This is a genomic window from Stenotrophomonas sp. 05L413, from assembly GCF_056397945.1.
Genome location: NZ_JBFTOL010000005.1, coordinates 228,916 through 340,630, shown reverse-complemented (window position 1 = coordinate 340,630; position 111,715 = coordinate 228,916). Strand labels below are relative to the sequence as shown.

The 111,715-nt window shown below is 67.5% G+C and carries 104 protein-coding genes, 1 tRNA gene and 1 riboswitch (2 of these 106 running past the window's edge); of the genes, 33 read left to right on the top strand and 72 right to left on the bottom strand.

From position 1 onward, the window contains the following. From AC1DIQ_RS13490 to AC1DIQ_RS13480, 3 genes are all read right to left on the bottom strand, one after another. Positions 1-931, bottom strand: partial view of an MBL fold metallo-hydrolase gene (locus tag AC1DIQ_RS13490; RefSeq protein WP_121044214.1) — the 5' portion only. Its footprint begins 2 nt before the window's first position; only the first 931 of its 933 coding nucleotides appear in the window; the start codon lies at positions 929-931; its stop codon straddles the left edge of the window (only 1 of its three bases is visible, at position 1). 40 nt (positions 932-971) lie between these two features. Further along, on the bottom strand, positions 972-1,301 hold the full coding sequence (locus AC1DIQ_RS13485; RefSeq protein WP_121044217.1) for a hypothetical protein: 330 nt from the start codon (positions 1,299-1,301) through the stop codon (positions 972-974). 81 nt (positions 1,302-1,382) lie between these two features. Next, positions 1,383-2,672 (bottom strand): tryptophan--tRNA ligase, encoded by a 1,290-nt coding sequence (locus tag AC1DIQ_RS13480; protein WP_282263020.1) that lies wholly within the window; start codon positions 2,670-2,672, stop codon positions 1,383-1,385. 108 nt (positions 2,673-2,780) lie between these two features. On the opposite strand from AC1DIQ_RS13480, the gene AC1DIQ_RS13475 reads away from it, so the two are divergent. Next, the gene (locus tag AC1DIQ_RS13475) at positions 2,781-3,584 is read left to right on the top strand and encodes a hypothetical protein (protein WP_478050221.1); all 804 of its coding nucleotides are present in this window, start codon (positions 2,781-2,783) and stop codon (positions 3,582-3,584) included. An 88-nt stretch (positions 3,585-3,672) separates the two neighbouring features. Here AC1DIQ_RS13475 and AC1DIQ_RS13470 read toward each other — a convergent pair whose 3' ends face one another. The 7 genes from AC1DIQ_RS13470 to birA all read right to left on the bottom strand — a co-directional run bounded on the left by AC1DIQ_RS13470 (position 3,673) and on the right by birA (position 8,103). Then, positions 3,673-3,894, bottom strand: coding sequence for a CsbD family protein (locus AC1DIQ_RS13470; RefSeq protein ID WP_019185523.1), 222 nt, complete (start codon positions 3,892-3,894; stop codon positions 3,673-3,675). A 200-nt stretch (positions 3,895-4,094) separates the two neighbouring features. Continuing rightward, entirely contained in the window at positions 4,095-4,232 is a 138-nt protein-coding gene (locus AC1DIQ_RS13465; protein WP_019185522.1) for an entericidin A/B family lipoprotein, read from the bottom strand. A gap of 191 nt (positions 4,233-4,423) precedes the next feature. Further along, the gene (rocF, locus tag AC1DIQ_RS13460; protein ID WP_478050220.1) at positions 4,424-5,344 is read right to left on the bottom strand and encodes an arginase; all 921 of its coding nucleotides are present in this window, start codon (positions 5,342-5,344) and stop codon (positions 4,424-4,426) included. A 93-nt stretch (positions 5,345-5,437) separates the two neighbouring features. Beyond that, a tRNA-Thr gene (locus AC1DIQ_RS13455) sits at positions 5,438-5,513 on the bottom strand. 41 nt (positions 5,514-5,554) lie between these two features. Next, complete coding sequence (locus tag AC1DIQ_RS13450) at positions 5,555-6,394, bottom strand: SPOR domain-containing protein (RefSeq protein WP_478050219.1); 840 nt, start codon at positions 6,392-6,394, stop codon at positions 5,555-5,557. A 9-nt stretch (positions 6,395-6,403) separates the two neighbouring features. Further along, positions 6,404-7,141 carry a type III pantothenate kinase gene (locus AC1DIQ_RS13445; protein ID WP_121044231.1) on the bottom strand — a complete coding sequence of 246 codons (738 nt, stop codon included), beginning with the start codon at positions 7,139-7,141 and terminating at the stop codon, positions 6,404-6,406. Continuing rightward, a complete protein-coding gene (birA, locus tag AC1DIQ_RS13440) occupies positions 7,138-8,103 on the bottom strand; it encodes a bifunctional biotin--[acetyl-CoA-carboxylase] ligase/biotin operon repressor BirA (RefSeq protein WP_282263008.1) in 966 nt (321 codons plus the stop codon). Before birA ends, AC1DIQ_RS13445 begins: the two co-directional genes overlap by 4 nt. A gap of 129 nt (positions 8,104-8,232) precedes the next feature. On the opposite strand from birA, the gene AC1DIQ_RS13435 reads away from it, so the two are divergent. Beyond that, positions 8,233-8,508, top strand: a complete 276-nt coding sequence (locus tag AC1DIQ_RS13435; RefSeq protein WP_121044234.1) for a hypothetical protein — start codon at positions 8,233-8,235, stop codon at positions 8,506-8,508. Continuing rightward, positions 8,475-9,260 (top strand): M90 family metallopeptidase, encoded by a 786-nt coding sequence (locus tag AC1DIQ_RS13430; protein ID WP_478050218.1) that lies wholly within the window; start codon positions 8,475-8,477, stop codon positions 9,258-9,260. The genes AC1DIQ_RS13435 and AC1DIQ_RS13430 overlap by 34 nt, the downstream gene beginning before the upstream one ends. Positions 9,261-9,264: 4 nt before the next feature. Here AC1DIQ_RS13430 and AC1DIQ_RS13425 read toward each other — a convergent pair whose 3' ends face one another. From AC1DIQ_RS13425 to dusA, 4 genes are all read right to left on the bottom strand, one after another. Further along, entirely contained in the window at positions 9,265-10,689 is a 1,425-nt protein-coding gene (locus AC1DIQ_RS13425) for an ATP-binding protein (RefSeq protein ID WP_121044240.1), read from the bottom strand. Between the two features lie 20 nt (positions 10,690-10,709). Then, positions 10,710-11,393 (bottom strand): response regulator transcription factor, encoded by a 684-nt coding sequence (locus AC1DIQ_RS13420; RefSeq protein ID WP_019185514.1) that lies wholly within the window; start codon positions 11,391-11,393, stop codon positions 10,710-10,712. 77 nt (positions 11,394-11,470) lie between these two features. Next, entirely contained in the window at positions 11,471-11,842 is a 372-nt protein-coding gene (locus tag AC1DIQ_RS13415; protein WP_121044243.1) for a hypothetical protein, read from the bottom strand. 212 nt (positions 11,843-12,054) lie between these two features. Continuing rightward, the gene (dusA, locus tag AC1DIQ_RS13410) at positions 12,055-13,089 is read right to left on the bottom strand and encodes a tRNA dihydrouridine(20/20a) synthase DusA (RefSeq protein ID WP_478050217.1); all 1,035 of its coding nucleotides are present in this window, start codon (positions 13,087-13,089) and stop codon (positions 12,055-12,057) included. Between the two features lie 154 nt (positions 13,090-13,243). Between dusA and AC1DIQ_RS13405 the strand changes: the two genes are divergently transcribed. Continuing rightward, positions 13,244-14,200 (top strand): cation diffusion facilitator family transporter, encoded by a 957-nt coding sequence (locus AC1DIQ_RS13405; protein WP_102788854.1) that lies wholly within the window; start codon positions 13,244-13,246, stop codon positions 14,198-14,200. A gap of 21 nt (positions 14,201-14,221) precedes the next feature. Here the strand turns inward: AC1DIQ_RS13405 and AC1DIQ_RS13400 are convergent, their stop codons facing one another. Next, positions 14,222-15,058: an AraC family transcriptional regulator gene (locus AC1DIQ_RS13400; RefSeq protein WP_478050216.1), complete on the bottom strand. Its 837-nt coding sequence runs from the start codon at positions 15,056-15,058 to the stop codon at positions 14,222-14,224. A 111-nt stretch (positions 15,059-15,169) separates the two neighbouring features. Between AC1DIQ_RS13400 and AC1DIQ_RS13395 the strand changes: the two genes are divergently transcribed. Further along, positions 15,170-15,595 (top strand): organic hydroperoxide resistance protein, encoded by a 426-nt coding sequence (locus tag AC1DIQ_RS13395; protein WP_019185509.1) that lies wholly within the window; start codon positions 15,170-15,172, stop codon positions 15,593-15,595. Between the two features lie 885 nt (positions 15,596-16,480). On the opposite strand, the gene mmsB is transcribed toward AC1DIQ_RS13395, so the two are convergent. From mmsB to AC1DIQ_RS13370, 5 genes are read right to left on the bottom strand one after another with little or no spacing between them, the layout of a single operon-like run. Continuing rightward, entirely contained in the window at positions 16,481-17,371 is an 891-nt protein-coding gene (gene mmsB / locus AC1DIQ_RS13390) for a 3-hydroxyisobutyrate dehydrogenase (RefSeq protein WP_070474377.1), read from the bottom strand. Then, positions 17,368-18,543 carry an enoyl-CoA hydratase/isomerase family protein gene (locus AC1DIQ_RS13385; RefSeq protein ID WP_478050215.1) on the bottom strand — a complete coding sequence of 392 codons (1,176 nt, stop codon included), beginning with the start codon at positions 18,541-18,543 and terminating at the stop codon, positions 17,368-17,370. Before AC1DIQ_RS13385 ends, mmsB begins: the two co-directional genes overlap by 4 nt. Then, entirely contained in the window at positions 18,540-19,337 is a 798-nt protein-coding gene (locus tag AC1DIQ_RS13380; RefSeq protein ID WP_121044258.1) for an enoyl-CoA hydratase, read from the bottom strand. The genes AC1DIQ_RS13385 and AC1DIQ_RS13380 overlap by 4 nt, the downstream gene beginning before the upstream one ends. Continuing rightward, positions 19,334-20,500 (bottom strand): acyl-CoA dehydrogenase family protein, encoded by a 1,167-nt coding sequence (locus tag AC1DIQ_RS13375; protein WP_478050214.1) that lies wholly within the window; start codon positions 20,498-20,500, stop codon positions 19,334-19,336. The genes AC1DIQ_RS13380 and AC1DIQ_RS13375 overlap by 4 nt, the downstream gene beginning before the upstream one ends. A 19-nt stretch (positions 20,501-20,519) precedes the next feature. Next, complete coding sequence (locus AC1DIQ_RS13370; protein ID WP_121044264.1) at positions 20,520-22,025, bottom strand: CoA-acylating methylmalonate-semialdehyde dehydrogenase; 1,506 nt, start codon at positions 22,023-22,025, stop codon at positions 20,520-20,522. Positions 22,026-22,136: 111 nt separating this feature from the next. Between AC1DIQ_RS13370 and AC1DIQ_RS13365 the strand changes: the two genes are divergently transcribed. Further along, positions 22,137-23,507, top strand: coding sequence for a helix-turn-helix domain-containing protein (locus AC1DIQ_RS13365; protein WP_478050213.1), 1,371 nt, complete (start codon positions 22,137-22,139; stop codon positions 23,505-23,507). 22 nt (positions 23,508-23,529) lie between these two features. Here the strand turns inward: AC1DIQ_RS13365 and AC1DIQ_RS13360 are convergent, their stop codons facing one another. The 12 genes from AC1DIQ_RS13360 to AC1DIQ_RS13305 form a co-directional block, all read right to left on the bottom strand. Beyond that, a complete protein-coding gene (locus tag AC1DIQ_RS13360) occupies positions 23,530-25,419 on the bottom strand; it encodes an RpoH suppressor (RefSeq protein WP_478050212.1) in 1,890 nt (629 codons plus the stop codon). A 144-nt stretch (positions 25,420-25,563) separates the two neighbouring features. Continuing rightward, entirely contained in the window at positions 25,564-26,100 is a 537-nt protein-coding gene (locus AC1DIQ_RS13355; protein WP_478050211.1) for a lipocalin family protein, read from the bottom strand. Between the two features lie 28 nt (positions 26,101-26,128). Further along, complete coding sequence (locus AC1DIQ_RS13350) at positions 26,129-27,202, bottom strand: cyclopropane-fatty-acyl-phospholipid synthase family protein (RefSeq protein ID WP_121044276.1); 1,074 nt, start codon at positions 27,200-27,202, stop codon at positions 26,129-26,131. Next, entirely contained in the window at positions 27,199-27,996 is a 798-nt protein-coding gene (locus tag AC1DIQ_RS13345) for a DUF1295 domain-containing protein (protein ID WP_478050210.1), read from the bottom strand. The genes AC1DIQ_RS13350 and AC1DIQ_RS13345 overlap by 4 nt, the downstream gene beginning before the upstream one ends. Continuing rightward, positions 27,993-28,550 carry a DUF2878 domain-containing protein gene (locus AC1DIQ_RS13340; RefSeq protein ID WP_152152935.1) on the bottom strand — a complete coding sequence of 186 codons (558 nt, stop codon included), beginning with the start codon at positions 28,548-28,550 and terminating at the stop codon, positions 27,993-27,995. Before AC1DIQ_RS13340 ends, AC1DIQ_RS13345 begins: the two co-directional genes overlap by 4 nt. A gap of 1 nt (position 28,551) precedes the next feature. Beyond that, positions 28,552-29,808 carry a class I SAM-dependent methyltransferase gene (locus tag AC1DIQ_RS13335; RefSeq protein WP_478050209.1) on the bottom strand — a complete coding sequence of 419 codons (1,257 nt, stop codon included), beginning with the start codon at positions 29,806-29,808 and terminating at the stop codon, positions 28,552-28,554. Next, a complete protein-coding gene (locus AC1DIQ_RS13330; protein ID WP_123731109.1) occupies positions 29,805-30,572 on the bottom strand; it encodes a DUF1365 domain-containing protein in 768 nt (255 codons plus the stop codon). Before AC1DIQ_RS13330 ends, AC1DIQ_RS13335 begins: the two co-directional genes overlap by 4 nt. Then, positions 30,569-31,849, bottom strand: a complete 1,281-nt coding sequence (locus tag AC1DIQ_RS13325; RefSeq protein ID WP_478050208.1) for an NAD(P)/FAD-dependent oxidoreductase — start codon at positions 31,847-31,849, stop codon at positions 30,569-30,571. Before AC1DIQ_RS13325 ends, AC1DIQ_RS13330 begins: the two co-directional genes overlap by 4 nt. Position 31,850: 1 nt before the next feature. Beyond that, on the bottom strand, positions 31,851-32,810 hold the full coding sequence (locus AC1DIQ_RS13320) for an acyl-CoA desaturase (protein ID WP_478050207.1): 960 nt from the start codon (positions 32,808-32,810) through the stop codon (positions 31,851-31,853). A 90-nt stretch (positions 32,811-32,900) separates the two neighbouring features. Next, positions 32,901-33,686 (bottom strand): anti-sigma factor, encoded by a 786-nt coding sequence (locus AC1DIQ_RS13315; RefSeq protein ID WP_478050206.1) that lies wholly within the window; start codon positions 33,684-33,686, stop codon positions 32,901-32,903. Continuing rightward, positions 33,683-34,252, bottom strand: a complete 570-nt coding sequence (locus AC1DIQ_RS13310; protein WP_478050205.1) for a sigma-70 family RNA polymerase sigma factor — start codon at positions 34,250-34,252, stop codon at positions 33,683-33,685. Before AC1DIQ_RS13310 ends, AC1DIQ_RS13315 begins: the two co-directional genes overlap by 4 nt. Before the next feature lie 70 nt (positions 34,253-34,322). Next, positions 34,323-35,105 (bottom strand): hypothetical protein, encoded by a 783-nt coding sequence (locus tag AC1DIQ_RS13305; RefSeq protein ID WP_478050204.1) that lies wholly within the window; start codon positions 35,103-35,105, stop codon positions 34,323-34,325. Positions 35,106-35,208: 103 nt separating this feature from the next. Next, positions 35,209-35,442: riboswitch (cobalamin riboswitch) on the top strand. Positions 35,443-35,656: 214 nt separating this feature from the next. Here AC1DIQ_RS13305 and metE point away from each other — a divergent pair. From metE to AC1DIQ_RS13290, 3 genes are all read left to right on the top strand, one after another. Next, entirely contained in the window at positions 35,657-37,954 is a 2,298-nt protein-coding gene (gene metE / locus AC1DIQ_RS13300) for a 5-methyltetrahydropteroyltriglutamate--homocysteine S-methyltransferase (protein ID WP_478050203.1), read from the top strand. 70 nt (positions 37,955-38,024) lie between these two features. Beyond that, on the top strand, positions 38,025-38,714 hold the full coding sequence (locus AC1DIQ_RS13295; RefSeq protein ID WP_184997340.1) for an epoxyqueuosine reductase QueH: 690 nt from the start codon (positions 38,025-38,027) through the stop codon (positions 38,712-38,714). A gap of 52 nt (positions 38,715-38,766) precedes the next feature. Beyond that, the gene (locus AC1DIQ_RS13290) at positions 38,767-39,393 is read left to right on the top strand and encodes a nicotinamidase (RefSeq protein WP_478050202.1); all 627 of its coding nucleotides are present in this window, start codon (positions 38,767-38,769) and stop codon (positions 39,391-39,393) included. 131 nt (positions 39,394-39,524) lie between these two features. Here the strand turns inward: AC1DIQ_RS13290 and purU are convergent, their stop codons facing one another. Together purU and aceE are read right to left on the bottom strand one after the other, a co-directional pair. Then, the gene (gene purU / locus AC1DIQ_RS13285; RefSeq protein ID WP_121044317.1) at positions 39,525-40,376 is read right to left on the bottom strand and encodes a formyltetrahydrofolate deformylase; all 852 of its coding nucleotides are present in this window, start codon (positions 40,374-40,376) and stop codon (positions 39,525-39,527) included. 75 nt (positions 40,377-40,451) lie between these two features. Then, positions 40,452-43,124: a pyruvate dehydrogenase (acetyl-transferring), homodimeric type gene (gene aceE / locus AC1DIQ_RS13280; RefSeq protein WP_478050201.1), complete on the bottom strand. Its 2,673-nt coding sequence runs from the start codon at positions 43,122-43,124 to the stop codon at positions 40,452-40,454. Between the two features lie 223 nt (positions 43,125-43,347). Between aceE and AC1DIQ_RS13275 the strand changes: the two genes are divergently transcribed. Then, a complete protein-coding gene (locus AC1DIQ_RS13275; RefSeq protein ID WP_183073836.1) occupies positions 43,348-44,280 on the top strand; it encodes a LysR substrate-binding domain-containing protein in 933 nt (310 codons plus the stop codon). A 48-nt stretch (positions 44,281-44,328) separates the two neighbouring features. Here AC1DIQ_RS13275 and AC1DIQ_RS13270 read toward each other — a convergent pair whose 3' ends face one another. The 5 genes from AC1DIQ_RS13270 to AC1DIQ_RS13250 form a co-directional block, all read right to left on the bottom strand. Then, the gene (locus tag AC1DIQ_RS13270) at positions 44,329-45,477 is read right to left on the bottom strand and encodes an NADH:flavin oxidoreductase/NADH oxidase (protein ID WP_478050200.1); all 1,149 of its coding nucleotides are present in this window, start codon (positions 45,475-45,477) and stop codon (positions 44,329-44,331) included. A 58-nt stretch (positions 45,478-45,535) separates the two neighbouring features. Beyond that, a complete protein-coding gene (locus AC1DIQ_RS13265; protein ID WP_121044329.1) occupies positions 45,536-46,354 on the bottom strand; it encodes an NAD-dependent protein deacetylase in 819 nt (272 codons plus the stop codon). A 46-nt stretch (positions 46,355-46,400) separates the two neighbouring features. After that, the gene (locus AC1DIQ_RS13260; RefSeq protein ID WP_019184839.1) at positions 46,401-46,814 is read right to left on the bottom strand and encodes an acyl-CoA thioesterase; all 414 of its coding nucleotides are present in this window, start codon (positions 46,812-46,814) and stop codon (positions 46,401-46,403) included. Between the two features lie 430 nt (positions 46,815-47,244). Beyond that, a complete protein-coding gene (locus AC1DIQ_RS13255; RefSeq protein ID WP_121044332.1) occupies positions 47,245-48,264 on the bottom strand; it encodes a ribonucleotide-diphosphate reductase subunit beta in 1,020 nt (339 codons plus the stop codon). 110 nt (positions 48,265-48,374) lie between these two features. Continuing rightward, positions 48,375-50,759, bottom strand: a complete 2,385-nt coding sequence (locus tag AC1DIQ_RS13250) for a ribonucleoside-diphosphate reductase subunit alpha (protein WP_121044335.1) — start codon at positions 50,757-50,759, stop codon at positions 48,375-48,377. A gap of 579 nt (positions 50,760-51,338) precedes the next feature. On the opposite strand from AC1DIQ_RS13250, the gene AC1DIQ_RS13245 reads away from it, so the two are divergent. After that, entirely contained in the window at positions 51,339-52,160 is an 822-nt protein-coding gene (locus AC1DIQ_RS13245) for a DUF2884 family protein (RefSeq protein ID WP_478050199.1), read from the top strand. Between the two features lie 24 nt (positions 52,161-52,184). Here the strand turns inward: AC1DIQ_RS13245 and zapE are convergent, their stop codons facing one another. Next, positions 52,185-53,285, bottom strand: coding sequence for a cell division protein ZapE (gene zapE, locus AC1DIQ_RS13240; RefSeq protein ID WP_121044337.1), 1,101 nt, complete (start codon positions 53,283-53,285; stop codon positions 52,185-52,187). Further along, a complete protein-coding gene (locus AC1DIQ_RS13235) occupies positions 53,282-53,968 on the bottom strand; it encodes an alpha/beta hydrolase (protein WP_121044340.1) in 687 nt (228 codons plus the stop codon). The genes zapE and AC1DIQ_RS13235 overlap by 4 nt, the downstream gene beginning before the upstream one ends. A 56-nt stretch (positions 53,969-54,024) precedes the next feature. Here AC1DIQ_RS13235 and AC1DIQ_RS13230 point away from each other — a divergent pair, with 56 nt between their 5' ends. Continuing rightward, positions 54,025-54,891 carry an EamA family transporter gene (locus AC1DIQ_RS13230; RefSeq protein ID WP_478050198.1) on the top strand — a complete coding sequence of 289 codons (867 nt, stop codon included), beginning with the start codon at positions 54,025-54,027 and terminating at the stop codon, positions 54,889-54,891. Between the two features lie 61 nt (positions 54,892-54,952). On the opposite strand, the gene AC1DIQ_RS13225 is transcribed toward AC1DIQ_RS13230, so the two are convergent. From AC1DIQ_RS13225 to AC1DIQ_RS13215, 3 genes are all read right to left on the bottom strand, one after another. Next, the gene (locus AC1DIQ_RS13225; protein ID WP_282262803.1) at positions 54,953-56,398 is read right to left on the bottom strand and encodes an ExeM/NucH family extracellular endonuclease; all 1,446 of its coding nucleotides are present in this window, start codon (positions 56,396-56,398) and stop codon (positions 54,953-54,955) included. A gap of 94 nt (positions 56,399-56,492) precedes the next feature. Next, entirely contained in the window at positions 56,493-57,011 is a 519-nt protein-coding gene (locus tag AC1DIQ_RS13220; protein ID WP_070474313.1) for a c-type cytochrome, read from the bottom strand. Positions 57,012-57,125: 114 nt separating this feature from the next. Continuing rightward, positions 57,126-57,731, bottom strand: a complete 606-nt coding sequence (locus AC1DIQ_RS13215; protein WP_121044348.1) for a TetR/AcrR family transcriptional regulator — start codon at positions 57,729-57,731, stop codon at positions 57,126-57,128. 146 nt (positions 57,732-57,877) lie between these two features. Between AC1DIQ_RS13215 and AC1DIQ_RS13210 the strand changes: the two genes are divergently transcribed. The 3 genes from AC1DIQ_RS13210 to AC1DIQ_RS13200 are packed head-to-tail and all read left to right on the top strand — an operon-like array spanning position 57,878 to position 62,700. Further along, positions 57,878-59,041, top strand: coding sequence for an isovaleryl-CoA dehydrogenase (locus AC1DIQ_RS13210; protein WP_102788830.1), 1,164 nt, complete (start codon positions 57,878-57,880; stop codon positions 59,039-59,041). Between the two features lie 10 nt (positions 59,042-59,051). Next, positions 59,052-60,662 (top strand): carboxyl transferase domain-containing protein, encoded by a 1,611-nt coding sequence (locus tag AC1DIQ_RS13205; protein WP_478050197.1) that lies wholly within the window; start codon positions 59,052-59,054, stop codon positions 60,660-60,662. Positions 60,663-60,717: 55 nt separating this feature from the next. Then, positions 60,718-62,700 carry an acetyl/propionyl/methylcrotonyl-CoA carboxylase subunit alpha gene (locus AC1DIQ_RS13200; protein ID WP_478050196.1) on the top strand — a complete coding sequence of 661 codons (1,983 nt, stop codon included), beginning with the start codon at positions 60,718-60,720 and terminating at the stop codon, positions 62,698-62,700. A gap of 1 nt (position 62,701) precedes the next feature. Here AC1DIQ_RS13200 and AC1DIQ_RS13195 read toward each other — a convergent pair whose 3' ends face one another. After that, positions 62,702-63,970 carry a putative peptide maturation dehydrogenase gene (locus tag AC1DIQ_RS13195; RefSeq protein WP_478050195.1) on the bottom strand — a complete coding sequence of 423 codons (1,269 nt, stop codon included), beginning with the start codon at positions 63,968-63,970 and terminating at the stop codon, positions 62,702-62,704. 112 nt (positions 63,971-64,082) lie between these two features. On the opposite strand from AC1DIQ_RS13195, the gene AC1DIQ_RS13190 reads away from it, so the two are divergent. Further along, the gene (locus AC1DIQ_RS13190) at positions 64,083-64,391 is read left to right on the top strand and encodes an NHLP-related RiPP peptide (protein ID WP_070474300.1); all 309 of its coding nucleotides are present in this window, start codon (positions 64,083-64,085) and stop codon (positions 64,389-64,391) included. A gap of 10 nt (positions 64,392-64,401) precedes the next feature. On the opposite strand, the gene AC1DIQ_RS13185 is transcribed toward AC1DIQ_RS13190, so the two are convergent. The 4 genes from AC1DIQ_RS13185 to aceB form a co-directional block, all read right to left on the bottom strand. Beyond that, a complete protein-coding gene (locus tag AC1DIQ_RS13185; RefSeq protein ID WP_121044361.1) occupies positions 64,402-66,891 on the bottom strand; it encodes a putative peptide modification system cyclase in 2,490 nt (829 codons plus the stop codon). A 13-nt stretch (positions 66,892-66,904) separates the two neighbouring features. Then, entirely contained in the window at positions 66,905-67,951 is a 1,047-nt protein-coding gene (locus AC1DIQ_RS13180) for a GGDEF domain-containing protein (protein WP_121044364.1), read from the bottom strand. Positions 67,952-68,174: 223 nt separating this feature from the next. Further along, positions 68,175-69,467, bottom strand: a complete 1,293-nt coding sequence (gene aceA, locus AC1DIQ_RS13175; protein ID WP_121044367.1) for an isocitrate lyase — start codon at positions 69,465-69,467, stop codon at positions 68,175-68,177. A 48-nt stretch (positions 69,468-69,515) separates the two neighbouring features. Next, positions 69,516-71,162 carry a malate synthase A gene (gene aceB / locus AC1DIQ_RS13170; RefSeq protein WP_282262788.1) on the bottom strand — a complete coding sequence of 549 codons (1,647 nt, stop codon included), beginning with the start codon at positions 71,160-71,162 and terminating at the stop codon, positions 69,516-69,518. Positions 71,163-71,270: 108 nt separating this feature from the next. Here aceB and AC1DIQ_RS13165 point away from each other — a divergent pair, with 108 nt between their 5' ends. After that, entirely contained in the window at positions 71,271-72,236 is a 966-nt protein-coding gene (locus tag AC1DIQ_RS13165; protein WP_121044373.1) for a LysR family transcriptional regulator, read from the top strand. Between the two features lie 9 nt (positions 72,237-72,245). After that, positions 72,246-73,148 carry a LysR substrate-binding domain-containing protein gene (locus tag AC1DIQ_RS13160; protein WP_282262783.1) on the top strand — a complete coding sequence of 301 codons (903 nt, stop codon included), beginning with the start codon at positions 72,246-72,248 and terminating at the stop codon, positions 73,146-73,148. Here the strand turns inward: AC1DIQ_RS13160 and AC1DIQ_RS13155 are convergent. Further along, positions 73,138-74,412 (bottom strand): MFS transporter, encoded by a 1,275-nt coding sequence (locus tag AC1DIQ_RS13155; protein WP_478050194.1) that lies wholly within the window; start codon positions 74,410-74,412, stop codon positions 73,138-73,140. The genes AC1DIQ_RS13160 and AC1DIQ_RS13155 overlap by 11 nt on opposite strands. Positions 74,413-74,544: 132 nt before the next feature. After that, positions 74,545-75,177 carry a signal peptidase I gene (gene lepB / locus AC1DIQ_RS13150; protein ID WP_478050193.1) on the bottom strand — a complete coding sequence of 211 codons (633 nt, stop codon included), beginning with the start codon at positions 75,175-75,177 and terminating at the stop codon, positions 74,545-74,547. A gap of 178 nt (positions 75,178-75,355) precedes the next feature. On the opposite strand from lepB, the gene AC1DIQ_RS13145 reads away from it, so the two are divergent. Continuing rightward, on the top strand, positions 75,356-75,772 hold the full coding sequence (locus AC1DIQ_RS13145; protein ID WP_478050192.1) for a hypothetical protein: 417 nt from the start codon (positions 75,356-75,358) through the stop codon (positions 75,770-75,772). 3 nt (positions 75,773-75,775) lie between these two features. Beyond that, complete coding sequence (locus tag AC1DIQ_RS13140) at positions 75,776-76,225, top strand: 3-dehydroquinate dehydratase (RefSeq protein WP_121044388.1); 450 nt, start codon at positions 75,776-75,778, stop codon at positions 76,223-76,225. 414 nt (positions 76,226-76,639) lie between these two features. On the opposite strand, the gene dcp is transcribed toward AC1DIQ_RS13140, so the two are convergent. From dcp to arfB, 3 genes are all read right to left on the bottom strand, one after another. Then, positions 76,640-78,796: a peptidyl-dipeptidase Dcp gene (gene dcp, locus AC1DIQ_RS13135; RefSeq protein ID WP_046272277.1), complete on the bottom strand. Its 2,157-nt coding sequence runs from the start codon at positions 78,794-78,796 to the stop codon at positions 76,640-76,642. Positions 78,797-78,942: 146 nt separating this feature from the next. After that, complete coding sequence (locus tag AC1DIQ_RS13130; protein ID WP_226956705.1) at positions 78,943-79,503, bottom strand: lysophospholipid acyltransferase family protein; 561 nt, start codon at positions 79,501-79,503, stop codon at positions 78,943-78,945. A gap of 46 nt (positions 79,504-79,549) precedes the next feature. Further along, positions 79,550-79,981, bottom strand: coding sequence for an alternative ribosome rescue aminoacyl-tRNA hydrolase ArfB (arfB, locus tag AC1DIQ_RS13125; RefSeq protein WP_121044396.1), 432 nt, complete (start codon positions 79,979-79,981; stop codon positions 79,550-79,552). 178 nt (positions 79,982-80,159) lie between these two features. On the opposite strand from arfB, the gene AC1DIQ_RS13120 reads away from it, so the two are divergent. Further along, a complete protein-coding gene (locus AC1DIQ_RS13120; RefSeq protein WP_226956706.1) occupies positions 80,160-80,666 on the top strand; it encodes a DUF2059 domain-containing protein in 507 nt (168 codons plus the stop codon). A gap of 87 nt (positions 80,667-80,753) precedes the next feature. Here AC1DIQ_RS13120 and AC1DIQ_RS13115 read toward each other — a convergent pair whose 3' ends face one another. Genes AC1DIQ_RS13115 through AC1DIQ_RS13105 form a run of 3 tightly spaced genes read right to left on the bottom strand, consistent with a single transcriptional unit; the run spans position 80,754 to position 83,793 of the window. Then, on the bottom strand, positions 80,754-81,500 hold the full coding sequence (locus tag AC1DIQ_RS13115; RefSeq protein ID WP_121044535.1) for a pseudouridine synthase: 747 nt from the start codon (positions 81,498-81,500) through the stop codon (positions 80,754-80,756). Beyond that, entirely contained in the window at positions 81,497-83,155 is a 1,659-nt protein-coding gene (gene ubiB / locus AC1DIQ_RS13110; RefSeq protein WP_259260576.1) for a ubiquinone biosynthesis regulatory protein kinase UbiB, read from the bottom strand. Before ubiB ends, AC1DIQ_RS13115 begins: the two co-directional genes overlap by 4 nt. Continuing rightward, the gene (locus tag AC1DIQ_RS13105) at positions 83,152-83,793 is read right to left on the bottom strand and encodes a ubiquinone biosynthesis accessory factor UbiJ (protein WP_478050191.1); all 642 of its coding nucleotides are present in this window, start codon (positions 83,791-83,793) and stop codon (positions 83,152-83,154) included. The genes ubiB and AC1DIQ_RS13105 overlap by 4 nt, the downstream gene beginning before the upstream one ends. A gap of 102 nt (positions 83,794-83,895) precedes the next feature. Between AC1DIQ_RS13105 and ddlA the strand changes: the two genes are divergently transcribed. Then, positions 83,896-85,002 (top strand): D-alanine--D-alanine ligase, encoded by a 1,107-nt coding sequence (gene ddlA, locus AC1DIQ_RS13100; RefSeq protein WP_478050190.1) that lies wholly within the window; start codon positions 83,896-83,898, stop codon positions 85,000-85,002. An 81-nt stretch (positions 85,003-85,083) separates the two neighbouring features. Here ddlA and AC1DIQ_RS13095 read toward each other — a convergent pair whose 3' ends face one another. From AC1DIQ_RS13095 to oleC, 3 genes are all read right to left on the bottom strand, one after another. Further along, the gene (locus AC1DIQ_RS13095; protein WP_019184873.1) at positions 85,084-85,239 is read right to left on the bottom strand and encodes a DUF1328 domain-containing protein; all 156 of its coding nucleotides are present in this window, start codon (positions 85,237-85,239) and stop codon (positions 85,084-85,086) included. Positions 85,240-85,302: 63 nt separating this feature from the next. Beyond that, positions 85,303-86,313 carry a 2-alkyl-3-oxoalkanoate reductase gene (gene oleD, locus AC1DIQ_RS13090; RefSeq protein WP_478050189.1) on the bottom strand — a complete coding sequence of 337 codons (1,011 nt, stop codon included), beginning with the start codon at positions 86,311-86,313 and terminating at the stop codon, positions 85,303-85,305. Further along, the gene (gene oleC / locus AC1DIQ_RS13085) at positions 86,310-87,965 is read right to left on the bottom strand and encodes an olefin beta-lactone synthetase (protein ID WP_478050188.1); all 1,656 of its coding nucleotides are present in this window, start codon (positions 87,963-87,965) and stop codon (positions 86,310-86,312) included. Before oleC ends, oleD begins: the two co-directional genes overlap by 4 nt. Positions 87,966-88,068: 103 nt before the next feature. On the opposite strand from oleC, the gene AC1DIQ_RS13080 reads away from it, so the two are divergent. Beyond that, positions 88,069-88,497, top strand: a complete 429-nt coding sequence (locus AC1DIQ_RS13080; protein ID WP_478050187.1) for a YkgJ family cysteine cluster protein — start codon at positions 88,069-88,071, stop codon at positions 88,495-88,497. A gap of 105 nt (positions 88,498-88,602) precedes the next feature. Here the strand turns inward: AC1DIQ_RS13080 and AC1DIQ_RS13075 are convergent, their stop codons facing one another. The 4 genes from AC1DIQ_RS13075 to AC1DIQ_RS13060 all read right to left on the bottom strand — a co-directional run bounded on the left by AC1DIQ_RS13075 (position 88,603) and on the right by AC1DIQ_RS13060 (position 94,028). Then, entirely contained in the window at positions 88,603-89,493 is an 891-nt protein-coding gene (locus tag AC1DIQ_RS13075) for an alpha/beta fold hydrolase (RefSeq protein ID WP_478050186.1), read from the bottom strand. Positions 89,494-89,574: 81 nt separating this feature from the next. Next, positions 89,575-90,591, bottom strand: coding sequence for a 3-oxoacyl-ACP synthase III (locus tag AC1DIQ_RS13070; protein WP_019184878.1), 1,017 nt, complete (start codon positions 90,589-90,591; stop codon positions 89,575-89,577). A 112-nt stretch (positions 90,592-90,703) separates the two neighbouring features. Further along, positions 90,704-91,021, bottom strand: coding sequence for a DUF4156 domain-containing protein (locus AC1DIQ_RS13065; protein WP_478050185.1), 318 nt, complete (start codon positions 91,019-91,021; stop codon positions 90,704-90,706). A 127-nt stretch (positions 91,022-91,148) separates the two neighbouring features. Continuing rightward, positions 91,149-94,028 (bottom strand): M16 family metallopeptidase, encoded by a 2,880-nt coding sequence (locus AC1DIQ_RS13060; protein WP_478050184.1) that lies wholly within the window; start codon positions 94,026-94,028, stop codon positions 91,149-91,151. A 342-nt stretch (positions 94,029-94,370) separates the two neighbouring features. Here AC1DIQ_RS13060 and AC1DIQ_RS13055 point away from each other — a divergent pair, with 342 nt between their 5' ends. Continuing rightward, a complete protein-coding gene (locus AC1DIQ_RS13055; RefSeq protein WP_121044425.1) occupies positions 94,371-94,850 on the top strand; it encodes an XAC0231 family protein in 480 nt (159 codons plus the stop codon). Positions 94,851-94,893: 43 nt separating this feature from the next. Next, positions 94,894-95,373, top strand: coding sequence for a tRNA (uridine(34)/cytosine(34)/5-carboxymethylaminomethyluridine(34)-2'-O)-methyltransferase TrmL (trmL, locus tag AC1DIQ_RS13050; RefSeq protein WP_152154138.1), 480 nt, complete (start codon positions 94,894-94,896; stop codon positions 95,371-95,373). Position 95,374: 1 nt separating this feature from the next. Here trmL and AC1DIQ_RS13045 read toward each other — a convergent pair whose 3' ends face one another. Further along, positions 95,375-96,538: an acyl-CoA dehydrogenase family protein gene (locus AC1DIQ_RS13045; protein WP_121044431.1), complete on the bottom strand. Its 1,164-nt coding sequence runs from the start codon at positions 96,536-96,538 to the stop codon at positions 95,375-95,377. Positions 96,539-96,754: 216 nt separating this feature from the next. Next, positions 96,755-97,018: a hypothetical protein gene (locus AC1DIQ_RS13040; RefSeq protein ID WP_478050183.1), complete on the bottom strand. Its 264-nt coding sequence runs from the start codon at positions 97,016-97,018 to the stop codon at positions 96,755-96,757. Positions 97,019-97,233: 215 nt separating this feature from the next. Here AC1DIQ_RS13040 and AC1DIQ_RS13035 point away from each other — a divergent pair, with 215 nt between their 5' ends. The 3 genes from AC1DIQ_RS13035 (at position 97,234) to AC1DIQ_RS13025 (ending at position 99,984) form a co-directional block, all read left to right on the top strand. Next, complete coding sequence (locus AC1DIQ_RS13035; RefSeq protein ID WP_478050182.1) at positions 97,234-97,587, top strand: hypothetical protein; 354 nt, start codon at positions 97,234-97,236, stop codon at positions 97,585-97,587. A gap of 232 nt (positions 97,588-97,819) precedes the next feature. Further along, complete coding sequence (locus AC1DIQ_RS13030; RefSeq protein WP_478050181.1) at positions 97,820-99,496, top strand: electron transfer flavoprotein-ubiquinone oxidoreductase; 1,677 nt, start codon at positions 97,820-97,822, stop codon at positions 99,494-99,496. 98 nt (positions 99,497-99,594) lie between these two features. Further along, a complete protein-coding gene (locus AC1DIQ_RS13025) occupies positions 99,595-99,984 on the top strand; it encodes a c-type cytochrome (RefSeq protein WP_478050180.1) in 390 nt (129 codons plus the stop codon). 15 nt (positions 99,985-99,999) lie between these two features. Here AC1DIQ_RS13025 and AC1DIQ_RS13020 read toward each other — a convergent pair whose 3' ends face one another. Then, positions 100,000-103,560, bottom strand: coding sequence for an ATP-binding protein (locus AC1DIQ_RS13020; protein ID WP_478050179.1), 3,561 nt, complete (start codon positions 103,558-103,560; stop codon positions 100,000-100,002). A 74-nt stretch (positions 103,561-103,634) separates the two neighbouring features. Between AC1DIQ_RS13020 and AC1DIQ_RS13015 the strand changes: the two genes are divergently transcribed. Then, positions 103,635-104,273, top strand: a complete 639-nt coding sequence (locus AC1DIQ_RS13015; protein WP_121044447.1) for a response regulator — start codon at positions 103,635-103,637, stop codon at positions 104,271-104,273. A gap of 278 nt (positions 104,274-104,551) precedes the next feature. Continuing rightward, positions 104,552-105,124, top strand: a complete 573-nt coding sequence (locus AC1DIQ_RS13010) for an OmpO family porin (RefSeq protein ID WP_183073837.1) — start codon at positions 104,552-104,554, stop codon at positions 105,122-105,124. Between the two features lie 615 nt (positions 105,125-105,739). Here AC1DIQ_RS13010 and AC1DIQ_RS13005 read toward each other — a convergent pair. The 5 genes from AC1DIQ_RS13005 to AC1DIQ_RS12985 form a co-directional block, all read right to left on the bottom strand. Then, complete coding sequence (locus AC1DIQ_RS13005; RefSeq protein WP_121044455.1) at positions 105,740-106,765, bottom strand: NAD(P)H-dependent glycerol-3-phosphate dehydrogenase; 1,026 nt, start codon at positions 106,763-106,765, stop codon at positions 105,740-105,742. 17 nt (positions 106,766-106,782) lie between these two features. Beyond that, on the bottom strand, positions 106,783-107,298 hold the full coding sequence (gene secB, locus AC1DIQ_RS13000) for a protein-export chaperone SecB (protein WP_019184891.1): 516 nt from the start codon (positions 107,296-107,298) through the stop codon (positions 106,783-106,785). A 105-nt stretch (positions 107,299-107,403) separates the two neighbouring features. Next, a complete protein-coding gene (locus AC1DIQ_RS12995; protein WP_121044459.1) occupies positions 107,404-107,841 on the bottom strand; it encodes a rhodanese-like domain-containing protein in 438 nt (145 codons plus the stop codon). A gap of 79 nt (positions 107,842-107,920) precedes the next feature. Beyond that, a complete protein-coding gene (locus AC1DIQ_RS12990) occupies positions 107,921-108,355 on the bottom strand; it encodes a hypothetical protein (protein ID WP_121044462.1) in 435 nt (144 codons plus the stop codon). A 30-nt stretch (positions 108,356-108,385) separates the two neighbouring features. Then, on the bottom strand, positions 108,386-108,856 hold the full coding sequence (locus tag AC1DIQ_RS12985; RefSeq protein ID WP_026070058.1) for a YiiD C-terminal domain-containing protein: 471 nt from the start codon (positions 108,854-108,856) through the stop codon (positions 108,386-108,388). Positions 108,857-108,899: 43 nt separating this feature from the next. Between AC1DIQ_RS12985 and AC1DIQ_RS12980 the strand changes: the two genes are divergently transcribed. The 3 genes from AC1DIQ_RS12980 to AC1DIQ_RS12970 all read left to right on the top strand — a co-directional run. Then, the gene (locus AC1DIQ_RS12980) at positions 108,900-109,676 is read left to right on the top strand and encodes a uroporphyrinogen-III synthase (RefSeq protein ID WP_461770846.1); all 777 of its coding nucleotides are present in this window, start codon (positions 108,900-108,902) and stop codon (positions 109,674-109,676) included. A 108-nt stretch (positions 109,677-109,784) separates the two neighbouring features. Next, entirely contained in the window at positions 109,785-110,762 is a 978-nt protein-coding gene (locus AC1DIQ_RS12975) for a uroporphyrinogen-III C-methyltransferase (protein ID WP_461770847.1), read from the top strand. A gap of 3 nt (positions 110,763-110,765) precedes the next feature. Beyond that, positions 110,766-111,715 carry the 5' portion of a heme biosynthesis protein HemY gene (locus tag AC1DIQ_RS12970; RefSeq protein ID WP_461770848.1) on the top strand. The gene runs 373 nt beyond the window's last position, so the window shows 950 of its 1,323 coding nt (coding positions 1-950); the start codon lies at positions 110,766-110,768; its stop codon lies beyond the right edge, outside the window.

The window sequence follows — 111,715 nt, the reverse complement described above, 5'->3', positions numbered from 1 at the left end:
AGCGCCGATCGCGATCCAGCCAGCAGGCCAGGCCCTGCGCGTTGAGTTCGATGTCCATCGCCAGCACCCGGGTCACCGCCTCATCATCGAGCGGGCAGCCATGCGCCTGCGCGCGTTCCAGGTACAGCGCGGTCAGCGCCGCGACCAGGCAGCGATGCCGATCCGGCCGACCATCGCATTGGCGACCGATCTCGACCATCGCATCGATCTGCTCGACAAGATCCGCCGCCAGTTTCCGGGGCGGCGCCACGCGCCCGTAGTGGGTCAGGTACATGGCCTGTGGGTCGTAGGCCAGCATCTTCGCGATCGACTGCTTCAGCGGCTCGGGATCGAACTGCACCGGCGATGATGTCGGCACGATGAAGGCTCCCTGCACGCTGTCCAGCTCGCGGTAGGACAGCCCGAAGGTATCGCCGGTGAACCAGCTGCGGCTGCGCACATCCCACACGCACAGGTGATGACGCGCGTGCCCGGGCGTATCCACGCACAGCAGCGGGCGGCCGGCCAGATCCACGGTGTGGCCATCCTCGGCAATCACCACCCGGTCGGCAGCCACCGCCAGGATCGGCCCATAGCTGCGCGCGATCTCCGCTTCGCCATAGACCTCGGTGGCACCGGCGATCAGGCGGGCCGGGTCGATCATGTGCGGCGCACCGCGCGGATGCACCACCAGTGTGGCGTTGGGCAGCTGCTGCATCAGCAGGCCTGCGCCGCCGGCATGATCCAGGTGCACGTGGGTGAGGATCAGCCACTCGACCTGCTCGGGCGTGCAGCCGGCGCGCGCCAACGCGGCGAGCATCGCCGGCACGGCCAGGCCGGTACCGCAATCGATGAAGGCCGCCCGGCCATTCTCGACGATCAGGTAGGCGGCGTCGAAATCATCGCGCTGGAACGCGGTGTCGATCGTATGAATGCTGGGCTCGGAGTGCATCAACACATCCCTGGCACGAAACGCCTCCATCTTACGTCCATCAGTGCAGCGGCTTCGATGCGGCTTTGGTCGCAGTCGCGCTCAGCAGTGGCCCACGCAGCAGCACCGCGGCCACCATCACCGCCAGGAACGCACCGTAGGCATAGAGCACCGCCAGCACCTGTCGCCAGATCGGTCCGGCATCGTTCTGGACCACGCCGATGTGATGGCCCCACAGCATCGCCAGGATGCTCAGCACGAAGGCCAGCACCAGCGCGGCACCATCGAACAGGCGGCGCGCGGTGCCACGCGGCTGGCGCGGAAACAGCCAGTACAGCGTGCCCAACAACACGAACCAGGGCAGGAACAACAACAACGACAACCAGGCCATCGCAGTCTCCCGTGCAGGAACACGCCCCTGCGGCGTGCAGGGGCATCATGCCATAGCCCGGTTGCCGGCCCGCCGCTGGCGTTACTCGCGCAGCGCCTGCAAGGCGGCCAGCACCACGTCCACTTCGGCCTCGAGCTTGAACAGCTCACTCTGCAGGCCGTCGCCATGTTCGGTCTGCTTGAGCACGCCGATCAGCTGGCCGGCGTCACGCGGCGAATCGAAGCCCTCGCTCTGGATCAGCAGCGTGCCATCACTGGCCTGCAGCTTGAAGTAAAAACGGCCATCCTGTTCGCGGTACTGCTTGAACAGCGGCGGTGCAGCGCGTGCGGCTCCGCTTTCTTCACTGGGCACGTCACCGGCGGTGGAGAGATCGCGCAGGCCGACCGCATGACGCAGCTCCTTGAGCAACGGCACGGCGAACTGCTCGCGCAGCTGCTGGCCACGACGACGCAGCAGCGCCTCGATTTTTTCCGGCTCGGCCATCAGCGCGTCATAGCGCTCGCGCAGCGGGGCGATCTCGCTGTCGATGCGCTCGAACAGCTGCTGTTTGGCATCGCCCCAGCTGATGCCCTCGGCGAAGGCCTGCGCGAACGCCGCGGTCTGCTCCGGGGTGGCGAACGCCTGGTACATCTGGAACAGCGCCGAGCCTTCGGTGCTCTTGGGCTCGCCGGGTGCGCGCGAATCGGTGAGGATCGAGGACACCAGCTTCTTCAGCTCCGCGCGCGGGGCGAACAGCGGAATGGTGTTGTGGTAGCTCTTGCTCATCTTGCGGCCGTCCAGGCCCGCCAGCGTGGCGACCTGCTCATCGATCACCACCTCCGGCAGCGGGAAGAACGCCTGGCCGTAGACATGGTTGAAGCGCTGCGCGAAATCGCGCGCCATCTCGATGTGCTGGATCTGGTCGCGGCCGACCGGCACCCGGTTGGCCTTGAAGATCAGGATGTCGGCGGCCATCAGCACCGGGTACATGAACAACCCCGCGCTGACCCCGGCGTCGTCATCCAGCTGCTCCTCGCGGTTCTTGTCCACGGCGGCCTTGTAGGCGTGCGCGCGGTTGAGGATGCCCTTGCTGGCGATGACGGTCAGGAACCACATCAGCTCGGTGGTTTCCGGGATGTCGCTCTGCCGGTAGAACCACACCTTGTCCGGATCCAGCCCGCACGCCAGCCAGCTTGCCGCGATCTCCAGCGTGGAGCGCTGGGTGCGCTCGGGCTCCTGCGCCTTGATCAGGCTGTGCAGGTCGGCCAGGAAGAAGAAGCTCTCGATATCCGAGGCCTGGCTGGCGGTGATCGCCGGGCGGATGGCGCCGACATAGTTGCCCAGGTGGGGCGTGCCGGAGGGGGTGATGCCGGTAAGAACGCGGGTCGTCATGGGGGAATCAGTGCTGACAAGTGAACCGCCCCAGTTTACCTGCCTGCGCTCGACCCCGTTGGCCGACGCCGTCCGTTTGATCCTGCACCTGCCCTGCGGAGCCTTCCCATGAAAGACCTGATCCTGCCCATGCTTGCCGTGTTGGCCCTGTGCGGCTTCAAACCGGCCGTCCCGCTGCGTCATGACACCGGTCCGGTCCACCTGACGGTGATAGACCGCGACAGCGGCCAGGCCCTGACCCAGTACCGCCAGGACGGCCAGCGCTGGATCGCGGGGCAGCAGGGGCACCGTTACAGCGTGCGCCTGCGCAACGGCAGCGCCGAGCGCGTGCTGGTGGTGCTCTCGGTGGATGGTCTGAATGCCATCAGCGGCGAGGTGGCCGCGCCCCACCAGACCGGTTACGTGCTCAACCCGTGGCAGACCACCGATATCCACGGCTGGCGCAAATCCGCCGACGAAGTCGCGCAGTTCGTGTTCACCGATCCGGACCGCAGCTACGCCGGCCGCACCGGGCGCCCGGCCAACATCGGCGTGATCGGCGTGGCGGTCTTCCACGAAGCCGGAAGCGTGTCCTGGGAAGCCGCCCCCGCCGTGGCGGGCCCGGCCGATGCCAAGGCGCGCCCCCAGGCGCGGTCGTCTACCATTGAGAGCGCCCGCGTGACCGGTTCCACCACCGCGCCGGCACCGCAACTGGGCACCGGGCATGGACAGCGCGAGCAGTCGCGGGTGCGCAACACCGCGTTCGAGCGCGATACCGCTTATCCGGCGCAACAGGTGCAGGTGCGCTACGACAGCGAACGCAATCTGGTGGCACGCGGCATCATTGCGCGGGTGAACGCGCCAGTGCGTGACGAGCCACAGGCCTTCCCCGGCCAATACGTGCCCGATCCGCCGCTGTATCGCCGCCGCTGATCGCCAACGCACCCCAACAAAAACGGGCCGCTCTCGCGGCCCGTTCCGGTTTCAACCCCGACGGCGGCGCCGTCGTCACGGATCACCCTCAGTGGTAATCCGGATAATCCTTGCGCATGGCAGCTTCGAAGTCGCGGACTTCGGTTTCAGCACGGTCGCGTGCCCAGCCATAGCGTTCCTGCAGGCGGCCTGCGAGGTACTCAGCGTTGCCTTCGGCCACCTTGAAATCGTCGTCGGTCAGGTCGCCCCACTTGGCCTGCGCCTTGCCCTTGAGCTGCGTCCACTTGCCGGAAATGATGTCTTTGTTCATGGGTTCGCTTCCTCGATTGCAACGGCCATCTCGCCGTGGGATCAGAATGCCCCCGCCCGCGTTGGCGTGCGGTCAAGCGGCGATGAAGCGCACACTCACGAGCTTGAATGGATTCACCACCGAGCACGTTGCACAGTCATTGTTGGACATGAAAAAGGCCGGGAATCCCCGGCCTTTTCCGTTGACGCCTGATCCGTGGATCAGTTGCCCTTGGCAGCGCCTTCGACCGTTTCACCGGCCTTCTGCACGTCCTTGCCAGCACCAGCAACGGTGTTGCAGCCGGACAGCATGGCGACCGAGAACATCGACAACAGCATCAGTGCGATAACACGCTTCATAGGGTTCTCCTGGTTGATCAAATTCAATACCGGAATCCGGTCCCGCCTGTCAGATGAGCACGCCAGCGCAACTCCTCTTCCTGACCTGCCGCGCCGTGGGTCGAAACACACGGCGCCGCGTGACGTGCAATCTGGCGGGAGAGGCGTGCAGCGGATGTGAATGCAGGAAAACGCTGTTCAGCCAGAAGTTCTCAATCGCGCATCAGCGTCGATTTTCCGAACAGGCTTTCGACCAGATCCACCGCCAGTTCCGCGGTGGCATTGCGGTTGTCCAGCAGCGGATTCAGCTCGACGATGTCCAGCGAGCCCATGCGCCCGGTGTCGGCGATCATCTCCATCACCAGCTGCGCTTCGCGGTAGTTCACCCCGCCAGGCACCGTGGTGCCGACACCGGGTGCAATGCTGGGGTCCAGGAAATCCACGTCGAAGCTGACGTGCAGGTGCGTGTTGTCATCGATGCCGGCCAGCGCAGCCTCCATCGTGCGCTTCATGCCGGCTTCGTCGATGTAGCGCATGTCATAGACATCCACCTGGTGCTGCTTGATCAGGCGCTTCTCTTCCTGGTCCACCGAGCGGATGCCGATCTGGTGCACCTGCTGCGGGCGGATCGCCGGTGCGTCACCGCCGAGTCGGGTCAGCGCGTCCGGGCCGAGCCCGCACAGGCAGGCCACCGGCATGCCGTGCACGTTGCCCGACGGGGTGACCTCGCTGGTGTTGAAATCCGAATGCGCATCCAGCCAGAGCACGCGCAGGTCCTTGCCCTGCTCGCGGCACCAGCGCGCGACCGCGGTGATCGAGCCGATGCCCAGGCAGTGGTCGCCGCCGAGCATGATCGGCATGCGCCCGGCCTGGAGTTCGCCGTAGGTCGCGTCCATCAGCGCGCGGTTCCAGGCCACGACTTCGTCAAGATGGCGGTAGCCGTGCACCGGTGCCGTCCACGGGTTGCGCGGGCCGGCCAGGTTGCCCAGGTCGCGTACGTCCACGCCGCGCGCGGCCAGTGCGTCCCCCAGCCCAGCGATGCGCAGGGCGTCCGGTCCCAGACCCGCGCCACGGTGGCCCGCCCCGATATCGGTGGGCACGCCAATCAGGGAAACCGGGGAATACATCGCCATCGCTGTTGCCTCCGTTGCAAAGAGGCCCAGCATAGCCAGCGCGGCGTGATACGACTCGCGGCGCTGCAGCAGTCGTCATCGACCGTGCATCAATGGTGCCGGCACCCGGATTCGAACTGGGGACCTACCGCTTACAAGGCGGTTGCTCTACCAACTGAGCTATGCCGGCATGGGCATCGCAGCGGGATGACCCGTCGCGGAGCCGGGATTCTAGCGCAAGCGCGCGCATTCCAGCGAGCGTTGCTGGGCCGCGCCGCTGCGCTGGCGGGCCACGGCGTCGTCGGTACCGTCGGCCAGGGTCGCATCCAGCCACCACTGCGCGCTGCCATCGCCTCCGCTGGCGACCATGGTCGCCTTGAAACCGGCCGCACTCAGGGCCGCCAGGCGGCGATCCGCGCCTTCGCGATTGCGGTACTGGCCCAGGGCGATGGCGTTGGTGTCCTCGCCCTGGGCAATGATGTAGTAGTCGCTCACGCCCGCGGCCACGATCCGCTTGACCGTGGCCTGCGCCGCCTCCCGGCTGGCAGCGGGTGGCAGCAGCACGCGGTAACGGGTGGCGCCGGCATCGGCCACCTCACGCAGCTTGGCCCCACGCAGGGCACCGGCGGCGCGCGACTGGGCGGCCTGGGCGGCAGCGCGGTCGGCGAACGGCCCCAGGCTCACGCACTGTGCGGGTGCGGGCGTCGCGGTGACGGGTACGGGTGCGGGTGCGACGGCCGGTGCGGGTGCATCGGCCACCGGAGCGGGCGCCGGCACGCTGGCGGCGGGCCTTGGCGCGGGCGTGTCAGCCACGGCGGTCGCCGGCACGGAGACGGGCACCGGCGGCTGGGCCACTGGCGCGGAGGCGGGCGTCACGTCCTGCAGGGCTGGCGTGGCATCCGGGGGAGCCACAGACGTCGTCGGCGCCTGCGTGCTCGGCAGCACTTCCAGCTGCGCCACACCGGCCGGCGAGGCCGGCGGTGCGCTGGCCGGTTCGCCACGCAACAGCCACCACAGCGCGACACCGAGATTGAGAATGACCAGGACGACGATCAGGGCACGGGTAAGCATCGGCTGATCCTAGCCTGCCGATGGCGGTTGATGCACGGCCCAGCGTGCCAGCCCATCCAGCACCAGCGAGGGCTGGAATTCGGCATCGCCGAGCAGCGGCAGCAACGCGGGCGCACCGCCGCCGTGCACCAGCAGATGTGGCAACGCGCCGAGCCGTTCGCCGCCCTGCACGCGGCTGCGTTCGATCAGCGCCACCGCGGCCCCGTCGCAGCCGGAGGCCAGCGCATCGGCGGTGTCGTTGGCGAACTCACTGTACTCACCGCCCGCCGCCGGCAACTGCACGGCACGCGCGTGCAGCGCTTCGCGCATGGTGGTCGGCGAGGCCGAGATGCGCCCGCCGTGGTGCTGGCCCTCGGCGTCGAGCAGATCGATGGTGAGCGCGGTGCCGACGCCGGCGATCAGCACCGCCTGGCCACGTGCAGCCACCGCCAACAGCGCCAGATAACGGTCCACGCCGAAGCGGGCGGGGTCGGCATAGGCGATCCGCACACCGGCGTACTCGCCTTCAGTACGCGCCACGCGGACCTGGCGGAAGCGCGCCTGCAATACATCCAGCATGGCGGCGGTCAACGAGGGTGCGGCGACGCTGGCAACGTAGGCGGTGTCGCCTGACGGCAGCGCATCCAGTGCCGCGGCCGGCATCGCTTCAGCACCATGCGGCCACGCCTGCACGTCGCCCGCGCGCACGCCCTGCAGCGGCGCGAACTTGAAGCGCGAATTGCCCAGATCAAACAACCAGTCGCTCATTGCGCCCTCACGCTGACTTCGCCCGCATGGAAAACCCGTTCACTGCCGTCGATGCGCACACGCAGCGCCCCATCGTCGGCCAGACCCAGCGCCGTGCCGGCAAACAGCACGCCGCCTTCTTCCACCTGCACCTCGCGCCCGGCCAGGCTGTCCAGCGCGGCATAGCGCGCGAGGAACGGTCCCAGGCCGTCCTGCTCGAAGGCATCCAGCGCCGGCAGCAGGCTGGCCAGGATGCGCGCGACCACCGCATTGCGCGACGTCTGTGCGCCGGACAACGTGTCCAGATCGGTCCAGGGCTGGGTGATCTCCGCCGCGAACGCAGCGGGCATGCGCACGTTGACGCCCAGGCCGATCACCGCGCGTGCGGGGCCGGCGAATTCACCGCCGCCTTCGATCAGCAGGCCGCCGAGCTTATGCCCGTCGACGACAAGGTCATTGGGCCATTTCAGGGCGACGCCCGCATAGCCGGCCTCACGCAGTGCTTCGGCCACGGCGACCCCGGCGACCAGGCTCAGCCCGCCCAGCCGCGACAGGCCACCGGCAAACCCGCGCAGCACCGAGAGGTAGATATGCGCCGCCAGCGGCGAGGCCCAGGCCCGCCCACGGCGGCCACGGCCGCGGGTCTGGCGCTCGGCAAGCAGGGCCATCGCCCCGCGCTCCGGCGCGCTGCAGCGCAGCAATTCACTGTTCGTTGACGCGACCGACCACGCCACCTGCAGGGAGGTCAGCAGGTCGCCGGTGGCGGCCGGCAGCGCGGCCTGGATGGCCTCGGCGTCCAGCAGATCCAGCGGCTGCTGCAACTGGTAACCGTCACCGGCGCGGCCGTCGATATCGACCCCGGCGGCTCTAAGTCCTTGAATCCGCTTCCAAATCGCGGCGCGGGTCTGGCCCAGTTCGCGCGCCAGCGCGTCGCCGGACAGGCGCCCGGCGCCCAGTTTGGCCAGCAGTTGGCGGTCGTCCACGGCAGCTTCCATCGGGTAAACGGGAAAAGTATGCGGGAAAGCCGCCGCCAGCGCCCGCCCGGGGGCCTTCCAATCCCCCGGCCGAATCGGGCTAGAATCGAGAACTTGACCCGCCGCTGGATGTTGACGATGCGCCCGTTCGCCCATTGCCTGCTCCTCCTGATGGCCCCGCTGGCCGCGCATGCTTCCGATGCGCTCACCACGGCGGGTCGCGGCGCGTGTGTCTATTCGGCAGGCGAGAACGAGCGCAGCGCGCCGGCCTCGGCCTCGGCCGCCGCGGCACCGGCCACGGTCAAACCCAGCGCCAGCAGCGGTACCAGCACGGGTGGCGGCGGCGATGACGACGTGCTGCCGCGCCTGCGCGCACCGAAGTGGCACAGCTTCCTGCCGGGTATGTTCCGCTGATCGAACGACTGTTGGGCTGGCTGCGCCGCACGCCACGCGAGATCGACCCTACCCTTTGGGACACCACCTGCCGCCGCGCCGCCTGGCTGCAGCATCTGGATGCTGCCCGCCGCGAACGCCTGCGCGCCCTCGCTGCCCGCTTCCTGCACGAGAAAACCATCAGCCCCGCCGCCGAACTGCAGCTGGAGAACGCCGATGGCGTGTTGCTGGCCGCGCTCTGCTGCCTGCCGCTGCTGGAACTGGGCGAGATCGGCCTGCGTGGCTGGTCGCAGCTGATCGTCTATCCCAACGCGTTCCGCGTGCACCGCAGCCAGGTGGATGCGGCCGGCGTGCTGCACGAATGGGACGATGCGTTGATCGGCGAATCGTGGGACAGCGGTCCACTGATTCTGTCGTGGGCCGACATCCAGGCCGACATCGCCGACCCCGAAGCCGGGTTCTGCGTGGCGGTGCATGAGATGGCGCACAAGATCGATGCGCTGGACGGGGCGATCGACGGCACGCCGCCGTTGCCGCGGGCGTGGCAGAAACAGTGGGCGGCGGATTTCCAGCAGGCCTATGATGCGTTCTGCGCCGAGGTGGACCAGGGCCGCGAGACGCTGATCGATCCGTATGCGTCCGAGGCGCCGGAAGAATTCTTCGCGGTGGTCAGCGAGTACCACTTCTCCGCACCGGCGCTGCTGGCGCGCGAGATGCCGGCGGTCGCCGGGCATCTGCAGCGGTTCTATGGTCCGTCACCGCTGATGCGGTGACGCATTACGGCCCCGGCGGCAACTTCACTTCAAAGCGTGCGCCACCCAATTCCGGCGAACGCTTCACCTGCAGTTCGCCGCGGTAATCCTTGATCAGGTCCTGCACGATCGACAGGCCGATGCCGTGGCCCTGCACGCGCTCATCGCCACGCACACCACGCTGCAGCACCTTGGCGACGTCTTCCGGTGCGATGCCCGGGCCATCGTCATCCACCGACAGCACCAGCCCCGCGCGTCGCGCACCGGGGGCCGGCAACGGATGCGCGGTCAGCAGCACACGGCGCTTGGCCCACTTGAAGGCGTTCTCCAGCAGGTTGCCGAGCAGTTCCTGCAGATCGCCAGGCTCGCCGTGGAAACGCGCGGCCGGGTCGATGTCGAATTCGCACAGCACACCCTTGGAGGCGTAGACCTTCTCCAGGCCCCGCACGATTTCCTCGGCGTTGGACTCGATCGGCAACGGGGCGGAGAACAGCTTGTGACCGGACGAAGCCGCGCGCGCCAGCTGGTAGGACACCAGGTTGTTCATGCGCCGCAGCTGCACGTCGAATTCTTCGCGCAGATCCTCATCGCGCGCGCCGCTGTCGAGCTGCGTGCGCAGCACCGCCAGCGGCGTCTTCAGGCTGTGCGCGAGATCGGCCAGGGTGTTGCGCTGGCGTTCGAGGTTTTCGCGCTCGCTCTCGATGAAGGCGTTGATGCTGTCGGTCAGTGGCTCCAGCTCGCGCGGATGGCGTTCGCTCATGCGCTCGGTTTCACCGCGCTGCACCTTGGTCAGTTCGTTGATCACGCGCCGCATCGGGCGCAGGCTCCACTGCAGAATGACCGTCTGCAGCAGCAGCAGGATCAGGCCGATGCCGCCAAGGTAGAACCACACGCGCCCGCGGAACACGCGCAGCTGTGCGCCGAGCGCGCGCGAGTCTTCGAGCACGTAGATGGTGTACGGGAATTCGGTGGCCGGGTCGGCGTCGGCGTCCCAGACCAGGCCCATGCCATAGCGGTAGGCCGAGCCCTCGCTGCCGTCGATCTGGATCATCGGCAACGGGCCTTCGAAGACTTCCTGGCGCGGGGCGAGCATGCCGCCGCCCACGGTGGGCAGCATCGGGCCTTCGGCAGACATGGAGTTGCCCTTGCCGTCCGGCATCACGACCTGCAGATAAAGGCCGCTGCCCGGGACGTCAAAGCGCGGATCCGGTGGCTGCTCGCGGATGTACAGCGAGCGGTCGCGGGTGAAGTCGATGCCGGCCGCGTAGGCCGTGGCGTAGTTCTTCAGCCGCTCGCGCAGGTTGGCCTTCGCGGTATCGGCGAAGGCCGCGTCCAGCGCGTAGCCGGCCAGGGCCAAGAAGGCCACCAGGCCCACCGAGGCGGCCAACAGCTGGCGCGCCTGCAGTGAGCGCGGCCGCCAGCGTTTAAAGAACCACAGACGGCCGGACATCATCTATCGCCAGCCGCAGCTCAGCCTTCGTTGCGCGGAATGGCGAAGCGGTAACCGCGGCCGCGCACGGTTTCGATCGGCTTGAGTTCGCCGTCGGCATCGAGCTTCTTGCGCAGGCGGCCGATGAAGACCTCCAGCACGTTCGAGTCTCGGTCGAAGTCCTGCTGATAGATGTGCTCGGTGAGGTCGGCCTTGGAGACCAGTTCACCGGCATGCATCATCAGGTACTCGAGCACTTTGTACTCGTAGCTGGTGAGATCCACGTTGCTGCCGTTGACGCTGACCGTCTGCGCGGCAAGATCCAGCGCGACCGGGCCGCACTCCAGCGTCGGCTTGCTCCAGCCGGCGGCACGGCGCAGCAGCGCATTGACGCGGGCCAGCAGCTCTTCCACGTGGAACGGCTTGACGAGGTAATCGTCGGCGCCCTGCTTGAGGCCCTCGACCTTGTCCTGCCAGCTCGAACGCGCGGTCAGGATGAGCACCGGGAACTTCTTGCCCTCGTCGCGCAGCGCCTTGATCAGTTCCATGCCCGACATCTTGGGCAGGCCCAGATCGATGATGCCGACGTCGAACGGAACTTCGCGGCCCATGTACAGACCTTCCTCACCGTCCTGCGCAGCATCGACGGCAAAGCCTTCGCGCTTGAGCCGGGCTGCCAGTGTTTCCCGCAGCGGGGCTTCGTCTTCGACCAGAAGGATACGCATGAACTCTCCCTAGTGTCCTGGGTATGGCCCCATGGGGCCAGTGGGTAATGCAGATGACTGCGGACAACTATCCCTGTTCAGGGGTTATCGCCGCGTAGTGATGACATATCCGAGCGCGGCGTGCGGGGCTGTGAACGGGATGTCGCGGGATCGTCCATATAGCGGACGCGACCGCGGTCATCCATGTACTTCACCCGGTTGATATCGCGCCCATCGAAGGGCACGCGCTCGGCGCCGAGGATGTGTCCACCGGTAGTCCGCTGCACACGGCGCACCGCATCGGACAGCGAGCGCTCCTGAGGGCCACCGCGTTCGGCCGTGCGCATCATCTCGGCACGGGCCGCTTCCGGCGGCGGCATCTGTGCCCACGCACTGCCGGTGGAGGCAGCGGCGCCCGTCGCCAGAAGGGCGAAGGCGGCAATGCGGCGGTGGCGGGTCACGGAGAACATCGGTCTGATCCTAGCGGAGCGCGGCTAAACGTTCAAAAGTTGTGAATCGGCAACCGCCAGCCTGGGCCGGCGCTTTACGAATCTTTAGCGAATTCTTGGTTTTAGCCAGTGAATCCGGTCTGAACTTTTCCGCCTGCCTCCCCGCTTTGTTCATCTAAGTGAACATTGGCGGCTAAACCGGGGTCCTTGTCAAGCTGACAAGGTGACGCGGCTCACGCCGCGACGCGCTCGGCCTGGGCGCGGGTGACCGCCAACGCCTGCTCGATCAGGCTCCAGTCGGCACCGACGCGGTGCGAGCCTTCGCTCAGGATCTGGCGGAAGGCACGGCCGCCCGGCTGGCCATGGAACAGGCCCAGCAGGTGGCGGGTGATGTGCTTGAGCGCCAGCCCACGGGCCAGTTGGGCTTCGATATAGGGCCGCATGGCGCGCAGCAGCGCCTCGCGCGACTGCAGCGGGGCACCGGTCTGGGCGGCCTCCAGCTGATGCAGCACGTAGGGGTCGTGGTAGGCCGCACGGCCCAGCATCACCCCATCCAGCGCCGGCAACTGGGCCTGCGCAGCCTCGACCGTGGCCAGGCCACCGTTGAGGACGATCTGCAGCTGCGGGCGGTCTGCCTTGAGACGGTGTGCCCAGTCGTAGCGCAGCGGCGGCACTTCGCGGTTTTCCTTCGGCGAAAGGCCCTTCAGCCACGCGTTGCGGGCATGCACCACGAACATCGCGCTACCGGCGTTGGTCGATTGATCGACGAAGTTGACGAAGTTTTCGTAGTCGTTGTCGTCATCCACGCCCAAGCGGCACTTCACCGTGACCGGGATGTCCACCGCAGCGACCATCGCGCCCACGCACTCGGCCACCAGGGCCGGCTCGCGCATCAGGCAGGCGCCGAAGCGCCCAGCCTGCACCCGGTCGGACGGGCAGCCACAGTTGAGGTTGACCTCGTCGTAGCCCCACTCCTGCGCGATGCGCGCGGCATGGGCCAGCAGGGCCGGATCGCTGCCACCGAGCTGAAGCGCCAGGGGATGCTCGCTGCCGTCGAAGCCGAGCAGGCGCTCACGGTCGCCGTGGATCACCGCGTTGGCGTGCACCATCTCGGTGTACAGCCGCGCGCCCGGGGCCAGCAACCGGTGGAAGTACCGGCAATGGCGGTCCGTCCAGTCCATCATCGGGGCGACGGACAGGCGCAGGGAGGCGGTATAACGCGCGGCGGCGTCAGTGGCGGGCTGGATGGTCATCGGCTGCAGGTGCATCTGGATTCACTGGCATTGCCAGCGCAATCAATAGTTTACCTGCTTCCGATGAATGCTGCCCGAGGGCTATTGCGGCCGTCGGAGGGCTCGCGGAGTACCCGGCTGCAATGAGGGCAGTAGACAATGCATCTCTGCACGCCCTTCCCTGGCATCCATGCCCGCACTTCGCCTTCCCAGCTTCGACCCCACCACCGAACAAGGCGTCCTGCGCCTGTCGATCGCCGCCTCCTTGGCGATGGCTGCCGCGGCCGTGGCGTTCGGCCTGCTGGCCAACTCCTCGCTGATCATCTTCGACGGCATCTATGGGCTGATCGACGTGGTGATGACCTGGCTGTCGCTGCTGGTGGTGCGCCTGATCAGCCTGTCGACCCATGTGGATACCCTGCAGTCGCGCTTGAACCAGCGCTTCACCATGGGCTTCTGGCACCTGGAGCCGATCGTGCTCGGGGTCAGCGGCACGTTGATGATCGGCGCGGCGCTGTATGCGGCGGTCAATGCAGTGGATGCGCTGATGTCCGGCGGGCGCGAGATCGCGCTGGGGCCGGCGATCCTGTTCGCGGTGATCTCGATCGTGGCCGAAACCGGGCTGGCGCTGTTCGTACGCCGGGCGAACCGGTCGATCGGCTCGGACTTCATCGCGCTCGATGCGAAGAACTGGGTGGTCGCGGCGAGCATGTCGGCGGCGTATCTGGTCGCCTTCGTCGGCGGCTATGTGTTGGGTGGCACGCAGTGGGCGTGGCTGGTGCCGTACATCGATCCGGCGATCCTGCTGGTGGTCTGCCTGTTCGTGGTCGTCGCGCCGATGGGCACGGTGCGCCAGGCGCTGTCGGACATCCTGCTGATCACGCCGCTGGATCTGCAGACCCACGTGGACGAGGTGGCGCGCGATATCGTGGCCAGGCACGGTTTCCTGGAATACCGCAGCTACGTGGCCAAGGTCGGGCGCGGTGAGCAGATCGAGCTGTTCTTCGTGGTGCGCGCCGATGATCCGCCGCGGGCGCTGATCGAGTGGGACCGGCTGCGCGATGAGATCGGTGAGGCGCTGGGCGAGGAGTCGCCGGACCGGTGGCTGACGATCATGTTCACGACGGATCGGGAGTGGGCGATCTGAGCGACGCCGGTGTGCATCGCGTTATCGTTCGGCGGCCACACTGCCCTGCTTCCACTGCCGCGGCGACTGCCCGGTCTGCGCTTTGAACGCGCGCGACAACGCTGCTTCGCTGCCGTAGCCCACGTCGATGGCGATGCGCTTGAGCGGCTGGCCGCGGCGCAGCGCCTGCTGCACCAGGCGGGTGCGCCAGCCCTGCAGGTAGTGGCCGGGCGTGCTGCCGATGGTGTCGCGGAAGCTGTCGGCGAAGGCGCTGCGTGACATGCCGGCGCGCTGCGCGAGCGACTCCAGCGTCCACTCGTCGGCGGGCGCTTCATGCATCGCCACCAGCGCGTGACGCAGGCGCGGATGGGCCATGCCGGCGAGCAGGCCGACGCGGATCTGACCGCTTTCCATCAGCGCGCGCAGGATCTGGATGAGCACGACTTCAAACAGACGATCCAGCAGCGCCTGGCGGCCGCAGCGCTGCGCGAAGGCTTCTTCGAACAGCAGTGACAGCACCGGCTGGCCGCCGTACAAGCCCTCCAGCGGCAGGCACACGATCGGCGGCAGGGCAGCGGCGACCGGGTTGTTGGCGCCCCCTTCGAACTGCAGGTTGGCACAGGCGAAATCCGCGCCCCGCGTGGCATCGGTGACGAAGCGGTGCGCGAGCGGGCGCGGGTACAGCAGCACGCTGGGCGTGGTGATCTGCAGCGTGCTGCCATCCCGGTGCTCGACGCGCACATCGCCGTCGCGGATCAGATGCAGTTGACCACGCTCGCCGTCCGCCGGGAGATCGTTGATGCCGCACAGCGCGCCGGCGTGGAAGACCTCGGCGGACACCGCGAAACGGTCCAGCAGGGATTGCAGTCGGTCGACCATGGCGGACTCCAGATCAAGTTTTCTGGACGAAATGTTGCCACAAGTACGAGGCGGGCGCGCACAGTACACCTGCCATCTGGCCCACCCCCTTTCACTCCGCAGGAGATTTCCATGTCCATTGCCAACGTTCTGTATACCGCCCAGGCCACTGCCAACGGCGGCCGCGACGGCCGCGCCGTCTCCTCCGACAACGTGCTGGACATCCAGCTCTCCACCCCGCGCGAGCTCGGCGGTGCGGGCGGCCCGGGCACCAACCCGGAGCAGCTGTTCGCCGCCGGCTACTCGGCCTGCTTCCTGGGTGCGCTGAAGTATGTGGCCGGCCAGGCCAAGGTCGCCCTGCCGGCGGAAACGCAGATCACCGGCAAGGTCGGCATCGGCCAGATCCCGACCGGCTTCGGCATCGAAGTGGCGCTGGAAATCTCGGTCCCGGGCCTGCCGCGCGAGCAGGTCGAAGAGCTCGTGCAGAAGGCGCACATCGTGTGCCCGTACTCGAATGCGACCCGCGGCAACATCGACGTGACGCTGACGGTGGTCTGATCCCCTCCGCATGACCTGCCGTGGCGACGGGCACACAGCCCCGTCGCCACCGGTAGACTGGCCAGACGATCCTCACTGGCAAACGGACATGCACAGGATTCTGGCCGCGCTGTTGCTCAGCGGTTTTCTGGGGGGCTGCGTTACGGCTCCCATCGCGCCACCCGAGGCGATCGCCTCGAACGGGATGAACGCGCTGTCTCTCGTCCGCGGCGCCGGGTTCGTGCATGTGGTGACCGATCTGTATCTCCCCGGCACGGCTGCGCCCGGGCTGCCAGAGACCTACGCCTGTCCTGACGCGGCAACCCGCATCCGGATCGCGGCCTATCCGCCGGCGACCCTCCCGGCTACCGATGCCTGCGCCCTGATCGATGCCGCTGCACGCCACGCGCAGCAGTGGTATCCCGACCGGCGCGCGGCCTATACGGCGCTGCTCGTGCCCCACGGAACGCGCCTGGACCTGCGCACCCGATCGCTGCGCTTCCGCGTGCCGCATCTGACCTTGGCCATGCGGGTGTACGAAGCGCGCGCGCGGACCGAGGCCAATCTCGTGGACCTGGTCGCTCATGAGACCTTCCATGCCCTGGGCTTCGCCGCCGGTGATCGCGGTGCAGTTGACGAGCGCACGGCCTACTACGCCGGTCTGTGCACGCAGCTGGCGGTCCTGGGCACGATCCCGGAGGCGGCGCTGCCGGGTGCCCCGCTCGCCAGCGATAATGCAGACGTGGTCGAGTCAGCGGATGCGGCGTATCGCGTGCGGCGCGAAATCTACGGGTGGTTGCAGGACGGGGAGATCCGCGCTGGCACACCCGGTGGCGAGCGCATGCAGGCACGCTGCCGGGACTTGCCGCGTTGCCGGCCAGCGGCCGSCACTACCGGATCCGGCCTTTATTTGTCGTGCGTGATCAGCTGCACCACGCTGGAGAAATCCAGCTTGCCGCGGCCGGCCTGGTGGTTCATCGAATACAGGTTGCGCGCCAGCTCGCCCAGCGGGATCGAGGCGCCGACACTCATCGCCGCTTCCACCGCCAGGCCCATGTCCTTGAGCATCAGGTCGCTGCCGAAGCCGCCGCTGTAGCCGCGCGAGGCCGGGGCGTTTTCCAGCACGCCGGGCCACGGGTTGCACACTTCGGTGGCCCAGCTGCGGCCGGTGCTGACCGCCATCATCTGCGAGAGCACCTTCGGGTCCAGCCCGTGTGCCACGCCCAGGGCGATGGACTCACCGGTCACCGCCATGATCACGCCCAGCGCCATGTTGTTGCACAGCTTGGCGACCTGGCCGGCACCGCTGGCACCGACGTGGAAAATGTTCTTGCCCATCGCCTGCAGCAGCGGGCGCGCCCGCTCCAGTGCCTCGGCTTCGCCACCGACGATGAAGGTCAGCGTGCCGGCCTGTGCACCTGCGGTACCGCCGGACACCGGGGCATCCAGCATCTGCAGGCCACGCGCCGCTGCCGCTTCAGCGACCTTGCGGGCGGTGGCCGGGGCGATGGTGCTGCAATCGATGATCAGCGCGCCACCCGGGATATCACCCAGCAGGCCATCATCACCGAGGTAAACGCCTTCCACGTGGCGGCTGGCGGGCAGCATCGAGATGACGATCTCGGCGTCGGTCAGGGTATCCAGCGCGGAGCTGGCGGCGGTGGCGCCGGCATCGACGGCGGCCTGCACGGCAGCCGGCACCAGATCGAACACGCGCACGGCGTGACCGGCTTTGGCCAGGTTGGCGGCCATCGGGCCACCCATGTTGCCCAACCCGATGAATGCAATACGGCTCATGCGTGGCTCCTTTCAGGGACGGTGGCACCGAGGTCGGCCAGCGGATGCGCGGCATCGGACCACGGCGAAACGAAGAAGGTGCGGGCCCACTCGGCCGTGGCGTCCGCCAGCGTGCGCGGCTGCCACTTCGGGGTGCGGTCCTTGTCGATCAGCAGCGCGCGGATGCCTTCGGCGAAATCGCCGTGGGCGGCCGCATGCAGTGCTGCGACGTACTCGATGCGGTAGACCTCGGCCAACGAGGCGCCCTCGGCCAGGCGCTGCAGCTCGAACGCGAGCCGCGCCGAGCCGGGCGCACCGGCGGCGAGCGTGGCCTGCGCGGTCTTCAACCAGGCGTCCTCGGTCTCCAGGGCAAGGATCGCCTCGACGATCGCGCCGACGTCGTCACCGGCGCACAGCGCATCCACGGTGGCGGCATTGCGCAGCAACGGGCCGGTGGCCGCATCGCTGGCGTTCTGCTGCAGCAGCGCGGTCAACTGTTCGTGGTTGCGCTTGGCCTCGTGGCTCCAGTGCACGTCCGCCAGCGCATTGAACACGGTCTCGCGCTGTGCCTCGGCGATGTGGATATCCGCCAGGCCGGCGTAGATCGCATCGCCTGCGTTGAGCGGCGCGCCGGTCAGGGCCAGGAACAGGCCGCCGTGGCCGGGCACGCGCGGCAGCAGCCAGCTGCCGCCCACGTCCGGGAACAGGCCGACGGTGATCTCCGGGAACGCCAGCTTGGAGCGCTCGCTGACCACGCGGTGGCTGGCGCCGGACATCAGGCCGATGCCACCGCCCATGACGATGCCATGGCCCCAGCACAGGATCGGCTTGGGATAGGTGTGGATCGCGTAGTCGACGCGGTACTCGACGTCGAAGAATTCAGCGGCGTAGGCGTTGTCGCGGATGTCGGTCTTTCCGCTCTCGCGGTAGTCGACCATGCTGCGGTACAGGCTGTGCAGGTCGCCGCCGGCGCAGAAGGCTTTTTCGCCCGCGCCCTGCAGCACGACCAGCGCGATGCCGTCATCAACGGCCCAGGCCTCCAGCCGCTCACGCAGCAGGTGCGCCATCGGCAGCGAGAACCCGTTGAGGGTGCGCGCGGCGTTGAGCGTGGCGATGCCGATGCGCGTGCCATTACCGGCAGCGCGTTCTTCGAACAGCACCGGCGCCTCGTCATGAGCGACGGCGGTGCTCATGCGTTTTTCCATTGCGCAGTGCGCTTTTCCAGGAAGGCGTTCACGCCCTCGGCCTGGTCGGCGCTGTCGAACAGATCGACGAAGGCCTCGCGCTCGGCGACCAGTGCCGAAGCATGGGTGCCGCTGCGGGTGGCCTGCACCAGCGTCTTGCACGCGGCGATGCTGGTCGGGCTCTGCTTGCCGGCCTTGTGCGCCCAGGCCAGCGCCAGCGCCTTGGCTTCGCCCTTGGCGACCTTTTCTTCGACCAGGCCGATACGCAGTGCGGTATCCGCATCGATGCGCTCGCCCAGCAGGATCATGCGCTTGGCCCAGCCTTCGCCGACCAGACGCGGCAGGTTCTGGGTGCCGCCGGCGCACGGCAGCAGGCCGACGGTGGCCTCCGGCAGCGCCACCTGGGCGTGTTCTTCGATGATGCGCAGATCGCAGGCCAGCGCGCATTCCAGGCCGCCGCCCATCGCGTAGCCGTTGATTGCCGCGATGGAGACACCACGGAACCCGGACAGGGCTTCGAACGCCTCGCCGAAGCGACGTGCAGCTTCGCGTGCGGCGGCCTTGTCGCCGGAGGCGAACTGCTTCAGGTCGGCACCGGCAGAGAAGAATTTCTCGCCATCGCCGGTGATCACCAGCGCGTAGATATCGCGGTCTGCATTGAGTGCGCCGACCAGATCGCGCAGCGCGGACAGGCTGTGCACGGTCCAGGTATGCGCCGGCGGATTGTTGAGGGTGATGACCGCGACGTGGCCATCGGCCTCGACCTTCAGGCCGACATGATCATGCTGGCGCCACTCCATCATCGCAGTTCCTCTTCAGTGTTGAGCAGGTGGCGGGCCACGATCACACGCATGATCTCGTTGGTGCCCTCCAGAATCTGGTGCACGCGCGAATCGCGCAGCAGCCGTTCAATCGGGTATTCACGGATGTAGCCGTAGCCGCCGTGGATCTGCAGCGCATCGTTGCAGATGTTGAAACCGGCATCGGTGGCGAAGCGCTTGGCCATCGCGCACCACACGTTGGCATCGCTGGCACCCGCGTCGAGCTTGCGCGCGGCGGTGTGCACCATCTGCCGGGCGGCGACCAGCTGGGTGGCCATGTCGGCCAGCTTGAACTGCAGCGCCTGGAACTCGGACAACGCCTTGCCGAACTGGCGGCGCTCGCCCATGTAACGGCGGGCGGCATCCAGTGCACCCTGGGCAGCGCCCAGCGAACAGGCGGCGATGTTGATGCGGCCGCCGTCCAGGCCCTTCATGGCCAGCTTGAAACCGCTGCCTTCCTCGCCGAGCAGATGGCTGACCGGCACGCGCACGTTCTCGAACGTGATGCCACGGGTCGGCTGGCTGTTCCAGCCCATCTTCTCTTCCTTGCGGCCGTAGCTGATGCCCGGCAGATCGGCCGGCACCGCGATCGCGCTGATGCCGCCCGCGCCCGGGCCACCCGTACGCGCCATCACCACCAGCAGTTCGGTGGCACCTGCGCCGGAGATGAAGGCCTTGGAGCCATTGAGTACGTAATCGTCGCCGTCACGCACCGCGCTGGTTTTCAGCGAGGCCGCGTCCGAGCCGGCACCCGGCTCGGTCAGGCAGTACGAGGCCAGCCTGGTGCCGGAGGAGAGGTCTGCGCCCCACGCGGCACGCAGGCTCTGCTGGCCCCACTTGGCCACCATCCACGACGCCATGTTGTGGATGCTGACATAGGCCGCCGTGGACGGATCCACATTGGCGAGCTCCTCGATGACGACGGCGGCGTCCAGACGGCTCAAGCCGCTGCCACCGACCTCGGGATCCATGTACAACCCACAGAACCCGAGTTCCCCTGCCTTGGCGATCGCCTCGCGCGGAAAGATGCCCTCCGCATCCCATCGCGCGGCGTGCGGCGCCAGTTCGGCCTGGGCGAAGTCACGCGCTGCCTCTCTATAGGCCTGCTGCGCTTCGTCGAGTTCCGTCGTCATCGAGTGGCTCATGGTCGAACTCCGTTGTTGCTTACTTCAGGCTGATGGTGGTGTTGACGCCATGACCCAGCGTCTCGTCATCGAACCAGCGCGAGGTGATCGTCTTGGTCTGGGTGTAGAACATCACCACCTGCTTGCCGTACGGGCCCAGGTCGCCGAGCTTGGAGGCACGCGAGCCGGTGAACGAGAACAGCGGCACCGGCACCGGGATCGGCACGTTGATGCCGACCTGGCCGACGTCGATGTCTTCCTGGAACTTGCGGGCGGCCGCACCGGACTGGGTGAACAGTGCAGTGCCGTTGCCGTTCGGGTTGGCGTTGATCAGTGCGATGGCGTCTTCGAGCGTGTCCGCTTCCAGGATCACCAGCACCGGCCCGAAGATTTCCTCGTCGTACACGCGCATGCCCGGCTTGACGCCGGCGAAGATGGTCGGGCCAACGAAGTTGCCCTTCTCGAAGCCATCGACCTGCGGGTTGCGGCCATCGAGCACCAGCTTGGCGCCCTGCTCCACGCCCGAGGCGATCAGGCCTTCGACACGCTCACGCGCGGCGCAGGAGATCACCGGGCCGACATCGGTCCCGGCGACACTGCCGCCGCTGACCTTCAACGTCTTGGCCTTGGCCACCAGGTCCGGCACCCACTCGCGCGCTTCGCCGACCAGCACCAGGGTGGAGGCGGCCATGCAGCGCTGGCCGGCCGCACCGAAGGCGGCACCGACCATCGCGTTGAGGCTCTGTTCCTTGTTGGCGTCCGGCAGCACCACGGCGTGGTTCTTGGCGCCCATCATGCACTGCACGCGCTTGCCGGCCAGCGAGGCGCGGTTGTACACGTGGGTGCCGACGCGGGTGGAACCCACGAACGAAACGGCCTTGATGTCCGGGTGGTCGCAGATCGCGTTGACCACGTCTTCGCCACCGTGCACGACGTTCAGCACGCCCTTGGGAATGCCGGCTTCCAGCGCCAGTTCGACCAGGCGCATGGTGACCATCGGGTCCTGTTCGGACGGCTTGAGGATGAAGGTATTGCCGGTGGCGATGGCCATCGGGAACATCCACAGCGGAATCATCGCCGGGAAGTTGAACGGGGTGATGCCCGCGCAGACGCCGAGCGGCTGCAGCAGGGTGTAGGTGTCCACGCCGTTGGCCACGTTGTTGGCCAGCTCGCCGAGCTGCAGGTTGCCGATCGCGGCAGCGTGCTCGACCACTTCCAGGCCACGGAACACATCGCCCTCGGCATCCGGCACGGTCTTGCCCTGCTCGGCGCTGAGGATGTGGGCCAGCTCGCTCATGTTCTCGCGGATCAGCTGCTGGTACTTCAGGAAGATGCGCGCGCGGGTGCCGATCGGGGTCTTGCGCCAGGTCTTGAAGGCTTCCTTGGCCGAGGCGACGGCCGCGTCGACTTCACCGGGGGTGGCAAACGGAACCTGGGCCAGGACGTCCTGGGTGGCCGGATTGACCACGTTCTGCCACTGCGAGCTGGCCGATTCGATGAACTGGCCATCGATCAACATGCGGATACGGGGCGCTGCAACAGTCATGGACAATCCCGGCGGGTCGAAAGTTGTTTGCATTATTCACAGTGCCATCCTCGATTTCCGGGCTGTATGCGCTTAATCTGGCCAATGCCCGCTACGATTTTTGTGAATTCTGTGAATAGCCAGCCCGTCCAACGCCAGATCGGCCTGCGCCTGCTCAAGCTGCGCGAGCAGCGCGGCTACAGCCAGCTGGCGCTGGCCAAGGCACTGGGGCTGTCGGCCAGCTACCTGAACCAGATCGAGCGCAACAAGCGGCCGCTGACCCCGGCGGTGCAGGGCAAGCTGCGCGACGTACTGGGCGACGTCAGCGAGCTGTTCGAGGTCGATGACCCCGGCGCGCTGCAGGAATCGCTGGGCGAGACTCTGCGCGACCTGGGCCTGGCCGATGTCAGCAGCACCGAGCTGCGCGCGATGGCGGGCAACCTGCCGCAGATCAGCCGTGCCCTGCTCGACCTGCACCGCCGCCACCTGATGCTGCGCGAGCATGCCGCCGCGCTGGAGTTCCAGCTGGGCGATGTGCACGCCGGGCAGGCGCTGCCCGCGGGCGACCAGGTCCGCGATTTCTTCAACCGCATGCACAACCACATCCCCGAGCTGGATGACCTGGCCGAGCAGTTGTTCGGCGAATGGGGGCTGGTGGCCGGGCATGTGGCGCCGCGCCTGCGCCAGCTGCTGGCCGACCGCCACGGCGTGCTGGTGGAAGTGGGGCCGCTGCAGGCCGGGCGCGAGAAGCGCGTCTACGACGGCGGCAGCCGCACCTTGTGGCTGCCCGACTACCTGGAGCCGGGCCAGCAGGCGTTCCAGATGGCGGCCGAGCTGGCCCTGCTCGGCTACGCGGCGCAGATCGATGCGGTGATCGCACGCGCCGGCTTCCGCGAAGCGGAGCAGATCGCGCAGGCGCGGATCGGCATGTCCAACTACTTCGCCGGCGCGCTGGTGATGCCGTATGCGCAGTTCCTGCGCGCCGCCGAGCACAGCGCGTACGACATCGATGCCCTGGCCCATCGCTTCGGCGTGGGCTTCGAGGCGGTCTGCCACCGCTTGAGCACGCTGGCGCGACGCAGCGCGCCCGGCCTGCCGTTCTTCTTCATCCGCGTGGACCGCGCCGGCAATGTCTCCAAACGGCATTCGGCCACCGATTTCCACTTCTCACAGGTGGGCGGCTCATGCCCATTGTGGATCGTGTACGAAGCCTTCAACCAACCTGGGCGCGTACTGACCCAGACCGCGCGGATGCCTGACGGACGCCGCCACTTCTGGCTGGCGCGGCAGGTGAGCAGCGGCCCGATCGGGCATGGCCAGCCGCGCAAGACCTTCGCGGTGGCGCTGGGCTGCGATCTGCAGCACGCCGAGCGGTTGATCTACACGCGCGGGCTGGATATCCAGAGCCCGGGCAACTCGGTCTCGATCGGCCCGGGCTGCCGGGTATGCCCGCGCGAGGATTGCATGCAGCGCGCGTTCCCGCAGCTGCCGGGGCGGGGATGATGCGGCCCGGTGGCGGAAACCCTCAGTAGATCGGCGTCACCTTCATCTGCGGCAGCGGCCGTGGCGCACCGTCGGTGAGGTCCGGCCCGAGGTCTTCCCACGTCTGGCCCTGCTCGACCATGTGCCGCCACAACTGCTGTGATTCGCGGCGTTTGTCTTCCGAGCTCAGGCGGTAGGACGGCGGCACCGGCGTGCCGGTGGCCACACTTTGATACGCCGCTTGGTATGCCGCCACCCGCTGCGCGGGGTCGTCGGTGCGCGCCACATCCAGCGTGTAGCGCTGGTAGGCCGAGGCCAGGTTGCGCCACCGGATCCAGTAGTGATTGGCGAACGAGAAATCGCAGAAGCGCTCGCCGGCAATGCTGCCCTTGTCGGCGATGCGGCTGAGCACGGCCTGTGGCATGTCCAGGTTCATGCCGCCTTCGTCGCCCTCCAGCGCCACATGCACGATGCGGTCACGGTAGCCCGGCGCGCGGGCCTGCAGCACATCGCGCCAGTTCTGCATGGTCGAGACGATCGAGAACAGAAAGCCGGACATCTCCGCGGCGGCCAGCGGCTGCGCGATGGAATGGTAGGTACGCTGCCAGCCATGGCGGTTCTCGGTCGGCAGGAAGACCGCCTGCTCCGCCCGCGCATGCGCATCGCCGTGGGCCAGCACGCTGACCGCATCGGCGTGGCGCGGATACACCAGATTGATGCCGAAGGTCGGCCAGCGCGGCAGCGCGGCGTCGAACAGATGGATCGGGAAGTTGCTGCTGATCCCGCCATCGGAGAACCAGCACACGCGGAAGGCGGTGATCACCGGACCACAGCTCTGGCCACCACTGGTGAGCCCTTCCATGCTGTCGGCCACGTTGGTGTTGTCGCGCGGGGGCTCGGCATCGGCCACCGGCTCACAGCGGCGTTCGCGACGGGCCGGCTCGTGCAGCGGCACCGCACTGATCAGCAGCGGGAAGCTCAGGCTCATGCGCGTGGCGACCAGTACTGGCAGTTCCTCGCCATCGACCAGACGGTAGTAATCGCGCCCATCGACCCGCTCTGGTGCGCCGGCCCGTGCAACCAGCCACGCGACCACGCTGGCCGGGAACAGCTGCGCGAACTCCTCGCGGAGGAACCAGAAGTGCGCCGCGTTGAACGGCAGCGTGCGCGGCTCGCTGTGCGACACGCAGGTGGTGATCATCTGCAGCGTGATCGCGTGCGCACCGCTGGGCTCGCCGGGATAGCGTGGGGCCGTATGCAGATCGCCGAAGGTCAATGGCTGGTCATGCGGCTTGCCGACCAAGGCCTGCAGCTGGGTATGCAGCCAATCCGTCAGCGCCGGCGCGGAGGCGTTCAGCTGGGTGCTGCCAGTGCACAGGCCCAGCAGGTTGCGGCGGGCGACGCGGGCCACGCGCAGCGCCGAGGCCAGCACGCCGGCCCCGTAGGCGCACAGCAGCGAGGGCAGCAACGTCGCCCAGATGCCATCAATGCCACCGGCCAGGTAACCGATGCCCAGCAGGCCGGCCAGCGACACCAGCACCTCCAGCGGCGCGATCGCGAATACCGCCGCGAGCAGACAGGCGATCTTGCGCAGCAGGCCGGCCTTGCCGGTGAGCATCACCAGCAGGCGATACGCGGTACGCGCGCCATATGCCGGCTGGAACAGACTGTGGATGAAGCCCTGCCGGGACAGCTGCGCCGAGACCTCGGCCAACCCCGGAAAGCCCACCGCCGCCGCGACCGGCTCACCGGCCTGGCGGCGCCGGTCGCCCAGCGCGGCCGCCGCTGCCACGGCGGCGGCAATGGCGCCGGCCGAGGTGCCGCCGATGCTCTTGAAGCGGTACTCGCGCGCCAGCGACAGCACCGCGTTGGGATACACGATGCCGCTGGTGATGCCGCCCTTCATGACCAGATCGCAGTACTTGTCCGCCACGTTGCCGTCCTCTGTCCGCCCGTGCGCGGCCGATCCGCACACTCTCCCCCGCTGTCCCTGCAACGATGCCCGGGCCGGGGAGGTCGATGACGACAGTATCGCCTGCGCGCTTCTCAGGGCCTGAGAAGCGCGGCACGGAACGGCTTATTCGGCCTTGCCGGACTGCGGCACGCGCCGCACCTGGGACAGGTCGTAACCGAGCGCGGCGATGCGGGTCATGGCCGCTTGGTAGTCGGCATCGGAGATGGTCGGGGTGCGCGCCATCAGCCACATGTAGTCGCGCTTGCTGCGGCCCACGATGGTCTGCTTGTAGTCCGGATCCAGATCCACGATCACGTACTCGGCCTGGATCGGCCAGATGAACTGCATGCCCCAGATCGCTCCGCCGGTGCCGTCCTTGACCGTTCCGACCGGGTGCATGGTCTTGATCGGAGCCTGGAAGCTGCCCTTGCGATAACGGAAGGTGGTCTGGATGCGGCCATCCGGACGCAGTGCGTAGGATTCCACCGCGTCGAACGCCTCCCGCTCGGGCCGGCTGGGGATATGCGCGATCACATACCAGTCGCCCATGAAACGCGGCACATCGACATGCGCCACGGGCGGGATCGGGCGGGTGTTGCCGCTGCAGCCGCCGAGCATCATGCCGACAACCAGCAGAGGAACGAGAGCACGGATCGACATGACGGCTTCCTCCAGTAACGTGGGGTGATCACGGGCGGTTGAACAGGTAGTGGGCGACCTGCCACTGCTGGCCCTGCTGGTAGCCGAACAACTCTGCACAGGCCATCCAGAACATGCGCCAGCGCTGGTGCCACAACGCAGCCGAGGCATCGCCGTAGGTCTGGCGCAGCACAGCCATCACGGCTTCTTTCTCGCGGTCCTGGTTGGCCAGCCAGTGGTTGGCGGTGCGCTCGTAGTGGGTGCCATCCAGCAGCCAGCGCTGCTGCAGCTGCAGGTGCTGCTGGAAGAACAGCAGCGTATCGGCCGCGGGCATCAGGCCACCGGTGAAGAAGTGGCGGCCCATCCAGTTGTCCTCGCCCTCGGTCTCGAACGGGTACATCAGCGTGCGGTGCACGAAAATATGCACGAACAGCTTGCCCTCCGGCCGCAGCCAGCGGTGGATGCGCTGCAGCAGCTGCGGGTAGTTGCGCATGTGCTCGAACATCTCGATCGAGACGCAGCGATCGAAGGTCTCCGCATCCAGCATCAGATGATTCACGTCACGGGTCAGTACGGTGACGTTGATCAGGCCACGTGCACGGCACTGGCCCAGGATGTACTCGCGCTGGCTGTTGGAGTTGGAGACGGCGGTGATCTGCGCGTTCGGGTAGCGCTCGGCCATCCACAGCGTCAGCGACCCCCAGCCGCAGCCCAGCTCCAGGATGTGTTGCCCATCGGCCAGCTGTGCGCGCTCGCCGTACAGCGCGAGCATCGCCTCTTCGGCTTCGTCCAGCGTTTCAGTGCCGGTGGCGTAGTAGCAGCTGCTGTACTTCAGGCGCTTGCCCAGGCAGCGATGGAAGAATTCGGCCGGCACTTCGTAATGCTGCCGATTGGCCGCATCCACATGCAGCGCGACCGCGCTGCTGGCCAGCCCGGCGATGCGCGCGGCAAAGCGCTGCGACTGGACCTGCTGGCCACCGGCAAGCTCTTCGCGCAGGCGCTGCTCGCACTGGCGGCGGATGCCCAGCCGCAACAGCGTATCGGGCAGCAGCCCGCGCTCGGCCAGGCCGGTCAGGCCCGGTGCGTAGTCCGGCAGCGGAAGACGGTCACTGGCGACATTCATGGGGAAGATTCCTTGCGGGCAGACGACGAACGGGAGGGGAACCACGGAAACAGCATCGGCGTGGTGCGTTGGTACTCGCGGTAATCCTCACCGCGCGAGCGCAGCGCCTGCGCCTCGGTGAAGGGAATGCCGCTGACCCAGCGCAGGAACACGTACATCACCAGCGGGCCGGACCAGGCCAGCCACCACAACGGCGACTGCACGGCCAGCAGCACGTAGGTGAACCAGTGCAGCCATTCGAAGAAATAGTTGGGATGCCGCGAGTAGCGCCACAACCCATCGCGGCAGGTCTTGCCCTTGTTGGCCGGATCGGCGCGGAAGCGCGCCAGCTGACGATCCGCCAGCGATTCGCCACCCACGCTCAGCAGCCACATCGCCACGGCCGCGATCACCCAACCCCAGCCATGTGGTTCCGGATTCACCGACACCGCCACGAAGGGCAACGCGAACAGCACGACCAGCAGTGCCTGGAACTGGAAGAAGCCGAAGATCTTTCCCTGGTGGCCGTTCCAATGCTTACGTAGATGCTGGTAGCGACCATCCTCGGGCTCGCTGCGCACGCGGTGCCACAGGTGCAGCGCCAGGCGTGAACCCCACAGCCCGCCCAGCACCGCCAGCGCGATCCTCGGCATCGCCGCGCCATCGCCGAGCAGTGCGAGCAACAGCGCAGACGCGCCCACACCCTTGGCCCAGAGCACATCGACCACGCCGATGTTCTGGTGCCGGCGCTGCCACCACCACCCCCAGGTCATGATCACGGCGGCGTACAGCCACACCACCCACAGCATCTTCATCGTGTGTCTCCTGGAGCAAGTGTGGCGAGGGGTACCGCACGGGTGTGCCAATGACGGGCGCACGCCGCAAGTACCGGCAATGCGATTGCCCAGCCCAGGCCGAGCAGCAGCACGCCGTGCCACTGCGGTGCGGCGAACACCACCGACGACCAGCCGCGCGCGGCGGACAGATACGCCAGCGGGGCCAGCAGCAGGCCAACCAGTGCTGCCGCAACCAGATGCCGCTGCAGCACCGCGAATGACACCGTGAGCGTCATCGCGAACGCGGCCCACAGCGCGAGGATCCAGACCGGGGCGATCCACGCGGGCTCATTGCCGGCTGCGTACAGCACCCACCCGGAGGCGCCGGCCAGCCCGTCTACGACCAACCCGCAGGCGATCGCCACCAGCATCAATCTGATCTCCACTGACGGCTGCGCGGACCAGACCAACTGAGTGCCCACGTAAACCGCCGCCGCCAACAGCGCGGGCCAGCGCAGCCCATGGCCGGCCCCGATCACCGCGCACAGCCAGACCAGCTGGTTGCCGATCACGTTGGCCCAGAAACGTGGCACCTCAGGCCTCCCCCGCTATCAATGCGGGCCGGTAGCCCGGACGCGCCATCAGCAGGTGCGAGACACCGATGGAGCGCTCCCGGAAGCCACCTTCGCAGTACGCCAGGTAGAACTCCCACATGCGGATGAAGCCCGCATCGAAGCCCTGTGCACGCACCGCCGGGAGCTGGGCCAGGAAGCGCTGGCGCCACGCGCGCAGCGTCATCGCGTAGGACGGGCCGAAATCATGCTGGCCGATCAGCTGCAGATCGCTGCTGCGGGTCTTGGCGGCGACGATGGCGTTGATCGAGGGGATGAAGCTGCCGGGGAACACGAAGCGCTTGATGTAATCGACGCTTCGCCGCGCCTGCTCGTAACGCTGGTCTTCGATAGTGATGGCCTGCAGCAGCGCCAGGCCGTCATCCTTGAGCAGGCGGGTCAGCGTGGCGAAGTAGGTGTCCAGGTACTGCGCGCCGATCGCCTCGATCATCTCGATGGACACCAGCTTGTCGTACTGGCCGTCCAGATCGCGGTAATCCTTGAGCAGCAGGGTGACCTTGTCCTGCAGCCCGGCCGCCTCCACCCGCTGCTTGGCCAGCGTGTACTGCTCCACCGAGATGGTGGTGGTGGTGACGTGGCAGCCGATATGGCGGGCCGCGTACAGCGCGAAGCCGCCCCAGCCGGTGCCGATCTCGACCACGCGATCGGCCGCAGTGAGCTGCAGCTGCTCGCAGATGCGGGCCAGCTTGCGCTCGGACGCAGCCTCCAGCGTGTCGTCCGGGCGGGCATACAGCGCCGAGGAATACATCAGGTCCGGCGACAGGAACAGCGAGAAGAACGGATTGCCAAGGTCATAGTGCGCGGCGATGTTGCGGCGGCTGCCTTCGCGCGTGTTGCGGCGCAGCCGGTTCCAGCCTTTCAGCAGCCAGCCGCCGATGCGCGCCGGGCCACCCTCCATGCCATCGAGCAGATCCCGGTTGCGCACCAGCAGCTGGACCAGCGCGACCAGGTCATCGCAGCGCCAGTCGCCGCGGATGTAGGCCTCGCCTGCACCCACGCTGCCCTGCGCGGCCACCGCGCGGTAGAAACCGGGATCGTCCACCCAGACCGTCACCTGGGGCGTGGCGTCCGGATCGCCGATCACCACATCGCCCACGGCATCGCGCAGCCGCAGCTGCCCGCCGCGCAGCGGTGCCAGCTGCGCCAGCAGGCGCCCGCGCAGGAACCCTTCAAGGGCGGACGGTTGCGGCACGGCCACCGCGCGTGTCATGTCGTTCATGGGGATTTTCCAGCAAGAGAAGGATGGTCGTGAACGGGGTTGCGCTTGAGCCACAGGCGCAGCGCCTGCCAGTGGATCGCGGCAACGACCTTGAGGGTCATCAGCGGGTAACGCAGCAGCACGCCGGCCAGGCCACGACCGGTGAGCGGATGGCGCTGCATCACCAGGTCGGCATCGAACTGGCACACGCCCTCGCGCCACACCTGCATGTGCACGTGCAGGTCATCGCCCGGCGCGGTGAAGCGCCAGCGGTACTCGCAGTCCATCTGCATGAAGGGAGAAACGTGGAACTGCTTGTCGAAGGACCAGCACAGCGCGCGGCCCTGGGCATCGGCCTGGGCCACCGGCAGCACGTAGGCGTGGCGCTCCTTCCAGGGCGTGTTGGTGATCTCCGCCACGATGCTGTCCAGCGTGGTGCCATCGGCGGCGTAGCAGTAATAGAAGCTCACGGGGTTGAAGACATGGCCGGCATAACGCGGATGCGTGAGCAGGCGGATCGGCCCAGCGGGCGCGCGGCCCAAGGCCTCGGTGATGCGTGCGCGCACGGCATCGGCGAGCGGTTGATCCGGCGCGCCGAGATAGTCGCTGCGGCGGAACTCGACCACGTTGCGACGGCCCACCGACCACAGCCAGCGCCGCTCGAACAGGCGCGGAAGTTCATCCAGGTCCAGCAACAGCTGCGCGATCGGATAGCCGAACGCGTGCGCATGCGGCGCGTGCCGCCGATGGCGCATCCAGCCACGGTAGATCGCACTGGCAGTCATGCCGGCAGTGCCTCGGCCAGCGGCCAGTAGGACTCGGCATCCAGCGCCTGCAGCGCATCGACCACGCGCCGGGCGCTGCGGATGCCATCTTCGTGGAAGCCCCAGCCCCAGTACGCACCGGCGAACCAGGTGCGGCGGTGGCCCTGGATCTCGGCCCAACGCTGCTGGGCCCGCACCATCGCGTGGTCATGCACGGGGTGGGCGTACTGCAGGCGGCGCAGCACGGTGGCCGGATCGACCGCCTCGCTGCGGTTGAGCGTAACCACCAACGGCGTAGGCGTGTCGATGCCCTGCAGCAGGTTCATGCAGTAGCTGACCGTGCACGGTGCGAGCGGGTCGCGCGGCACATGCGCATTCCAGGCGGCCCAGGCCTTGCGGTCACGCGGCAGCAGGCTGGCATCGGTATGCAGCACCACCTCGTTGGGCTGGTAGCGGATCGCGCCCAGCACCGCGCGCTCGGTGAGGTCGGCATCGGACAGCAAGGCCAGCGCCTGGTCGCTGTGGCAGGCCAGCACCAGCTGGTCGAAGCCCTCCAGGCCGGCAGCGCTGTGTACGCGCACGCCATGCTCATGCCGCTCCACGCCGAACACCGGGCACTCCAGGCGCTCACGCACCTGCCAGCGGCGGCGCAGCGCATCGACATACCGCGCCGAGCCACCCTGCACCACGCGCCACGGTGCGCGCCCGGTCATCTGCAGCATCTGGTGATTGGCCATGAACTGCACGAGGTAGCGCGCCGGGAAGGCGGCCAGGCTGGCCGTCGGCGACGACCACAGCGCCGAGGCCATCGGCAGCAGATGCTCGTCGATGAAGGTGCGGCCGTAACGGCCCTTGTCCAGGAATTCGCCCAGCGAGGGGCCTTCATCGTCGCGCTCGAGCAGCGCCGGCGCCTGGCGGTAGAACCGGCGCAGGTCCCGCAGCATGCCCCAGAAGCGCGGCGACACCAGATTTCGGCGCTGGCAGAACAGGGTGTCCAGCGAAGTCGCGTTGTACTCCAGCCCGCTGCGCTCGCTGTGTACCGAAAAGCTCATCGTGGTCGGCTGCGAAGCCACCCCCAGCTCGTCGAACAGGCCGGTCAGCAGCGGGTAGTGGGCAGGGTTGAACACGATGAAGCCGGTGTCCACCGCCTGCGTGCGCCCATCGACCTCCACCTCATGCGTATGCGTGTGACCCCCGAGGTAGTCATTGGCTTCGAACAGCGTCACTTCATGCTGCTGGCTCAGCCACCACGCACTGGAGAGGCCGGCGATACCCGATCCGATCACGGCGATACGCATGTCAGTGCTCCGCCTTGGCCAGCACCCAGGCCGGCACGGGTTTGAGATCACGCACCAGCCCGAGCGCGGCCATCGCACGCAGGCCATACCAGGTGACATCCACTTCCCACCAGTAGAAGCCCTGACGCGCGGTCCCCGGGAAGAAGTGGTGGTTGTTGTGCCACCCTTCGCCGAAGGTCAGCAGCGCGAGCCACAGGTTGTTGCGGCTGTCGTCACCGGTGTTGAAACGCTGGCGGCCGAAGCGGTGCGCCAGCGAGTTGATCGTCACCGTGGCGTGGAACAGCACCACGGTGGAAATGAAGAAGCCCCACACCAGCATCTGCCCACCGCTGGTGCCCCACGACGGCGCGATACGCTCCAGCAGCGCACCCAGGCCAAACAGTGCCGCGGCCAGCGCGATCGGCACCAGCGTGTCGAAGCGGTCCAGCCAGCGCAGCTCCGGGTACTTGGCCAGATCTGGGATGCGCGACCAGTCGGTGCGGAAGCCTTCGACCGTCAGGAACCAACCCATGTGGCTCCACCAGAAGCCATGCACCGAGGGCGAATGTGGATCGGCGGCAGTATCGGTATGACGATGGTGATTGCGATGATGCGCCGCCCACCACAACGGGCCGCGCTGCACGCTGGAAGCGCCGATCAGCGCGAAGATGAACTGCACGGCCCGCGACGTCTGGAAGGTGCGATGGGAGAAGTAGCGGTGGTAGAAGGCCGTGATCGCAAACATGCGCACCGCGTACAGCGCGACCGCCACGCCGACCGCGACCCACGACACGCCCACCCAGATCACCGCCAGGCAGGCCAAGTGCATCGCCGCGAACGGGATGGCCCGCACCCAGTCCACGCGCTGTGGCTGGCCGGTTGCGGCAGCCGCATCCGTGCTGGTATCGAACCAACGCCACAGCGTGGCCCAGCGGCGTCGCTGTGCGGTGCGTCCTGCGTCGGGGGTGGGGCTGACCGACATGACTCGCTTCTCCTGAGGCGTTATCAGGAGATACGACAGGGCACGGCGTTTGGATGCACGGATCCGGAAAAAAACCGCGACTCCGTGCGATTACAGGTTGGCGATGTCGCCCTTGGCGATGATCGGGCCGGTCGGAATGCCTTGCGGCGCACCGGTCGACGGTTCCAGTGTGATCGCCAACACCGAGCCGTTCACAAGTGCATCACGCAGCGTGTCCGGCACGGCGACAGTATGCGCGCGGTCGATGGAGACCAGGCCCAGCGAACGCGGGGCGCCGCCGGCCGGGATCAGCCACAGCTCGGGGGCACGGCCGGCCGCATCGGCCGCGGCCGGGACCGGCACCATCAGCACCTTGCCCTGGGCCTTGTCGACGGACGCCAGCCAGCCCGGCGTGCCATCGTCGTGCAACAGCGGCGTGACCGGCTTGGTGGCCTGCTCCGGCTCGGCCGGTGTCGTCGGCGGGGTCGGCGTTACCGCCACCGGCGAGGGCGAAGGTGCGGTCGGCTCCAGATCGCGGCGGCTGAACACCGCGACCAGTGCCAACGCGGCGGCAAGCGCGGTCATGCCCTGCCAGAAACCGGTGCGCTGCCACACCCGCGGCGAGGCGGCCGTTGCGGCTGGCCAGCCGAGCGAGGTGCGGATGCGCGGCCACAGATGCGCGGGCACCGCTTCGGTACCGAGCGACTCGAGCAGGGGCGCAAGGCGGTTCTCCCACTGGGCCACCAATCGCGCGAAGCCGGGATCGCTGGCGATGCGGCGTTCAACCTCGGCACGCTGGGCGGCATCGAGTACGCCCAGCACGTATTCGCCGGCCAGGATGTCGGCGTTCGGCGGCTCGCCGTCGTCTTGCAGATCGTGGAGGTCGCGAACGTTCATCGTTCCAGGCACACCCGCAGTTGACCCAGCCCGCGGCGGACCCAGCTCTTCACCGAGCCCAGCGGCGAACCGATGCGGCGCGCCAATTCTTCATAGCTCGCGCCATCGAGGAAGGCCAGCCGGATCAAGGATCGCCGGCGCGGTTCCAAGGTTTCCAGGCACGCCTGCAGGCGCTCGTGGTCGGAGGCCTGCTCGGCGGCAACGGCAGGCTGTGGCGCGAGATCGGGAATCTCCTCCGCCACCGACAGATCATCCAGCGCGCGCGGCGGCGCGGCCCGCAGGCGGTCGATCGAGCGGTTGCGCGCCATCATCGACAGCCAGGTCATGGCCGCCGCCTTGGCGCGGTCGAACTGCGCCGCCTTGTTCCAGACCGTGGTGAAGACGTCCTGCAGTACCTCTTCGGCATCGCCGCGGTCGCGCAGCACGTGCAGGCAGATCGCGAACAGGCGGCCAGAGGCCAGCTGATAGACCGATTCGAAGGCCTGGCGATCGCCGCCGGCGACCCGGGCGAGCAACTCGTCCAGACGGTGGGATGCGGCGGTGGCGGCAGCGTCCAGCTCGGGCATCGCAGGCTCAATGTCGATAACGGGCGTATCGGCATCGTCCTTGCTTGCGAGGCTGGCTGCAAGGGGGCGCTCAGGCACCGCATGTCTTCACCAGCGGCTGCGTACGCGCGGCGGACAACTCGGCCGCAGGCGTGGCAACGGGAGCCGCCGGAAACTCGACCCGCACCTGCGGGTACTTGCCCTTCTCATCGCGGACGTTGCCGGTGCCGGTGAACTGCAGCAGCCGCTGGTCCGCGGTGGCATAGATCAGGGTGACCGGGGGCACCGCGAAACCGAACCACGCATCGAGCTTCATCTGCAGCTGCTCGGCAGGTTGACCCTGCCAGGTCACCGCACCCGTGCGTTGCACTTTCAGCGGCACCAGGCGCTGACGGCTGGGCAGCAGGAACTGGAACGCCACGCTCTGCCCCGCCTGCAACGCCGCCCAATGGCTGCGCACCGCCGCGTCGAAACCGGCATCCACCACCGCGCCCGGCGGAACCGCGATGGCGCGGCTGAATGTCGGTGCCTGCGCGCTGGCACGGACCGATACCTGGCGGGTAGCGGCACCGCCGCGCACGCCTTCCTGATACCCATCGCGGCCATCGTCCAAGGTGAAATCAGGCGTCTGCGGGCTGCCCTGCGGGGTCATCCACTTGCGCGCAAACGGGCGCCCGTCGCTGCAGCGGTACAGCACCAGCCGCGACTGTGCGCTTGCCGGCCCCTGCAGCCAATGGGTCTCGCGGTAGAGCAGGCGCCCATCGGCGGTGGCGTACGCGCGGCCTTCCTGGCGCTGCACGGTCTGCGCGGCGGCACTCACGGGGGCGGCGATCACCGACAGCAGCAGGATCAGGCAGGGCAAGGGCTGGCGCATGGGGGTCCAAACGGGCGGGCTTGCAGGGAGATACGCAGTTGACGGTGGTTTGGATGCAGTGGGGTGAATCGGGCAGACGACTTGACCATCGCTCGCCTTCGGCCTACCTTGTGCTCGCCGAAGGTATCCATCGCTTCATTCAGATGAAGGGATGGATTTAAACGGGAATCCGGTGAAGGCGCCTCGCGCGCCCATTCCGGAGCTGCCCCGCAGCGGTGAATGGAAACGACTCCTGCCAACAGCACTGGGCCTTCGCGCCTGGGAAGCGGCAGGTACTAGGTGGGCGCCCGCGCCCGTGTCCATCAGCCCGAATACCGGCCCCGGCCGGAGGACATGACCGTCCTCCGATTCGACCTGGAACGTCCGCGGGGAGGTTGCCGGGGCCTGCCGCCATGCCGCCTGCATGGCGCTGCCCCCGTGCGTCCGCTTCACGGCATCCGGTTCGCCCGCGGGGGCGAAGGTCGCTGGCGGGGCGGAACGGGCTGCAAGGCCCCGGACGGCGCGCGGTTCCTTCGTTCCTCAATGCCCCTACGCAATGAGGACACGTTCCAATGACCACTGTTACCAATTTGGGTTTTCCGCGCATCGGCGCCAAGCGCGAACTCAAGCGCGCGCTCGAAGCCTTCTGGTCCGGCGAGAGCACCGCCGCGTCGCTGCAGGACACCGCGGCCGAGCTGCGTGAACGCCACTGGCAGCTGCAGCGCGAGGCCGGCGTGGATGTGCCGCCGAGCAACGATTTCAGCCTGTATGACCAGGTGCTGGATGCGGCCTTCCTGTTCGATGCGATCCCGACCCGCTACCGCGCGCTCGCCGATGCCGAGCCGCTGAGCGGCTATTTCGCGATGGCGCGTGGCCTGCAGCGCGATGGCATCGACCTGCATGCGCTGGAAATGACCAAGTGGTTCGATACCAACTACCACTACCTGGTGCCCGAACTGCACGCCGGCCAGACCTTCACGGTGCGCGGCGACAAGCCGCTGGCCGAATACCGCCAGGCCAAGGCGCTGGGGATCGAGACCCGTCCGGTGCTGATCGGCCCGGTGACCTTCCTGCGTTTGTCCAAGACCACCGACGGCAGCAACGCACTGGACCTGCTGGATGCACTGCTGCCGGTGTATGTGCAGCTGCTGGGCGAGCTCAAGGCGGCCGGCGCGGCGTGGGTGCAGCTGGATGAGCCGCTGCTGGTGCAGGACCTGGACGAGGCCACACGTGCTGCCTACGAGCATGCCTACGCGGTACTGGCCCAGGCTGCCCGCCCCAAGGTGCTGGTGGCGACGTACTTTGGTGCGCTGGAGGACAACCTCGCGCTGGCCGCCTCGCTGCCGATCGATGGCCTGCATGTGGATCTGGTCCGTGCGCCGGAACAGCTCGATGCGGTGATCAAGGCGCTGCCGGCCGGTCGCGTGCTGTCGGCCGGGCTGGTCAACGGCCGCAACATCTGGCGCACCCACCTGGACAACGCGCTGGTGCTGGCGCGCTACGCGCACGGCCATGTCGGCAGCGATGCGCTGTGGCTGGCGCCGTCGTGTTCGCTGCTGCATACCCCGGTCGATCTGGACCACGAAAAGAAGCTCGATGACGAACTGCGCAGCTGGCTGGCGTTCTCCCGGCAGAAGCTCGGCGAGCTGCGCGTACTGGCCGACGCGATCGATGCACCGGCGCGTGCCGAAGCACCGCTGGCTCATTCGCGTGCGTGCATCGAATCGCGCCGTCGTTCGCCGCGCGTGCACAACACGGCCGTCGCCGCGCGCCTTTCCTCGCTGACCCCGGCCGATGCACAGCGCCACAGCCGCTACCCGCAACGCCACCTGGCCCAGGCCGCCGCGCTGAAGCTGCCGCGCTTCCCGACCACCACGATCGGTTCGTTCCCGCAGACGCTGGAGGTCCGTGAGGCGCGTGCCCGCAACAAGGCCGGCAAGCTCTCCGATGCGGACTACGATGCGTTCCTGGCCACCCAGACCGAGCACTGCGTGCGCGTGCAGGAGCAGATCGGGCTGGACGTGCTGGTGCACGGCGAGTTCGAGCGCAACGACATGGTCGAGTACTTCGGCGAGCAGCTCGATGGCTTCGCCTTCACCAGGAATGGCTGGGTGCAGAGCTACGGCTCGCGCTGCGTGAAGCCGCCGGTGATCTTCGGCGATGTGACCCGCCCTCAGCCGATGACGGTGCGCTGGTCGCAGTACGCGCAGTCGCTCACCCAGCGGCCGATGAAGGGCATGCTGACCGGCCCGGTGACGGTGCTGCAGTGGTCGTTCGTGCGCGATGACCAGTCGCGCGCGGATACCTGCCGCCAGATCGCGCTGGCCCTGCGCGATGAAGTGACCGACCTGGAAGCGGCCGGGATCGGCGTGATCCAGATCGACGAGCCGGCGATCCGCGAAGGACTGCCGCTGCGCCGCGCGCAGTGGCGCGAGTACCTGGACTGGGCAGTCGAAGCCTTCCGGATCAGTGCCAGCGGCGTGCGCGATGCGACCCAGATCCACACGCACATGTGCTATTCCGAGTTCAACGACATCATCCACTCGGTGGCTGCGATGGACGCGGACGTGATCTCGATCGAAACCTCGCGCTCGCGCATGGAGCTGCTGGATGCCTTCGTGCGCTTCCAGTATCCCAACGAGATCGGCCCGGGCGTGTACGACATCCACTCCCCCCGCGTACCCGACAAGGCCGAGATGCTGGCACTGCTGCGCAAGGCCGCCGAGGTGCTGCGTCCCGAGCAGATCTGGGTCAACCCGGATTGCGGCCTGAAGACCCGTGGCTGGCCGGAAACCCGTGCCGCGCTGGAAGCGCTGGTGGCCGCCGCGCGCGAACTGCGCGAGGAAACCGCCGACGCCAACGCCGCCTGATCCGACCCTTGTAGACAGCCCCAAGGACCCCAGCGCCGCCGTTGCCGGCGGTGGGGTCGACGAGAAACGCATGAACCCGCATGACCTGACACCGATCGACCGCCCGACCCTGTCCCTTCCCGACGGCCACACCAGGCTACTGCTGCATTCCTGCTGCGCGCCGTGCTCGGGCGAAGTCATGGAGGCGATCACCGCCTCCGGCATCGACTACACGATCTTCTTCTACAACCCCAACATCCACCCGGTGAAGGAATACGAACTGCGCAAGCAGGAGAACATCCGCTTCGCCGAGAAGCATGGCGTGCCGTTCGTCGACGCCGACTACGACACCGACAACTGGTTCGCCCGCGCCCGCGGCATGGAGAACGAACCCGAGCGCGGCATCCGCTGCACGATGTGCTTCGACATGCGCTTCGTGCGCACCGCGCTGTATGCGCACGAGAACGGCTTTGCGGTGATCAGCAGCTCGCTGGGCATCTCACGCTGGAAGGACATGAACCAGATCAACGATTGTGGCCACCGCGCCGCCGCACACTACCCGGGCATCCAGTACTGGGATTACAACTGGCGCAAGGGCGGCGGCGCCGCGCGGATGGTGGAGATCAGCAAGCGCGAGCAGTTCTATCAACAGGAATACTGCGGCTGCGTGTACTCACTGCGCGACGCCAACCGCCACCGTCGCGAGACCGGCCGCGAGCGGATCAAGCTGGGCGTGCTGTACTACGGCGACGGGACCTCGAAGCAGGGCGACGCCGACTGACCGTTGCGGGGGCGTCGGCTAGACTGGACGCCCCCACAGCCGTGAAGCCGCCATGAGCCGTTACCCCGCCGATGTCGCGTTGGTCGTGATCGACCTGCAGCCGGACTTCATGCCTGGTGGCGCACTGGCCTGCGTGGACGGCGATGCGATCGTACCGGGCATCGCCGCGGTGCTCGCCGAACGCCGGTACGCCACCGTGGTGGCGACCCAGGACTGGCACCCGGCCGACCACGCCTCCTTCGCCAGCCAGCACCCGGGGCATCTCCCGTTCGAGGCGATCCTGCTGCACGCGCAGCCGCAGACCCTGTGGCCGGATCACTGCGTACAAGGCAGCGACGGCGCCGTGCTGCATCCGGGCGTGGACTGGACGGTGGCCGACCTGATCCTGCGCAAGGGCACCCGGCGTGAGGTGGACTCGTACAGCGCCTTCCGCGAGAACCATGGTCCTGACGGCACCCGCCCGGCGACCGGCCTGGCCGGGTGGCTGCACGAACGCGGCATCCGCGAGGTGCACGTGTGCGGTCTGGCGCGCGATTACTGCGTGTTGTGGAGCGCGCAGGATGCGGTGAAGTCCGGGTTCCGGGTGAAGTTCCATTGGGACCTGACCCGGCCGGTGACCGAGGCCAATGATGGGATGGTGCGCGAGGCGTTGGCCAAGGCGAAAATCGCGCTGATCTGACGGGCGAGTCAAGGCGCCGGCCGGAACGGCGTACCGACCAACGGTCGGTACCTACCGGATCAAAGAACGACCGTCTGGTGCCGGCCGGCACTACCGGAGTGTCGTACCCACCAACGGTCGGTACCTACCGGTCAGCGGAACACGACCGTGCGATGCCCGTTGCGCAGGATCCGGTGCTCCACATGCCGCCGTACCGCGCGCGCCAGTACCTGCGATTCGGTATCGCTACCCAGCCGCACCAGATCGCGTGGCGTCATCGCGTGATCCACGCGCGCCACGTCCTGCTCGATGATCGGGCCTTCGTCCAGATCCGGGGTCACATAGTGCGCGGTGGCGCCGATGATCTTGACCCCGCGCGCGTGTGCCTGGTGGTACGGCTGTGCGCCTTTGAAGCTGGGCAGGAAGCTGTGGTGGATGTTGATCGCGCGCCCGGCCAGCGCCTCGCACAGGCGCGGCGACAGAATCTGCATGTAACGCGCCAGCACCACCAGGTCGATCTGCTCGCGCTCGACCAGATCGATGATCTGCTGCTCCTGCACGGCGCGGTTGTCCGCGTTGACCGGCAGGTGATGGAACGGCACGCCGTAGGAGCCGGCCAGGGCAGCGAAGTCCTCGTGATTGGAGGCCACCGCCGCGATATCCACCTGCAGCTGCCGGCTGTGCGCGCGGAACAGCAGGTCGTTGAGGCAATGCCCCTGCTTGCTCACCAGCACCAGCAGGCGCGCACGACGGCGGGCGTCATGCAGCTGCCAGTCCATCCCGAACTCGGCGGCCAGGGTGGCCATGCGGGCTTCCACGTCGCCCAGTGACTGCTCGGCGGCACGGTCGAAATGCACGCGCAGGAAGAACCGGCCGCTCTCGTCGTCGCCGAACTGCTGGGCATCGAGGATGTTGCAGCCCAGCTCGAACAGCAGGCCGGACACACGGTAGACGATCCCGGTACGGTCCGGGCATGACAGGGTGAGGATGGAATCGGGGCGCATCCGACCAGTGTAAGCGAGCACCGCCGGGCTGCGGACGATGCTCTCAGATGCAACCAAGGGCAGCGGGCCCCGCGACTACACCGACACCGGATCCACCTTCTCCACATCGATGCCATAGCGGTCGATCGCCACCTGCAGCTGGGCCCGTTCGATCCGGCCCTCGTCGGCCAGCGACTTGAGCGCGGCGAGCACGATGAAGTGGCGGTCCACTTCAAAGAACGTACGCAGTGACTCGCGCGTATCCGAGCGGCCGAAGCCATCGGTGCCCAACGCAGTGAAGCGGCGGCCGTCGATGAAGGGCCGGATCTGGTCACCGACGATCTTCATGTAGTCGGTGGCCACGATCACCGGGCCCGGGTGCGCGGCCAGGCATTGCTGCACATATGGCACCCGCGGCTCCTCCACGGGGTGCAGCAGGTTCCAGCGCTCGGCCGCCAGGCCATCACGGCGCAGTTCGGTGAGGCTGGTGGCGCTCCACACATCGCTGGCGATGCCGAAGTCCTGCTGCAGCAGCGTCGCCGCGGCTTCGACTTCGCGCAGGATCGCGCCGCTACCCATCAGCTGCACGCGCAGCGCGGGGTCGCTGTCGGCGGCAGCGGGATGCAGCAGGTACAGGCCCTTGAGGATGCCTGCTTCGCTGCCTTCGGGCAGTGCCGGGTGCGGATAGGCCTCGTTGAGCACGGTGATGTAGTAGTAGATGTCTTCCTGGTCCACGTACATCCGGCGCAGGCCGTCCTGGATGATCACCGCCAGTTCGAAGTTGTAGGTGGGATCGAAGGACACACAGCTGGGGATCACCGAGGACAGCACGTGGCTGTGGCCGTCGTCGTGCTGCAGGCCCTCGCCCATCAGCGTGGTGCGGCCGGACGTGGCGCCGAGCAGGAAGCCGCGGGTACGTGCATCGGCAGCCGCCCAGGCCAGGTCGCCAACGCGCTGCAGGCCGAACATCGAGTAGAAGATGTAGAACGGAATCGTGGCCAGGCCGTGGTTGCTGTACGCGGTACCGGCGGCGATCCACGAGCAGATCGCGCCGGATTCGTTGATGCCCTCCTGCAGGATCTGGCCGTCCTTGGCTTCCTTGTAATAGCTCAGCTGGCCGGCGTCCTGCGGGGTGTACAACTGGCCGAGGTAGGAGTGGATGCCGATCTGGCGGAACAGGCCTTCCATGCCGAACGTGCGTGATTCATCGGGAACGATGGGAATGATCAGCTTGCCCAGTTCGGGGTCCTTGAGCAGCGTGGTGAGGATGCGCACGAAGCCCATCGTGGTGGACTGGCCACGTTCGCCACTGCCCTGCAACTGGGTGGCGAACGCCGACAACGCCGGCACTGGCAACGGATCGACGTGGGTCACCCGCGCGGGCAGCTGGCCGCCCTGGGCCTGGCGACGCTGCGCGAAATAGCGCTCCTCGGCACTGCCCGGCGCGGGGCGCAGGTACGGCATGTCTTCCAGCTGGTCGTCGCTGACCGGCAGATCGAACCGGTCACGGAACGCACGCACGGCATCGACGCTCATCTTCTTGAGCTGGTGATTGATGTTCTGCCCTTCACCGGCCTCGCCCATGCCGAACCCCTTGACCGTCTTGGCCAGGATCACGCTCGGGCGACCATTGCCGGCGACGGCCTGCGCGTAGGCGGCGTACACCTTCTGCGGATCGTGACCGCCGCGGGCGAGCGCCCAGATCTCGTCATCGCTCAGGTCCGCGACCAGCGCCAGCAGTTCGGGATACCTGCCGAAGAAATGCTCGCGCACGTAGGCACCGTTCTGCGACTTGAAGGTCTGGTAGTCGCCATCCACGCATTCCATCATGCGCTGGCGCAGCAGGCCGGTGCGGTCCTTGGCCAGCAGCGCGTCCCAGCCGCCGCCCCAGATCACCTTGATGACATTCCAGCCGGCGGCGCGGAAGGTGCCTTCCAGTTCCTGGATCACCTTGGCGTTGCCGCGCACCGGGCCATCCAGCCGCTGCAGATTGCAGTTCACCACGAACACCAGGTTGTCCAGGCGCTCGCGGCCGGCCACCGAGATCGCGGCCAGCGATTCGGGCTGGTCCATTTCGCCATCGCCGAGGAACGCCCAGACCTTGCGGCCCTGGTGCTCCTTCAGCCCGCGGTATTCCAGATACCGCATGTAGCGCGCCTGGTAGGCAGCGGTGAGCGGACCCAGCCCCATCGAGACGGTGGGGAACTGCCAGAAGTCCGGCATCAGCCGCGGGTGCGGATACGAAGACAGACCCTCGCGATCGGATTCGCGGCGGAAGTTGTCCATGCGTTCCGGTGCGATGCGGCCTTCGACGAACGCGCGGCCGTAGATGCCGGGCGCCGAATGGCCCTGGATGTAGATCATGTCGCCATCGAAGGTGTCGGTACGGCCACGGAAGAAGTGATCGAAGCCGACGTCGTACAGCACCGCCGCGGACTGGTACGTGGCGATGTGGCCGCCCACGTTGGAGTGTTTGCCGGCGCGCAGCACCATGACCATCGCGTTCCAGCGGATCATCGCGTTGAGGCGGCGCTCGATGCCGAGATCGCCCGGATAGGCCGGCTGGCGCTCGACCGGAATGGTGTTGGTATACGCCGTCCAGACGCGGCCATGCAGATCCCCATGGCGGGCCGTGTCCAGCTCGGTCAACTGGTCCATCAGGTAATGCGCGCGCGGGCGGCCGGCGGCGTGGATGACCGCCTCCAGCGACTCACGCCATTCCTGGGTTTCCTGCGGGTCGGTATCGAGGGGGGCGAGCGCTGGGTTCATGTCATCTCCGGGGAAGGCGGCCAGGCCGTGCGCAGGACGCGACGGCAGCGGGGGCGGCACAGCGCGGACGCGGCGTCGCCCGGGCAACAGAGCCGGGCGAGCGGGCAACCTGGCGGTTGCGGGACAGGCACGATAAGCAGGGGGCCGCAGGGCGGGTAGACCGGATGGGCTTGGCGCTTTATAAAGAAATTCTTTCCAATGGAGCGCGAGAATGGCGGCCAGCATGAACATTCTCCAGTCAATCCGCAGCTTCATCCGGACCGCCGACGCCGGCAGCCTGGCCGCAGCCGCGCGCACGCTGGGGGTCAGCCCGGCAGCGGTCGGGCAGAACATCGCCCGGCTGGAGGCCCATCTGGGCGTGCGCCTGCTCAACCGCACCACCCGTACCCTGGCCCTGACCGAGCGCGGTGCGCTGTACCTCGCCCAGGTGCGCCACATCGAGCGCGACCTGCAGCGCGCCCAGGCCGCCGTGACCGACCTCGATGCCACGCCTGAAGGGCGGCTGCGGATCGCCAGCAGCACCGCGTTCGGCCGGCACGCGCTGGCCCCGTTGCTGCCCGCGCTGCAGGCCCGCTTCCGCCGCCTGGCGATCGAGCTGCTGCTCACCGACCGCAGCGTCGACCACGCGCACGAAGACGTGGACGTGAGCATCCGGATCGAACCGCAGCTGGAGGAAGGCCTGGTGGCCCGGCCGATCGCGCAGGTGCCGTTCGTGTTCTGCGCGGCACCGTCGTATCTCGCGCGGGCCGGCGTTCCGCTCACACCGGAGGCGCTGCGCGAGCATCGTTGCCTGCTGCTGCGCTACCCGCTGGATGGGCGCTATCTGCCGTGGGGCTTCGTACGCGACGGCATGCGCTTCGATGCCGAGGTGGCCCCGGCGCTGGTCAGCGACGACATCGATGCGCTGGCCGCGATGGCGGTGGCCGGCGGCGGCATCACCCGGCTGGCGGCATTCGTGGCCGCGCCCTATCTCGCGCGCGGCGAGCTGCAGGCGCTGTTCGAACCCGGCGATGCGCAGAGCACCCAGGCCTCACCGGAGCCGATGCGGTTGTTCCTGTGCGTCAGCGATCGCCGCGATCTGACCCCGAAGGTGCGGGCGCTGATGCAGCACATCATCGAGGGGCTGCCGCCGGCGTGGCGAGTGGACGCCGGCTGAGCGCAGGGGCCGCCGCGATACGCCGCCGCCCCTGCCGATCTCAGCGCCTCAGCGTTCCGGCGCGATGAACACACCGCGGGCTTCGCGCGGTTCGCAGCGCAGGTACTGCGGTGCCGGAGCCACCGAATCGCCCAGTGCCGCGGCGGCATGCCACGGCCAGCGCGGGTCGTAGAGGATGCCGCGGGCCAGCGCGATCGCATCGGCATGACCATGGCGCAGGATCGATTCGGCCTGCGAGGGCTCGGTGATCAGGCCCACCGCGATGACCGGCATGCGCAGCTTGTGCGCCTTGATCGCCTGCGCGAACGGCACCTGGTAGCCCGGCGACAGCGGTATCTGCTGGCGCGGGTCGTTGCCACCGCTGGAGACATGCAGGAACTGGCAGCCGCGCGCGTCCAGCACATGCGCCAGGGTCGTGGTCTGCTCGATATCCCAGCCGCCGGCCACCCAGTCGCTGGCGGAGATGCGCACACCCACCGCGATGCGATCGGAGACGGCCTCGCGCACGGCATCGAACACGCGCACCAGCAGGCGCATGCGGTTCTCCAGCGAGCCACCGTACTCATCCTCGCGGCGGTTGCTCAGCGGCGACAGGAACTGGTGCAGCAGGTACCCGTGCGCGGCGTGCAGTTCGATCAGGTCCATGCCGACGCGTTCGGCGCGACGGGCCGCAGCCGCGAAGGCTTCGACCACCGCATCGATACCGGCCAGGTCCAGTTCGGTCGGCGTCGGGTCGGTCTTGGCGAACGGCAGCGCAGACGGCGCGACCGTGGGCCAGGCACGCGGATCGGATGGGTCCATCGCACCGCCACCTTCCCACGGCTTGTTGACCGAGGCCTTGCGGCCAGCGTGACCCAGCTGCACGCCCAGCGGCATCGGCGACCACTGCTTGACCGAGGCCACGACCGCGGCCAGCGCGGCTTCGGTGGCGTCATCCCACAGGCCCAGATCGGCCCAGCTGATGCGGCCTTCCGGCAGCACGGCGGTGGCTTCCAGGATCAGCAGGCCGGCGCCGGACTGCGAGAGCTGCCCGAGATGGATGCGGTGCCAGTCGTTGGCAAGGCCGTCGACGCAGGAGTACTGGCACATCGGCGCGATCACGATGCGGTTGGGCAGGGTCAGCGGGCCGAAGGGGATGGAGGAGAAGAGCTGGCTCAAGGGGGGAACTCGGGAAGAGGAAATGTAACCGGGCGCCATTGCACTCCTGTGCGGCGGCGGAGGCAACCGTGCCAGTGGATCAGTGTTTCGTAGCGGCTCAGGCGGCGGCGGTTCCCGGCAGCAGGAAGGCCAGCGCCTCGGCGCAGGATTGGTCGACTTTCAGGCTCAGCAGCGCGTCGGCACGGGTGAGGCCGCGGTTGAGCGCAGCGATCGGCACCCCGGCCTGGGCGGCCGCCTGCACGAAGCGGAACCCGGAATAGACCATCAGCGAGGAGCCGACCACCAGCACCGCATCGGCCCGCTGCAGATGGTCGTGGACGGTGGCGACCCGCTCGCGCGGCACGCTTTCACCGAAGAACACCACATCCGGCTTGAGCACGCCGCCGCAGGCCGGGCAAGCCGGCACCTGGAAGGCGGAGAAATCCATCTCCAGATCGGCATCGCCATCGGGCGCCTGCCCGGCCTCCAGATGCTCCCAGCCGGGGTTGAGCGCCAGAAGCCGGTGCTGGAACGCCTCGCGCGGGGTGCGTGCTTCACAGCCCATGCAGCGCACCTGGTCCAGCCGCCCATGCAGATCGATCACCGCCTCGCTGCCCGCCCGCTGATGCAGCCGGTCCACATTCTGAGTGAGCAGCAGCTCGACCTGGCCCCGGGCTTCCAGCGCGGCGAGCGCGGCATGCGTGCCGTTCGGCTGGGCCCACCCGAACCGGGGCCAGCCCAGCAGGCTGCGCGCCCAATAACGCTGGCGGGTGGCCAGCTCGCCCATGAAGGCCTGGTAGGTGACCGGCGGCGTCCGCTTCCACTGCCCATCGGCATCGCGGTAATCCGGGATGCCCGAATCGGTGCTGCAGCCTGCGCCGGTCAGCACGAACAGGCGCTGGGCGCGGTCGATGAACTCGGCGAGAGGTGTGCTCATGATCAGCAGATGGGGGCGCAGGGACAGAGAGGCAATCGCTGCCCGCTTACGGGCCCGGGATGTCACCCGGCAGCGACGGGACGCTGGTCGGATGGCCGTCGGCATCCAGCGCGATCATCACGAAGTGTCCGCGCGTGCACAGCTTGCGCTCACCGGTGTGGAGGTCTTCGGCGATCAGTTCGACCTCCACCTTCATCGAGCTGCGGCCCACTTCAACGATGCGGCCGACGGTCTCCACCATCTGGCCGATGCGGATCGGCAGCTTGAAATCGACCTGGTCCGAGCGCGCGGTGACCACGGTGCGGCGGGAGTAGCGGGCGGCGGCCAGGAACGCCGCCTTGTCCATCCAGGCCAGTGCCTGGCCACCGAACAGGGTGCCCAGGTGATTGGTGTGGTTGGGGAACACGATCTCGGCCATGCGGACTTCGATGGGCGGGATGGTTTCAGGGATGGGGGTCATGGCGGGGGCCGGGAATGTGTGTGGGGTGGCGCGGATGATACGACAGGGGATGGTTGGGGGTCGCGTACAGCGTTCTTGGCGATACCAAGGGCTGCATTGATGGTCAGCGCACGTTGGTAATAACCGCCTTTCCAACCGCAATGGAAGATCCATGGGAAGTGACCCGGGTAGGCGAATGCAGGACCGTTGGGCCGCATGGATGCGGCCCACGAGCCTACAAGGACGTATTTACGGCGGGTCCAGCATTCGCCTGCCCGGGTCACTTCTACTCGCAGCATCCGGACGCCAACGCTCTTGCTTCAACGCTTCAACGCTTCAACGCTTCAACGCTTCAACGCTTCAACGCTTCAACGCTCAAGCAAGTAGAGCGCAAACAAAAAAGCCCCGGAACATGTCCGGGGCTTTTCGAAATCACGACGTGAGCGTCAGATCAGAACGACATGTCGAACGACACTTCGCCCTTCACGCCCACCTGGTAGGCCGACGAACGACGCTCGAAGAAGTTGGTCAACTCCTGCACATCCTGCAGCTCCATGAAGCTCAGCGGATTGCGCACGTTGTACTTCTTCTCCATGCCCAGGCGATGGAAATGATTGTCCGCGCAATGCTGCAGATACTGGCGCATGTCACGCGTCGAAATGCCCGCCACACCGCCCGACAGCACGTCCTCGGCGAACTGCACTTCGCACTCGATCGCATCGGCCAGCATGTCGTAGACCTCCTGCTTCATCGCATCGTCGAACAGGTCCGGCTCTTCCTCGCGGATCACATCCACGCACTCGAAGGCGAACTCCATGTGCGCGCTCTCGTCGCGGAACACCCAGTTGGTGCCCGAGGCCAGACCGTTGAGCAGGCCGCGCGAACGGAAGTAGTACACGTAGGCGAAGGCCGCGAAGAAGAACAGGCCCTCGATGCATGCCGCGAAGCAGATCTGGTTGAGCAGGAACTGGCGACGCTCATCACGGGTCTCGATGCGCTTCAGGTTCTGGATCGAATCGATCCACTTGAAGCAGAAGTCCGCCTTCTTCTTGATCGAATCGATGTTCTCCACCGCGTCGAACGCCTTGGCGCGCTCGTCCGGATCCGGCAGGTAGTTGTCCAGCAGGGTCAGGTAGAACTGCACGTGCAGCGCTTCTTCGTACAGCTGGCGCGACAGGTACATGCGCGCTTCCGGCGCATTCAGATGCTGATACAGGTTCAGCACCAGATTGTTGGACACGATCGAATCGCCGGTGGCGAAAAACGCGACCAGACGGTGGATCAGGTGGCGCTCGCCCGGCGACATCTTGCCGTGCAGGTCACTGATGTCGATCTGGAAATTGATTTCCTCGACCGTCCAGGTGTTCTTGATCGCATTGCGATACATGTCATAGAACTGCGGGTAGCGCATCGGGCGCAACGTCAGTTCAAAACCTGGATCGAGCAGCATTTGAGCAGGCTTGTCGGCCATGGTGTTTCGTCCTTCTTGGCGACTACCGACCAACGGTCGGTAGCTACCGAATGTGTGATTTTCCGTCCGTGCACCCGGCGGTGCCGGCCGGGTGGGCCGGCACGCCTTGTTTACTGGCACGCCTCGCAGCTTTCCGGGTTTTCCAGCGAGCAGGCGACGGCTTCGACCGGGGTGTAGCTGCTGACGGTCGTCTTGGCGATCTTGGTCGCCGGGCGCGAACGCAGGTAGTACGTGGTCTTGATGCCCTGCTTCCAGGCGTACATGTACATGGAGGACATCGCGCCGATGTTCGGGCTTTCCATGAACAGGTTGAGCGAGGCGGACTGGTCGATGAACGCGCCGCGGTCGGCGGCCATGTCGATCAGCGAACGCATCGGCAGTTCCCAAGCGGTGCGGTAGATGTGGCGCAGCGTTTCCGGGATCTGGGTGATGCCCTGGATCGAGCCTTCGGCCAGCTTGATCGCGTCGCGCATTTCCGGGGTCCAGTGGCCGAGCTTCTTCAGCTCGTTCACCAGGTAACGGTTGACCTGCAGGAAGTCGCCGGACAGCGTTTCGCGCTTGAACAGGTTGGACACCTGCGGCTCGACGCACTCGTAGCAACCGGCGATCGAGGCGATGGTCGCGGTCGGGGCGATCGCGATCAGCAGCGAGTTGCGCAGGCCGTGTTCCTTGATGCGCTCACGCAGGGCATCCCAACGTGCGGTGTCTTCGGGCACCACGTTCCAGGCATCGAACTGCAGCTCGCCGCTGGCCGCACGGGTGTCGGCGAAGGACGGGTGCTTGCCGCGTTCCTGGGCCAGCTCGCACGAGGTTTCCAGCGCGTGGAAGTAGATCGTTTCGGCGATCTGCTTGGACAGCGCGCGGGCTTCGGCACTGTCAAAGGCCAGACGCTTGCGGAAGAACACGTCCTGCAGGCCCATGCAGCCCAGGCCGACCGGGCGCCAGCGCAGGTTGCCGCGGCGGGCGGTTTCGATCGGGTAGAAGTTCAGGTCGATCACGCGGTCGAGCTGACGCACGGCCAGGCGCACGGTGTCGGCCAGCTTGTCGAAATCGAACTCCCCGTGGCCATCGAAATGATTGCCCAGGTTGATCGAGCCCAGGTTGCACACCGCGGTCTCTTCGGCCGAGGTGATTTCCAGGATTTCGGTGCACAGGTTGGACAGGTGGATCACGTTGCCCGGGCGCAGCGTCTGGTTGCTGGCGCGGTTGCACTTGTCCTTGAAGGTCATCCAGCCGTTGCCGGTCTCGGCCAGGGTACGCATCATCCGCGAGTACAGCTTGCGTGCGGAGATGGTGCGCTGGGCCTTGCCCTGGGCTTCGGCCTGCAGGTAAGCCTGTTCGAAGGCTTCGCCGAACAGATCGGTGAACTCGGGCACCACGCTCGGATCGAACAGCGACCATTCCTGGTCGGCCTCGACGCGCTGCATGAACAGGTCGGGGATCCAGTTGGCCAGATTCAGGTTGTGCGCACGGCGCGATTCGTCGCCGGTGTTGTCACGCAGTTCGAGGAAGTCCTCGATATCGGCGTGCCAGGTTTCCAGGTACACACAGGCCGCGCCCTTGCGCTTGCCACCCTGGTTCACCGCCGCCACGGACGAATCCATGGTCTTCAGCCACGGCACGATGCCGTTGGAATGGCCGTTGGTCGACTTGATCAGCGAACCACGCGAACGCACGCGGCTGTAGCTGACGCCGATGCCGCCGCTGAACTTGGAGAGCTGGGCGATATCGCCGTACTTGGCGTAGATCGACTCCAGCGAATCCTGCGGCGAATCCAGCAGGAAGCACGAGGACAGCTGCTCGTGCGTGGTGCCGGAGTTGAACAGGGTCGGGCTGGACGGCAGGTAATCCAGGTTGCCCATGCGCTTGTACAGCGCGAGGGTTTCCGGCACGTCTTCGCTCAGCGCGCTGGCGATGCGCAGGAAGAACTGCTGCGGGGTCTCGATCACCTTGCGGGTGTGCGGATGACGCAGCAGGTAACGGTCGTACAGGGTACGCAGGCCGAAGTAATCGAAATGCAGGTCCAGCGACGGATCGATCGCGTCGTTGAGCTTGCGGGCGTTGACCTGCACGAATTCCAGCAGGCGCGCGTTGATCAGGCCCACTTCGTGGCCGCGGCCGACCGACTGCGAGAACGCATGGATTTCCTGGCCGGACACTTCCTTGGCGATGAAGTTGGCCAGCAGGCGCGCAGCGAGGCGGCCGTATTCGGGCTCTTCACCGATCAGCAGCGCCGAGGTGCGGATGGACAGTTCGTCCAGCTCCTGGGTGGTCGCGCCGTTGTACAGGCCGGAGATGGTGCGGGTCGCAACGCGCATCGGATCCACCGCATGCAGACCTTCGCAGCAGCGCTGTACAGCGCGCACGATCTTGTTCAGGTCCACCAGTTCGGTCGTGCCATTGCGCTTGGTCACGCTCATGGCGGTCGCCGTGGGCGGCGAGGTCAGCAGGAATTCGCTTTCCTTATCGATAGCTGCGCTGGTTTCGGTGCTCACGGCGTTTTCCTCTTGGCGTGATTTGGGGTGGTACAGCGGGGTCTGCCTGGCAGGCGCCGGAACCGATGCAGAGATGCTCAGGGTGGACTATCGGCGTCGCAGGAGCCGCGACCCGGGCAGGCAAGCCTGCGGGCGGTTCCCCTGCGTCACCGGTCCTCTCCCCCCGGAGAATCCTGCGACCGGCACCACACGCTGTACTTCGTGCGGTTGTCAGTAGGTCTTCAGGCCATCGGCGTGAAGGCAATACTCCCGTCGACTTGTGGTCGGCGGTACCGACGGCCACAAGATAGTGGGGGTACCAGGTGTCGTCAACGCCAAATGTAGTGAATTTCTCCAATCCCTTGCGGCGCAAGGACCGGGCCTGAAGGGCGTCCGACGAACGGTCTGGACCCGTCGAAAGCGAGTGCGCAGTCAAGGCCAAAACGTCGATGCCGGATGCGACGCAGGGTCGCGAAAAACGGAACAGCGGGCCTCACACCGGCCTAACGAATGACCGCCGGTCAGGGTGACTTCCGACCCGCGCCGGGGTGGCTGCGGGGTGCCACGCTCTGATACGCCTCCTTATATATGAACGCGACCATGCGCCTGCCCCTGACCGGCTGTCTGATGTTGGGCCTGACCCTGGCCGGTGCTGCCGCTGCCGGCGGGACCAAGGCGCCAGCGCTTTCCTCACGCCAGTGCGGGGTGAGCACGCCCTACAACGTGCTGGTGGACAGCGGCGGGATCTGGCTGCGCAACCGCGAGCAGGTGCCGGCGGAGATCTTCTTCCACGATGGCGAGCTGAACATCGATCGCCAGCCGATCCCGGTCAGCGACGCCGACGCCCAGCGCCTGCGCCAGCTCGAATGGGGCACCCGCCAGCTGGTGCCTGCCGTGGCCGGAGTGGCCGGCGAGGCCACGGACATCGCCTTCGATGCGCTGGGCGCCACGGTGGAAATCATGACCGGCAGCCGCCGCAGGGCGCGCGAGGTGGACGGGCTGCGCAAGGATGCCCACGCGTACGTCGGCCGTACCCTTGGCCGCGGGATCTGGGAGCAGGATCTGTTCGGCGAGCAGTTCGAGGCGCGCATCGAGCAGGCCGCCGAGTCGATGTCGGCCTCGCTGGCCCGCGGCGTGATGTGGACGATGCTGACCGGCGGCTCGGACCGGATCGAGGCCCGCGCCGAGCAGATGGAGGCCGACCTGGAGCGCCGCATGGAGGCGCGCGGGCAGGCGCTGGAGGCGCAGGCCCAGTCGCTGTGCACGCAGGTGCTGGCGCTGGATGCGATCCAGCAGTCGCTGGAGGTGCGCTACCAGGGCAAGCCGCTGGCGATGATGGTGATGGACCGCGACGATGACGCAGCGGTGCCGATCGCGCACGAACTGCCGCGCGGAGATGCGTTGGTGTTGCCGCCGTTGTAGAGAGCATCCACGCATGGCGCGGAGCTACGCGCGGTGCGGGGTGCCCAGGTACTCGGCGCTCTGCATTTCGATCAGGCGCGAGGCGGTACGTTCGAACGCGCCCTGCAGGCGGATGCCCGAATACAGCCCGACCGGTGAATCGGTCGCGGTGCAGACCAGGTTGACGTGGCGGTCGTACAGCTCGTCGATCAGGTTGACGAAGCGGCGCGCGGCATCTTCGTTGAGTGTGTCGAAGTGCGGGATGTCCCCGAGCAGCACGGTGTTGAACTCGTGCGCGATCTCGATGTAATCCGAGGGGCCACGCGGGCCTTCGCACAGCGCCTTGAAATCGAACCAGACGATGCTCTTGCCGCGGCCGCGCACCGGAATCTTGCGCGCCTCGATCTCGATGTTGCCCGCCTTGGCCGGCTGCCCACCGCTGAGCTCGGCCCAGCGGCCGGCCAGCCAGGCATCGCTGCCGGCATCGATCGGGGACTGGTACACCGGCGAGCGGGTCAGCGCGCGCATGCGGTAGTCCTCGGTGCCTTCGGCGTACAGCTCCACGCAGTAGGTCTGCAGCAGCCCGATCGCGGGCATGAAGCTGTCGCGCTGCAGGCCGTTGAGGTACAGGTTTTCCACGGCGGTATTGGAGGTGGTCACCAGGGTCACCCCCTCGGCGAACATGCGCTCGAGCAGGCGCGCCAGCAGCATCGCATCGCCGATGTCGGTGACGAAGAACTCGTCCAGCACCAGCACGCGCAGTTTGCTGCGCCACTCCTGGGCGATCTTCGCCAGCGGATCGCTTTGCCCCTGGTGCTCGCGCAGGCGCTCGTGGATGCCACGCATGAAACGGTGGAAATGGGTGCGGTACTTCTGCTCGATCGGCAGGCCGTCATAGAACAGATCGACCAGGAAGGTCTTGCCGCGCCCCACCCCGCCCCAGAAGTACAGGCCCTTGACCGGCTCGGGCTTCTTCCAGAATGCGGAGAGGCGATCCAGCCAGCCGTCCTGCGCGCTGTCGACCAGCGCCAGATGGATGCGGTCCAGCTCGGCCAGGGCGGCGTGCTGGGCCGGGTCGTTCTGCCATTCGCCCCGGGCCACGCCATCGGCGTAGCGCTGCGACGGGGTCATCACGGTCTCGCTCATGCTGCGTCGGGGGCCGCGTCGGAGGCGCCGTTGGGCAGCCACTGCTTGACGCCATGGATGAGCGCGCCGCGCAGGTCGACGATCTTGCGGTGGAAGAAATGGCTGGTATCGGGCATGCGCACCAGTTCGTGCGGTGCGTCCAGGCCGTCCAGCCAGTCATAGACCGCCTGCGGATCGACGATCTCGTCTTCCTCGCCCTGGATCACCAGCCACTGGGCCGGGGGCTGCATGCCCTCGAAGTCCCAGCGCCCGGCGGGCGGCGCGATCGAGATCAGCGTGGTCGGCTGCAGGTCGCCCGCGGCGCGCAACGAGACGTACGCACCAAAGCTGAAACCGGCCAGCCACAGGTCCTGGCCCGGCCGCTGTGCACGGACCCAGGCGGCAACGGCCTTGAGGTCGTCCTGCTCGCCCACGCCGTTGTCGAAGCTGCCGGCCGAATCGCCGACGCTGCGGAAGTTGAAGCGCACGGTGGCGATGCCCAGGTCGCGCAACGAGCGCGCGGCCATGGTCACCACCTTGTTGTGCATGCTGCCGCCCTCGGTGGACAGGGGGTGGCAGACGATCGCCACCACCGGCTGCACCGCGACATCGGCCTCGGGCAGATCAACCACGACATCCAGCGGACCGACCGGTCCGTCCAGCGTCAGCGCACCGCTTTCTTGGGGAAATGGGGGATTGTGCATGGCGTCATAATACCGTCCCTCCGCGTGCTTCACCGCCGCCCCCGCCGGATCCGTACATGCACTATCTGGTTTTCAGCGTTCTCTGCAGCGTGCTGGTGTCGGTCCTGCTGAAGCTGGCGCCGCGCCAGCGGCTGGACATGCCGCAGGTGGTGACCTGGAATTACCTGGTCGCCAGCGTGCTCAGCGCGGTGCTGCTGCAGCCCTCGCTGGCCTCGCTGCAGACCCCGCACGCGCCGTGGGCCGCCCTGCTCTGCCTGGCCGTGGCGTTGCCGGCGATCTTCCTGATGATGGCCCGCGCAGTGACCCGCGCCGGGATCGTGCGCAGCGATGTGGCCCAGCGGTTGTCGCTGCTGCTTTCGCTGCTGGCTGCGTTCCTGGTGTTCGGCGAGACCGCCAACGGCTGGAAGCTGGCCGGCCTGGGGCTGGGCCTGCTGGCGATCCTGGGGATCAGCGTGCGCCCGCGCGTCGGGGCGGCCGAACCCACTGGCGGGCGGGCCTGGCCGTGGCTGCTGGCGGTGTGGGTGGGCTACGCCCTGGTCGACATCCTGCTCAAGAAGGTGGCGTTGTCGGGTACGCCTTCGATGGCGGCACTTCTGGTCAGTTTCAGCCTGGCCTTCGTGCTGATGCTCATCCTGCAGCTATGGCGCCACCTGCGCGGCATCGCCCGCCTGCAGTGGCGCAACGGGGTCGGCGGCGCCCTGCTCGGCCTGCTCAACTTCGGCAACATCCTGTTCTACGTGCGCGCCCACCAGCATCTGCCGGACAGCCCGGCGGTGGTGTTCGCCGGCATGAACATCGGCGTGGTGGTGCTGGGCGCGCTGGTGGGCATCCTCGGTTTCGGCGAGCGCACCAGTGTGTGGAACCGGGTAGGCCTGGGGTTGGCCGTCGTGGCGATCGGGTTGATCGCATGGGGCACGTGGTAACCGATTGATGCGGTGCCGGCCCGCGGCCGGCACTACCAAGGCAACGCGCCGGTGACCGGTATCAGCGATCAAACCCCAGCAGCAGCGGATCGTGGTCCGAACTGCGCCACGGGCCCGCTTCGTTGCGGTCGCGGTAGCCGACATCGTCGGCTTCATCGGCATTGATGTGCCACTCCGCCGCCGCGCGCAGGCGTTTGGCCATGCCCGGGCTCAACAGCGCATGGTCCAACCGGCCGGTCATGCCGTTGTAGACATAGCTGTAAGGCCGTTCGACCTTGGCCACCGCGAACGCATCCCGCCAGCCGGCCGCGTGCAGGGTGCGGATCGGGTCTTCCATCGCGTAGGCGTTGAAGTCGCCCAGCAGCACTGCATCGCGGGTGCCCGCACCGGTGGGATCGGTCGCCAGCCACTGGTCCAGCAGCGTGGCCGAGGCGACGCGGGTGGCATTCCAGCAGGCCTGGCCGTCCTTCTGATCGGCATCGGCGCCGGTCGCTTCGGAGCAGCCCTTGGATTTGAAGTGATTGGCCACGACCACGAACGGCGCGCCCTTGCCCGCACGGAAGGCCTGCGCCAGCGGCACGCGGCTGCGCTCGCCGAAGGGCTCCTTCTCCAGCACGGCGGGGGCGCCGACCGGGGTCACGCGCGTGGCGCGGTAGATGATGCCGACCCGGATCGGGTTGTCACCCGGGCCCTGCTTCGCGTCGATGAAACGCCAGTCGGCACCCTGGCCCCGGTCCGCATTGAGCGCATCGACCAGCTGAGCGATCGCCGACTGCGGGCCGTAGCCGTCGTTCTCCAGTTCCATCAGCGCGGCGACATCGGCACCGAGGGCGTTGATGGTGGCGACCAGCTTGGCCTTCTGCGCCTGGTGTTCGGCCAGCGTACGGGCACCACGCAGGGTCGGGTAACCGCCGCCCTGGCCATCGCCGTTGAAGAAGTTCTCCAGGTTGAACGCCGCCACGTGCAGGGCACCGGCCACCACCGGTACCGCCGGGCGCTCCAGCCCGGGCAGGTTCAGGGGACGGGTCACCTGCAGGCGGGCGTTGCCTTTGGGATCGATGCGGACGATGCCTTCCACGTTGCGCAGGACCATGCCGGTGCGCAGGTTCGCCGCCGCCGGCAGGTAGGCCACCGGGCCGGGATCCCGGGCATCGCTGCCATCGTCCAGCACCAGCCGGCGACGCAGGTTGTCGGCCACCTCATGGGCGTGCTCCGGGGTGCCGGGTGCGGCCACCTCACTCGGCTGCCAGAGGCGGCCGCCGAAGGCTACGGTCAACTCACCGAAACGCGACAGGCCATCGGTACCGGCCAGGGTCAGTGGCGCGGCGATACGGACCTGCTGGCCATCCAGCGTGCGCCAGTCGGTCGGCGGCGCGGTCAGGGTGACCGTGGCCGACGTGGCCGGCGCCGGGCGCACCTGCGGCGAGGTGGCGGGCTGCGGCTGGGCGGCATGGACCGCGCCGGACAACGCCAGCGCGAGAGCGAACACGAGGGGGGTACGGCGCATCGGAAGCGGAACTCCAGGGAAGTGCGACAAGGCTAACCACATAACGTGAAACGCCGCCCTTCGGCGGCGTCGGTGGCCTGATCCGGCAAAGCCGTCATTTCAGGTTGGCGAGCATCCAATCGACCGTGGCATGGATCTGCTCCTCGGTCAGCGCCGGATTCCCGCCCTTGGGCGGCATGATGCCACCGTCCGGGCCGGTATAGCCCTCCACCGCGTGCTTGTAGAGCGTGTCCTTGCCCTGGGCAATGCGCGCATCCCAATGCCCGTGATCCAGCGTCGGCGCCTTGCCGACGCCATTGGTATGGCAGGCGGTGCAGAGGTTGTCGTAGATCACCTTGCCGTCGGTGGTACCGCCGTAGGCGACCTGCGAGGCGGCTTTGACCAGCGCGGCGGCATGGGCGGCGGCCTGCGCGGCGGCACCGGTGCTGCCGGCGTACACCGCACCGGCGGGCGCGATGCGCTGCTCGGTACGTTTGGCCGCCATCGGCGAGACTTCAGGGGGAATGCTGGTATGCAGGTAGGCCGCAAAGATGATGAGGCCGAGTGTGATGGCCATCAGCAGCGCGATGACCATGGAAAAGCGTTTCAGGAACTCGAGGTCGTAATTCCGCACTCTCTATACCCCTGGCTGGTAGTCGTTGGACCACGGCTTGTCGGCCGAGTATGACCAGCGTCGGCGGCGCTGCGCAAGCGACCGCCGGGTGTCGCAATGCAGCATCGGCGCGGCTCAGGCGCCCGCGGCCCGCAGGCAGAAAACACAGATCGACTCGACCAGCGCATCTTCGTCGCCGTGCGCGTCGCGGCTCAGTGCGGTCGGGCCGACCAGCGCCTCGGTGAACGCCCCCACGATGCAGGCCGCTGCGACATGGGTGTCCTGCGGCGGGAAGGTGCCTGCCTCCACGCCATCGGCGACGATGCGCCGGAACACATCGCCGAACAGACGGCGGCAACGGATGCGCTCGGCCTCCACTTCCGGATCCACCGGCTCGGCGATGAAGGCATAGGCCAGCCCGGGCCCGGCCAGCGCGCGCCGCACGAAGGCGGTGATCGCCCGGCGCAGGCGCTCCGGCGCGGGCAGCGGCTCGGCCGCGATCGCCTCGAAGATGCGCAGCTCGTGCTCGACGGCGGCGGTGAGCACCTCCACGAACAGTTCGGCCTTGGAGGGGAAGTGCCGGTAGATCAGGCCGGTGGAGACCCCGGCTTCGGCCGCCACAGCGGTCACCGGGGCGTTGCGGTAGCCGCCGGCCGCCACCAGCACACGGGTCGCCAGCAGGATGCGTTCACGGGCGCCGGCAAGGCGTTCTTCCATCAGGGCGGAGCGTTTATAGGCCATTTGTTGATTCTATGTTCAATTTTTGAATTTGTGTTCACTTCTTTGTCGAACCCGGCTACGCTGGGGGTACATCGCCCGCGGGACGGCCCTGTCAGCCCGTCCATCCCTCCCGGCGCGTCCCATCCCTTGTTGTTGCGGAGTCGCCCATGCACGTCCCGACCATGAACTTCGATCTCGGCGAAGAGATCGACCTGCTGCGCCAGAGCGTGGCCCATTTTGCCTCCGCTGAAATCGCGCCGCTGGCGGCCCAGGCCGACGAAGAGAATCTGTTCCCCAATGCGCTGTGGCGCAAGCTCGGCGAGCAGGGTCTGCTCGGCCTGACCGTGGAAGAGGAATACGGCGGCAGCGGCATGGGCTACCTCGCGCATGTGGTGGCGATGGAAGAGATCTCGCGCGCCTCCGGTGCCATCGCGTTGTCCTACGGTGCGCACTCGAACCTGTGCGTGAACCAGCTGCGCAAGAACGGCAACGAAGAGCAGAAAAAGCGCTACCTGCCCGGCCTGTGCAGCGGCGAGCTGGTCGGCGCGCTGGCGATGAGCGAACCGGGCGCCGGCTCGGACGTGGTGTCGATGAAGCTGCGCGCGGACAAGCGCGGTGATCACTACGTGCTCAACGGCAACAAGATGTGGATCACCAACGGCCCGGATGCCGATGTGCTGGTGGTCTATGCCAAGACCGATCCGGATGGCGGCGCCAAGGGCATCACCGCGTTCCTGATCGAAAAGGGCATGAAGGGCTTCTCCACGGCGCAGAAGCTGGACAAGCTCGGCATGCGCGGCTCCAACACCTGCGAGCTGGTCTTCCAGGATTGCGAAGTGCCCGAAGCCAACGTGCTTGGCGTGGTCGGCGGTGGCGTCAAGGTGCTGATGTCCGGTCTGGACTATGAGCGCGTGGTGCTTTCCGGCGGCCCGCTCGGGCTGATGGCGGCCGCGATGGATGTGGTGATGCCGTACGTGCACGAGCGCAAGCAGTTCGGCGAGGCGATCGGCACCTTCCAGCTGATCCAGGCCAAGCTGGCCGACATGTATGTGGGCCTCAACGCCTGCCGTGCCTATGTCTACGCGGTGGCACGCGCCTGCGACCAGGGCCGCACCACGCGCCAGGACGCAGCCGGCGCGATCCTGTATTCGGCCGAGAAGGCCACCTGGCTGACCGGCCAGGCGATCCAGATCCTGGGCGGCAACGGCTATATCAACGAGTACCCGACCGGACGGTTGTGGCGCGATGCCAAGCTGTATGAAATCGGCGCCGGCACCTCGGAGATCCGCCGCATGCTGATCGGCCGCGAACTGTTCCAGCGCACCAAGTAAGGGCCCTGCCATGACCGTATTGAGCACCCAGCTGCAACCGGGCAGCGACACCTTCGAGGCCAACCGCGCCGCGCTGCAGGCGGTGGTCGACGACCTGCGCGCTACCCTGGCGCAGACCGCGCTGGGCGGCAGCGAAGCGGCGCGCGCCAAGCACACCGCACGCGGCAAGCTGCTGGTGCGTGACCGCATCGCTGCCCTGCTCGACCCGGGCAGCGCCTTCCTGGAAATCGCCCCGCTGGCCGCGCACGGCATGTATGGCGACCCGATCCCCAGCGCCGGCGTGGTTGCCGGCATCGGCCGGGTCTCGGGCGTGGAATGCGTGATCGTGGCCAACGATGCCACGGTCAAGGGTGGCACCTACTACCCGATGACGGTCAAGAAGCACCTGCGCGCGCAGGAAGTGGCCGAGCAGAACCGCCTGCCCTGCATCTACCTGGTGGATTCGGGCGGTGCGTTCCTGCCGCTGCAGGATGAGGTGTTCCCGGACCGCGACCATTTCGGCCGGATTTTCTACAACCAGGCCAACCTGTCCGCGCAGGGCATCCCGCAGATCGCCTGCGTGATGGGCAGCTGCACCGCCGGTGGCGCCTACGTGCCGGCGATGAGCGATGAAACGGTGATCGTGCGCGAGCAGGGCACCATCTTCCTCGGCGGCCCGCCGCTGGTGAAAGCGGCCACCGGTGAAGTGGTCACCGCCGAAGAACTGGGCGGTGCCGATGTGCACACGCGCATCTCCGGCGTGGCCGACCACATGGCCGACAACGACCTGCAGGCGCTGGCCCGGGTCCGCGCGATCATCGCCCAGCTCAACTGGCGCAAGCCCGAGCCGGCGCTGGCGGTGCAGGCCCCGGTGGAACCGCGGCATCCGGCCCACGAGCTGTATGGCGTGATCCCGGCCGACACGCGCAAGCCCTATGACGTGCGCGAAGTGATCCTGCGCCTGGTGGACGATTCGCGCTTCGATGAGTTCAAGCCGCGCTACGGCAACACCCTGGTCACCGGCTTCGCGCATCTGCACGGCTACCCGGTGGGCATCATCGCCAACAACGGCATCCTGTTCTCCGAGTCCGCGCTGAAGGGCGCGCACTTCATCGAACTGTGCACGCAGCGCGGCATTCCGCTGGTGTTCCTGCAGAACATCACCGGCTTCATGGTTGGCCGCAAGTACGAGCACGGCGGCATCGCCAAGGACGGGGCCAAGCTGGTCATGGCCGTGGCCTGCGCCAAGGTGCCCAAGTTCACCGTGGTGATCGGCGGCTCGTTCGGTGCCGGCAACTACGGCATGTGCGGCCGTGCCTACTCGCCCAACTTCCTGTGGATGTGGCCGAACGCGCGCATCGGCGTGATGGGCGGCGAGCAGGCCGCCAGCGTGCTGGCCACGGTCAAACGCGATGGCATCGAAGCCAAGGGCGGGCAGTGGTCGGCCGAGGAAGAAGACGGCTTCAAGTCGCCGATCCGCGCGCAGTTCGAATCGCAGGGCCACCCGTACTACGCCAGCGCCCGCCTCTGGGATGACGGCGTGATCGACCCGGCCGACACCCGTCGTGTGCTGGGCCTGGCGCTGTCGGCCAGCCTCAACGCCCCGGCGAAGAAGACCGACTTCGGCGTGTTCCGCATGTAATGCACGGGCGGTGCCGCCTGGCACCGCCGCCCCTGGCCCGCGCAACGAGACCACCATGTTCACCAAGATCCTGATCGCCAACCGTGGCGAAATCGCCTGCCGCGTCATCGCTACCTGCCAGCGCCTGGGCATCGCCACCGTGGCGGTGTACTCCGACGCCGACCGCAACGCGCGCCACGTGCGCCTGGCCGACGAGGCCATCGCGATCGGCCCGGCGCCGGCGCGCGAGAGCTACCTGCGCGGCGATGCCATCCTGGAGGCCGCCCGCCGCACCGGCGCGCAGGCGATCCATCCCGGCTACGGCTTCCTCTCGGAGAATGCCGGTTTCGCGCAGGCCTGCGCCGAGGCCGGCATCGTGTTCATCGGCCCCTCTGCGGCGGCAATCCGCGCGATGGGCGACAAGAGCGCGGCCAAGGCGCTGATGCAGCAGGCCGGCGTGCCGCTGACCCCGGGCTACCACGGCGACGAGCAGATCCCCGAGTTCCTGCGCAAGCAGGCCGACAGCATCGGCTACCCGGTGTTGATCAAGGCCAGCGCCGGCGGCGGTGGCAAGGGCATGCGCCGCGTGGATGACAGCGCGACCTTCACCGAGGCGCTGGCCAGCTGCCAGCGTGAAGCGCAGTCCGCGTTCGGCAACGCACACGTGCTGGTCGAGAAGTATGTGGAGCGTCCGCGCCACATCGAGATCCAGGTGTTCGGCGACAGCCACGGCAACGTGGTGTACCTGTTCGAGCGCGACTGCTCGGTGCAGCGCCGCCATCAGAAGGTGCTCGAAGAAGCGCCTGCGCCCGGCATGACGCCCGAGCGCCGCGCCGCGATGGGCAAGGCGGCCGTCGATGCCGCGCGCGCGGTCAACTACGTCGGCGCGGGCACGGTGGAGTTCATCGCCGGCCCGGATGGCGATTTCTACTTCATGGAAATGAACACCCGCCTGCAGGTGGAGCACCCGGTCACCGAGTGCATCACCGGCACCGACCTGGTCGAGTGGCAGCTGCGCGTGGCCAGCGGTGAACCGCTGCCGCTGCAGCAGGATCAGCTGCAGATCCGCGGCCATGCACTGGAAGCCCGCCTGTACGCCGAAGACGCCGACCGCGGTTTCCTGCCCTCCACCGGCACCCTGCGCCACCTGCGCCTGCCGGCCAACACCGCGCACGTACGCGTGGACGCCGGTGTCGACCAGGGCGATGCGATCACCCCGTTCTACGACCCGATGATCGCCAAGCTGATCGTCTGGGATGTCGACCGCGACGCCGCGCTGCGCCGCATGCAGCAGGCGCTGGCCGAGTGCGAAGTGGTCGGCGTGACCACCAATGCCGCCTTCCTGCGCCGGCTGGTGATGACCGATTCGTTTACCCAGGCCAAGCTGGACACCGCGCTGATCGAGCGCGAGCAGGCCGCACTGGCCCCCAACGACGGCGACAGCGATCCGGCACTCTGGGCGCTGGCCGCGATTGCCGGCGTGGCCACCAGCGAAGCCGCCAGCCGTGATGCGCGTGACCCGCACTCGCCGTGGCAGGCCCAGGATGGCTGGCGCCTTGGTGCGGCCGCCGCACGCGCGCTGACGCTGGAGCACCGGGGTGCACAGCGCAGCGTGGCCGTGCAGGGCGCGGGCGGACAGTGGACCGTCCACATGGATGGCAACGCGCTGCAGGGCAGCGGCCGCCTGGCCGGTGATGCGCTGCGCGTGCAGATCGGCGAGCAGCTGCATCGCGCCACCGTCATCCGCGACGGCAATGCGCTGTACCTGTTCGGCAGCGAGGGCGTGCAGCGCTTCACCCTGCATGATCCGGTCAGCGAAGCGGACCAGTCCGTCGCCGATGCCGGCAGCCTGGTCGCGCCGATGCCGGGCCGTATCGTGGCCACACTCGTGTCACCGGGCACGGCGGTCAAACGCGGCGCGCCGCTGCTGGTGCTGGAAGCGATGAAGATGGAGCACACGCTGCAGGCACCGGCCGATGGCACCGTGCAGGGTTACCGGGTCAAAGCCGGGGATCAGGTGGGTGATGGGGCCGTGCTGGTGGATTTCGAGGCGGGGTGAGTCACCCGGTTGGCGGCTCGGCAGTGAGTACCGGCGTCCACACCTGGCCGCCGGGGTCGAACTCTGAGGTCGACATCTGCTGTGCCCGCCAGCCGACGCCACACACGGCGAGCGGGCTGAGCTGCATGGGATCCATGCCGAGCACCTGCTCGATATCCTGTTCGTTGATCGCGGCCGTAACAAAGGCCCCCAGGCCCTGTTCGGTCGCGCAGGTCAGCAGCAGCTGCGAGATGTGGCCAACATCCAGGATCACCGCGCGGTAGGCCTTGGGATGGTGGCGGTACTTCCAGTAGGTGCGCGCGAACCGGGGGGCCAGCACGATCAGCACTGGCGCATCGGCAAACCAGTGTTGGCCGGCGGTGAACAACGCCGCCAGCTCTGCCATGGACCGCGCATCGGAAGGCAGGGCGGACACGCCGTGCGAGGCAGGATCGTAGTGATACAGACCCGCCTGGAGGCCCTCGACATGCTGCACCAGCAGATACGCTTCGGTGGGATGCAGGCCCCCGGCGGACGGTACGTTCTTTTTGAGAAACACCGCGTCTTCTTCGACCACCTGCCGTCCTGTTTCAGCCAGGGTGCGCTGCAGCAGTCGTGATAGCTCGGCCAGCGGCAGTGGCTGCGCCGTATCGAAGTTGCGGCAGGTGCTGCGCTCGCGCAGGCTGCGGTCGAACGCTTCCTCGGGCTGGCGTGGCAGGCGGCGAGGTTCTCCTGCGTGGGAAGCCAACGCGGGCGGTGGCGGCCCAAGGTGTGCACGCAGCCCCGCCGCTGTGTGCAGTCCCGCCGATTCCAGGGCTTTCACGCTGTCCTGGCCCTGCCAGCGGCCCTGCCAATGGAGCATCGCGGCAGGTCCCCACCACGGCACCTGCCGCAGCTGCGCTTCACGTTCAGCCAACGCGTCGCGATCTGCTCCCTGTGCCTGGACCAGCCCATGCGCCAGCAGGTAGCGCAGATCGCTGTCATCTTCCCCGGCGGGCCGTGGCTCCCATCGCTCCGGGTCGAGACGTCCCAGCAGCAGCACCTGTGACTCATTGAGCTCGACCGGCGCCGGCAGGTGCGGTGCCAGCGCCGTCCAGACACTGCGCAGGGTCATGCCCGTACCACCGGATACCAGCGCGCGCAGATCGAAGGAGGTCTGCTGTCGGGGCTCGAGGTAGAGGGTGCGGCATCGGCGCAGGTGGAGGGTATCGTGCATGGGCAGCCAGAAAGGGAAGCATCGCGTGTTCCAGTGTGTCGGCCGGGATCGCCAAAGATGAAGGCCGATGATCATCGGGCGACTCAAGCGCTTCACGCGCCGGCCGCTATCGATCGCGGCTGTAACGTCACACCCCGGCCTGCGCGTACGCCCCCTCCTTCCCTCCGCTATCTCCGAGACATCCCACATGACCAGCACTTCTCCGCCGCTTTCCTCCAACGATGCCGTACAGCTGCTGGATCTGCTCAGCAGCGACGATGCGTTCCGTACCCTGTTCCAGGCCGATCCCGCTGCCGCGCTGGCGACCATCAGCGCCGAGGCGGGCGCGGCATCGTGCGACTGCGAATCAGGCGGTCCGCTGGCCAGCAAGGAAGAATTCCAGGCCGCTCGCACGCGCCTGCTTGCCCACCTGACCGCCACCAGCTCCTTCAGCTTCCCGCACTGTTTCGTCAGCGGTGACATCGACTCACAACTGCAGCGCAAGCCGCAGCCCTGAGGTCTGGCGGTTACTGCAACGACGTCGCGTCCAGACGTCGTTGCGCGGCCCGGCTGTCATGGACATTCAGCGCCTGCAGGAGATAGGAACCGGCGTTTTCCGCGTAGGCCCTGCCGCGTTGTGTCGCCAGCCAGCGTTGCTCGGCGGCGGCAGCCACCTGGTCCCCGGCGGCCACCAGGCTGTCCTGCAGGGCGACGTGGACCTGGAACAACTCGCTGCCGTCGATGAGCGCGCGCAAGCGCTGCACCGATTGCGCAGCCCGGCCATCCACGCGATCCTGGTTGGCCACCAGCACCGCCACCATCTGCGTTCCACGCGGGTCATCCAGTGCCTTGGCAAGTCGCTGCAGATGCGGCAACTGGCGACGTGCCACGTCATAGAGCTCGGCGCGTTGCGCGAGATAGGCCGAGGCAGCGGCCATGTACAGCCACTCTCCCCGCTCACCTGCCGCAGGATCGGCCGCCTGCGCGATCATGGTGGCGATAAGCTGCTCATATTCGTGTGCGCCGGCCTTTCGCACGGCAATGCTGGCCAGCGAAAGCGACTGCGCCTGGAACATTCCGCAGATCCGCGCATTGTCACCACAGTGGCGCAGGGCACCTGCATTGGCCCGCAGTGCCGCCGCCGGCTCGCCTGCGTCCAGCGCGACGGCGGTGCCCTCCAGGTGCATGGCAAGATCATCCTCCCGAGCGGCGGCAAGCATGCGCTGGGCGCCCACCAGGTCGCCATGAGCGGCGAGCGCGGCGACCATGTGGCGGTTCACTGACCATTGACCGATCCGTGCGGATTGACGATAGCTGCGCAGTGCCGCATCGGCGTGATTCTGCGCCAGCTCGGCGCGACCGAGCGCCTGCAACGCCATGGCCTGCAACGGGTTCTGTGCGACAGCGGCCTTGCGTGCAGCCTGCTCGGACTCGCTATACCGCCCCACGCTCAGCATGGACCAGGCGTAGTTGGCATGGGCGCCGTGGTAATCGGGATAGAGATCGCCCAAGAGCTTCCACTTTTCGGCCGTGGCGAGTGTTCCGGCGCCGTTGAGATCGGCATCCCAGGCGTCCATGTACAGCCGATCCCGTCCTGACAAGCGACCGGCAGCGCGTTTTGCCGCGGCCAGCGATTGCCGGGCCCCTTCGGGATTGCCCCGGCCCCACTGGATGCGCAGCTGTGCCAGGTAGGCGAACGCGAAGTCCGGATCGAAACGCACCGCCTGCCCGAAAAACCGCTGCGCGTCGTCATAGCGTCCATCGCCGTATGCTTTGACGCCCATCGCGTAGGCATGCAGCGCATCCAGGCTGGCCGTCGCCACCTTGGGCAGGGGCATCGAGTCCCGCGAGATGTCATGCATGGCCTCGCCGAGCTCCGCGCGCATCTGAGCCACGACGTCATCGGTGGAACCCAGCAGGGATTCCATGCCGCGGCCATCGGCATGGTCGGACCACGCCGTATTGCCGGTGTTGGGATCGATCAGTTCCAGTGAAACACGCAGCCGCCCATGCACTTCGGCCACGGTGGGTACGATCACGGCTCTGGCACCCTCACGCAGCGCGACCTCGATCGCCGCGTCGCGGTCCAGCGCTCCACCTTCGCGACGCATCCGCTCCAGCGTTTCCTGCACCTTCATGTCGCTGAGCACATTGACGTAACGCGACTGCTCCAGAGAAATGCGGAACGCCTGTTGAAGACTGTCGTCCAGCAGTGCATTGCCGGTCAGGTTATGGAGGTTGCCCAGTACCACCCAATCCCGTTCGCCGAAGGCAATGGCCGGCGTCGGGCGTAGAAAGGCCCAGGTGCCGAAGACCATGCCTGCCACCAGCGCCACCTCGGCCAGCAGTGTCATCGGCCGGCGCCACAGCGGCACGGCACGGCGGGCCTTGGGGCTGCCGCGTGGGGCACGCAGCGGCGCAAACTCCCGTTCACCCACTTCATGGATGTCCTGGCGACCGGGCATGCCCTTGAACCGCCAACCGCCGTGCGATTTCCACACCAGTCGCTCGCCACGCTCCCCCAGCTCGCCCACCGCGCGATGGGTCAGCGATTCGGCCACGGCCGAGAGCAGGATCTGCCCGGGCCGGGCAAGGGCCATCAGGCGCGCGGCCATCGGCTTGGCCAGGCCCTCGACCTCCAGCGATTTGGCCCCAACCTTGATCGCCTCGGGGCTGTTTTCCCAGGTCAGCACTTCGCCGACGTGCAGGCCCGCGCGGGCGCGCAGCACGATGTCACGCTGCTTGCCGATCTCCATCAGGCCGCGCTGGTAATCCAGCGCAAAGCCGAGACCATCGATGGCGCGCTCGAACAACAGCAGCAGGCCATCGGAACGATCGATCAGGCGACCATTCCACTGTTGCTGCAACACCAGCACCAGCCGGTCATGCGCCTGGAACAGCTCGGCCGCCGCCGCATCGCCGATGCGCTCGACCAGGATCAACGAGTCGCACAGATCGGTGAACAGCAGCGCCCGCATCTGCGGGGCCTGGGTCGACGTTCCGTTGTCGCCGTTCATGCCGATCTCCCGATCAGGGTGTGGCGGTCGCTGATCGCGACCAGTGCAATCGGTTGCCGCCCAGCCGTTTGGCCTGGTACAGCGCATTGTCGGCGCGGGCGTACCACTCGCTCCAGTCGGTCTGCGGGTCGATCAGACAGACCCCGATGCTGACCGGGCACACATGCGGCACGCCATGCGCACGGCCGATCAGGCCATGCACCGCGCTGAGAATGAACTCGGCGGCGTGCTGCAGGCTGTCCTGGTCGGCGCTGCGCAGCAGCAGGCAGAATTCGTCGCCGCCCAGCCGGCAGGCCACGTCCGGCTCGGTGGCCACCGAGCGCAGGATGTTGGCCACGCTCTGCAGCACGCGGTCGCCGGCCTGGTGGCCGTGCACATCGTTGACCTGCTTGAACTGGTCGCAGTCGATCAGCAGCAGGCCCTGAGGCGCGCTGTTTTCCTGCGCACGGCAGTCCTGCAGGTAGAGCGCGAGGCCACGCCGGTTGTGCAGGCCGGTCAGCTCGTCGGTGCGCACCAGCTCGCGGGTGTGGGTGAGCTGGTGAGTGGTGACGTAGAGGTTGTCCAGCGCGGTTTCGAGATCGTGGTTGCGGCGGCGCAGCTGGCGGATCAACACCTGCTCGTTGCTCACCACCCGCATGATCGTGCGGCGCAGGAAGTAGGCCAGCAGACCAGGGTCGCGGTCGACCAGACGCTGGAAATCGTCGTGGTCCAGTTCCAGCACGATACTGTCCTCGACCGCACGCGCGCCGGCCGTGCGCTGGTGGTCGCCGATCAGCAGGCCCAGCTCGCCGAAGAATTCATTGGGACCGAGCGACTTCACGACGAGGTCTTCGCCGAAGTCCAGTTCGATGCAGCCGCTGACGATCACGTACATGGTGCTGCCGGCGTGGCCGCGATGGAACAGATGGGTGCCTGAGGGCAGCTTGCGTTGCCGGCCGAATTCGGAGAACAATGCGGACTCGCCGTTGCTCAGGATGGCGTGCACGATCTCAGCCATCGCCTTGCGGTCGATGTCTGGTTCCTGTTCGCACATGATCGCCGCCGCACCCTTGCCGGTCATTTCCGAACACCCGCTTTCCAGCGTCCCCCTGGTGAGCGAAGGAGGATAGCACTCCTCAAAACTGTGCGCCCTATCCCATTTCCGACTTTTACCCCCCAAGATCGTGAAAACACGCGCGTTCTACCGCGTGTGACGATGTGAAGAGCCGGGTCCGGAGACGACACAGGGCGGCAGGTCCCCCGACCGGCCGCCCTGATGGCCTTCCCTGGCCGCCCTTGCCGGGTCAGGCCGCGCGTTCGGCGTTGAACTGCTCTTCCTCGGTGGACCCGGTCAGGGCGGTGGTCGAGGACTGGCCCTGCTGGATCGCCTGGGTCACCGCGTCGAAGTAGCCGGTGCCGACCTCACGCTGATGCTTGACCGCGGTGAAGCCCCGGTCGGCCGCGGCGAACTCGGCCTCCTGCAACTCCACGAAGGCACTCATCTGGCGGCGGGCATAGCCGTGGGCCAGGTTGAACATCGAGTAGTTCAGGGCGTGGAAGCCGGCCAGGGTGATGAACTGGAACTTGTAGCCGTATTTGGCGATCTCCTTCTGGAAGGTCGCGATGGTGGCGTCGTCCAGGTTCTTCTTCCAGTTGAAGCTGGGCGAGCAGTTGTAGGCCAGCAGCTTGCCCGGGAATTTGGCGTGGATCGCTTCGGCGAACTTGCGCGCGAACTCCAGGTCCGGCTTGCCGGTCTCGCACCAGATCAGGTCCGCATAGGGCGCATAGGCCAGGCCGCGGCTGATCGCCTGCTCCAGGCCGTTGCGGGTCTTGTAGAAGCCTTCCACGGTGCGCTCGCCGGTGGTGAACGGCTGGTCGTTGCCATCCACATCGCTGGTCAGCAGGTCGGCGGCCTCGGCATCGGTACGCGCCACCAGCAGGGTCGGCACGCCCATCACGTCGGCGGCCAGGCGGGCGGCGTTGAGCTTTTCGATCGCCTCGCGGGTCGGCACCAGCACCTTGCCGCCCATGTGCCCGCACTTCTTCACCGAGGCCAGCTGATCCTCGAAGTGCACGCCCGCCGCGCCGGCCTCGATCATCGCCTTCATCAGTTCGAAGGCGTTGAGCACGCCGCCGAAACCGGCTTCGGCATCGGCCACGATCGGCTGCAGGAAGTCGATGTCATCCTTGCCTTCGGCATGGTGCAGCTGATCGGCGCGCAGCAGGGTGTTGTTGATGCGCTTGACCACCGCCGGCACCGAGTCGGCCGGGTACAGCGACTGGTCCGGGTACATCTGGCCGGCCAGGTTGGCATCGGCGGCGACCTGCCAACCGGACAGGTAGATCGCGTTCAAGCCGGCCTTGACCTGCTGCATGGCCTGGTTGCCGGTCAGCGCGCCGAGCGCGTTGACGAAGTCCTTTTCCTGCAGGTATGTCCACAGCTTCTCCGCGCCCAGCCGCGCCAGCGAGTGCTCCACGTGCACGGTGCCACGCAGGCGCACCACATCGGCGGCGGTGTAGTTGCGGGTGATCCCGGCCCAGCGCGGGTCGGTGTTCCAAGCGTGCTGGATCTGTTCGGCGGTCTGCAGGGTGCTCATGTCGAATCTCCAAAGGGAACGGATGCGGTAACAGCAGGTGGATGGCGGTCAGTCGAGACGGTCGTAGGCGGGCAGGGTCAGGAAGTCGGTGAGCTCCTCGCGGCGGCTGAGCGCGGCCAGCAGCGCGATGGACTCGGGGATGCGGGCGCTGCCCGGCAGCGCGGTGGTGTCACCCAGCCGCGCAGGCAGCTGGGCCAGGGTGGCGTCGAGCAGGGCCAGGTCGATGGCGGTGCCGTCGTCCAGGTGCTGGCCGGGGGTATGCAGCCACTGCCACAGCTGGCTGCGGCTGATCTCGGCGGTGGCCGCGTCCTCCATCAGGTGGTGGATCGGCACGCAGCCGTTGCCGTCCAGCCAGGCGGCCAGGTAGCGCACGCAGACCTCCACGTTGCCCTCGAAACCGGCGCGGGTGATGGTGCCGGTGGGCGCGGCGATCAGGTCATCGCGGGCCACCTGCACATCGTTGCGCAGCACGCGGTGCTGGTTCGGCCCGGGCATGTGTTCGTCGAAGATCGCCTGCGCGACCGGGATCAGCGCGGGGTGGGCGACCCAGGTGCCGTCATGGCCGGCGGTGACTTCGCGCAGCTTGTCCGCCCGCACCCGCGCCATCGCCTGCTCGTTGGCGGCCGCGTCGTGGTTGATCGGAATCTGCGCGGCCATGCCGCCCATCGCATGTGCGCCGCGGCGGTGGCAGGTGCGGATCAGCAGCTCCGAATAGGCCTTCAGGAACGGCTGGGTCATCGTCACCTGGCCGCGCTCGGGCAGCACCTTGTCGGGGTGGCGGCGGAAGGTCTTGATGTAGGAAAAAATGTAATCCCAGCGGCCACAGTTCAGGCCGACGATGCGATCGCGCAGCGCATGCAGGATCTCGTCCATCTCGAACACCGCCGGCAGCGTTTCGATCAGCACGGTGACCTTGATCTGCCCATGCGGCAGGCCGAGCATGCCCTCGATGTGCGACAGCGCGGTCTCCCACAGCGCCGCCTCTTCCATGCTCTGCAGCTTGGGCAGGTAGAAGTACGGGCCACGCTGCCTGCACATCAGCGTGCGGGCATTGTGGAAGGCGAAGACCGCCGCATCGAACAGGCCACCGGCGATCGGCTGGCCATCGATGCGCACGTGCTTTTCATCCAGGTGCCAGCCCCGTGGGCGCACGATCAGCACGGCCTGCTCGTTGAACGGTCGCAGCGTGTACTGCTTGCCCGGCTTCCCATCGACGGACGGCCCGGTGTGGGTCAGATCGCCACGCACCGCGCCGATGAGTGCCTGCTGGCCGGCCAGCAGGTTGCGCCAGGCCGGGGCGGTGGAATCCTCGAAGTCGGCCATGAACACCTTGGCGCCGGAGTTCAGCGCGTTGATGACCATCTTCGGGTCGGTCGGGCCGGTGATCTCCACCCGGCGGTCCTGCAGCGCCTCCGGCAGCGGGGCGACGTGCCAGTCGCCGGCGCGGATCTCCGCGGTATCGGCACGGAAGTCCGGCAGGCCGCCGCCATCGAAGAAGGCCTGGCGCGCGACCCGTGCCTGCAGCCGGCGCTGACGCTCCGGCTCCACCGCCCGGTGCAGCGACACCAACAGCGCCAGTACCCCCGCCGGCAGCAGCGCGGACTGGCCGGCCAGCTGGGTGGTGAGGGCAATGCCGGGGGTGGCCGGTGCATCGGCGGGGGTGGGCTGGGCGGTGGCGTAAGCGACGGCGGACATGGCGGACTCCTGCGGTGCGGTTGATCTCCACCGTGCGCCGCCGCGCCGATATTTGACAAAGCAGTTATTGCAATGGCTTACATAAGGTGTGCTTATACTCATGACGTCATGACCACGCCCCGCACGCCAAGTCCCCGGTTTTCCTACAAATCCGATCGGCTCAAGCCGCTCCGGGCGTTCTGCCAGACCGTCCGCCTCGGCTCAGTCTCACGGGCTGCTGAGGCTTTGTTCGTCAGCCAGCCGGCCATCAGCCAGCAGTTGCAGGCGCTGGAGCGCGAACTCGGGGTCAACCTGTTCGAGCGCAGCGGGCGCCGCCTGGTGCCCAGCCGTGAAGGCCAGCTGCTGTATGAGATGGCGCTGCCGCTGGTGGAGAACCTGGACGGGCTGGAGGCCAGCTTCCGTGACAAGGTGAAGGGGCTGGATGCCGGCGAGCTCAACATCGCGGCCAACAGCTCGACCATCCTGTACCTGCTGCCGCGCATCGTGGAGCGCTTCCGCCAGCGCCACCCGGATGTCCGCCTGACCCTGCACAACGCGATCAGCGCCGACGGTACCGACCTGCTGCGCAGCGATGCGGCGGACCTGGCGGTGGGCTCGATGACCGACGTGCCGGCCGACCTCAGCTACGCCCCGGCCTACCGCTTCGAGCAGGTGCTGATCGCCCCGCCCGATCATCCGCTGGCGCATGGCGAACTGAGCCTGGAGGCGATCTCGCAGTACCCGCTGGTGCTGCCGCCCAAACGCCAGATCACCTACCGGCTGGTGGACCAGGTCTTCCAACGGCATCGACTGCCCTACACCGTGGCGCTGGAAGTAGGCGGCTGGGAAGTGATCAAGCAGTACGTGGCGATGGGCATGGGCATCTCCATTGTGCCGGCGCTCTGCCTCCACGATGCCGACCGCGAGAAGCTGGTGACGCGCTCGATGAGTGCGTGGTTCCCGGAGCGCAGTTATGGGGTGATCGTGCGGCGCGGGCGGTTTCTGTCACCGCAGGCGCGGGCGTTCATCGAGCTGATCCAGCCGGATCTGTTCAGTCCGCGCAGCTATGATGAAAGTGGTCATTCCGAGCGCTGACACACGCCCATGTCCATCGAACTCCGCCACCTGCGCTACTTCCTGGCCGTCGCCGAGACGCTGCACTTCGGCCGCGCGGCCGAGCGGCTGGGGATGTCGCAGCCGCCGCTCAGCCAGCAGATCCGTCAGCTGGAAACGCTGCTCGGCGCGCGGTTGTTCCTGCGCGCGAACCGTCGCGTGGAACTCACCGATGCCGGGCGCGTGCTGCAGGAACAAGCGCGCGAGGTGCTGGCCCGGGTGGAGACCGCGATCGATCTGACCCAGCGCGCGCAGCGCGGGGAAACCGGCGAGCTGCGCATCGGGCTGACCCGGGCCACGCCGCTGTCCACGCAGATTCCGCGCGCGATCTTCGCTTACCGCCAGCAGTTCCCGCAGGTGCAGTTGAAGCTGCGCGAGATGAACACCCTGCAGCAGATCGATGCGCTGATGGCCGGCGAACTGGATGTCGGGTTGATCCGCAAACGTGCCCTGCCCGCGCCGCTGATGTCACGCAAACTGTTCAGTGATCCGCTGGCGCTGGTGGTGCACGGCCAGCATCCGCTGGTGCGTGAGCTGCCGGCCGATGCGGCGGTGGCGCTGCGGCTGTTCGCGCATGAGCCGTTCGTCGGGTTCCTGCGCGAGGTCGGTGCGGGCATCCACGATCACTTCATCGCGTTGTGCCGGGGCGCCGGCTTCACGCCGCGCATCGTGCAGGAGGCCGGGGAAGCCTCGACGTTGATCAGCCTGGCGGCCTCAGGGTTGGGGGTAACGGTGCTACCCGCCTCGTGCAGCCATATCCAGGTGGACGGGGCGCGCTTCGTCGCACTCAGCGATCGTGCCGCCAGTTCGGAAGTGCACGTGGCCTGCCGGCGTGGTGCGGCGTCGCCGTTGATCGGGCACTTCACGCGGCTGCTGCAGGGGGTCAGCGGCTGAGCGCGAGCGCGGCGGTGGCCGGTTGCACGCGCTGGCCCAGACGCCAGGCGATCACGCCACCGGCCACGGTCAGTACCCCGACGAAACCGCACACGCCCAGCCAGTCCCAGTGGGTGTAGAACACGCCGCCAAGCACCCCGGCCACGCTGGAGCCCAGGTAGTAGGCGAACAGATACAGGGCGGACGCTTCGGCGCGCATCGCACCGGCGCGGCTGCCGACCCAACTGCTGGCCACCGAGTGGCCGCCGAAGAAGCCGAACGTCACCAAGGCGATGCCAGCGGCCATGCAGCCCAGCCACGGCATCGCCAGCAGCACGATGCCCAGCGCGATCAGTCCATAGCAGATCGCCAGCACGCGGCTGCGGCCATGGCGGTTGGCCTGCTGCCCCATCCAGGCCGAGCTGAAGGTGCCGACCAGATACACGCTGAAGATCAGGCCGACCACGGTCTGGCTGAGGCCATACGGCGGCGCGAGCAAATGGAAGCCGAGATAGTTGTAGAGGGTGACGAACACGCCCATCAGCACGAACGCGGTGGCGAACAACCACGGCAACCCGGGATCGCCGAACAGGCTGCGCCAGCGCGAAGGCAGTTCGCGCAGGCCGCCACGGCGGCTCTGGAAGTGGCGTGACGGCGGCAGCTGGATCCATAGCAGCACGGTACTGAGCAGCGCAATCAACGAGACCACGCCAATGCCCCAGCGCCAGCCCCAATGGTCGGCGACGATGCCCGCGATGAGACGACCGCTCATGCCGCCGATCGCGTTGCCGCCGATGTACAGGCCCATCGCCAAGCCCAGCGCGCGGCTGTCCATCTCCTCGGCGAGGTAGGTCATGCCCACCGCCGGTACGCCACTGAGCGCGATGCCGAGCAGCGTGCGCAGCACCAGCAGCGTGGTCCAGTCATCCACCATCGCGGTGGCGACGGACAACACGCTGGAGGCCAGCAGCGCTGCGACCATCACGCTGCGGCGCCCGACGCGGTCGGAGATCAATCCCGCGATCAGCATCGAGACCGCCAGCAGACCGGTGGTCAGCGACAGGGTCAGCGCACTGTTGGCTGCGGAGACGCCGAAGTGGCGACTGAATTCCGGCAGCAGCGGCTGCACCGTGTAGAGCAGCCCGAAGGTGGAGAAGCCGGCCAGGAACAGCGCGGCCGCCGTGCGCCGGAAGGCCGGGGTGCCCTGCTGGATCTGATCGCCGGCCGCCGCTGCGGTGCTGGTCAGGGGGACGCGGTCAGGGACCGCGGCGGTATCGCCATTCATGCCGGTAAGGCCCGCTTGGACGGGCCGGAGCGAGGAGTCAGCGCTCAGGATAGGCAGCGCCGTCAGGTCGATCCATAACCTGATAGGTCTTGATTGAGACGATCCAGATATCGATTAAGAACGCGGCCGGGATTACAGCGCCTGCCAGGTCAGGCCTTCGCCGCGCCGGTAGTAGACGTGCGAGGCCTTGCCGTACAGCGCGCTGGCCTGGACCAGGCCGAAGAAGCGACCGTCGGCGCTGTTGCCGCGGTGGTCGCCGAGCATCAGCACCTCGCCCGCCGGGACGGTCAGCCCAGTGATGTCCGGTCCACCCCCCTGGCCAAGATCCAGCTGCGCCAGATGCTGCCCGAAGTCTTCGATCTCACCGACCCCGGCCTGGGCCAGCGGATGGCCGTTGATGCTCAGGTGGCCGTCGTGCAGCTCGACCCGATCACCCCCGACCGCGGCGATGCGCTTGATCAGCCGGGTGCCGTCCTGCGGTGAATCGAACACCGCCACGTCACCGCGCTGCGGCTGGCCGGTGTGCAGCAGCGCCACCGAGGTGAACGGCAGGCGCACCCCGTAGGCGCGCATGTCCACCACCACCCGGTCGCCCGGCATCAGCGTGTGCTGCATCGAGCCGCTGGGCACCTGGTAGTGATTGGCCAGGGTGTCGCGCGCCGCAGCGAGCAGGCCGAGCATGACCAGCAGCGGCAGGGCTTCTTTCTTGAGCCAGCGCAGCAGGCGGTGGTCGGCGGGGGCAGAGGCGGCGGCGGGGGTGTCCATACGGGCGCTCCAGGGAGTGTGTGGCTGTGACCGGACGGGCGGCGGGCAAGTTCCCTGGCCGGGTCCGAAAAAGCTACGCAGTGTTTACGCCGGGCCGGCGTGGTCGGCATCGCGGTTTTACGGGGCGCGGCTGCATCGTGGCGACACCGCGCCGAAGGGCGCTTCGAAGAGACGTTCCATGACCATCCTGCTGATCCGGCATACACCGTCGAACTCCGTGCCGGACGCGTCGCCGCTGCCGCTGCCGGCGCGGGTCGCCGGGCACCGCCTAGCCTGCCGCGACTGCGACTCCCTGCCGGCCCTGGTGCGCTGCCTGCAGCGTGCCCAGCGCAGCCGCCCGGCGCTGGTCCTGATCGCCACTGCGGCGGTCGATGCGCCGCAGTGGGCCCGTTATGGCCAGGCGCTGCGCACCGCGCTGGAGGACCTGCCGGCGCCCTACATCGAGATGGCCAGCAACGACGATGACGCGCTGGACGAGCACCTGCATCCGCAGCATGCCCCGGCCGCGCGGGTCGTCTGCAGCAGCGGGCGCCAGGATGCGTGTCGCCTGTCGTTGGCGATCGCCGCCCACCGCCTGCAGGCCGTGGAGGGCTGAGCCATGTCGATCTTCATCATCCGGGGGCCGGAAGCGGCCGGGCAGCTGATCCGTACCGCGCAGCCGTTGCCGGCGCTGGTCCTGAAATCGTTGGTGCACCGCGCGATCGATGCGGGCACCACGGTGGCGATCCGGGCGTGTGGCTCGGAGCAGGAGCTGCTGGATGCGCTGCGCGTGGCCGATCACAGCCGCGGCGAAGTCACCCTGCTCGATCCGGGTGCGTGCGTGGCCAGCGCGCGCCTGCAGCGCCTGCTGCCGCATCTGCACAACGCCTATGTGGAAGTGCATGACGACGATGCGCGTGCACCGGAGGCGTGCCTGCCGGCGGAGGTGGGCCAGCGCATCGGCGTGGCGCGTGGGTACTGCGCACAGAGTTACATGCACGCGCTGGAGATCGCGCTGGATCACCTGGGACGCAGTGAGATCGCCGAGGGCGTGCACGTGGGGACCTGAGGGGTGAGGGCAGCACGCCTCTGGCGGAGGCCGGGTCGGGCGCTGGGCCACGATGCCCTTGCCGGCGAATGTCCTCCGGCGTCGGCCGGCGGCCGCCCCCTCCCCCTTTATTTCGCCCACAAGGACATCGCGACCCACGTATCCAGAGGATTGGCACCCACAGAAAAGCCGGGTTTTCCGTCAGCGTACTGCGAGCCAGCCCCGTAGCGGCTGGTAGGCGCCTGGGCAAAATCAAGGAAGAGGCCGCCGCCCTCAGGCGGCGGCCGGGGGACATTTGCCGAGGGGCCTGCCGGTCGGGCGTAACGCTCGCGGCAGAAGAAAAAAAACGGCAGGGTTTCCCCTGCCGTTTCAATATCATCGCGCACTGGTGGCAAGCGTACCGACCAACGGTCGGTACCTGCCGGGATGCCGCGATTATTTCAGGCCACGATTGACCAGCAGCGGTTCCACCGACGGATCCTTGCCGCGGAACTCGCGGTACAGATCGGCCAGCTCCACGCTGTTGCCGCGCGAGAGGATCTTGTCGCGGAAGACCTGGCCGTTCTCCGGGGTCAGGCCGCCGTTCTCCTTGAACCACTCGAAGGCGTCATGGTCGAGCACTTCGGCCCAGAAGTAGGCGTAGTAACCGGACGAATAACCGCCCCCCCAGATGTGGTCGAAGTAGCTGGTGCGGTAGCGCGGCGGCACCTGCGGCAGGTCGACCTTGAACTTCTTCAGCGCGGCCGCTTCAAACGGCGCGACGTCCTGCAGCTTGGCGTCGGCCGGCTGGGTGTGCCAGGCCAGGTCGAGCAGGGCGGCCGAGAGGTACTCGGTGGTCGCATAGCCCTGGTTGAAGGTGCGGGCCTTGAGGATCTTGTCGACCAGCGCCTGCGGCATCGGCTCGCCGGTCTTGTAGTTCTTGGCGTAGTTGGCGAAGACCTTCGGGTCCAGCGCCCAGTGCTCGTTGAACTGCGAGGGGAACTCGACGAAATCGCGCGAGGTGCTGGTACCGGCGATGGACGGGTACTTCACCTTCGAGAACATGCCGTGCAGCGCATGGCCGAACTCATGGAACATCGTGGTCACGTCATCGAAGCTCAGCAGCGCGGGCTGGCCGGCGGCGGGCTTGGTGAAGTTGCACACGTTGTAGACCACCGGCTTGGCACCGGTCAGGCCGTCCTGTTCGACGAACACATCCATCCAGGCGCCGCCGGACTTGCTGTCACGCTTGAAGTAGTCGGTGTAGAACAGGGCCAGCGAGGTGCCGTCCTTGTCGAACACTTCGTAGACCTTCATGTCCGGGTGGTAGGTGGGGATGTCGGTACGCGGCTTGAAGGTGATGCCGTACAGCTGCGTGGCGGCGTAGAAGACGCCGTTCTGCAGCACGTTGTCCATCTCGAAGTACGGCTTGATCTGCGATTCGTCCAGGTCGTACTGCGCCTTGCGCACCTGTTCGGCGTAGAAGTCCCAATCGGAGGCAGCGAGCTTGAAACCGCCCTTCTGCGCGTCGATCACCTTCTGCATTTCGCTGATCTCGCCACGCGCCTTGGCGGTCGCGGCCGGCACGGTGTCGGTCAGCAGCTTGAGCGCGGCGGCCGGGGTCTTGGCCATCTGGTCGGCCAGGCTGTAGGCGGCGTAGTTCTCGAAGCCGAGCAGCTTGGCCTTCTGCGCGCGCAGCTGGGCCAGGCGCTGAATGGTCTCGCGGGTGTCGTTGGCGTCGCCCTTTTCAGCACGGGTCTCCGACGCCTTGAGCACGGCGGCGCGTTGCTCGCGGTCGCTCAGCGAGCCGAGCACCGGTTGCTGCGTGGTGTTCTGCAGCGGCAGCAGGTACTTGCCATCGAGGTTGCGGGCCTTGGCATCGGCGGCGGCGGTGTTGATCGCATCCTCATCCAGGCCGGCCAGCTTGGCCTTGTCATCGACGACCACGGCACCGGCGGCGGTCGCGGCGACCAGGCGGGTGTGGAACTGCGTGGCCAGCGTGGTTTCTTCCACGTTGAGCTTGCGCAGCGAGGCCTTGTCGGCATCGTTCAACTGCGCGCCGGCACGCACGAACTCCTGGTAATCACGCTCAACCAGGCGCTTCTGCACCGGGTCCAGGCCCAGCGCATCGCGCTGGTCGTAGATGGTCTTGATGCGGGCGAACAGCTTCGGGTCGAGGTTGATCTCGTCCTGGTGCTCGGCCAGCTTCGGGGCGACTTCTTCCTGCACCTTCTGGCGTGCATCGTTGGTGTCGGCCTGGACCAGGCCGAAGAAGATGCGCGACACGCGGGTCAGGGTCTCGCCGCTGCGCTCCAGCGCTTCGATGGTGTTGTCGAAGGTGGCCGGCTCGGGGTTGTCGGCGATCTTGCGGACTTCGGCCAGGTGCTGCTTCATGCCTTCGTTGAAGGCCGGCAGGTAGTCACTGTCCTTGATCTTGTCGAACGGCGGCGCCTGGAACGGCAGCGTGCTGGCGCTCAACAGCGGGTTGGCGGACGCATCGGCCGGCTGCTGGGTCGGGGCGGGCTGGGTATCGGTCACGGGGGTGGACTCCTTGCCGGAACAGGCCGCCAGCGCCAGGCTGATGGCAGCGGCCAAAACTACGGTACGCGACATGAAACGGGCTCCTTGGATGAGGGCGCGGGACGTGAAATCCCGCAGCCGATCACCCTACTCCCAAAGCCCGCAGGCGGCATGTGCCGGTCGTGGCGCGTGGCTGTGCGGGCCGTGGGGGCTACCCGGTCCGGCCCGCCCGGCGGCGCTCAGACGGTGCCGCGGGTCTTGCCCTGCCAGGGGCGGTAGTACGCGCGGATCGCGGCCATGTCGGCCGCGTCGTTGCCGGTGGGATGGAACAACGGGCCGATGCCGATGGTCTTTTCCGGGTAGTGGAAGTACGCGGCCAGCACCGGCACATCGGCCATGCGCGCGATCTTGAGGAAGCCGGCCTTCCAGTGCTGCACTGCCTTGCGCGTGCCCTCCGGGGTGATCGCGTACCACAGGCGGTCCGAGCCACGGATCAGGCTGACTGCCTGCTCCACGGTGCCCTGCGGTGAGCTGCGGTCCAGCGGGATGACGCCGAGCTTGCGCAGCAGCGGCCCCAGTGGCCACCAGAACAGCGAGGCCTTGCCCAGCACCTTGACCTGCATGCCCAGCGCGATCTTCGCCGCCATGCCCCAGAAGCCGTCCCAGTTGGACGAATGCGGCGCGATGATGAACACCACTTTGGGCACATCGGGCAGGGTGCCGGTCACTTTCCAGCCGCCCAGGCGCAGCGTGCAGCGGGCCAGCCAGCGGAGGAAGCGGTTCGGTTTGACCTGCGGCATGTTCGGCGGAACCACCGGCAACAACGGACTTCGGTTGTTCAAGCAATCACTCCCAATTGCGTGTGGTGCGCCCGCGCTTGATCTGCGCGCGCCCCTTTTTGGCGTCCAGACGACGCAGTTTCGACCCGTAGGTCGGCTTGGTGGCCACGCGTGCCTTGGGCACGCTCAGCCCCGCCTGGATGAAGGCGGCCAGTCGATCGCGCGCGTCCTCGCGGTTACGGTCCTGGGTACGGAAACGCTGTGCATCGATGACCAGCACGCCTTCGCCGGTCATGCGCCGGTCGCGGCGGGCCAGCAGGCGCGCGCGCAACGGCTCGGGCAACGAAGGCGAGCCGGCCACGTCGAAGCGCAGCTCGACGGCGGTGGAGACCTTGTTGACGTTCTGGCCACCGGCGCCGCTGGCGCGCACGAACCGCTCGACGAGTTCCGTATCCGGAATCGTCAGGTGCGCGCTGATGGTGACTGGCCCGTTGCCCATGGGCGGCATTGTAAGGGGAGGACCGCCGGCCGGGTGACTGCAACGTGCGTGGATGTCGCCGATAACGTCCTCAATTACGGTCTGATGACGCCATCGCAGGTATTCTCCGGTTTCCCGCAACGCAGGATGCTCCGCAATGTTCCCGATCCGCCCGATGGCCCGCCGTGGCCTGATCCGCATGACATTCGCCCTGGCGCTGGGCCTGGGCGCGATCGCGCCGGCCATCGCCGCGCCGCCGTCGGATGCCGACATCAACCGCCTGCTGGCCGCCTCGCGCGCGCAGAGCATGCTCGATACGATGCTGCCGCAGATCGAGGCGATGCAGCGCCAGCAGTTCCAGCAGGTGGCGCAGCAGCGTCAGCTGGATGCGACGCAGCAGGCGCAGTTGCAGCGGATCGAGCAACGGACCAGCCAGACGGTGCGCCAGGCGCTGTCCTGGAAGGAGCTGCGGCCGATGTATGTGGATCTGTACAAGCAGACCTTCAGCAAGGAAGACGTGCTGGCGATGGCGGAGTTCTATGAGAGCTCGGCGGGGCAGAGCCTGTTGGACAAGACGCCGGCGCTGATGCAGAACGTGATGGTGGCGATCCAGGCCAAGATGCAGCCGCTGTTCGTGGATCTGCAGAAGGACCTGGAGGCGATCGTGAACGAGCCGGCGCCTGCGGCCGCACCGGCGAAGAAGTAATCGGGCTCGGGATCACAGAGGGTTACGTGTCAGTCCGCGTACGGCAGCTGTTCGTTTTCCATGGATGAGTAAGCCGGGCAGCCCAGGTCAGCGCACTTCCCAGTCGAACAGATCCATCGCCTTGCGGAATTCGCCGTCCACCGGCGCGCTGATGTCCATCGGCGTGCCATCCGGATGCGGGAAGCGCAGGCGCTCGGCGTGCAGGAGCATGCGGTGGATGCCCTGCATGCGGAAGCTGCGGTTGTGGCGGCCGTCGCCGTGGCTGGTGTCACCGATCAGGTGATGCGAGAGGTGCTTGAGGTGGCGGCGGATCTGGCGGAAGCGGCCGGTCTGCGGCTGGCAGCGCAGCAGGGCGTAGCGTGAGGTCTCGAACTCGCCCATCGGAATCGCGATCTCGCCCACGGCGACACGCTGGAAGTGGGTGATCGCCTGCTTCTTGACCGGCTTGCCGGGGCCGCCATCGAGGTCGTGGTCGACGGTGAAGGCCTCGTCGGCCGGCCAGCCCCGGCAGATCGCGAGGTAATCCTTGGTGACGTCGCCGCCCATCAGCGATTTGCCGAGCACGCTGGCGCTTTCGCGATCAAAGGCGAGCAGCAGGCAGCCGCTGGTGGCGCGGTCCAGACGATGGACGAGGAAGATCGGCTTGCCGAGCTGTTCGCGCAGGCGGTCGGCGAGGAAGTCGTCTTCGCCCCGGGCAAGCTTGCTGTCGTGGACCATCAGCCCGGCGGGCTTGTTGACCACGGCGAGCTGGTCGTCCAGGTGCAGCAGCTGCAGGGGCGGAAGCGCCACCGGCGGCTCGGCCAGGGCCGCTGCCGGCAGCTCGATCACGCTCATCGGCGCCACCAGGCACTGGCCAGCGAGAACACCCCCGCCGCGCCGGTCACCCAGCTCCACACCGGGGCATCGCCGAAGTACCAGCCACCCGGCTGCAGGCCATACAGCACCGCGGCGACGATCATCAGGCCGACGCCGGCAATCGCGGCCACCGCGCGCTTCTGCAGTTTCTGCACGCTGACGTTCAGCGCCGCCAGATCACGCGAGCGCATCGACAGTTCATGATCACCTTCCACCTGCTGGCGCAGCCAGGCGTGGACCAGGCGCGGCATGTCCGGCGTATGCGTCATGATTTCGGGCAGGCGCTTGCGCACTTCCTTCAGCACCCGGCGCGGGCTGTAGCGTTCGCGCAGGATGCGTTCCAGCACCGGCCGCGCGACCGCCCAGATATCCAGTTCCGGATCGAGCTGACGGCCGACACCTTCGATGTTGAGCAGTGTCTTCTGCAGCAGGATCAGCTGCGGCTGCAGCGTGAGCTCGTAGCGCTGGGCCACGCGGAACAGCTTGATCAGCACCTCGGCCAGCGAGATCTGCGACAGCGGGCGGGTGAAATACGGTTCGCACACCGAACGCGCGGCCGCTTCGAGTTCATCGATGCGCACGTTGTTGGGCATCCAGCCGGCTTCCACATGCAGCGCGGCCATGCGCCGGTAGTCCTTGTTGAAGATGGCCATGAAGTTCTCGGCCAGGTAGTACTGATCTTCTTCGGACAGCTGGCCCATGATGCCGAAATCCAGCGCGATGAAGCGCGGGTTGTCGCGGCGCGCCGGATCGGTGTCGACCCAGATGTTGCCGGCGTGTGCATCGGCGTGGAAAAAGTTGTCGCGGAACACCTGGGTGTAGAACACCCGCACACCCTTGGCGGCCAGCGCCTTGCGGTCGATGCCGGCCTTGTCCAGCGCGACGATGTCGTCCGACGGAATGCCCCACACGCGCTCCAGGGTCAGCGCGCGCTCGGCGGTATGGCTCCAGATCACTTCCGGTACGTACAGATCGTCCGAGTCGATCCAGTTGCGACGCAGCACGCTGGCATTGGCGCCTTCGCGCTGCAGATCCAGCTCGGCGGCCAAGGTGTTTTCGACTTCGGCGACCACTTCGCGCGGGCGGATCTTGTCGGCGCGCGGGTGCGCGCGTTCGATCAGCGCGGCGGCCGACTTGAGCAGCGCGATGTCGGCGTCGATCTGCTTTTCGATGTCCGGGCGCAGCACCTTGACCACCACCTGGCGGCCATCGGCGAGCGTGGCCGCGTGCACCTGTGCGATCGAGGCGGAGGCCAGCGGCTGCAGATCGAAGCTGGCGAACGCTTCGCTGACCGGGCGGCCGAGCGCGCGCTCGACGATGGCCTGCGCGGCGGCGCCGTCGAACGGCTTGACGCGGTCCTGCAGCAGGGTGAGTTCGTTGGCGACGTCGGCCGGGATCAGGTCACGGCGGGTGGAGAGGATCTGGCCGAACTTGACGAAGATCGGGCCCAGGTCCTGCAGCGCCAAGCGCAGGCGCGCACCGCGCGACTGTGCGGCGATGTCGGCCGAGGCACGTGGCACGAACGGCTTGGCCAGGCGCAGCCAGCGTTCGGCCGGGGTGCCCTGGAGCAGATCGTCGAGGCGGTAACGCAGGATGATGCGGCCGATGCGGCTGGCCCGGAAGATCGCCTTCATGGGCCCACCTGCCGCAGGCGCTGGACGCGCACGGCCATGCGTTCAACGTCGTCGCGCATCACGTCCACATCGTCGTGGAAGGCATCCAGTTCTGCTCGGGGTACCACGTCGCGCGACTCCTCGGTGACAAATTCAGCGGCGCTGTGCGCCAGGTCGGACGCGCCGCGGCGCGCATGCTGCAGTGCCGAGCGCAGGGTGTTGGCGATCTGCACGCCCATCACCTCGCCGAACACGCGCACGAACGGCTGCTGCCAGTCCGGATCGAAACGGGTCGCCAGCTGCTGCAGGCGGCGGGCCAGCTCGGCATCGCCGGAGACCTTGACCCGCCCGGCCGGCGCATCACCGCCACGGCGTGCATTGGCCAGGAACGGCAGCTGGGCCAGCACCCCGCCCAGCGTGCTGCGCACCGCCAGGTCCGGCTCCTGCTGCGGATCGACCGGGCCGACCGTGAGGCGCTCCCCGTCCAACCCGATCCGCATCGCCAACGCAGGCGATTCCAGGGTCAGGGCGATGTGGCGGCCATCCAGCGCGGCCAGCGCGCTGCGGGTGTCCGGGTCCAGCGCCAGCGCGCGGTTGAGCGTGAGCTGCAGCGCATTGCCAGCCAGCGGCTTGAGGGAAGAGAGCAGGGAACGGGCCATCACCGCATTCTACCGTGTGCCCTTGAACGGCGGGCGTGTTCCCGGGCGCCGACTCGGTTCATGCTATGGCACCCCAACACAGTGACAGGAGCGGCAACAGGCATGGGCAAGACCCGGGTAGGCATCCTCTTCGGCGGCCGTTCGGCCGAGCACGAGGTCTCGCTGCAATCGGCGAAGAACATCCTCGATGCGCTGGACAAGGACCGCTTCGAGGTCAGCCTGATCGGCATCGACAAGCAGGGCCAGTGGCACGTGAGCGACCCGCGCGACTTCCTGCTCAATGCCGGCGACCCGGCACGGATCGCGCTGCACCGCTCGGGCAATGCGGTGGCGGTGCGGCCGGGCCTGGAACGCCAGCAGCTGGTGCCCACCGATCCGGCCACCGCGCTGGAGCAGATCGACGTGGTGTTCCCGATCGTGCACGGCACCCTGGGCGAGGACGGCTCGCTGCAGGGCCTGCTGCGCATGGCCAACCTGCCCTTCGTGGGCTCAGGCGTGCTGGGCTCGGCAGTGGCGATGGACAAGGACGTGGCCAAGCGCCTGCTGCGCGATGCCGGGCTGGCGGTGGCGCCGTTCGCCTGCTTCAACCGGGTCACGGCGGCGCGGGCCGATTACGCCGCGCTGGTCGCCGCGCTGGGCACGCCACTGTTCGTGAAGCCGGCCAACCAGGGCTCCTCGGTGGGTGTGAGCAAGGTGCGCAACGAGGCGGACTTCCATACCGCCCTCGCGCTGGCGCTGTCGTTCGATCACAAGGCGCTGGTGGAAGCGGCGATCGACGGCCGCGAAATCGAGTGCGCGGTGCTCGGCAACGAACACCCCGAAGCCAGCGTCTGTGGCGAGGTGGTCGTGCACGATGATTTCTATTCGTACGACACCAAATACATCAGCGAGACCGGTGCCGACATCGTGGTGCCGGCGGCCATCACCGATGCGGAGCAGTCCCGTATCCGGCAGATCGCCGTGCAGGCCTACCAGGCACTGGAGTGTGCCGGCCTGGCACGCGTGGATGTATTCCTGACGCCGGCCGGCGAGGTGGTGATCAACGAGATCAACACGTTGCCCGGCTTCACCCGCATCAGCATGTACCCGAAGCTGTGGGCAGCCAGTGGGCTGGATTACACCGCCCTGATCACGCGGCTGCTGGAACTGGCGATGGACCGGCATGCGCGTGAGCGCGATCTGCGCAGCGCCATCGCAACGACGGCCTGAACATCGTTGCCGATGTCAGGCCGTCATTATTTCCGCAGCGCGTCCCACGCCGGAGAGAGGTAGCGCGGGACGCGCCGGACACTAGGTCCGCTTGCGGAACATCGAAACCACCGCCAGGATCAGGAAAACGACGAACAGGATCCAGGCGACGTTGCTGGCGGCGCCGGCAATGCCCGAGAAACCAAGCACCGCCGCGATGATGGCGATGACAAAAAAGATGACGGCGTAATGCAGCATGTCGACCCTCGCGTTGATGCGTGCCGGAGTTGGCGTGGGGCCATGTTCACCAACCTGCGGTGTTCAGGGAGTGATGGAATCCTGTGCGTTCGATGAAGATGCCAGCCGGGCCAGCCCTTCTTCGATGCTGACCAAGGGGACATAACCGAAGTCGCGGCGCGCCGGTTCCATGCTGTACCAGTGCGGGGTGCACAGCTGCTCGGCCAGGAAGCGGGTCATGGGCGGCTCGCCGCGCAGGCGCAGCAGCGGCCACAGCCGCTCGCAGACCGCGCCGATCCGGTAAGCCGCCTTGAAGCTGATCGACTTTGTCACTGGCGGCGCATCCACCGCGGCCAGCAGCTTGTTGAGCAGCTCGCGCATCGGCAGCGGCTCGCCGTTGGAAATGAAGTACGCCTTGCCGGCGCAGGCCGCGCCCGGGGCCAGGTGCTCCAGGGCCAGGAAGTGGGCCAGTGCGGCGTTGTCGATGTAGGTGGTGTCCACCTTGTTCTGCCCATCGCCGACGAAGCGCAGGCGGCCGGCGCGGGCGCGCTCAGCCAGACGCGGTACCAGTTGCTGGTCGCCCGGGCCCCAGATCAGCCGCGGCCGCAACGCGACCGTGGCCAGCTGCGCATCGTTGGCCGCCAGCACGCGCTGCTCGGCGATGGCCTTGGTGGCCGCGTACGGCGCCTGGAAGTTCTCGCCATACGGCACCTCGTCCGCGCCCAGGCCCTCCACTGGATGCGTGGCGCGATGGGTCACGCTGGGCGTGGAGGTGTAGACCAGCTTGCCCACGCCGTGCGCGCGACAGGCCGCGATGACATTGTCGGTGCCGACCACGTTGGCCTGGTGGTAGCTGTCATAGCTGCCCCACGCACCGGCCTTGGCCCCGTTGTGGAGGACCGCATCGACCCCGGCCACCGCATGCATCACCGCCTGCGCATCGGCCAGGTCGCCGCGGATCTGGCCCACGCCCATCGCCTGCAGCGCAGGGTAGTGGCCGCGGTTGAACGCCAGCACCTGGTGACCCCGCTCGATCAGTCCCTTGCACAGGGCCTGGCCGAGGAAGCCGCCGCCGCCGGTCACGAGGATCTTCATGCGTGCTGCTCCAGTTGCGCGGTGGCCCATACCGTGAGCTTCTCGCGGCCGATCTTGGCGTTGTGGCGGATGTCGACCGGGAAGCCCGGGTGCGGCAGGAACTGCTCGATGCGCGCGGTGTGCGCATGTGCGGCCGCTTCACGACGCAGGCGCTCGACCAGGGCGGGCGAATCGATGGTGCCGGGCTGCAGTTCGTAGCACAGCACCGGCCGCTGCCGACCCGGCGCACCCACGCCGACCAGCGCGGTGCGGGCGATGCCGTCCAGCGCATTGAACACCGGCTCGACCTGCTCGGTGTACAGCGGCCCCTGCGCGGTTTCCACGCGCTGGGTCTTGCGCCCACAGAACCACAGCCGGCCCTGCGCATCGAAGTAGCCGACATCGCCCATCCGGTGCACGACCCGGGTGCTGCCATCGGCCAGGGTTTCGGTGATCTTCGCCGCGGCGGTGGCCTGCGGGCGGTTGAAGTAGCTGTCGGTGGCGGTCGGGCCGGCCACGGTGATCTCGCCCACCTCGCCGGTGGCCAGCACACGGGCCTGCGACCAATCCGGCAGCGGCGCGTCATCGATGGCGATGATGCGCACCTCGTTTGGCGCGACCACGCGGCCGACACAGGTACCGGCGCCGGCCTCGGTGGCCTGGCGGGTGTTCTCCAGCTCGCGGCCTTCGATCACCGCCACCGGCAGGCACTCGGTGGCGCCGTAGGGGGTCCAGAACTGGGCGTCATCGGGCAGCAGGCGGCGGATCCGCGCGACCACATCCGGCGGCACCGGCGCCCCGGCCGAGGTCACCCGGCGCACGCTCGGCAGCGGCTGGCCGTGATCGGCCAGGACCCGCATCAGCGCCGGCGAGCCGAACAGCTGGGTGACGCCGAAGCGGTTGATGGCGTCATGCAGCTTGCGCGGATCGGCCTGGGCCGGGCGGGTCGGGTCCATGTCCGGGATCACCGAGGTCAGCCCCAGCGCCGGATCGAACAGCGCGAACGGCGGGAAGGTCGGCAGATCCACCCCACCCGGCTCCATCCCGAAGGCGGCGCGCAGCAGCTCGACCTGGCCGACGAAATGACGGTGGCGGTAGACCACGCCTTTGGGCACGCCGGTGGAGCCGCTGGTGAACAGGATCGCCGCGACATCCTCGCCATCGGTCGGGGCCAGCGCAGGCGCCGCCGTGGCGCCCTGGGCTTCCAGCCGGGCCAGGGTGGTGCCACCCCAGCCCCAGCGGCGGCCGACGGTCACCAGCAGGCGCGCAGAACGGCACCAGCGCAGCACCAGGCGCGCCACGTGGGCCAGGCCGATGCCGATGAAGGCCTGCGGCTGGGCCTCGTCCAGGCATTGCTTCAGCGCGCGCTTGTCGATGCCCGGGTCGACCAGCACCGGGACCGCGCCGTTCTTGAACAGCGCGAACATCAGCAGGAAGAACTCCGGCGAGGGCCGCACCATCACCACCGCGCGCACGCCGCGGCCGATGCCGTACGCGGCCAGGCCGGCCGCCATCGCGTCGCTGCGGGCGTTGAGGGTGCGGTAATCCAGGGTGACGTCATAACGCGCCATGCCGCCGGGCCCGGGCTTGCCGGGGCAGCGGATGGCGATCTGGTCGGGGCGTTCACGGGCCAGCTCGGGCAGGCGCGCGGCGATATTGATGGCGCTGTTCATCCGTTCATTGTCGCCGCTGCAGAAAAATCTTGCGCGCCGGCCGGTGGCGTGGAAAATTCGCGCCCTTCCCTCCTGCTTCGCTGCCGCCCAAGGCCGGTGCCCCATGCCCCATCCCTGCCTCACCTGCGGCGCCTGCTGCACCCAATACCGTGTGGCCTTCCATTGGATGGAATCGGACGAGGTCACCCCCGGTGGCGTCCCGCACGAGCTCACCCAGGTGCTGGACCCGCACCGGCTGTGCATGCTCGGCACCCTGTCCAAGCCGGTGTACTGCGTGGCGCTGGATGCGGAGATCGGCGTGTATTCGCGCTGCAGCATCCACCCCAACCGCCCCAGCGTGTGCCGTGAGGTGGATGCTTCGTGGGAGTACGGCAAGGCCAGCCCCCAGTGCGACAAGGCGCGCGTGGCGCACGGCATGCCGGCGCTGACCCTGGCCGACTGGCGCTGGCGGGACGAGGCGGGCAATGACGATGATCATCCCGACGACAACGGGAACTCGCCGGCGCCGCCGCAGGCTCCGATCGCGGCGTAGTTGGGGGGGCGCCGGGGGTTCTGGCGCCGGGGTAAAAGCTGCCGACCAACGGTCGGCTCTACCGGTGACGGGGTCGGATGCGACCCAACGTCAATACCAAACCGATCAGATCGGGTGCGCGTCCAGAAACGCGCGGATCTTCGGCACCAGCACCTCGTGCTTGTCTTCCAGCACGTAATGCCCGGCATCCTCGAAGGCATGCACCTGCGCCTGGGGCAGTGCGGCCTGGAAGCCCTCCAGGAAGTGGTGGTCGAACACGAAATCACGCAGCCCCCAGCCGATGAAGGCGGGACGGTCGGCGTAGCTGGGCAGGGTCTGGCCGGACCGCTCCAGCAGCGACCAGGCCTTGTCGGCCGGTGACAGCGGAATGTCCTGCATGAAGCGGATAGTGCTGATGCGGTTGGCGTAGCTGTTGTACGGCGACACGTAAGCGCGGCGCACCTCGGCCGGCATCTTCCGTTCCACGCCCAGCCACGAGGCACCGGACGAGAACGCGTTGAAGGTGCGGATGAGCCACTCGCCGATCTTCCAGTGGCGACCCAGCGCGATCTGCCACGGCATCTTCTTCGCGGCCGGCATCGGGAAGGCGGCGGTGTTGAGCACCACCAAGCGCTTGACCTGCGCGTGGTGCGACAACGCCCAACCGAAGCCGATCATGCCGCCCCAGTCGTGCACGGCCAGGGTCACCGGGCCGGTGATGCCCAGGTGCGCGAGCAGCGCCTCCAGGTCATCCACGCGCGACTGCAGGGTGTAGTCGTAGTGCGCGTCATCGGGCTTGTCCGACAGGCCCATGCCGATATGGTCCGGCACGATGCAGCGGTACTTGTCCGAGAGGCCGGTCACCAGGGTGCGCCAGTAATAGCTCCACGACGGATTGCCGTGGACCATCACCACCACCTCGCCATCGCGCGGGCCTTCGTCGAGATAGTTCATCGACAGGCCGGGGCGCACCTCGAAGCGGTGCGGATGGGCGGGGTAACCGGGCAGCTGGGGCATGCAAACGCACCTGTGAAAAGGGCCGGCAGAACCGGCCCTTGATGTTCAATTCCAACGCCGCAGCAGCCTGCGGCGACTGGTTTACCAGACCACTTCGGCCATCGAGCAGTTCAGGCCCGAGCCGATGCCGAGCAGCGCGATGCGATCGCCCTTCTTCAGCTTGCCCAGCTGCTTGAGCTTGCTCAGCACGATCGGCACCGAGGCCGGGCCGATGTTGCCGTGCTCGCCGAAGATCGTCATCACCTTCTTCGGGTCGATGCCGAAGTTCTTGATGAAGGCGGCGGTGTGCGGCTGGCTGACCTGGTGGATCACGAACTGGTCCAGTTCCTCCACGGCCCAGCCCAGTGCTTCACGGGCGGCCACGAAGGTCTTCTGTGCCAGCTTGATGCCTTCGATCAGCAGCATGCGGGTGTCGGTGACCATGCGGTCCAGGTTGCCCCGGCACAGCTGGTTCCACTCGGTGGCCGAGCGGGTCACGCCACCGCGGTAACGCGGGGCATCGGGCACCAGCTCGGTGCGCGCCATGACCATCGCCGCGGCACCGCAGCCCAGGGTCAGGGCGGCCATCTCGTTGCGGAAGTCATCGGCGGTCACGCCCGGCAGGGCCATGCGCTCGAGGGTCTTCTCGTACACCAGGTTGGCGGTTTCACCGTCGACGATCAGCGCGTAGTCGATCTCGCCGCGTTCGAGCATGCGGGCGGCGATGTCCATGCCGTTGATGAAGGCCAGGCAGGCATTGGCGACGTCGAAGGTCATGCATTCGTCGCCGACCCCCAGGTTGCCCGAGACGATGCTGGCCGTGGACGGCTCCAGGTAGTCGCGGCTGACCGAGGTGTTGACCAGCAGGCCGATCTTGTCGGCGCCGATCCCGGCGTCTTCCAGTGCTTTGCGGGCAGCCAGCGTGGCGGCGTCGGAGGCCAGCATGTCGGCATCCCACAGGCGGCGGGCGTGGATGCCCGCGATATCGCCGAGCACATCGGTACGGATGCCAAGGCGATCCAGCGTCGGCTTCAGCCGTTCGTTGATTTCCTTGGACGTCAGCGTGTGCGGCGCGTCGATGTGCGCCAAGCCGGCGATCGAGACATTCTTGAAGAGCATCAGTTAGCGCCAAGGCTCAGGCAAAGGGGGCGTTATTGTAAGCCGGCACGGCTTTCACCGCACCTTTACGAATTCACGCCCGGGCGTATGGTCCGGGCGCAGGGTGAAGGGTTCAGCGTGGCGGGCACTGGAAGGCCAGGAAGCGCTGGCTGCCATCGACGGGCAGGCCAGAGGCCTGCACGGCATTGGCACCGGCGCTGGGCGCCTCGTTGCGGGCCAGGGTTTCCAGCTCTTCCTGCACGCGCAGCGGGTTGCGGTTGTAGAAGCCGACCTTGCTCTTCACGGTCACCACCACCTCGCCCTTGCTCTGGCAGCCGCTGGGAACCGCACCGGCCGGCAGCACGCGGACCGTCTTGCCGGACGACTCGATCGGCACCCAGGTGCAGGCGGAAACGCTGAGGATCAGGGCGGACAGAAGCAGAATGCGCATGGACAAGGCCTAGCTGGAATACGTAAGGGAGTGTGCGGGAAACAACTGAATCGGGGGTGATCAGGGGCCGGGAGGGTTCCCGGCACCTGAGGCGCGGGTCAGCACGATGGCTGACCCGCTGTCGGCATCACCGGGCCTTCGGTGCCGCTGCAGCCGGAGCAGCCGGAGCCACCACCTTGCCTTCGGCATCGATCACCTGCACCTGGCCGAGGTTGAGCGCACGCACCGGTGCCTCGGTCTGCTTGAGATCACCGACCACCACCCAGGTCAGCGCGTTCGGGTCCAGCGTGGCCGCGGCCTGCTGCACCTGGGCCGGGGTCATTGCCTCGATCTCGGCCTTGCGCTGGACCACATAGTCGTCCGGGCGCTGGTACCGCACGATCCCGCTGATGGTGCCCATCACCGCGCTGGCGGTCTCGTAGGCACCGGGCAGGCTCAGGTTCTGGATGTTGCGGATGCGCGCCACCTCGGCCGGGGTGGCCGGCTTGGCACCGCTGGCGAACTCGGCGATCTCCTTGCGCATCTCCTGCATCGCCTCGGCGGTCTTGTCGATCTGCACCGGTGCGCGGGCGCCCCACGGGCGCTGGCCCAGGGTGTTGCTGGCGCTGCTGCCGGCACCGTAGGACCAGTGCTTCTGCTCACGCAGGTTCATGTTCAGGCGCGAGGTGAAGTCGCCGCCCAGCACGCCGTTGGCGATGTCGAAGCGGGTCGACCCCGGGTCCTTGGACGAGGGCACCACCTGGCTGGCGAACAGGTTGGCCTGCACCGCACCCGGCTGGTCGATCAGGTACACGCGGGCCTGGGTCGGCCGTGCCACGTCCACCGGGGCCTTCACCTGCGGGGCCGGGCCCTCGGCCTTCCAGTTGCCGAACTGGCGCTCCAGCAGCGGCACGAGGTCCTTCAGCGTGGTGTCGCCGACCACGATCAGGGTGCCCTGCTCCGGGCGCAGCCAATCACGGTGGAAATCGACCAGGTCCTCGCGGGTCATGGACTGGATGTCCACTTCATTGCCGCTGCCGGTGAACGGGATCGCATACGGATGACCGGCGCCGTACAGCAGGGTCGGCATCACGCGCATCGCGACCGCGCTGGGGTTGACCTTCTCCTGCTGGATGCCGGCGATCCAGGTCGCCTTGACGCGATCGATCTCGGTCTGGTCGAAGCGCGGCTGGCGCAGCATGTCCGCATACAGGGCCAGCGACGGGGCCAGGTTTTCCTTCAGCGCGGACAGATACACGCTGGTGCTGTCCAGCGAGGCGGAGGCATCGAGCTTGGCGCCCAGTGCATCGGCGGCATCGGCGAAGGGCAGCGCGCCCAGCTTGCCGGCGCCCTCGGTGAGCAGCCCCATGGTGAAGTTGGCGGTGCCGGACTTGCGGCCCTGGTCGGCGGTGAAGCCACCCGGGAACTCATAGCTGAACTGCACGACCGGGATGTCGTGACGCTCGGCCAGGATCACCTGGGTGCCATTCTTCAGCGTGGCGCGATGCAGTTCCGGGAATTTCAGGTCCGGGAAGGTCTTGGTCTGCGGCACGCCGGTGCTGCGGTCGACCTGCTGGGCCAGCGTCGTGAAGCTGGGGTCCACGGCGGGCACGGTGAACGGCTTGGGCGTTTCCGACGGCAGTTCGGCCAAGGCAACGCGCGCGCCCGGCTCGACCACGATGGTGTGGTCGCCGGCGCCCAGCCACTTGGCACCGACATCGCGCACCTGCGCGGCAGTGGCCGCATCGATGGTGGCCAGCGACGTGCGGAAGCAGCCCGGGTCACCTTCGTACACGGTGCACTCGGCCAGCGCGTCGGCCTTGCCGCCGAAGCCACCGATGCGCTCGATGCCGCGGATGAAGCCGGCGCGGAAGGCGGTCTTGCCGCGGCTGAGCTCATCGGCGGTCGGGCCGTCCTTGGTCAGGCGCTTCACCTCTTCATCGATGATCGCCTCGACCTTGGCCGGGTCCACGCCCTGCTTGACGCTGGCCATGATCACGAAGTTCGAGCCCAGCTGCGAGCTGTAGGCGCCGGCACTGATGTTGTCCACCAGCTTGTCCTGGTGCAGCAGGCGCTGGTCCAGACGCGAGGACTTCGCACCGCCGAGAACCTGCGCGAACAGCTGCAGCTGGTCTATGTCGGTGGTGCCGACCTGGGCGACGTTCCACGCGCGGTAGATGCGCGCCTGCGGCACCTTGTCGGTCATCACTTCGCGCGTGCTCTTCTCACGCTTGGCCACGTCCACCTTGGGCTGGGCCATGCTCGGGCCGGCCGGGATGTCGCCGAAGTACCTGGCGACCTTTTCTTTCGCCGTGGCCACATCGATGTCACCGGCCAGCACCAGCACTGCATTGTTGGGGCCGTACCAGGTGCGGAACCACGTTTTCACGTCGTCCAGCGAGGCCGCGTTGAGATCGTTCATCGAGCCGATCACGCTGTGGTGATACGGATGGCCTTCCGGATACATCGCGCGGGTCAGCTTTTCCCAGACCTGGCCATACGGCTGGTTCTCGCCCTGGCGCTTTTCGTTCTGGACCACGCCGCGCTGTTCGTCGAGCGCGGCCTGGTCGATCGCGCCGAGCAGATGGCCCATGCGGTCGGACTCCATCCACAGCGCCATGTCCAGCGCCGTGGTCGGCACGTTCTCGAAGTAATTGGTGCGGTCGGTGTTGGTGGTGCCGTTCTGGCCGGTGACACCCACCTGCTTGAAGGGCTCGAAATACTCGCCGTCGTGGTTCTCGCTGCCCTGGAACATCAGGTGTTCGAACAGGTGCGCAAAGCCGGTGCGGCCGGCGGGTTCGTCCTTGCTGCCGACGTGGTACCAGATGTTGACGGCCACGATCGGCGCCTTGCGGTCGGTGTGCACCACCACGCGCAGGCCATTGGGCAGGGTGAACTGCTCGAACGGAATGTCGACCTTGGCCACCGTGGCCGGCTTGGCCAGGACCGGTGCGGGCGCCAGTGAGCCCAATGCGGCGGAGAGCGCTACAGCGAGCAGCGCGGCACGCGGTCGGAGTTGGACGGTCATTCCGGTTCCTTGGTCATGAAAGTGAAGCCGGATGCTAGCGCGCCGCCCAGGCAAAAGGCATCGGCCAACAGTCATTGGGGGCAAAACGGACAGCCTGCAGGCCCTGCGGCGGACAACTGTCCGGACAGCGGACACCGCGACATCGATAAAAACCCTTTGAAATCAACAGATAAAACTTGGCACGCGTCCTGCGTGGTACTGGGCAAGGGAAGCAAGGATCAAATCAAAACTGACTGGATGCTGAACAAAAACAAGAAAGATCAAATTGTTCTTGCACGCCCCGAATCGGTGTACTACCTTACTACCACACCACTGCTCACCAACACTAAACAGGACCTCGCCATGAACACCAAGACGCTCGCCATCGCCATCGCCCTCGCCGCCGGCTCCGCATTTGCTTCGTCGGTGCAGGCCGCCCCCGCCATCGTCACGTTCGACACCGTGCAGGTCCGCCCTTCGGCCGACCAGATCGCCCAGGCCGAGGTTGAGCGCACCAGCAGCATCCCGACCCTGGCCGTCGTGGAAGTCCGCCCGACCGCCGGCCTGATCGCTGACTACCGCGCCGAACTGGCCGCCAACCGCCGCGTCACCACGCTGGCCGCCGTTGAAGTGCGCCCGACCGCCGAACAGCGCCAGGCCCTGGCTGCCGAGCAGACCCGTGACCGCGGCTACGTCGCCACCTTCACCGCTGCGGCCACTGCCGTCGCCAATGAAGTGATCATCAACCTGCCGACCCTGCAGGTGCGTCCGTCGGCTGCCGATCTGCAGGCCCTGGCGCTGGACACCGCCGCTGCCGCCGCCTCGACCCTGATCCGCCAGTAAGCCGTAGCTGCGGTCCCCCGCAGCCACGGCGTACACTTCGCCGATGACTGCCACGCCCACGTTCCATGTCGTTCTGTTCCAACCCGAAATCCCGCCGAACACCGGCAATGTGATCCGCCTCTGCGCCAACACCGGCGCGCGGCTGCACCTGATCGAGCCGCTCGGTTTCGACCTGAGCGACAAGCAGCTCAAGCGCGCCGGCCTGGACTATCACGAATACGCCCGACTGCAGGTCCATCCTGATCTTGAGACCGCCCTGCAGGTGATTGCGCCCAAACGCCTGTTCGCGCTGAGTACCCGCGGCAGCGTGCGTTACGACACCCAGCAATTTGAAGATGGCGATGCCTTCCTGTTCGGCCCGGAAACCCGCGGCCTGCCCCAGGACCTGCTCGACAGCCTGCCCCACGGCCGCCGCCTGCGCCTGCCGATGCAACCGGGCAACCGCAGCCTCAATCTGTCCAACACCGTTGCGGTGGTGATGTACGAGGCGTGGCGCCAGAACGGGTTTGCCGGCGGGCAATGACTCAAAAAGCGTTGATGCCCGTCAGCTCCCGCCCGATCACCAGCTGGTGCACGGTCTCGGTGCCCTCGTAGGTGATCACCGATTCCAGATTGAGTGCATGCCGGATCGCCACATGTTCGGTGGTGATGCCCGCGCCACCGAGCAGATCACGGCACTCGCGCGCGATGTCGATGGCCATGCGGCAATTGTTCCATTTGGCCAGGCTTACCTGCTGCGGCTGCAGCTGGCCGGCATCCTTCAGGCGCCCCAGCTGCAATGCCAGCAACTGCGCGGTGGTGATCCGGCGCGCCATGTCGGCCAGCTTGATCTGCGCACTCTGCGTGGCCGCCACCGGCCGGCCGAACAGCACCCGCTGCTTGGTGTAGGCCAGCGCTTCATCCAGGCACGCCACCGCGGCACCGATCGGGCCCCAGCTGATGCCGTAGCGTGCCTGGTTCAAGCAGCCCAGTGGGCCTTTCAGGCCCTGCACGTTAGGCAGCCGGTTACGGTCGGGCACGCGCACATTGTCGAAGAACAGCGCACCGGTGAGCGAGGCGCGCAGGCTCATCTTGTGCTTGATCTCCTGCGTGCTGAAGCCGGGCATGCCTTTCTCGAGCACGAAGCCCTGGATGCCGTCTTCGGTATGCGCCCAGATGATCGCGATGTCCGCCACCGGCCCACTGGTGATCCACATCTTGCTGCCGTTGATCAGCCAGTCGCCGCCGTCGCGCACCGCGCGGGTCTTCATCGCCGCCGGATCGGAGCCGCCATGCGCCTCGGTCAGGCCGAAGCAGCCGATGACCTTGCCGGTGGCCATGTCCGGCAACCAGCGCACGCGCTGTTCTTCGCTGCCGTAGGCGTAGATCGGGTACATGCACAGCGAGCTCTGTACCGAGACGAAACTGCGCAGCCCCGAATCGCCGCGCTCCAGTTCCTGGCAGATCAAGCCGTAGCTCACCGCGTTCAGTCCGCCGCCGCCGTACTGTTCGGGCAGGCTGGAGCCGAGCAGACCCAGTGCAGCGATCTCGGGGATCAGTTCGTCGGGAAAGCGGCCTTCATCAAATGCATCGCCGATGATCGGCAGCACCCGGGTATCAGTGAAGCGCGCCACCGTCGCCTGCACCGCGCGCTCCTCCTCGCTCAGCAGCGAACGGATATCGAACAGATCGAACGGATTGAGTGACATGGCATCCCGGCAGGTGGCGGTGGAACAGGCCCCCATTGTGGGCGTTGTGCAGGTAGGGGCCAAGGGCTGGCGCAGCAGGAGCTGCCTGCTCCATCCGGGCGCCGATCCAGCCGGCCACCCGATCGCCGGGATGTCCTGATCCCTTATGGCCACGCCCCGGCCAGATACGAACGTGTGCGTGCCCGGAGCGTGGCGATGTCGGGCGCTGTGGCCGGATTACGGATCCTGTCGGCGGCAGTTGGCCTGCCTGGGCGGGATGCCCACGTCCGCCGCATAGATCCATCGGGCCTCTGTTACCGACGTGGCCATCACGTAACGTTGCGGATTACCTGGGCTCGCGCCCCAGCACCAATAGCTCTGGAGCTCGGCACTACTGCTGATGGCTGCAGGCAAGCCGACCGGGTACGCCTGGGCGGGCTTGGCACCGAGCAGTCCTGCCAGCGCCAAGGAGGCACCGACACAGCAGGCGATCATGTTCATGTTGCGATCCTGATATTCGCTCCGAAGCGGAGCTGCATCAAGGTGGCCATTTCCAACGCAACGTTCAGGCACGCAGCGCTCACTTCCCGGTGCCTGCCGCATTTGAACTGATCGATAGGTGCTGTTGCAGTTGGTCGGCCTATCGCTTGTGCGCGGCACGGTAGGCATGGGTCGGTGAATGCGCCCAGGGATTACCGGCGTATCGGTGCAGCGGGGTGATGCTGCGTGCCGCGCGCCGCTGGGAGCCCACTGAAGGTCAAGCGCGGCGCGATGGCGTGGCATTCTCCTACCTTCGTGCCGACCTCAACATCGAGGAAGTATGGGCGTATCGCACGCAGGGTGGATTCATCGCGGACATGTCGGGCCACTCGGGGTATCCATTGGGGGTTCGTTGCGTGTTTCCGTACGACGGGGCCACCGATACGCCCCGCAGTTCCGCACGATCATTGCAATCACGGTTCCGCGACAAGACGGGCCGATGGGTCCCCATCGTCAGGGTGGATCTGCGCGCAGGTGTCGCAGCGCCCTTCACCTATCGTGACGAGGATCAAAGCAACGCACCGTTGTGATGGCCGCCTGAGGAGGCGTGATCCCTGCGCGGCCGTCACCAATGCTGCATCGCAGCAACCCACCGTCCGCGGCGAGCTTTGCGTGCCATGGCGAGGCTGCTGCCTAGGCGTGAACGGGAAGGACCGGTACTCTGGCGCATTGATCCACCGTTTCGCCGTGACGTGACACGGGCGATTCCCAGGCAACCGCCGCCGTTCAACCCGCGGCACTACCCAAGAGTTACGCAGCCCCATGAGCGAAGAAATCAACGTCCTGCCCCCGCGTGAAGTGATGGAATTCGATGTGGTGATCGTCGGTGGCGGCCCTGCGGGCCTGGCCACGGCGATCCGGCTGCGCCAGCGCGCCATCGAGGCTGGCCGCGAGCTGTCGGTCTGCATCCTGGAAAAGGGGTCCGAACCCGGCGCGCACATCCTCTCCGGCGCGGTGATGGACCCACGCGCGTTGACCGAACTGTTCCCGGACTGGGCCGAGCGCGGCGCACCGCTGAAGCAGAAGGTCACCCGCGACGAATTCCTGTTCCTCACCGAGTCCGGATCGCGCAGCACGCCCAACGCGCTGCTGCCGGAGTGCTTCCACAACGAAGGCAACTACATCGTCAGCCTGGGCGAGGTCACCCGCTGGCTGGCGCAGCAGGCCGAGGCGCTGGAGGTGGCGATCTTCCCCGGCTTCCCGGCGGCGGAAGTGCTGTACAGCGATGATGGCGCGGTGATCGGCGTGGCCACCGGCGACATGGGCATCGAGAAGAACGGCCAGCCGGGCCCGGCATTCGAGCGCGGCATGGCGCTGCACGCCAAGTACACGATCTTCGCCGAAGGCTCGCGCGGCCATCTCGGCCGCCAGCTGATCGCCCGCTTCCAGCTCGATGCCGACAAGGATCCGCAGGCCTACGGCATCGGCATCAAGGAACTGTGGCAGATCGATCCGGCCAAGCACGAACCGGGCTTGGTGGTGCACGCCGCCGGCTGGCCGCTGGACAACGACACCTACGGTGGCGCGTTCCTGTACCACGCCGAGGGTGGCAAGGTCTCGATCGGCTATGTGGTCGGCCTGGACTACAAGAATCCGTGGCTGAGCCCGTTCGAAGAGTTCCAGCGCTTCAAGACGCACCCGGACATCCGCAAGCACCTGGAAGGGGGCAAGCGCATCGGCTACGGCGCGCGTGCGATCACCGCCGGTGGCCTGATGTCGCTGCCCAGGACGGTGTTCCCCGGTGGCGCGCTGGTCGGCTGCGAGGCCGGCTACCTCAACGTCAGCCGGATCAAGGGCAGCCACGCCGCGATCAAGACCGGCATGCTCGCCGCCGATGCGGCCTTCGATGCGCTCGCCGCCGATCGCCAGCACGATGAGTTGAGCGCCTATCCGCAGGCATTCGAGAGCAGCTGGCTGCATGCCGAGCTGCAGCAGGCCAAGAACTTCAAGCAGTGGTTCAAGAAGGGCCAGACCGTGGCCACGCTGATGACCGGCATCGAACAGTGGCTGCTGCCCAAGCTGGGCATCCGCAACCCGCCGTGGACGCTGCGCCACAGCACCCCGGACCACGCCTGCCTGGAGCCGGCGTCGAAACACGCGAAGATCCATTATCCCAAGCCCGATGGCGTGCTCACTTTCGACCGCCTCAGCTCGGTGTTCCTGAGCAGCACCAACCACGCCGAAGACCAGCCCAGCCACCTGACGCTCAAGGATGCCAGTGTGCCGGTGCGGATCAACCTGAGCGAATACGCCGGGCCGGAAGCGCGTTACTGCCCGGCGGGCGTGTACGAGTTCGTCGGCAGCGACGGGCACGAACAGTTGCAGATCAATGCGCAGAACTGCGTGCACTGCAAGACCTGCGACATCAAGGACCCCACCCAGAACATCGTCTGGGTGACCCCGCAGGGCGGTGGCGGCCCAAACTATTCGGGCATGTGATCGACGCGGCCTGCGACCACCGGTCGCAGGTCATCGGGCGCGGCAGTCACCGCCGCGCTCGCTATCCTGAGCGTCCTGTTGGACGTGACCGCTGCGCCATGGCCCCTGCTTTCCGATCGACGTTGCCGTTACTGGCCTGCCTGCTGCTGGCGGCGTGTTCGCGCGCACCGCAGACGCCCGAGCAGGCCCATCAGCAGGAGCTGCAGCGCGCGTTCGCGATCTGCGCCGGCTGCCACACGGTCAGCCCCGGCGGCGTGCACCGCTTCGGCCCGAACCTGCACGGGGTGATCGGCCGGCGCGCCGGCAGTGTCACCGGCTACCCGTACTCCAACGCGATGCGCGAGGCCGGGCTGACCTGGAACGAGCTGACCCTGGATGCGTTCCTGCGCTCGCCCACGCATGTGGTGCCGGGCACCCGCATGGTCAATACCACCGCCGACCCGGAGCGCCGGCGCCAGGTGATCGAGTACCTGCAGCAGCAGCGCTGATCGCCACGGAACCGGTCAGGACGCCTGCAGCTGTTCCAGGTAGGCACGCAACGCCGCATCGAACGCACCGACCGCCTCGGCATGCGCCGCCACGCCGTCGTCGTCGATGCTGTCCATCAGATGGCGCGCCTCCACCACCAAGGCATCCGCCCCCAGCGTGGCCAACCCGCCCACCAGCCGGTGCAGTACATCCACGAGCGCCGGTGCCGTACGCTCGTGCAGGGCCTCCTGCAGTTGCACCAGATCCTCCTCGGAGGCGCTGCACAGGCTTTCGATCAACACCGCGGCCACGTGCGCCGATCCAAACCGGCGCGTGAGCGCGGCCCGGTCGGGCGGCGCAGGGAGGCTGCCTTGTACATCCGCAGCAGCTGGCGCGTCCGGCAACCACTGCAGCAGTGCCTGGCGCAAGGCGGCCAGCGCCACCGGTTTGGCCAATAGATCATCCATGCCGGCCTCGCGGCAGCGTTGCAGATCGTCCTCCATCGCGCTGGCGGTGAGCGCGATCACCGGCAACCGGGCGGTGCCGCGGTCGCGCTCCTGCTCACGGATACGCCGGGTCATGGCATAGCCGTCCATGACCGGCATCCGGCAATCGGTGAGGACCAGATCGAAACGGGTCCGCGCGAGCAGCGCCAACGCCTGTTCGCCGTTCTCGGCCAGCACGTGCGGCAGACCGAGCTGCTGCATGCGCCAGCCCATCAGTGCCTGGTTGGTGGGATGGTCCTCGACGATCAGTACCCGCCGCTGCAGCAGCGCTGCCGGCACCGGCAGCCTCTGCGCCTGGTCTTCCGCCGCGCCGGGCTGTTCGTCCACCGGCACCGTGGGTACCGTCAGCAGCACCTCCACGCAGGTCCCCTCGCCGGGCACGCTGTGCAGCGTGAGCGTGCCGTGCATCAGGGCGACCAGGCGCTGGCAGATGCTCAGGCCCAGGCCGGTGCCCCCGTACTGGCGGCTGGTCGCTGCATCGGCCTGCGCGAACGGGGCGAACAGATGCTCGCGCTGCGCCGGCGAAATGCCGATGCCGGTATCGCGCACCGTCAGCCGCAGCTGCTGCGCGCCATCGCTATCGATGCCGAGCACCGTCAGTGCGATGTCGACCTCACCGGCGTGGGTGAACTTGATAGCGTTGCTGAGCAGGTTGAACGCGATCTGGCGCAGGCGCATACCGTCCGCCAGATGCATGGCCGCGACGTCGTCGTCGATCTGGATCTGCAGGTCCAGTCCCTTGGCCACTGCCTGCGGTGCAAGCAGCTGCTGCACGTTGCCGAGCAATGCGCGCAGCGCCACCGGATGTGCCTGCAGCGTCAGCGCGCCAGCCTCGATCTTGGAGTAGTCCAGCAGGTCATCGAGGATCTGCCGCAGCATCTGCGCCGAGTCTTCGATCACGCTGATGATGCGGCGCTGTTCCCCATCCAGCGCGGTGTGCGAGAGCACCTCGACCATGCCGAGTACCCCGGACATCGGCGTGCGGATCTCATGGCTCATCGTGGCCAGGAACTCGGATTTGGCAGCGGTGGCGCGCTCGGCCGCGGCCTTGGCCAACGCAAGCGCATCGGCCTGCGCGCGCGCCTCGGTGACATCGACCCAGTAGCCGCTCCACAGCAGCGCGCCGTCTTCGGCATCGTAAGGCAGCGCGCGCGCGCGCACCCAGTGCAGCGTGCCATGTGGGGAGGTGCGGAACTCCATGTCCAACGGAGTGAAGTCGCGCGCGGCGCGTTCCATGGCCTGGCGCACACCGGGGCGGTCGCGCTCGTCGATGCGGTCCATCAAGGCGCTTTCGTCAGCCATGGCCTCGGCTGCGGTGACCCCGAACAGGGCGTCCGTGTCGCCGGCGATATACGGCAGCGACAAGCGGCCATCGCGCTCGCGCCGGCCCTGGTAGACGATCGCCGGCAGGTTGTCGGTGACTTCGGCCAAGCGCTGCTCGACCCGCCGGCGCATCGCCACTTCATTGCGCAACCGCCAGTATCCCCAGCCGTGCACCAGCAGCGCCGTCAACAGGACCAGCGCCAGCGGCACCGCCCAGCGCGCAATGCCGCGCCAGTCCAGGTCACTGCGGTATTCGGCCGAGAGCCAGTCACTGCGGATCGCCTCGTGCTCACGCGCGCTCATGTTGACCAGCATGCGGTCGAACGTGGTCGCCAGTGGCGCGTACCGTCGTTTGACCGCCAGCGACAACCGATCACTGAAGCCAGCGGGTGCGGCAACGTGGAGTTGCGCGGGATAGCGCTCGCGCACGATCCGGTCGACGATGGCCAGATTGCCGATGTAGGCATCGGCATCGCCATGCGCCAGCCGGGCCAAGGCCAGTTCGGTGCTGCGCGCCGGCACGATGCGGGCGTTCGGCGCCTGCTGCAGGATGTAGCCCCGCAACCGGTCCGGGTCGGTCAGCAGGATGCTGCGCCCGTCCAGATCGCCGATGCCGAGCACCGACCGGCTGCCGCTGGCGGTCACGATCACGTTGGGCACAGTGATGAAGGGCTGGCTGAATACCCAGTCGTCACCCAGGTACGTGGAGTCATTGGGGATGCCCATGATGGCATCGACCTCGCCACGGCGCAGTTGTTCGCGCGCCTCGAACCAGTCATGCGCTGGCACGCGGGTGAGCTGGGCACCCACGTTCCGCAGCAGGCGCAGGTATTCGGCCGCCACGCCACTGGGCTGGTCGGCGCCGTCGATGAACGCCAGCGGTGCCGCATTCGGCGCGAATGCCAGCCGCAGTGGTGTCGCCAATACACGCTTTTCGGCATTGCCCAGGATCATCTGCGACTGCGCCGACCATTCCGGCGTCTGCAGCCAACGCCGCTTCAGGCGCGCGCGTTCGGTGTCCGCCAGCGCCGCCAACCCCAGATCCAGCGCTTCGGCCAAGGGTTGCTTGGCGTTGGGCACCCCGAAGTGCAGACGCTCCGGCGGCAGGTCGCTGGGGCGCAGCAACGCGACATCGGTGAGCCCTCGCTCGGCGATCAGCGACGTGGCTACATAGGCATTGCCGATATACACATCGGCTTCGCCCTTGCCGACCATGGCCAGCGCGGCCGTGGTGTTTGCAGCGATCACGCGGCGGGCAACGGGAAAGCGCGCGCGGACTTCTTCGCTGGTGACGAACTCGCGCTCGGTGACCACACGCAGCCCGCGCAGGTCCGGATCGGCCGAGGCCCGGGTATCACCGGGGCGACCGACCAGCGCCAGCGGCGCATCGGCGTAGGGACGGGTATAGACCATGCAGCGGGTGCGGTCGGCGGTAAGGGTGATGTTCATCACCACATCAACTTCGCCGCGGCATGCTGCATCCAGCACCTCGGTCCAGTCGCGGTACATCCGCACCTTCACCTGCACACCCAGCTGCTGCGTGAGCAGGCTCAGGTAGTCATAGCCCAGGCCGACCGGCTTGCCCTCGTGCAAGGATTCGAACGGCGGCCAGCCGCTGTCGTACATACCCAGGATGATGGTAGGGTGCTTGCCAAGCCACTCGCTCTGCCGGGGCGACAAGGCGAGGGGGTTGGCGGCCGATACCGACACGCCCGCTGCCATTGCAAGCACGAGCAGCACCAGCCAGCGAACGACGCGGATACGCATGCTGCCTGATCTCCGTAGAATGTTGTCCCCACCCCGGCACGGCCCGACGGCTGCCTTACAGGCAATACTAGTCCATGACCCTGCGCATTATCATTGCCGACGACCATCCGGTCGTACGGATCGGCACGAAGGCCGTGATCGAATCCAGCGGCGTTGGCCAGGTGGTGGCCGAGGCCAGTACTGTCGCCGAATTGATGGCCGCGCTGTCCGATCACCCGTGCGATGTCCTGGTCACCGATTACTCCATGCCCGGCGGCCAGCAGGCCGATGGCTTTGCGATGATCGCCATGATCCGCCGGCGTTTCCCCACGTTGCCGGTGCTGATGCTCAGCGTCTCCAACAACCTGGCGATCCTGCGCATGGTGGTCGCCACGGGTGTGCTCGGCCTGGTCGACAAGACCTCGTCGATGGACGAGTTGCCGCTGGCGATCCAGACCGTGCAGCGCGGCATGGCCTACGTCAGCCTCACACTGAAAGAGCGCATTGACGCGATCGGCACGAACAGCGTGGAAGAAGGCGAGGCCAAGCCGCTATCGCCGCGCGAAGTCGAAGTACTGCGCCTGCTCGGCAGCGGCATGACGGTCAAAGAGATCGCCATGCATCTGCACAAGAGCGTGAGCACCATCAGCCGCCAGAAGGGCGATGCGATGTTGAAGCTCGGTCTGAAGGGGGATGCCGAGCTGTTCGATTACCTGCGCGACGGCGAACGCTGATCGCCGCCGTCCTGCGGACGGCACCTCTGCTTGCGTCACTGCACGCGCGATCCACACCGCCCTTTCAATGGCGCTGCGTCGTGCCTGATGTGTTGCGCGCGCATCTAACAGATCGCGCATGAAGAGTTCCCCGGAATGTGGCCGCATTTATGTACTGCTCAGTTTGATATTCAGGGCTAATTGGGGTGACTAACGGATAATTCACACCTGTCGCCAGCAGCGATCTCCCTCCCCTCTGCTGGCGGACAAAACCAAAAAATACAAAGGTGTCCCCGATGATGAAGACTTCCCTGCTTGCCCTGGGTCTGCTCGCTGCACTGCCGTTCGCTGCTTCGGCAACCGATGGCCTGTCGTACAACTATGTTGAAGGCGGCTACGTGAACACCGATGCCAAGGGCGGCGACGCCGACGGTTGGGCGGTGAAGGGCTCGGTCGCCGTGGCGCCGAACTTCCACGTCTTCGGTGACTACAACGCGCAGGAAACCAAGCGCGGCAGCAATGATGTGGATCAGTGGAAGGTCGGTGTCGGCTACAACTACGGCATCGCCCCGACCACCGATCTGGTCGCCCGCGTTGCGTACCAGAAGTTCGATCCGAAGCACGGTCTGGACTTCAACGGCTACTCGACCGAAGTCGGCGTGCGCAGCGCGTTCACCCCGAACTTCGAAGGCTACGTGATGGCCGGTTACGAGGATTACACCAAGAAGCACGGCATCAACCCGGACGGCGAGTTCTACGGCCGCGTCGGCGCCCAGGCCAAGCTCAACCAGAACTGGGGCCTGGCCGGCGAAGTGAAGCTGGCCAAGGGCGGCGACAAGGAATGGTTCGTCGGTCCGCGCTTCACCTGGTAATACGCACGACGCAATACCGCGGTACGTTGTTGGATGGCGCGGTCTCTCTCCCCTGCGCCATGAAGCCCGGCTCACGCCGGGCTTCACTTATATGCAGCACCTGGCGACACCCTCGTCGGTACGCCACGAAACAACCCGGCCCTGCGCCGGGTTGTTTCGTTCTGGCGGTGACCAGGTAGTTCAGGGGCATTGTGGATCGGGTGCTGTCTCCGCTCAGGTCTACCGCGAGCGTAAGGGTCCCCTATCGGCGGGCAGGCCCCTTGGCAAATGTCCCCCGGCCGACGCCTGACGGCGACGGCCTCCTCCTTGATTTTGCCCAGGGACCTACCCGCCGATAGGGGACTCAGCGTGCGTCAGGCGTGCGGGAGACCGTGCCTTTCTGTCGGCGCCAAGTGGTCTGGATACGTGGGTCGCGATGGCCTTGTGGGCGAAATAAAGGAGGAGGCGGCGGCCGCAGGTCGACGCCGGGGGACATTCGCCGGCAAGGCCATCGCGGCCCAGCGCCCGACCCATCCACCGCCACGCCTGAAGAGGCTCATAGCGCGCTTCATGCCTGCAACGCGGATGGAAGAAGAACCAAAAAAAACCCCGGCGCTTGCCGGGGTTTTTCGTGCATCACTTGAACAGCGTGTCCGGATACTCCGGCTTCTGTTCGCGTGCCAACAGCGCACGCAATCCCTCTTCCGGCGTCTGCTCACCGTGCAGCACCGCGCGCACCCGATCAGAGATCGGCAGGTCGATGCCGTGACGCCGCGCCTGGCGCATCACCTCATCGGCAGTCTGCACCGATTCCACCACCTGGCCGATCTCACGCACCGCATCGGTCAACGTCTGGCCGCGGCCCAGGGCCAGGCCCAGGCGTCGGTTGCGTGACAGATCGCCGGTGCAGGTCAGCACCAGATCGCCCAGACCGGCCAACCCCATCAGGGTTTCCGGCTTGGCACCGATCGCCGCGGCCAGCCGCAGCATTTCGTTGAGGCCACGGGTGATCAGGCCGGCACGGGCATTGAGGCCCAGCTGCATGCCATCGGCGACGCCGGTGGCGACGGCCAGCACGTTCTTCATCGCACCGCCGAGCTCGGCACCGACCATGTCATCGCCGGTGTAGGCGCGGAACGCCGGACCGTGCATGGCATCGGCCACCTGCTGGGCGAAGTCCGGCGCGTCACCGTGCACGGTGATCGCGGTCGGCAGGCCCTGGGTGACTTCCTTGGCGAACGACGGACCGGTCACCACCGCCAGCGGCACGTCCGGCCCAAGGACCTCACGCGCCACTTCGTGCAGGAACCGACCGGAGCCTGGTTCGAAGCCCTTGGTCGCCCAGGCCACGCCGGCATCGGCCGGCCGCAACGGTGCCAGCGCACGCACGGTTTCACCGAAGGCATGCGAGGGCACCACCACCAGGATCCAGGCAGCGTCCTTGACGGCAGCGGCCAGATCGGTGGTCGCGCGCAGCGACTCGGGCAGCGGAATGCCCGGCAGATAACGGGTGTTCTCGTGGCGCTGGTCGATGGCCTCGACCATCGCCGCATCGCGCCCCCACAGCACGGTCGGATGACCATGCCGCGCGAGCAGGCTCGCCAGGGCGGTGCCCCAGGAGCCGGCGCCGAGAACCGCGATTTTGTCTGCGTGGTTGCTCATCCGTACTGCAGCGCCGATCAGGCGTTGCCGGCCGGCTCGGAATCGGCGAGCGAGGTCTCGCCCTGTTCCTGACGCTGGCGCAGGGTTTCGGCGTACAGGCCTTCGAAGTTGATCGGCTGCAGGAAGAACGGCGGGAAGCCGCCGGCCTGGATCAGCTCGCTCACCAGCGAACGCACGTACGGGAACAGGATGTTCGGGCACTGGGTGCCGAGCAGCACGTCGATCGACTGCGGGTCCAGGCCGACCAGGCCGAACACGCCGGCCTGCTGCACTTCGGCCACGTAGGCGGTCTTCTCGCCGGCCTTGCAGGTCAGGGTCACGGCCAGCACGACTTCGAAGGCGCTCTCGCCCAGGCGCTGCACGCGCTGGTTCAGGTTGAGCTGCAGTTCCGGCTGCACGGCGTCATTGAAGACGGCCGGAGCGTTCGGCGATTCGAACGAAACGTCCTTGACGTAGATCTTCTCGACGGTGAACGAGGGACCGGTAGCGGCGTCGACCGGCGCGACGGCGCCGTTGGTGTTCTCTTCGGACATTTCCTGTTGCTCCAAAAATGAATGCTGTAAAAACGGATTGTTACATGCCCTGCGATGGGGGCGCTGTGGGCCGCGCACAAGGCGTGCGCTGCCATCCGAGGGGGATCAGTTGCGGCCCTTGACCAGCGGCAACTCGGCCTGCTGCCACGCCGGGATGCCACCGTCGAGCACGTTGACCTGGGTGAAACCGGCCTTCTTGAGCGCCTTGGCGGCCGTCTCGGAGGCATTGCCACTGCGGCACACCAGCACCACCGGGCTCTGCTGGGCCTTGGCGACCAGCTTGTGCTCCGGACCGAACTGCGCCGGCTGCACGTTGCGGCTGCCCGCGATATGGCCCTTCTCGAAATCGCTGCTCGAAGACAGATCGACCACGATGGCGCCACCGGCATTCATCAGCTGGGTCAGTTCCGCTGGCTTGAGCGACTTGAAGCCGCGGAACAGGCGGCGGACTTCGGTCACGATGATGGCCACGGTCAGGCCGACCAGGGCCATCGACAACATCGGGTTTCGGCCGGCAAAGGCCAGCAACTCTTCGTAATTCACTAAGATCACGGGTCGATAAGCGGGCGCCGATTGTCGCACATGCGGGCGAATCGGCGTCCAGCCCCGTGCGGGCGGGGGGTCAGCGTTCCTGCCAGAGGTCCGGCAGGCCGTTGGCCTGGAGCCAGCGCTTGCCCTCGGCGTCCCAGCGCCAGATCTCCCGGACCCGTACCGTCCGCTCGGACTGGGTGTTGTTGTTGATCACCCGCACCTCAGCGTTGCGCCCGACCCGGCCATCGGGCAACGGCACGTTGTCGCCGGCGCGATAGCTGGAGATCTTCACCTGCTCGAAGCGGCGCAGTTCCAGGTCGGTCATCGGGTGGGCGCGGGCATAGTCGGGATCCAGGTAGGGCAGCGCGTCCTCGACGGTGCCCCAGCGCATCGTGGCGTCGTACTTGACCTGGGTCTCCTCCAGTTCCTTGCGCTGCTTCCTGGTGGTCTTCTGCTCGGCGGCCAGTGCGCTCACGCTGGTCAGCGCGAACAAGGCGATCAGCAGGATCTGAAGCGTACGGCGCATGCGAATTCCCCAATAGGCAAGGCGCCCATCCTACCGCCTGGCGAAGGCCACGAAACGGCCGCTCAGTTCCGCGGCGGCCTTGTCGCCTTCGCCCGGCTGGCGGGCGGTGAGGCTGATGCGGGCCTTGCCGCGCTGGGCGAAGGTGGCCAGGAAGCTGTCCCAGTCGGTTTCCGCATCGGCCTGGGCCTGTGCGTGCAGATCGCCATAGACCGGGGCGAGGTAGCGGATATGGCTGTCGGCCACGTAGACATCCGCATCGAACCCGGCCAGGCGCAGGCGCAGGGTCACCAGCGCCCATCCGGACAGGGTCAGCGCCGAGGCCAGGCTGCCGCCGAAGGCATTGCCTTTGTCGTTGACGTTGGCTGCCAGCGGAGCGTGGATGTGCAGGACGCCATCGCGGTAGTCGTGGACCCGGATCTGCATGGCCGCCACCGGCGGCATGGCATCCAGGACATGCTGCAGCGCAGACAATTGCGCCGGCAGGGAATCGGTTGCGGACATCTGGCTGATCACGTCACATCGAAGGGCTCGCATAATGCCCGCAATGAACACCGAAACGAAAGTCGCGCCCTGGACCCTGATCTCGCTGCGCCCGCGTGGCCAGCATGCGCCGCTGCGCCGTGCGGCGAAGGCGGCTGGCGCCCACCTCATCGCGCTGTCGCCGTGGGCGCTGCAGGCCCAGCGCGATGCTGCCACCCACGCCGACCTCACCGCCGCGCTGGCGGCCGAGCGCGTGGTCTTCAGCAGCCCTGCCGCGGTGCAGGCCGCCGCGCGCCTGGTGGATCTGGCCGCGCCCCACCCGGGGCAGTGGCTTGCCGTGGGCGCCGGCACGGCGGCGGCGCTGCACCGCCAGGGCGCGCAGGACATCGCCGCACCGGCACGGATGGACAGCGAGGGCCTGCTTGCGTTGCCGGCATTGGCTGACCTGCACGGCCTGCGCGCGGGCCTGGTTACCGCCCCGGGCGGTCGCGGGGTGATCGCGCAGACCCTTGAGCAACGCGGTGCCCAACTGCTGCGCGCCAACGTGTATGCGCGCCAGCCGCTGCCGCTGGCCCCGCGCGCCCTGCAGCGCCTGCGCCGCGCGGCCATGCCCTGGGTGCTGGCACTGAGCAGCGGCGAGGCCCTGGCGCTGTTGCTGGTGCAGTTACCCCACGATCTGCAGGCACCACTGCGCGCCGCCACCGTGGTGGCCGCCAGCGAGCGGCTGGCCGCACAGGCGCGCGCCGCAGGCTTCGGGCAGGTACGGGTCGCAGCCGGGCCGTTGCCGGCACAGTTGGTCGCGGCTGCACACGCCGCGCTCATCGCGCCCGCATCTTCCTGAACAGGGAGCCGGGGCGGTCTTGCAGGGCCTTGGGCGGCGGGCGATGCTGTGTGCCACGTCGCTCGCCAGCCAAGCGGATTGCCCGGCGCGCGCGACAAGGATGCCCGTATGAATGACCCTGTTTCGCCCCCCTCTCCGAGCCGCCCCCTGCGCTGGATCGTGCCGATCACGGCGCTCGTCGTGTTGGCCGGCGGCGGCGCGTGGGGCTGGGCGCAGTGGCAATCGCGACAGGCGCAGGAACGACTGCGCGAAGAGAACGACCAACTGCAGGTGCAGGGCCTGCTGGACAGCGTGGAAGCACTGCGCCGCGACCAGCGTTCGACCTCCCAGCGCGTGCAGGACGCCGCCGCCACCAACCGCGTGCTGCGCGATGAAATGCTCGGCCTGAGCCAGCGCAATGCGCTGCTCGAACAGAACCTGGCCAAGCTGGCCGACAGCACCCGCCACGGCGCGCAGGCACTGCAGCTGGAAGAAGCCGAGCTGCTGCTGAGCCAGGCCGGGCAGCGGCTGGCCTATGCCGATGACGTCGAGGGCGCCAAGCGCCTGTACGCGTTGGCGTCCGCCTCGCTGGACGACGTGCAGGGCAACGAGTATCTGAACCTGCGGCAGGCATTGATGCAGGAGCGCAATGCGGTGGAGGCGCTCGGCCCCGGAGTGCGCGCGCAGACCCAGGCACGGTTGGGCCGGTTCGCCCAGGCCCTGACCACCCTGCCCGAACAGATCGACGCCCCGGCCGATACGACTGCCGGCACGCCATGGTGGCACCAAGTGCTGGCGCCGTTCGTGACCATCACCCCCACCCGCCTGCAGGGCCCGCTGACCGAAGCCGACCGCGTGGCCGCGTGGGATTCGCTGCAGCTGGAACTGACCTTGGCGCGGGCAGCGGTGGAGCGCGGCGATCAGTCCGGGTATCTCCAGGCGTTGGACCGCGTTGCACTGTGGTTGCCGCGGCTGTGGCCGGATTCACCTGCTCTGCGCGAGCAACGTGCTGAACTGCAGCAACTACGCGCCTGCGAGCTGCGTCCATCGCTGCCCGAACTGGGCAGCACCCTGCAGCAACTGCGCTCGATGCGTAACGGGAGATAATCGATGAAGCCCTTTCAATCTCTGGTGGTCCTGCTCCTGGCCGTGGCCTTGGGCGTGATCGCCTCACAGTGGCTCGGCACCGAACAGCTGCGCCAGTTCGGCGAAGTGATCTACCGCTACGGCGGCACCGACTACCGCTCCACCGTGCCCCAGGTCGCGCTGATGGTGCTGGTCGGGGTGCTGGTGCTGTGGCTGCTGTGGAGTCTGCTGGCCTCGCCGTTCCGCGCTTGGGGCCGCTACCGCCGCAAGCAGGGCCGCGCCCGCCTGACCGAAGGCCTGCAGGCCCACGAACAGGGCCACTGGCAGCGCGCGGAAAAGCTGCTGACCAGCGCCGCTGAGGACAAGGAAGTAAGCGCGGTCGCCTTGGTCACCGCCGTGCGCAGTGCGCAGGCGCGCGATGACGATGCGGCGGTGAACCAGTACCTGCAGCGCCTGGCCACCGAAGATGCCACCAGCCATGCCCTGCTGCTGGCCGAACGCCTGCTGGCACAGGAACGCCCGGTCGATGCGATCAACGTGCTGGACGTTGCCGCGATCCAGCCGCTGCCGCCGCGTGGCCTGTGGCTTCGCACCGAAGCGCTGGCACGTGCCGATCGCGCGCATGAGGCCTATGGCCAGCTGGGCGCACTGCGCAAGCAGAAGGTCCTGCCGGATGCGGCTGTGGCCGAGCTGGAAATCCGCCTGGCCGCACAGTCGCTGCTGGAAGCCGCTGACGTCAACGCGCTGGCCGCCCAGTGGGAAGCCACGCCGAAGGCATTGCGCAGCGATCCCGATGTCGTCTCCGCCTATGCGCTGCGCGCAGTGGCACTGGACTGGGACGAACCGGCCCTGCTCAACCTCGAACAGGCCCTGGACACGCGCTGGGACGAATCGGTGGTGACGCTTTACGGCCAGATGCCGGTCGAAAAGCTGGCCACGCGCCAGGCCAACCTGCAACGCTGGTTGACCACGCA

Bases quoted from the DNA above. Each gene is read 5' to 3' on its own strand.
- AC1DIQ_RS13485 (WP_121044217.1), bottom strand. From the start codon at position 1,301: ATGGCCTGGTTGTCGTTGTTGTTGTTCCTGCCCTGGTTCGTGTTGTTG.
- AC1DIQ_RS13480 (WP_282263020.1), bottom strand. From the start codon at position 2,672: ATGACGACCCGCGTTCTTACCGGCATCACCCCCTCCGGCACGCCCCAC.
- AC1DIQ_RS13475 (WP_478050221.1), top strand. From the start codon at position 2,781: ATGAAAGACCTGATCCTGCCCATGCTTGCCGTGTTGGCCCTGTGCGGC.
- AC1DIQ_RS13470 (WP_019185523.1), bottom strand. From the start codon at position 3,894: ATGAACAAAGACATCATTTCCGGCAAGTGGACGCAGCTCAAGGGCAAG.
- AC1DIQ_RS13465 (WP_019185522.1), bottom strand. From the start codon at position 4,232: ATGAAGCGTGTTATCGCACTGATGCTGTTGTCGATGTTCTCGGTCGCC.
- rocF (WP_478050220.1), bottom strand. From the start codon at position 5,344: ATGGCGATGTATTCCCCGGTTTCCCTGATTGGCGTGCCCACCGATATC.
- AC1DIQ_RS13450 (WP_478050219.1), bottom strand. From the start codon at position 6,394: ATGCTTACCCGTGCCCTGATCGTCGTCCTGGTCATTCTCAATCTCGGT.
- AC1DIQ_RS13445 (WP_121044231.1), bottom strand. From the start codon at position 7,141: ATGAGCGACTGGTTGTTTGATCTGGGCAATTCGCGCTTCAAGTTCGCG.
- AC1DIQ_RS13435 (WP_121044234.1), top strand. From the start codon at position 8,233: ATGCGCCCGTTCGCCCATTGCCTGCTCCTCCTGATGGCCCCGCTGGCC.
- AC1DIQ_RS13425 (WP_121044240.1), bottom strand. From the start codon at position 10,689: ATGTCCGGCCGTCTGTGGTTCTTTAAACGCTGGCGGCCGCGCTCACTG.
- AC1DIQ_RS13420 (WP_019185514.1), bottom strand. From the start codon at position 11,393: ATGCGTATCCTTCTGGTCGAAGACGAAGCCCCGCTGCGGGAAACACTG.
- AC1DIQ_RS13415 (WP_121044243.1), bottom strand. From the start codon at position 11,842: ATGTTCTCCGTGACCCGCCACCGCCGCATTGCCGCCTTCGCCCTTCTG.
- dusA (WP_478050217.1), bottom strand. From the start codon at position 13,089: ATGCACCTGCAGCCGATGACCATCCAGCCCGCCACTGACGCCGCCGCG.
- AC1DIQ_RS13405 (WP_102788854.1), top strand. From the start codon at position 13,244: ATGCCCGCACTTCGCCTTCCCAGCTTCGACCCCACCACCGAACAAGGC.
- AC1DIQ_RS13400 (WP_478050216.1), bottom strand. From the start codon at position 15,058: ATGGTCGACCGACTGCAATCCCTGCTGGACCGTTTCGCGGTGTCCGCC.
- AC1DIQ_RS13395 (WP_019185509.1), top strand. From the start codon at position 15,170: ATGTCCATTGCCAACGTTCTGTATACCGCCCAGGCCACTGCCAACGGC.
- mmsB (WP_070474377.1), bottom strand. From the start codon at position 17,371: ATGAGCCGTATTGCATTCATCGGGTTGGGCAACATGGGTGGCCCGATG.
- AC1DIQ_RS13385 (WP_478050215.1), bottom strand. From the start codon at position 18,543: ATGAGCACCGCCGTCGCTCATGACGAGGCGCCGGTGCTGTTCGAAGAA.
- AC1DIQ_RS13380 (WP_121044258.1), bottom strand. From the start codon at position 19,337: ATGATGGAGTGGCGCCAGCATGATCATGTCGGCCTGAAGGTCGAGGCC.
- AC1DIQ_RS13375 (WP_478050214.1), bottom strand. From the start codon at position 20,500: ATGAGCCACTCGATGACGACGGAACTCGACGAAGCGCAGCAGGCCTAT.
- AC1DIQ_RS13370 (WP_121044264.1), bottom strand. From the start codon at position 22,025: ATGACTGTTGCAGCGCCCCGTATCCGCATGTTGATCGATGGCCAGTTC.
- AC1DIQ_RS13355 (WP_478050211.1), bottom strand. From the start codon at position 26,100: ATGTCGATCCGTGCTCTCGTTCCTCTGCTGGTTGTCGGCATGATGCTC.
- AC1DIQ_RS13350 (WP_121044276.1), bottom strand. From the start codon at position 27,202: ATGAATGTCGCCAGTGACCGTCTTCCGCTGCCGGACTACGCACCGGGC.
- AC1DIQ_RS13345 (WP_478050210.1), bottom strand. From the start codon at position 27,996: ATGAAGATGCTGTGGGTGGTGTGGCTGTACGCCGCCGTGATCATGACC.
- AC1DIQ_RS13335 (WP_478050209.1), bottom strand. From the start codon at position 29,808: ATGAACGACATGACACGCGCGGTGGCCGTGCCGCAACCGTCCGCCCTT.
- AC1DIQ_RS13330 (WP_123731109.1), bottom strand. From the start codon at position 30,572: ATGACTGCCAGTGCGATCTACCGTGGCTGGATGCGCCATCGGCGGCAC.
- AC1DIQ_RS13325 (WP_478050208.1), bottom strand. From the start codon at position 31,849: ATGCGTATCGCCGTGATCGGATCGGGTATCGCCGGCCTCTCCAGTGCG.
- AC1DIQ_RS13320 (WP_478050207.1), bottom strand. From the start codon at position 32,810: ATGTCGGTCAGCCCCACCCCCGACGCAGGACGCACCGCACAGCGACGC.
- AC1DIQ_RS13315 (WP_478050206.1), bottom strand. From the start codon at position 33,686: ATGAACGTTCGCGACCTCCACGATCTGCAAGACGACGGCGAGCCGCCG.
- AC1DIQ_RS13310 (WP_478050205.1), bottom strand. From the start codon at position 34,252: ATGCCCGAGCTGGACGCTGCCGCCACCGCCGCATCCCACCGTCTGGAC.
- AC1DIQ_RS13305 (WP_478050204.1), bottom strand. From the start codon at position 35,105: ATGCGCCAGCCCTTGCCCTGCCTGATCCTGCTGCTGTCGGTGATCGCC.
- metE (WP_478050203.1), top strand. From the start codon at position 35,657: ATGACCACTGTTACCAATTTGGGTTTTCCGCGCATCGGCGCCAAGCGC.
- AC1DIQ_RS13295 (WP_184997340.1), top strand. From the start codon at position 38,025: ATGAACCCGCATGACCTGACACCGATCGACCGCCCGACCCTGTCCCTT.
- AC1DIQ_RS13290 (WP_478050202.1), top strand. From the start codon at position 38,767: ATGAGCCGTTACCCCGCCGATGTCGCGTTGGTCGTGATCGACCTGCAG.
- purU (WP_121044317.1), bottom strand. From the start codon at position 40,376: ATGCGCCCCGATTCCATCCTCACCCTGTCATGCCCGGACCGTACCGGG.
- aceE (WP_478050201.1), bottom strand. From the start codon at position 43,124: ATGAACCCAGCGCTCGCCCCCCTCGATACCGACCCGCAGGAAACCCAG.
- AC1DIQ_RS13275 (WP_183073836.1), top strand. From the start codon at position 43,348: ATGAACATTCTCCAGTCAATCCGCAGCTTCATCCGGACCGCCGACGCC.
- AC1DIQ_RS13270 (WP_478050200.1), bottom strand. From the start codon at position 45,477: ATGGCGCCCGGTTACATTTCCTCTTCCCGAGTTCCCCCCTTGAGCCAG.
- AC1DIQ_RS13265 (WP_121044329.1), bottom strand. From the start codon at position 46,354: ATGAGCACACCTCTCGCCGAGTTCATCGACCGCGCCCAGCGCCTGTTC.
- AC1DIQ_RS13260 (WP_019184839.1), bottom strand. From the start codon at position 46,814: ATGACCCCCATCCCTGAAACCATCCCGCCCATCGAAGTCCGCATGGCC.
- AC1DIQ_RS13255 (WP_121044332.1), bottom strand. From the start codon at position 48,264: ATGGCCGACAAGCCTGCTCAAATGCTGCTCGATCCAGGTTTTGAACTG.
- AC1DIQ_RS13245 (WP_478050199.1), top strand. From the start codon at position 51,339: ATGCGCCTGCCCCTGACCGGCTGTCTGATGTTGGGCCTGACCCTGGCC.
- zapE (WP_121044337.1), bottom strand. From the start codon at position 53,285: ATGAGCGAGACCGTGATGACCCCGTCGCAGCGCTACGCCGATGGCGTG.
- AC1DIQ_RS13235 (WP_121044340.1), bottom strand. From the start codon at position 53,968: ATGCACAATCCCCCATTTCCCCAAGAAAGCGGTGCGCTGACGCTGGAC.
- AC1DIQ_RS13230 (WP_478050198.1), top strand. From the start codon at position 54,025: ATGCACTATCTGGTTTTCAGCGTTCTCTGCAGCGTGCTGGTGTCGGTC.
- AC1DIQ_RS13225 (WP_282262803.1), bottom strand. From the start codon at position 56,398: ATGCGCCGTACCCCCCTCGTGTTCGCTCTCGCGCTGGCGTTGTCCGGC.
- AC1DIQ_RS13215 (WP_121044348.1), bottom strand. From the start codon at position 57,731: ATGGCCTATAAACGCTCCGCCCTGATGGAAGAACGCCTTGCCGGCGCC.
- AC1DIQ_RS13210 (WP_102788830.1), top strand. From the start codon at position 57,878: ATGCACGTCCCGACCATGAACTTCGATCTCGGCGAAGAGATCGACCTG.
- AC1DIQ_RS13205 (WP_478050197.1), top strand. From the start codon at position 59,052: ATGACCGTATTGAGCACCCAGCTGCAACCGGGCAGCGACACCTTCGAG.
- AC1DIQ_RS13200 (WP_478050196.1), top strand. From the start codon at position 60,718: ATGTTCACCAAGATCCTGATCGCCAACCGTGGCGAAATCGCCTGCCGC.
- AC1DIQ_RS13195 (WP_478050195.1), bottom strand. From the start codon at position 63,970: ATGATCATCGGCCTTCATCTTTGGCGATCCCGGCCGACACACTGGAAC.
- AC1DIQ_RS13190 (WP_070474300.1), top strand. From the start codon at position 64,083: ATGACCAGCACTTCTCCGCCGCTTTCCTCCAACGATGCCGTACAGCTG.
- AC1DIQ_RS13185 (WP_121044361.1), bottom strand. From the start codon at position 66,891: ATGAACGGCGACAACGGAACGTCGACCCAGGCCCCGCAGATGCGGGCG.
- AC1DIQ_RS13180 (WP_121044364.1), bottom strand. From the start codon at position 67,951: ATGACCGGCAAGGGTGCGGCGGCGATCATGTGCGAACAGGAACCAGAC.
- aceA (WP_121044367.1), bottom strand. From the start codon at position 69,467: ATGAGCACCCTGCAGACCGCCGAACAGATCCAGCACGCTTGGAACACC.
- aceB (WP_282262788.1), bottom strand. From the start codon at position 71,162: ATGTCCGCCGTCGCTTACGCCACCGCCCAGCCCACCCCCGCCGATGCA.
- AC1DIQ_RS13165 (WP_121044373.1), top strand. From the start codon at position 71,271: ATGACCACGCCCCGCACGCCAAGTCCCCGGTTTTCCTACAAATCCGAT.
- AC1DIQ_RS13160 (WP_282262783.1), top strand. From the start codon at position 72,246: ATGTCCATCGAACTCCGCCACCTGCGCTACTTCCTGGCCGTCGCCGAG.
- AC1DIQ_RS13155 (WP_478050194.1), bottom strand. From the start codon at position 74,412: ATGAATGGCGATACCGCCGCGGTCCCTGACCGCGTCCCCCTGACCAGC.
- lepB (WP_478050193.1), bottom strand. From the start codon at position 75,177: ATGGACACCCCCGCCGCCGCCTCTGCCCCCGCCGACCACCGCCTGCTG.
- AC1DIQ_RS13145 (WP_478050192.1), top strand. From the start codon at position 75,356: ATGACCATCCTGCTGATCCGGCATACACCGTCGAACTCCGTGCCGGAC.
- AC1DIQ_RS13140 (WP_121044388.1), top strand. From the start codon at position 75,776: ATGTCGATCTTCATCATCCGGGGGCCGGAAGCGGCCGGGCAGCTGATC.
- dcp (WP_046272277.1), bottom strand. From the start codon at position 78,796: ATGTCGCGTACCGTAGTTTTGGCCGCTGCCATCAGCCTGGCGCTGGCG.
- AC1DIQ_RS13130 (WP_226956705.1), bottom strand. From the start codon at position 79,503: ATGCCGCAGGTCAAACCGAACCGCTTCCTCCGCTGGCTGGCCCGCTGC.
- arfB (WP_121044396.1), bottom strand. From the start codon at position 79,981: ATGGGCAACGGGCCAGTCACCATCAGCGCGCACCTGACGATTCCGGAT.
- AC1DIQ_RS13120 (WP_226956706.1), top strand. From the start codon at position 80,160: ATGACATTCGCCCTGGCGCTGGGCCTGGGCGCGATCGCGCCGGCCATC.
- AC1DIQ_RS13115 (WP_121044535.1), bottom strand. From the start codon at position 81,500: ATGAGCGTGATCGAGCTGCCGGCAGCGGCCCTGGCCGAGCCGCCGGTG.
- ubiB (WP_259260576.1), bottom strand. From the start codon at position 83,155: ATGAAGGCGATCTTCCGGGCCAGCCGCATCGGCCGCATCATCCTGCGT.
- AC1DIQ_RS13105 (WP_478050191.1), bottom strand. From the start codon at position 83,793: ATGGCCCGTTCCCTGCTCTCTTCCCTCAAGCCGCTGGCTGGCAATGCG.
- ddlA (WP_478050190.1), top strand. From the start codon at position 83,896: ATGGGCAAGACCCGGGTAGGCATCCTCTTCGGCGGCCGTTCGGCCGAG.
- AC1DIQ_RS13095 (WP_019184873.1), bottom strand. From the start codon at position 85,239: ATGCTGCATTACGCCGTCATCTTTTTTGTCATCGCCATCATCGCGGCG.
- oleD (WP_478050189.1), bottom strand. From the start codon at position 86,313: ATGAAGATCCTCGTGACCGGCGGCGGCGGCTTCCTCGGCCAGGCCCTG.
- oleC (WP_478050188.1), bottom strand. From the start codon at position 87,965: ATGAACAGCGCCATCAATATCGCCGCGCGCCTGCCCGAGCTGGCCCGT.
- AC1DIQ_RS13080 (WP_478050187.1), top strand. From the start codon at position 88,069: ATGCCCCATCCCTGCCTCACCTGCGGCGCCTGCTGCACCCAATACCGT.
- AC1DIQ_RS13075 (WP_478050186.1), bottom strand. From the start codon at position 89,493: ATGCCCCAGCTGCCCGGTTACCCCGCCCATCCGCACCGCTTCGAGGTG.
- AC1DIQ_RS13070 (WP_019184878.1), bottom strand. From the start codon at position 90,591: ATGCTCTTCAAGAATGTCTCGATCGCCGGCTTGGCGCACATCGACGCG.
- AC1DIQ_RS13065 (WP_478050185.1), bottom strand. From the start codon at position 91,021: ATGCGCATTCTGCTTCTGTCCGCCCTGATCCTCAGCGTTTCCGCCTGC.
- AC1DIQ_RS13060 (WP_478050184.1), bottom strand. From the start codon at position 94,028: ATGACCGTCCAACTCCGACCGCGTGCCGCGCTGCTCGCTGTAGCGCTC.
- AC1DIQ_RS13055 (WP_121044425.1), top strand. From the start codon at position 94,371: ATGAACACCAAGACGCTCGCCATCGCCATCGCCCTCGCCGCCGGCTCC.
- trmL (WP_152154138.1), top strand. From the start codon at position 94,894: ATGACTGCCACGCCCACGTTCCATGTCGTTCTGTTCCAACCCGAAATC.
- AC1DIQ_RS13045 (WP_121044431.1), bottom strand. From the start codon at position 96,538: ATGTCACTCAATCCGTTCGATCTGTTCGATATCCGTTCGCTGCTGAGC.
- AC1DIQ_RS13040 (WP_478050183.1), bottom strand. From the start codon at position 97,018: ATGAACATGATCGCCTGCTGTGTCGGTGCCTCCTTGGCGCTGGCAGGA.
- AC1DIQ_RS13030 (WP_478050181.1), top strand. From the start codon at position 97,820: ATGAGCGAAGAAATCAACGTCCTGCCCCCGCGTGAAGTGATGGAATTC.
- AC1DIQ_RS13025 (WP_478050180.1), top strand. From the start codon at position 99,595: ATGGCCCCTGCTTTCCGATCGACGTTGCCGTTACTGGCCTGCCTGCTG.
- AC1DIQ_RS13020 (WP_478050179.1), bottom strand. From the start codon at position 103,560: ATGCGTATCCGCGTCGTTCGCTGGCTGGTGCTGCTCGTGCTTGCAATG.
- AC1DIQ_RS13015 (WP_121044447.1), top strand. From the start codon at position 103,635: ATGACCCTGCGCATTATCATTGCCGACGACCATCCGGTCGTACGGATC.
- AC1DIQ_RS13010 (WP_183073837.1), top strand. From the start codon at position 104,552: ATGAAGACTTCCCTGCTTGCCCTGGGTCTGCTCGCTGCACTGCCGTTC.
- AC1DIQ_RS13005 (WP_121044455.1), bottom strand. From the start codon at position 106,765: ATGAGCAACCACGCAGACAAAATCGCGGTTCTCGGCGCCGGCTCCTGG.
- secB (WP_019184891.1), bottom strand. From the start codon at position 107,298: ATGTCCGAAGAGAACACCAACGGCGCCGTCGCGCCGGTCGACGCCGCT.
- AC1DIQ_RS12990 (WP_121044462.1), bottom strand. From the start codon at position 108,355: ATGCGCCGTACGCTTCAGATCCTGCTGATCGCCTTGTTCGCGCTGACC.
- AC1DIQ_RS12985 (WP_026070058.1), bottom strand. From the start codon at position 108,856: ATGTCCGCAACCGATTCCCTGCCGGCGCAATTGTCTGCGCTGCAGCAT.
- AC1DIQ_RS12980 (WP_461770846.1), top strand. From the start codon at position 108,900: ATGAACACCGAAACGAAAGTCGCGCCCTGGACCCTGATCTCGCTGCGC.
- AC1DIQ_RS12975 (WP_461770847.1), top strand. From the start codon at position 109,785: ATGAATGACCCTGTTTCGCCCCCCTCTCCGAGCCGCCCCCTGCGCTGG.